Origin of the sequence: Nocardia camponoti, assembly GCF_014646135.1 — a bacterium.
GTDB classification, from domain to species: Bacteria; Actinomycetota; Actinomycetes; order Mycobacteriales; family Mycobacteriaceae; genus Nocardia; species Nocardia camponoti.
In genome coordinates, this window is record NZ_BMMW01000003.1 from 456,039 (window position 1) to 569,113 (window position 113,075).

Genomic DNA, 113,075 nt, shown 5'->3' on the forward strand with positions numbered 1-113,075 from the left:
CTTACCTTTCACCCAAGGCGCGCACCCCGAATCCGCGACTACCTCCGCACGATCGTCGCGTCCATCGGCCTGATCTTAGGCTCGCTCGTCGGTATCGCGCGCAAGGCGACAACGCGCAAACGGCAAGCGATGGCCGACGGGCTCATGCACGACGCGACAACGGCGACGCTGGCCGGGCTCGGCGTTCGTCTCCGCGTCGTCGGTGCCGAAAACGCCAGCTCACCTCGGCCTGCGGTGTTCCTCTTCAACCACCAAAGCCAGCTCGACGTGATCATCGTGCCCAAGGTGCTCGGCGGGAATGTGACTGGAGTTGGCAAGCAGGAGCTCACCAAGCATCCCGTTTTCGGCCCGATCATGCGGTTCGTTGGCGTCACGTTCATTGACCGCAGCGACACCGCCAAAGCGAAAGCCGCGCTCGCGCCGGTTGTTTCGACGTTGCGCGGCGGGCTGTCGATCGCCATCGCGCCCGAAGGAACCCGCTCGTACACGCCTGGCCTCGGGGAGTTCAAGAAGGGCGCGTTCCACATGGCGATGCAGGCTGGCGTGCCGGTGATTCCGGTAGTGATTCGCAACGCGGGCGAGATCATGTGGCGGGATTCGCCGATCGGGCGGTCCGGGGTGGTCGACGTTGCGATTCTGCCGCCGATCGACGTATCCGCCTGGAAACCAAGCGAATTAGACCGGAATGTGGCCGCCGTTCGGAATGTGTTCGAGGACACACTGCTGAGCTGGCCGACCGACTTGACCTAAAGCTTTGTTCAGGTTTCATGATTGTTTCACCACCGAATGAGGAGTGAACATCATGACTACCAATACTGTTGCCGCCAACCGTCTTTCGATCCCCGCACTGTCGCGTCCCGTCGCCGTGATTGGCGCCGCGCTCGCCGCGCTTGTACTCAATCTGATCCTGTGGGGCATCGGCGAGGCGGCAGGCGGGTCGTTCTTGACGACCGACAAGGGCGTGCAGCAAAGTGTCGCGCCGGGCGGGGTTGTGCTGATGTCGCTCGCGCCACTTGGCATCGGACTTACTGTCGCCGTGCTGATTTCGTACCTGTGGACGCCGATTCTGCGGGTCGCCGCAGTGGTTGGGTCGGTGTTGTCGCTGGGGACGATCGCGCTCACGGTTGCCGCCGACTTCGATACCGCATCGACCATCGCGCTTTCGCTGATGCACGTCGCGCTGGTTCCGGTGATGGTGATCGCGCTTGAAGCGGTTCGGAAGAACATCTCTTAGGTTTTCAAACACGAACGGGGCCACGCCAATTAGGCGCGGCCCCGATTTCGTTTGCGCTTAGACCGAGCGGCCGAACAGCAGCTTCCACGGCATCAACGCCGACTCAAGCTGCACCTTCAAGCTCATCTTCGACGCGCCAATTGTGCGCTCTTCGAAGCGAATCGGGACTTCCGCGATGCGGTGACCCTTCTTGATGGCCCGGTAGTTCATCTCGACCTGGAACGAGTAGCCGTTGCTGCGGATCGACGCGACGTCGATGTCGCGCAACGTCGGCGCCTTCCACGCCTTGAAACCGGCGGTCGCGTCCTTCACGCCGAGACGCAGGATGAGGTTGACGTAGAAGTTGGCCCACGCCGACAGCGCCTTGCGGTACCACTTCCACTCCTCAGCGGTAGAACCGCCGGGAACATAACGCGAACCAAGGACAACGCCAACCTCGGGCGCACTGAGCTGTTCGAGCATGGCCGGGATGACCTCGGCCGGGTGCGACAGGTCGGCATCCATCTGGATCACCACGTCAGCGCCCTCTTCGAGTGCCTGGGTGATGCCCGCGATGTAGGCGCGGCCAAGGCCGTCCTTCTCCGTGCGGTGCAGCACGCTGACCGTGTTGGGCAGCTCAGCGGCCAATTTGTCAGCAACTTCGCCCGTGCCGTCCGGCGAATTGTCGTCAACAACGAGAACGTGCAGGTCGGGGACCGGCAGCGCCGTCAGCCGCTCCACCGCCACCGGCAGATTTTCCCGCTCGTTGTAGGTCGGCACAACAACGGTAACCCTCAAGGGTCGCCCTCCCTGCTCACCTGGTAACGCCGGCGCACCCCAGGTGGGCGCCGAGCATGTATCGATTCGTTATGACGTTACTCGATAGAGCTGAAAGATGACTGAGCGGGAGCAGTCATTACGCCGGGTGGGCGAACCGTTCTACCAACGCTTGGATACGCGAAGCCGATATGCCTTCGCGCTGTTCCACTGCCAGCGGGTGGTCGGTTGGCTCCAACTCAACCAATGGGCGCTGGCCTACCGGCTGCGCATGGAGCCGGGCACGCAAGTTGAGGGTCGATGGTTCGTACGTCGGCAAAATGTTGGCGAGGTAACCGCCGATAGGGTCGTCATCGACGCGGGCCGGGTTGCTCCACATGTCGTCGGCCCGCACGAAGCTGGCGCGACTCGCCGAGACCCAGACACCCCAGTCAAACACGTCGTCTGAGTCGACGATCGGCAGCAACAACCTGCCACGCAGGAAAAAATGCTCGTCCCCGATGACGCATTGGTCGCTGGTCAGCACATGCCCGTCGACCCCATGCATGCTGTCTTGCCAAAACGCGGGCGCTGGCACCGCGAACCCCGCAGGCGAACCATTATGCACATCACCGCAATACTCGCATTGAAAACCCGCACTCACGGAGCGCAACTGTAGTGCTTGAGCCCGCGCCGCGCGCGGCGGAACAGCCGCTAACTCGGCCACATCCACGCCGGGCGGGTGAGCGGGCGCTGGTCGCGGATGAAGGTTTCGCCGTCTCGCTTCACCAACTCGATTGACGCGTAATCGGTTGTGTTGTCGATCACTTCAATCACTTCCGCCGCGTGCGAGACGACGACCACCTGGGTGCGCTTTGACGCCTCGACCAACAACGTGGCAAGCGGGGCGAAAAGGTCGGGGTGGAGGCTGGTTTCGGGCTCGTTGAAAACCAGCAATTCCGGCGGGCGCGGGGTAAACATCGCGGTTACCAGGAGTAAGTAGCGCAAAGTGCCATCGGAAAGTTCGTTCACCGTCAACGGGCGAAGCAAATGTTGCTGGTGCCACTGCAGACTGAATTGGCCATCGACGTCCTTGACAGCTGCCGAGCAACCGGGAAACGCATCGTCAATTGCTTCGTTGAAACCCTCCCTATCCCCGTTCTCGAAAACCGTCTGAATCGCGGCGGGTAGGTCGGCACCGTCAGAAGGCAGAGCCGGGGTGAAGGTGCCGATCGCGCTTGTACGGGCGGGAGCGGACGCGTCGGTGCGGAAATGGTCGTAGAAACGCCAGCCGCGCATCCGGTCACGCAGCTGCGCCATTTCCGGGGCCGCACCCGGATCGGAAAACTCCGACAACATCGAGTCGTAGTTGCTCACCGGGTGACCGTCATAGTTGATGTGATCGTCAGTGACGATCATCAGCGCGTTGCTGCGCTCGGCAAGCAAAGACCCAGGTCGCGGCTTTCCAGCCCACACGTGCTCGGTCTTGATGACAGGGTCAAGCGCGAACATGGTCGCCCCGCCAGCAAACCCCAGCTTGATCGCGTAACTGAAATCGTCCCCAGCGAAACCCAACCGCAGCGCGCCGTTGTTTTCGTTGGACCGACTGTCAGCGCGCCCTGCCCGCACACTCGCGCTACCGCCCGGTGGACCAGTCCACAGCGTCGCTGGCAAACCTCCCTCGCGGGCCAATGCGCCAACGGTTCCGTTGCGTGAGGTATCTGCCAGCAAGCGCAAAGCGCGGTACAGGTTGGACTTGCCCGAACCGTTCGCGCCGGTGATGACCGTCAACCGGTCGAGAGGAACAACTACATCGCGTAAAGAGCGGTAGTTGGCGATTGCCAAGCTCGTGAGCACACGAGCGAGCATAGAGAAGAAAAGCGACCCTGACGGGACTCGAACCCGCGACCTCCGCCGTGACAGGGCGGCGCGCTAACCAACTGCGCCACAGGGCCAAACTGTGTGCGTGTAGAAGAACACGCGAAAATCCCCCGGAGCTAACCGAGGGATTCAGTGGCCAGAGCCGGGATCGAACCGGCGACCTTCCGCTTTTCAGGCGGACGCTCGTACCAACTGAGCTACCTGGCCGCAGGTACCCAAGCTGCTGGGCACCAAACGCGAAGTGCCGGATTGCTCCGGCACTTACTTGCGACCCTGACGGGACTCGAACCCGCGACCTCCGCCGTGACAGGGCGGCGCGCTAACCAACTGCGCCACAGGGCCTTGCTGTACTGCCATGCTCCATTCAAGTGCAGTCCGAAGACTGTACCCCCTACGGGATTCGAACCCGCGCTACCGCCTTGAAAGGGCGGCGTCCTAGGCCGCTAGACGAAGGGGGCTCGTTCCGAATCTCTTCGGGGCGGCTTGCAACGTTTCCGTTGGGAGCTTGGATAGCTTATGACAGGTTCATACCGACTTCCAAATCGCCTGGTCAGACGCCCAAACCGAGGTCGTCAAGCTGCGCTTGGGCTCGCCAACCTTCAGCGTGGAAGCGCTGCATCCACCCCGGGGTTGCCATGGACTCAACGATAACTTCCAGCACCTCAGCGAAGCGGGCGCGCAGGTCGGCGGCCGCGCCGTTGGTGATGGGGTCGGCCAAGTAGCGCTGACCAGCCAAGGCAGCGGAGAGTGCGCGGGTGAAGCGGTCCGGGTCGGCGTCGGCGCGCAGCTGACCGTCGTCGATGGCACGCACCGCGAGCACTCGGGTAGCCCGCGCGACGATGCGACTACCGCCATTGCCAGCGTCGCGATGGAAGTCGGGTTCGATCACCAAGCGGTACTCCGCCTGGACGATCGTGTCGTGTTCAAGACGCAACGCGATCTCATCGACCATGCCGTGCAGCACGTCGAGCGGGCCAAGGTCGGCGCGCATGAGCCACCGATCGGCGCAGCCTCGATACCGTTCGACCGCGGTTTCTAGTACCGCGCGAGCGAGATCTTCTTTCGAATCGAAATGAAAGTACATCGCGCCTTTAGTAGCGCGCGACCCTTCCAGAATGCGGTTGAGCGATGCCGCGGCATATCCGCTCTTGCCGAACTCAACGGCCGCGGACTTGATGATTGCCGCGCGTGTCCGACGGGCCCGCTCTTGCTGCCGTGCCATGCTCGAAACGCCTCCGAAGCTTTTGTTTGTCAGAAATCCGGATGCACTCCGGCTGCTATAGTTCGCCTGCCCGAGTGCGCCGCAGGGGGTGCACACTCGGGCCCTATTACCTGCGCCGACAGTGCCCTAACGCGGCCGGTGTAACGCCCCCATTTCCCCAATCCCGTGGTAGCGCTGCCCACCCGCGCTCCCGACTCGCAACAACGATGCTGCTGGTGATACCGCATCCATCGGCGACATCGACGATTGTTTTCGAATTCACCCGAGCGCCACCGTACTCGGGTTCGCCAGTCGACACGCGGCAAACCGAAGACATATCCCAACATTGAGTTGGGTTAGTCAGCGCAGCGAACGGTGTGCAACTCAGCGACGAACCGTCATGATGAATTGTCAACGCGCGCAAGCTTGTTGAGACGCCGACACCGTGCCGCACCTCGCCTACCCGCGCAACGGCAACGTGAGAACGGTTGAGCTCGCTCATCACCCACCCTTGTTCGTCGAAAACTGTTGTTGCTCAACAGTATTCGATTGCGGCGCGCATGCGTAACCGTGGGGCACGCAGCGTTGCCCACCTGCACCGACCCCCACTATTGGGCCCAACGGCTAGGTGTCGGTTAGACTCCCCACCGCGCCCCTTTAGCTCAGTTGGTAGAGCTGGTGACTTTTAATCACTAGGTCGTAGGTTCGAGTCCTACAGGGGGCACTCGCTAGCTAGCCTGTGGTCGACTCGGCACCTGCCGAGTCCACCTTCAACGCAGGCGGAGCCGATGACTTCCTTCGATGACTTGCTCTCCCAAGTTCCCATCGCCCAGATCGCCAGCCAGCTCGGCGTCGACAACGCGACAGCCACCAGCGCGATCCAAGCGGCACTGCCCACTCTGCTCGGCGGGCTGCAAGCCAACGCTGCCGAACCCCAGGGCGCCGCTTCCCTGCTCGGCGCACTCGACCAGCACGGCGACCTCGTGAGCAACGGCCAGGTCGACTTAGCGAACGTCGACATCGCCGACGGCGAGAAAATCGTCAATAACGTCTTCGGCGACGAGAAGAACACCGTCATCAGCACGCTCGGCGCGACCAACGAGGGCGGCGGCAACGACCTCATCGGCAAGCTAATGCCGATTCTGGCCCCGATCGTGCTCGCCTACCTCGCCAAGCAACTGATGGGCGGAAATCAGGCACCGGCACAGCAGCAACAGGCACCGAGCAACGGCGGCATCGGCGACATCCTTGGCGGCCTGCTCGGCGGTGCGAGCAACAGCGGCGGGCTCGGTGGGGTGATCGGCGGGGCACTTTCAGGCGGTGCTGGCGGCGGCCTCGGCTCGATCCTCGGCGGACTTCTCGGAGGAAAACACTAATAACGGCTAACGACAACAGGGGCCCGCAACGATAGACCCCATGTTGCGGGCCTTTCCCCCTAGACTCGTGGCACACCACAGCACCCGGTCGACGACTCTGTCGGCGAACACGAGATCGGGCCGAAAGATCACAGTTGCGTTTCGCATCACACCTACGGTGTCGTAGGGTATGACCTGAATGCGACGTAGGACAGCAGACAGCGAAGGGTTTTTAGATGGCAAGGGATCTGACTCAACTCGAACTGCTCAAGGAGTTGGAGCCGGTTGCCGAGGAAAACGTCAATCGGCATCTGTCGCTCGCTAAGGAATGGCATCCACACGACTACGTTCCGTGGGACGAGGGTCGCAACTTCGCCGCGCTTGGTGGCGTCGACTACGACCCTGAGCAGTCGCGCCTCAATGAGGTCGCCAAGGCCGCGATGATCACCAACCTGCTCACCGAGGACAACCTCCCCTCCTACCACCGCGAGATCGCTGAGAACTTCTCGCAAGACGGCGCGTGGGGCACCTGGGTTGGTCGGTGGACGGCTGAGGAGAACCGCCACGGCATCGTGATGCGTGACTACCTGGTCGTCACCCGTGGCGTCGACCCGGTCGCGTTGGAAAACGCGCGCATGATTCACATGACCAACGGTTTCGCCTCCCCCGGCGAGGTCGACGCGGGCTTCCTGCACTCGGTCGCCTATGTGACGTTCCAGGAACTCGCGACGCGCGTGAGTCACCGCAACACCGGCCGGGTGTGCGACGACCCGATCGCCGACCGCATGCTTCAGCGCGTCGCGGCCGACGAGAACCTGCACATGATCTTCTACCGCAACCTGGCTGGCGCCGCGCTCGACCTCGCGCCCGACCAGGCGATCGAGGCCATCGCGCTCATCCTGGAGAACTTCCAGATGCCGGGCGCTGGCATGCCGAACTTCCGTCGCAACGGCGTGCTCATGGCCAAGCACGGCATTTACGACCTGCGTCAGCACCTCGAAGAGGTCGTGCAGCCTGTGCTCAAGAAGTGGAACGTGTTCGAGCGCACCGACTTCACCCCGCGCGGCGAGGCTGTTCGCGACCGGCTCGCGATCTTCCTCGACAAGCTCAGCGGCGATGTCATCAAGTTCGAAGAGCAGCGCGACAAGGCGCTTGCTCGCGAAGCCAAGAAGCGCGAGCTGGCTTCGGTCTAAGCCCTTCACGCAAAAGAGCCGCCCACCTGATCGAGGTGGGCGGCTCTTTTGCGCTGCCTACTTGCCGAGCAGCGCGTCGGTGCCACCGACGTCGGTGATCTGCCAGTTCTGGCCCTTGTCCACGGTGATCGTGAAGAGCACCGTGTTGCGAATCGGGTCGGGACGCTGCGCGTTGGTCGTCGTTGTGTCGATGAAGGCGTCGACGTGGAAAACGTCGCCGTCTTGCGACATCACCTTCGCGGTGATCGGCGTTGCCGTCGACGTCCACTTGAGGATCGTGACGATCTGCTGCAAACGCGGCGCGGCTGCGTCGAATTTGTCGGCGACCGGCTTCGCGGTGCCCGCCTTGAGTGCGGTGAGCCACGCGTTGAAGTCGTTGTAGTTCACGTTGCCGGTCGCGGTCGCGTAGTCGAGAGCGATCTGCTCGGCTTTCGCGTTGTCGGCTGCTTTCGCGTCGCGGTCGGCGAGCTTGTTGTGCGACGACAACAGCAACGCGGCGAGCACAATCGCGATGACGGCCAGGATCGCGATCACCGCGCCGCCAAGTAGCGACGACACCTTGAGCGCGACCGTGCCCTTATTTGATTCTGCTGGCACCTGCGCGCCTTCGCTATTTTCGGCCATTTGTCCAGATTAGCTGGTACAGGCCGTTACAATCTCTAGCCCTTCGCGAACTCTGCGGCCAGCCATGCCAGCGTTGCCGGTGTGTCGGTGGTCAACACGCCAAAATGGGGACTAATAGGGTTGTCCGCGACGGTCTCGTAGGTGACATATTCGACATTTTCCGAACCGTTCAGTTCGGTCAGCTGGTCGACTAGCGCCGACGTGGTGACCGCGAGCACGCGCGGATCGTCAAGGCCCTGCACAACGCGAAGGCCAACCTCGCTGGTCACGACCGGATTGTTGGCCTCAAGGACCGCGAGCACCTTCTGGTAATCGGGGCCGTCGATCGCTTCAGGCTTGAGCAAATCGGTGCCGAGGATGCCGCCGAACGACTCCTCTTCACTCAGGCCAAAGCGCGAACGCGTCGGGATATCGCGCTGATAGAGCTCGTACGCGCGGTCGGTGAGCAGGGCGCGCAGGTCGATCGACGGGTCGGCGGCGACCGCGCCGATCAGGAAAAGCGGGAAGAAGCCAATCACCTCGTGTGTGATCGGGCTCTGCGGAATGAGCCGGAACCCGTCGGCGACACTCGCGCCGGGCGCGTAAGCGGTCACACCGACCAGGCGCAGCTCGGGCGTCCATTTCGGGGCGTGATGGGCGGCGAAGATCGCGGCGTGACCGCCCTGGGAGTGCCCGAGTACGGCGACGTTACCCGACAGTTCCGGGTGCAGGATGCGGGCAGCGCGAACGATGTCGAGCACGCTTCGCGCCTCCGACTCGCCTACCAAATACGGGTGATTGCCGGGCGTGCCGAGGCCCTCGTAATCGGTCGCGACAACGGCGTAACCAGCGCGAAGGAGGTCGTTGACCAGGCCGTGCGGTTCGACATTGACCTGATGCGCTGGCCCGTCGACGGTGTCGCGCGAAGGGGCGGCAAGATCGGCGGCACCGACGGTCCCATGCGCCCAACTCACGACCGGATTGCCCGGCGCGGGATGCTTCGGCAACGCGATGATCCCCGACACAACAATCGGTTCGCCGTGGACATTCTCGGACCGATACAGCACGCGCTCGTTAGTCGCCGCTTCGGCGAACGCGGCGACACCTGCCAGCTCAGCCGCCCAAATCGGGTCACCGTGTTCGCCGTCGGGAAGCGGAGCGGGCGGGACGTAAAACGCGGCGCCGGACGGGGCTAGCTGGCTGGTCACAAAGATCTCACTTTCCTCTTTTGGGCTGCGACCTCGGCAGATGAGACAATCGAAGCCGTGACTTCCACGCTGCCTCACGCGCCGACGGCGCTGCGGATCGGGCCATATCCGGTTGATCCGCCGGTGGTGCTCGCCCCGATGGCAGGCATCACCAACCTCGCGTTCCGCAAACTATGCCGGGAATTCGGCAGTGCTACCTCTATTTACGTCTGCGAGATGATTACTGCTCGCGCCGTTGTGGAACGCAACGAGAAGACGATGCACATGATGTCGTTCGACGCCGACGAGTCGCCTCGATCAATGCAGCTTTATGGCGTTGACCCGAAGACGCTCGGCGAAGCGGTCCGCATCATCGTCGGCGAGAACATCGCCGACCACATCGACCTCAATCTCGGTTGCCCGGTTCCGAAGGTCACCCGACTTGGTGGCGGCGCCGCGCTGCCGTACAAGCGCGAACTGTTCCGGCAGATCATCCGCGAAATGGTCACGTCTGCCGGCGATGTGCCGGTCACGGTGAAGTTCCGCATCGGCATCGACGACGAGCACCACACCTACCTCGACGCTGGCCGCATCGCCGAAGCCGAGGGCGCGCAGGCCGTCGCGTTGCATGCGCGCACGGCCGCGCAGCGTTATTCCGGCGAAGCCGATTGGTCGAAGATCGCACGGCTCAAGGAAGCCGTCACCACCATTCCGGTGCTCGGCAACGGCGATATTTTCAGCGCCGACGATGCCGTTCGCATGATGGCCGAAACCGGTTGCGACGGCGTTGTTGTTGGCCGTGGCTGCCTCGGTCGACCGTGGTTGTTCGCTGAACTCGCCGCCGCGTTGCGTGGTCAGCCGCTGCCCGAAGCGCCCAACCTTGGTCGCGTTGGCGAGGTGCTCTACCGCCACGCTGTGCTGCTTTCCGACCATCAGGGCGAAGACAAAGCGATGCGTGACCTGCGCAAACACATGGCGTGGTACCTCATGGGTTTCCCGGTCGGTGCCGACCTTCGTCGCTCGTTCGCGACGGTAACCAGCCTGACTCAGCTGGAGGATTTGATCGGCAAGCTCGATCCGAGCGCGCCTTTCCCCGCCGACGCCGAAGGCCCGCGCGGTCGTCAAGGCTCGCCGGGCAAGGTCGCGTTGCCGCATGGCTGGCTCGACGATCCTTACGATGCTGCGGTCCCCCACGCGGCCGACGTGATGCACAGCGGGGGCTAACCGCGGCGTCATCGAAGCTACATATTCGCGCCTGACCGCCGCGAATAGTTATTGCCCTCGCCAGGGCGCGTAATCCCACACGGCAGCAACGTGGCGCAATCGTTACTATTGGCGGTACTCGCGCTGCGGTCTCGCTGGGGTGGGTATACGCGCAGGTCGATGAGAAGTGAGGTTCGTTGGTGGGTGACGATCGGCGCGGGCCTACGCCCCGGCCAGGCAGTCGCGCGCCTTGGGAGCGCTATTCGTCTGGCGAACCAGCTGAAGGCGAGACAACTGGCCGTCGTTCACGCCACACCGAAACTTCCGGCGACTCCGCGCCGATCAGCGTGCAGGACCTGGTGAATCGGGTCGATAGCGAACGCACACGTCGCCGTCGCGGTGCCGCGCCCGCGCCTGTCGATTCCGGTCGCGCCACGCGACGGGCACGCGAGCAGGCACCGCAGGCGACGCCGCGTCCCGACGACCTCACCGCGCGCAGCCAAAGCGCACCGTCGCCCGCCGACCGCACGGCGACCACCGCCTTCACCCCGGTCGAACCGCACGACCCGATGAACGCGCCAACCGAGGTGCTGCCGATCGTCGGCGCCGACGGCAACCGTGCGCGCCCCGTCAAGTCCGCCCCGCGCGGTCCGCAAACCATTCCGCATAAGCGCGCCAAGCAGGCAAGGATGGCTGGCCGCGTCACGCTCACCTTCTTCGCGGTGATCGCGCTTGTCGCGACCGGTGGCGGGTGGAGTTACCTGCGCGCGACCGGCAACAGCTTTACCCAGGTCAGCGCGCTCGACGGCAACCAGGACGACGTTTCCGACGGCGACATGCAGCTCGGTGACGAGAACTATCTGATCGTCGGCACCGACACGCGCGCTGGCGTGAACAGCACCCTCGGCGCCGGGTCAACCGACGACGCCGAAGGCTCGCGCGCCGACACGGTGATGCTGGTGAACATCCCGAAGAACCGTTCGCGCGTTGTCGTTGTTTCGTTCCCACGCGACCTCGACGTCACCCGACCCAAGTGTTCCGGCTGGGACAACGACAAGGGCGCGTACACCAGCCAGACCTTCCCGCAGGCAATGGGCGACAAGCTCAACGCCGTCTACGCGCTCGGCGGCCCGCGCTGCCTCGTCGACGTGGTGCGCAAAATGTCGGGGCTCAAGATCAACCACTTCATCGGCGTCGACTTCGCCGGGTTCGAAGCGATGGTCGACCAGATCGGTGGTGTCGACGTGTGCTCGACCAAGCCGATCATCGACGGCGTGCTCGGCACGGTCCTTGAGACATCGGGCCGACAACATGTGAACGGCGAGACCGCGCTCAACTATGTGCGCGCCCGTCACGTTGTTGGCGAGGAGCGCAGCGACTACGACCGCATCAACCGTCAGCAACGCTTCCTCGCTTCGCTGTTGCGCGGCGCGCTTTCGGGCAAGGTGCTGCTTGATCCGGGCAAGCTCAACGGCTTCATCAACGCCTTCACCCAGCACACGTTCGTCGACAATGTCGTCCCGCAGGATTTGCTGCTACTCGGCCGGTCGTTGCAGAAAATGGACGCGGGCGCGGTCACGTTCTTGACCGTGCCGACTGCGGGCACCACCTCGTACGGCAACGAGATTCCGCGCGAATCCGACATCAGGGCCATCTTCCGCGCGGTCATCGAAGACCAGCCGCTGCCTGGTGAGAAGAAGGCACCCGAAGCAACCAGCTCGACAACGGCACCGCCGCCCGCGAAGAAAACGCTCTACGGCGTGACCCCGTCGACGGTGTCGGTGCAGGTGTCGAACGCCTCAGGCACCGCCGGTGCCGCCGCTCGCGTCGCGACCAAGCTCAGCAACTACGGGTTCGGCATTTACACAACGACCAACTACGCCGGTGGTGTTGTTTCCAGCTCCAAGGTCCGGTTCTCCCCCGGTTTGGAAGCCGAAGCCGCGACCGTCGCGTCGTCAATTCCCGGCGCGAGCCTCGAAGAAGCAAGCGATCTGGGCGGCACTTTCGTCGAATTGGTGCTCGGCAGCGACTTCGCTGGCACGGTCCGTACGCCAACCGAAGTTGGCGTCGCGCTGCCGTCGGTACCGATCGGATCGCCGCACAGCAGCCCGCCAGTTACCTTGCCTTCTGATCTTGAACACATGAACGCCGCTGACGACACCTGTAAGTGAGCTGAACTGGCACGACAGTGCCATGTGGCATTTACCTGGAGTTGGGTGACAGCACTCGCCGCCACCCACTAGGGTCTGCATTTATGCGTGTGATTTACAACGAGCAAATGGCCGACCTTGCCAATCTCTTGGGTGAAATGGCTGGTCTGGCCGGTCACGCGATGGAACGGGCAACGCAGTCGCTGCTGCAAGCCGACCTTGCGCTCGCCGAACAGGTCATCAGCGAGCAGGATCGCATTTCGATCATGATCGCCGAGGCCGAGGAGAAGGCGTTCGCGCTGCTCGCCTTGCAGGCGCCCGTCGCTGGCGACCTGCGTCAGGTGGTTAGTGCGATTCAGATCGTCGGCGATGTCAACCGGATGGGCGCGCTCGCGCTGCATGTCGCCAAGGCCGCGCGTCGCCGTCATCCGGCACACGTGCTGCCCGAGGCCGTCAACGGGTACTTCGCTGAGATGGGCCGCATCGCGGTCAGCATGGGTGCTGGCGCGAAAGAGGTGCTCGAAACCCGCGACCCTGCCCGAGCCGCCCAGCTCGACCAGGACGACGAGGCGATGGACGACCTCCACCAGCACCTGTTCACGCTGCTGATGGACCGCGACTGGAAGCACGGCGTAGCCGCAGCCGTCGACGTGACGCTGCTTGGCCGCTACTACGAGCGCTTCGCCGACCACGCGGTTGAGATTGGCCGACGCGTGATCTTCCTCGTGACGGGCGTGCTGCCCACCGAAGAGGCGCTGTAAGAGAAACGCGAAAGCCGCCGTGACTCAAGGAGTTACGGCGGCTTTCGCGCTGATGAGACCTTTATCCGAAGCGGCCCGAGATGTAGTCCTCGGTCGCCCGCTGCGTCGGGTTCGAGAAGATGCGCTCGGTGTCGTCGATCTCGACCAGTCGACCCGGCTTGCCCTGGGCTTCCAGGTTGAAGAAGCCGGTCTGGTCGCTCACGCGCGCCGCCTGCTGCATGTTGTGCGTGACGATGACGATCGTGAACTCCTTCTTGAGTTCAGTGATCAGGTCTTCGATCGCCAGGGTCGAGATGGGGTCAAGCGCCGAACACGGCTCGTCCATGAGCAGCACGTCGGGCGAAACCGCGATCGCACGGGCGATGCACAGACGCTGCTGCTGACCACCCGAAAGGCCGCCGCCCGGCTTGTCGAGACGGTCCTTGACCTCGTTCCACAGGTTCGCGCCACGCAGCGAGCGTTCGGCGACCTCGTCGAGTTCCTTCTTGTTGCGCACGCCCTGCAACTTCAGGCCCGCGACGACGTTGTCGCGAATCGACATCGTCGGGAACGGGTTCGGGCGCTGGAACACCATGCCGATCGTGCGACGCACACCGACCGGGTCGATCTGCGAACCGTAGATGTCTTCGCCGTCGAGCAGCACCGCGCCTTCGACGCGCGCGTTCGGCGTGACCTCGTGCATGCGGTTGAGCGAACGCAGCACGGTCGACTTACCGCAACCCGAAGGACCGATGAAGGCGGTGACGCTGCGCGGCAGCACCGTCAGGTCCACGTTCGACACGGCGTGGAACTTGCCGTAGTAGATGTTGAGATCTTTGACGTCGATCCGCTTGGCCATGAGGTAATCCGTTTCGCTTCTTATCGGTTCCGGGTGAGCAGCTTGTTGACCACGGCGGCCGCCGCGTAGAGCAGCGCGATGAGCAGGATCAGCGTGAGCGCCGCACCCCAGACTCGTGCGCGACCCGCGGGCTCGGGGTTGGCCAGCTCTTGGTAGATCAGCAGCGGCAGCGAAGCCATGTTGCCGTCGAAGATGTTCTGGTTGATCGACTTCGAGTAGCCGACGAGCACGAGCACCGGCGCGGTTTCGCCCATGACGCGGGCGATGGAAAGCAGGATGCCGCTGATCATGCCGGGCAGCGCGGTCGGGATGACGATCCGCAGGATGGTCTTCCACTTCGGCACGCCAAGCGCGTAGGACGCTTCGCGCAGCTCATCGGGGACGAGCTTGAGCATTTCCTCGCTCGACCGCACGACGACGGGCAGCATCAGCAGCACCAGCGCGAGCGACACCGCGAACGAGCTTTGCGGCATGCCGAGCGTGGCGATCCACAGCGCGAAGATGAACAGCGCCGCGACGATCGACGGGACACCGGCGAGGATGTCGACCATGAACGTGGTGACCTTCGCGAGGCGGCCACGTCCGTATTCGACGAGGTAAACAGCGGCCATCACGCCAAGCGGCACCGCGATCAGCGACGCGACGAGCGACTGCACGATCGTGCCGTAGATGGCGTGATACACGCCGCCACCGGTCTGATCAGGCAGGATGCCCTTCTGCGAGTTGAGCCACCAGTCCGAAGACAAGACGGTGCTCAAACCCTTACTAAGCACGAGCCCGAGGACCCAACCGAGCGGGATCAGCGCGATCAGAAACGCGAGCCACACCAGCGCCGACGCGAGGTTGTTCTTGATGCGACGCGCGGTGCTGAGCTGACGGAACGTGGGTGCCTTGACCGGACGGTCGAGCAGGTTTGACGCGGACATCAGCCGTTGACCCTTCCACCGGACGCCAAGCGAGCGAGCGCGTTGACGATGAAGGTGAGTGCGAAGAGCACGAAGCCCGCCGCGATGTAGGCACCGGTCGGCAGCGGCTGGGAGAACTCAGACGCGGCCGAGGCGATCTTGGAAGCGAAGGTGTAGCCGCCGTCGAACAGCGACCATTCGCCGGGAATCGGTGCGGTACGCAGCACGACGAGCACCGCGATGGTTTCACCGAGCGCGCGGCCGAGGCCGAGCATCGAACCGGCGATCACACCGCTGCGGCCGTATGGCAGCACGGTCATGCGAACGACTTCCCACTTGGTCGCGCCGAGCGCTTGCGCGGCTTCGACGTGAGCGCGTGGCGTGAGCGCGAAGACTTCACGCGACACCGACGTGATGATCGGCAGGATCATCACCGCGAGCACGATGCCCGCGGTGAAAATGGTGCCGCCGCCGGTGATCGAGACGTTGCCGTCGGAGAACAGGAAGAACCAGCCGAGGTTCTTATTCAAAAACTCCTGCACCGGCGCGATCTTCGGCGCGAGCACGAGGAAGCCCCACAGACCGAACACGATGGAGGGGACCGCCGCGAGGAGGTCGACCAGCATCGTGAACGGCTTAGCCAGCTGCTTTGGCGCGTACTGGGTGAGGAACAGCGCAACACCGACGCCGATCGGCACCGCGATAACGAGCGCGAACACCGCGCTCAGCACCGTGACCATAAACAGGTCACGGATGCCGAAGCGCAGGTGGTTCGCGTCGTTGGTGATGAAGTCGGCGCTGGTGAAGAAGTTGACCTCGTCAGCCCTGAGTGAAGGCACCGCGCGGATCAACAGGAACAGCGCGATCAGCGCGATCGCGGCGACGATCGTCGCGCCCGCCGCCGTAGCGAGCCAACGGAAGATCGTTTCCGCCGAGTCGCGACGGCCGTGACGCACTCCGGCCGGGGCCGGGTCGGTGTTCGGTTCAGTCGGCATATGCGCAGTATCTCCGGCCACCCGCCGGACCGGCGAATTCGCTGGTCCGGCGGCGGCCACCTCAGGGTGCATGGTCATTTCATCGCCGCGATCAGGAGATGGCGTTGACCGCGGTGGTCAGCTTGGTCTTGAACGCGTCGGGCAGCGGCACGTAGCCCGCGTCGGCGAGACCGGCCTGGCCGTTGGTGACGACCGAGGTCAGGAACGCCTTGACGGCCTTGCTGGTGTCGGCATCGGCGTACTTGCTGCACACGATCTCGTAGGTCGCCATGACGATCGGGTAGGCACCCGCGGTGGTCGGCTTGTAGAACGAGCTGGTGTCGAGGACGAGGTCGTTGCCCTGGCCCTTGATCTTGACGCCGTCGATCGACTTACCGGCCGACTCGGCGGTGAGCTTGACCGGGTCCTTGCTCGCCGAGGTGATGATCTGCGAGATCGAAAGGCCCTGAGCCTTCGCGAAGGACCACTCGTTGTAGGTGATCGAGTTCTTGGTCGACTTCACCGCGGCCGATGTGCCCTCGTTGCCCTTGGCACCCTCACCGACACCGCCGGCGAACGACTTGCCCGCGCCCTTGCCCCACGCGCCGTCAGACGCGGCGTCGAGGTAGAGCTGGAAGTTGTCAGTGGTGCCCGACTCGTCGGAGCGGAAGATCACGGCGATCTTGTCCGAGGGGAGCTTGGCGTTGGGGTTGAGCGCCTTGATCTCGGGCGCGTCCCAGGTGGTGACCGAGCCGTTGAACACCTTGGCGGCGGTCGGGCCGTCGAGGACCAGGTCGGTGACGCCGTCGACGTTGTAGGTGATGGCGATCGGGCCGAAGACGGTCGGCAGGTTCCACGCCGGGCTCGCGCAACGCTCGGCGGCCTTGGCGACCTCACCCTTCTTCTCGCTCAGCGGCGAGTCCGAACCACCGAAGTCGGTCTGGTTACCGGTGAAGTCGTTGACGCCAGCGCCCGAACCCGATGAGGTGTAGTTGAGGGTGTAGCCGTCGCAGTTCTGCTCGTACGCGGCGACGAAACGCTCCATGGCGTTCTTCTGCGACGAGGCACCCGATGCCTTGAGCGCCTTCTTGCCACCGCACGCGACGCTGGTGTTGGCGGCGGTGTCGCCGCTGGTGGTGTTGTTGTCGCTACCACAGGCGGTCAGGGTCATGGCGCCCGCGGCAAAGATGCCGACGATGGCGCTGGTGCGCTTCAAGTTCACTGTTCCTCCGACATTGCTGGCTACTCGCTCGGTCCCTCACCGGCCCGGGCGAGAAGGCGACAGCTGTGCCGCCCAGAAGTAACGTAAGGTTCTCCGGTTGACAGTTGGCCCGACGTCGGTTAACGGGAAATGAACACCCCGGCGCTAAACGGGCCGCGAATGGGCGCTTTGCCGCAGTTTTACTCGGCAGTTGCCAGTTGGTGTGAGTTAGCTCATTGACGCGTGTACGCGACGTCAATGTGGGCGGGCGCGAACCCGAGCTTGGTATATGTCGCGACCGCCGCGGTGTTGTCGGCCTCGGTATAGAGCAGAACCTCGGTGAGTCCGGCGTCGCGCAGGTGATGCAGCCCGACGAGCGTCAGTAACTTGCCAAGCCCCCTACCCTGCGCGGCGGGGTCGATGCCGACCACGTACACCTCGCCAGCGGGCGCGGCGTCGGGATGGGCTTTCGTCCAGTGGAAGCCGAGCAACTGGGTCGGGTTTGCGGCGTCGAAGGCGAGGAATAAGCCAGCCGGGTCGAACCAGGACTCGTCACGTCGAACGGCGATGTCGCGTTCGGTCCATCCGCCCTGTTCGGGGTGCCAGGAGAAGGCCGCGTTGTTGACGCGCAGCAGTTCGGCGTCGTCGGCTGGACCCGCGTAGGTGCGAAGAAGGACGTCAGCGGGAACGTCCACGTCAGGTAGCTCATTGTTTGCTAGTGGTCGACGCATCTGCCAAAGCTCGCGCGCTGTCGTCAGACCGAGCTTGCCAGCCACCGCCTTCGCCGCAGGTCGATCGCCATGCGCCCATACGCGAGCACCCGCGCCACCTTTGGTCAGCGCGGCGTCGACAAGCGAAGCGCCGAGTCCGTTGTCGCGCGCGGCCGGGTCGACAGCGACCTCGGCCATCGCGGGGTGATCACCATGTGCCGCAACAAGATTCGCGTAGCCGACCACGTCGCCGTCGTGTTCGGCGAGCAGATGCGCGACGCCGGGCTCGGCCGTTGCCAACGACAGCACGGCCTGCTCGGAAACCGAAGCGACGCCGTCAGCCGAGCGTGCTCGATCGAGGAGCGCGCGCACCTTCGCGGCACGATCGGCGTCGAGCGCGTCGAGCCAGGTCAGGGTTGCCGCGTCGGTCATCATCGCTCCAAGGTCTGGCGGGGAGAACGTCCGACGGTACGTCGATAGGCCACGCGAGCGCCAGCGTTGACCGCGCCGCGCACATAACTCGGACCTACAGCGCGCCGTTCAGCGGACCAACCGGCGCGTCATGCTCAACATCGGGGTCGACGAACGTGACCGTCTCAGTCTTCGCCGCGGCCGACCGCGCCGGACGAACCGCCTTGTAGCCGACGTTGCGCACGGTGCCGATGAGCGATTCGTACTCGCTGCCGAGCTTGGCGCGCAGCCGCCGAACGTGCACGTCGACCGTGCGCGTACCGCCGAAGAAGTCGTATCCCCACACCTCTTGCAGCAGCTGAGCGCGGGTGAAAACCCGACCCGCGTGCTGGGCGAGGTACTTGAGGAGCTCGAACTCCTTGTAGGTGAGGTCAAGCGGACGACCACGCAGGCGGGCGGTGTAGGTGCCCTCGTCGATCACAAGCTCACCGAGCGTGATCTTGCCGGTATTCTCCGGGCTCGCGACGCCACCGTTGCGGCCGACGAGCAGACGCAGTCGCGCGTCCAACTCGGCCGGGCCGGTGCCGGGGAGCAGGATGTCATCGAGACCCCAGTCGGCGTTCACCGCGACAAGGCCACCTTCGGTCAGCACCGCGACCACGGGCACCGACGATCCGGTACTGCCAAGCAGCCTGCACAAACCACGCGCGGCGGCGAGGTCGATGCGCGCGTCAACTAGCGCGACATCGGCACTCCCAGCCTCAAGCAATGAGGAAACCTCAGTCGGAGCGGGGCGCACGTTGTGCGCGAGCAGGGTCAACGACGGCAACACCACATCGGGGTTGGGGTCGGAGGTCAGTAGGAGCAGCTCCATTGGGCTCTCCTCCTATCTCGTAGCTCCGCGGACGCACGCAGCCGCGGAAAGAGCTACGTCGCCGAAACACAGGTAAGTCGTGTGCAACATTAGCCTGTGCGGCGCCACTACCTCGTTACATGGGGCGCACTTGGCTCTAACTCGTTGGGCGTCGATACAGTTGCCCTATGCGCAAGCTGATCATCGGGCTGCTTTGCCTGGCCGGTTTGGCGGTGGTGATCGATTTCGGCGCCGCCGCGTACTCGGAGTACCACGTGTCGCGTCAGCTACGAGCTGGCGCCGAGCTGTCGGCCGACCCGGAAGTCACCTTTCACGGCTTTCCGTTCTTCGCACAGGCCACGGCTGGCCGTTACGACGACGTGACGATTCGCGCCCGCAGCATGCGCCCCGACATCCCGGGTGAGATCGCGCTTGAGGCAACACTTTCGGGACTCCATGTCCCGACTAGTCGCCTGCTCGACGGGTCGGCTCGTTCGGTTGTCGTCGAGTCAATCGACGCGAAAATGGCCATCGAACCCACCGAACTTGGTCGCCTTTTCGGCATCCCCGATTTGCAGGTGCTCGGCCCGCCCGCCGACAAGTCTGACGGCACCGGCGGCTCCGGCGGTTCGGGCGTAACGACCTCCGGCGTGCACGTACTTAAGGGCACGTTGCCGATCGCGCCCAACGGTCGCATCTACCCGCCGGGCGTCACACCAGTGGGCAATGTCACGCGTGTTCCGGTGCAGGTAGAGGCCGATTTGTCCCTCGACGGCGACAAAATCCGCATCGAAGCCACCCGTTTCTACAACGACGCGACGACCACCGCCGATACCCCGGCAACGTCGACCAAGATCGACATCGCCGAAGCCGACCGCGCCGCTGTCCTCGCGCGCTTCAGCCGCACGATCGACACGAAAGAGTTGCCCTTCGGCATCGCACCCACCCATGTTGAGGCAAAGGGTGGTCAGATCATCGTTGAAGGGATTGGCAGGAACGTCACCATCGACCTCGACCGATTGCGGCAACCATGATCGAACTCGCGATTCTGCTAGCGGTGATCGCCGTCGCGATCGCGGTTGGCCTGCTCCTGCGTCGCAATCAGGGTCGTATCAAGGCCGCTGACACGCTGCAACCCACGTCATCGACGCGAACCCAGCTGCTCAGCGAGGCGGGCATCGACGGAACGGCCCCCGCCGTGCTGCACTTCTCGGCCGACTGGTGTGGCCCGTGCGCCGCCGTGCAACGCGTTGTCGCCGCGGTGACCGCCGAACTGGGCGACACCGCGCGCCCGCCACGCGACATCGAGGTCGACATCGACGCCAACCCCGACCTCGCCCGCGAGCTCAACGTGCTTTCCCTACCGACGACGTTCGTCTTCGACGACAACGCGACCGAACGCTTCCGCATCTCCGGCGTGCCGAAAGCCACCGACCTGCGTTCGGCGTTAACCCCACTCACCGCTTGATGTGGGAGGGGGCTTGCCCATTGTCCGCTCGGACCGGGTAAACTACCTCTCGTGCAATCCAGCCACGAGCTCATGCTCACCCGACGCCGCACAGTTGACCTGTGTCGCCTCGGCGGTTGTTGCTGCCTGTGCCGCTAATCGGTTGGCCCGCTCTCGCCTCTTGTTGAGACGTGTCCCAACCGCGCAGCTGAAGTTCGTTTGCGTGTGATTTAAACCCCCAGCGAACTAAGTCCAAGTCAACTGACTCACCTCAGCGCAGGAGCATTGCCTCATGACCATCACCTCGAAACCGACGCAAGTCGATGTTCGCGGTCCGCGCTTCGTCGCGTGGATAACGACCGGCGTGCTGGTGGCTGTCCTTGTTGTCGCCGCGTTTTCTACGACGCTCGCCGCGATTCTGATTGGCATTCAAGCCGTCGTTTTCGCGATCGGCGCGCTTCGCGGCCCGGTCAACCACCCCTATGGGCTGATCTACAAGGCGCTTGTCGCGCCTCGCGTCGGCCCGCCTACGGAAACCGAACCCATCCCGCCGCTGCGTTTCGCCCAAGCGCTCGGCTTCGTGTTCGCGACCGTCTCCCTGCTGGGCTTTGTGCTCGGCTCCCCGATCGTCGGCGCGGTGTTCGCCGGCTTCGCCCTGTTCGCAGCGTTTTTGAACGCCGCGTTCGGGGTGTGCCTGGGCTGCCAGATTTATCCGCTGGTGGCTCGCCTCCGGCACTCTGTCCCGGCACCAAACTGACCCTCCTGCAAGTCATCTCTGAAAGGAACAACATGGCTCGCTCCGATGTCCTGGTCTCCGTTGACTGGGCCGAAGAGAACCTCAACGCCCCCGGCGTCGTCTTCGTCGAGGTCGACGAGGACACCTCCGCCTACGAGGGTGGCCACATCGAAGGCGCCGTCCGCCTGGACTGGAAGAACGACCTGCAGGATCAGGTTCGTCGCGACTTCGTCAACCAGGAGCAGTTCTCCGACCTGCTCTCGGCTCGCGGTATCAGCAACGACGACACCGTCGTGCTCTACGGCGGCAACAACAACTGGTTCGCCGCATACGCGTACTGGTACTTCAAGCTTTACGGCCACAACGACGTGAAGCTGCTCGACGGTGGCCGCAAGAAGTGGGAACTCGACGGTCGTCCGCTGTCGCGCGACGCCGTTTCGCGTCCGGCGACCCAGTACAAGGCCGCCGCACCCGACCTGAGCATCCGCGCCTTCCGCGACGAGGTCATCGCCGCCATCGGCACCAAGAACCTGGTCGACGTGCGTAGCCCTGACGAGTTCTCGGGCAAGATCCTCGCGCCCGCGCACCTGCCGCAGGAGCAGTCGCAGCGTCCCGGCCACATCCCCAGCGCGATCAACGTGCCGTGGAGCAAGGCCGCGAACGAAGACGGCACCTTCCGTTCCGACGAAGAGCTCGCCGAGCTCTACAAGGAAGCCGGCCTGGACGGCGAGAAGGAAACCATCGCCTACTGCCGCATCGGCGAGCGTTCCAGCCACACCTGGTTTGTGCTGCAGGAACTGCTCGGCCACAACAACGTCAAGAACTACGACGGCAGCTGGACCGAGTACGGTTCCCTCGTCGGTGCACCTATCGAGTTGGGAGCGTAATCAAATATGTGTGCAGCACCTACCCAGGGTCAGGCCATCCCGGCGGGCGTCGACGTGGAGAAGGAAACGGTCATCACCGGCCGTGTCCTGAACGCTGAAGGCCAGCCCGTTGGCGGCGCGTTCGTGCGTCTGCTCGACGGCAATGGTGATTTCACCGCTGAGGTCGTTGCCTCGGGCACCGGTGACTTCCGCTTCTTCGCCGCGCCGGGTTCGTGGACCCTGCGCGCACTGAGCTCGTCGGGCAACGGCTCGGCTGAGGTCAAGCCCGAGGGCGCCGGTATCCACACCGTCGACGTCGAGGTCGCGAAGTAGTAACCTCTCAATATGCATCAGCGCCTGATCGGGGGCTCTGCGTGGTGACGCAAGCTGCCGCCTCCGAGCCCTGACCGATCAGGCGCAACGGCCCTGGTAGTTCCGTGCGCGGAACTGCCGGGGCCGTTTGCCTATCCGTGTCTTTGAGTCGCTAGACTTCGCCACGTGGTCCTCTTCTTCGAACTCCTCCTGGTGGCCGTGTCGATTCTTATCGGCTGGTTCGGCCTTTACGTCTTCTACCGTCTCTTCACCGAGTCATGAGCAGCGCCGGGGATTCGTCTTCGGCCGAGCAAGCGAGCAACACCCCGGCTGAAGAGCGGCGCAGTGGCGATGAAGCGGTAAACGTCGCCGCCGAGCGAGCTAAGGAAACCGGCGCCCGGAACATTCCGGTCCTGCCTGGTCTTCCCGTGCCCGAACAGACCGCCAACCTGCGTGAAGGTCCCGACCTTAACCACGACATGCTGGCCCTGCTGCCGCTTGTCGGCGTGTGGCGCGGCGAAGGTGAGGGTCATGACTCCGCAGACCCCAATGACGGCGACTACCGCTTCGGTCAGCAAATCATCGTCTCCCACGACGGCGGCCCGTTCCTGATTTGGGAATCCCAGATCTGGAAGCTCGACGCCGACGGCAACTACGTTGGCCCCGACCTGCGCGAAAGCGGCTATTGGCGCGTCGCGAAAGAGGGCACCGAAGACGAGATGCTTGAGCTGCTGCTCACCCACGCGAACGGCGTCATCGAGCTGTACTACGGCAAGGCGCGCAATCAGTCGTCGTGGGAATTGGCCACCGACGTGGTGATTCGCAGCCAGTCCGGCGCGGTTGTCGGCGGCGCGAAGCGGTTGTACGGCATCGTCGAAGACGGCGACCTGGCCTACGTTGAGGAACGAGTCGACGCTGACGGCGAACTCATCCCGCGGTTGTCGGCCCGGTTGCAGCGCTACATCGGTTAAAAAGCAGCGACCCCCGAGCCTTTTTCGCTAGGCGAACCCGGTTGGATCTGCCGGGGGCTCGGGGGTCGGGTGACTGCTTGGATATAGCTGCTAGCTAGCAGCCACCTCACTCATCCGTTGAACATACATTCGTCGGATCACCTCCTCTCTTGTGTACTGAGGAATCTAGCTGGGCGCGGTGAGCGCTCGCAACGCATTTTCTTTGCCGCTTTGACCTGCGACAACGGTGATAACTTCGTCGGCGCGATGGTCGGTTGGCAGTTGATGAGTGACCACAACCACCGTGCGTTCCGGCGCGACCAGTCCGCTGTCGACATCGAGCAGCGCGCGCAGCAGCGCGTCGCCTTCGGTCGCGTCGAGGTGTTCAGTCGGCTCGTCGAGCAGCAGCGTCCGCGCTGGCGAGATGAGCGCGCGGGCGAGCAGGATCCGCCTGCGCTGCCCGCCGGAAACCGCATCCGCACCGCCGCTGAGCACGGTGTGCACGCCCGCTTCGAGCGAGTCGAGCCATTCCCCGAGCCCAACGGCGTTGAGCGCGTCAACAGCTTCGTCGGCAGCGAGGTCCCCCCGCGCGACCCGCAAATTCTCAAGCACCGACGTAGTGAACAGATGCGCGTCTTCAGCAAAAAACGTGACCCCGGGCTTCGGCACACCACGCAGCCCGGCCCATTCCATAAGCAGCGTGGTCTTCCCAGCCCCACTGGCCCCAACAACCGCAACGCGCTTGCCCTCTGGTCCTGAGTCCGGCGATGTCCGATCGACCATGTCGGCCGACGCCGCAGCAGCCGACGCGTCCGCATCGTCGCTGTCCGCCCGACCGTCACCCAAGCCCGCGCGCACCGCCAACGGCACGCTCACCGCGTCGCCGACCGCTCGCCGTTGCCCGGAGTCCGCGCTCGGTACCAGCGACATCAACCGGTGATAGGCCGCGCGTGAAGTCGTGAAGGTGGTCGCCGCCGCAGGCAGCGCGCCGACCGCTTCGAATGCCGACAGCGGCACGAGCACCAGAATCGCCAACGCCATCGGCGTCATCCCGCCGGCCTCGCCACCGGTCGGCCCATAGATCGCGATCCCGACAAGCAGCGCGCCAAAAGCGCTGACGCCCAGGGCAAATGGGCCAGCGGCCGCCGCCCACGCGCTCCGCGACGCCGCCCGGTCCTCAGCAACGAGAGCCGCTCGCGAAGCGTCGTCGGCTGACGCGAGCGCCGCATCCAACCGTCCCGCGACCCGCAATTCGGCAGCGTGATCGAGCACCGTTAATGCCCGCGCGGTGAACTCCCCCCGCTCAACCCGAACGGCGCGCTCGGAAACCCGCGCGGCATAGGCGGACAGCCACGGCCCGAGAATCCCCGCGACAACGAGCGCCCCAGCGAGCACAACCCCGGCGACAACGGAAATGCTCCCAATCAACCCAACGGCCGCAACAGCGAGCACAACCGCGACCGCAACGGGAACAAACGTCCGAACAACAACGGCCCCCAGATCATCAATATCGGCCCCCACCCGAACCAACAAATCCCCAGCCCGCATCTCCCGCGCCCCGCCGTCCGCATCTCCCCGCCACCCCTGTCGCGACGAACCCGCAGTCCGCCCATCGCGGCGCCCCGACGGAATGGAGCCAACCTGCGCCCCCGAACCGTCGCCGTCCGGGCCGCCACCGCGCGCCTCGTCCGTACCGCCAGCACCGCACCCGTCCCGCGCTCCGGCCACGCCGATCCGCGTCTCCGCCCCGTCGCCCGCCGCACCGACGCCACCGCGCGCACCATCCCGCATCCCGCGCCCGCCCCCCAGCGGCGCACCGTCCCCACCTCGCGCCTCACCCTCGGCGCCCGCACCGCGACTGCCCCGCGCTCCGTCCACGCATGCCGCGCCAATCCGCGCCCCTCCCCCGTCGGCCGCCGCACCGACGCCGCCGCGCGGCCCATTCGCACCGTCCCGCGACCCGCGCCCCAACGCACCGTCCCCGTTTACACCCTCCCCTCGATCCCTCCACCACCAAATATCCGCGCGTGCCAACGTCGAATACACCTGCACCCGAGCCGAATTCATCGCCCGCAACGCAACATCATGCGTCGCGAGCCGCTCCAGGTAACGGCACACCCCGCGCGAAATGCCAAGTGCCCGAACAAGAACCACCGCAATACTCAGGTCGAGTACTGGCGGCATCCCCCACGCCCGCGCGATCAACCACGCGGCAAGCGCCGCCAACGCCAGCCCGCTCCCCAGCGCGGCCACCCCCCACGCGATCGCAATAGCGACCCGTCCCGGCGAAAGCTGCAACAGCCGCCACATCCCCCGCACGTCAGCCGACACCGAATCCGTCTGACTAACAGCCACTTTCATGATGCGCACTCCCCTTCCAAAGCCGCCGCACAGGCCCGACAGCCGGGCATCAGACCTTCACCCCATGGCTTGCGTTCCGAAGCCCCCGCGCCCATCTGACAGCCGAGCATCAGACCCTCACCTCATCGCTTGCGTCCAGAAGTCCGGCCACAACGCCGCCACCAGGCCCCGCCGCAAGCTCGGGCTCCAAAGCGACCCCTGCCGAACTCCTCCGCACCTCAACAACCACATCCCCCGCCGCAATCACGCTCGGCCGATGCCCAACAACAACCACCGTCGCACCCCCGCGCGCCAGATCACGCAACGTCGTCAACACCCGCTGCTCACTGCGCGCATCCAAATGCGCCGTCGGCTCGTCAAGCAACAAAACCGGCCGGCCGGAAGCGAGCACCCGCGTCAACGCCAATCGCTGACGCTCACCCAGCGAAAGCCCCACTCCTCCAAGCCCAACCACCGTCTCCCACCGGTCAGGCAGCGAGTCCAAGACAGCATCGAATCCCGTTGCGGCACACATCAACTCAGCAACATGCACCTTCCCGCCGAGCAGTTCAACATTGTCCCGCAACGTCCCCGGTACCAACACCGGCCGCTGCGGCAACCACGCGACCTGCCGGTACCACGATTCGGGATCAAGCTCGCTCACGGCCACCCCGTCAATCAAGACAGACCCCGCGTCAACCGAGGTGAGGCCAAGAATCGCGGCCAACACCGTCGACTTCCCCACCCCATTCGCCCCGGTCAACACCGTGACCTTCCCTGGCGCGAACACCGCATCCAATTCGAAAGGAGCGCAACCACTTCGATCAACAACGCTCACCCCGACAAGCTCAACAACCCCCACCCCGGCCGCAGCCGTGCCCGCCGTGCGAACCGGCACCGACTCAAGCACCGCGAACGCCTTCTCCCCCGCCGCCATCCCATCCTGCGCGGCGTGAAACTTCTCCCCCACCTGCCGAAACGGCCAGTAAACCTCGGGCGCGAGAATCAATGCGACAAGCCCCGCATACAGCGTCATCTCCCCATAAACGAGCCGCATCCCAATCGCGACGGCGATCAACGCGACGCTCAACGTCGCAAGCGACTCAAGCACCATCGATGAAAGAAACGCGATACGCAACGCCGCCATGGTCTTCACCCGTAGCGAATTGCCAAGCGTCCGAACCTGATCCACCATCGACCGGTCCCCGCCCTCGCGCCCCAGCGCGCGCAACGTGGGCATTCCGGCGAACAGGTCGAGTAGTTGATCCGACAACCGCGTAGTCGCTGCCAGCGTCGCCGCCGACTTCCCCTGCGTCAGCAACCCAATCAACACCATGAAGACCGGGATCAACGGCACCGTGACCACCGCGATCAACGCCGAGGTCAGATCATGAAAAGCGATCACAATCAGCACGATCGGCGGAGCGAGACACGCCAACAGCAGCGCGGGCAGATACCCGGTGAACCACCCGCGCAGCCCGGCGAGCCCGTTGCCAACAACAACGGCGATTTCGGTTCGGCGCGAAGCCGATTCGCGTGGCGGCAGCGACGCGCCCGCTCGCAACGCCGCGTTCTCCAACTCAGCAACGGCCCGGTCGCCCGCGCGATGCGCCAACCGCGCCTGCCACCAACTAGCGACAACCCGCGCGACCAAAGCCAAAGCGAGAACAGTCAATTCGACAGTCCATGCGGCAAACGAGCGCTTGCCGGGGTCGGTGATGACCCCGGCAAGCACTCGGCCAATCATCAGCGCCGTGACCACGATCGAACAGGTGATCACCAACGCGAGCGCGACGGCGATGACCAGGTGTGGTCGGGCTGAGCGGGCGTACCGCCACAGCCGAGGATCGACGGGGCGAGACGCCATCGGACTCAGCCTTTCAGTTGGGTGAGCATGGGCGGAAGACCGGTGTTCGGTGGGATCATCTTTTCGCCGATGCGCCCGCGGAACACCCAGTACGCCCACCCTTGGTAGATCAGCACGAACGGGAAGAAGATCGCGACGGCGACGAACATCACGACCAGCGTGTAGTGGCCCGACGACGCGTTGTAGAGGGTGAGGCTGTAGTCGGGGTTGATCGTCGACGGCATCACGTTCGGGAAAAGCGACCCGAACAGCAGCACCGAAGCGCCGACGACAGTGGTCGATGATCCGACGAACGCCCACCCGTCGCGCCCCGCCGCGTTAGCCGCGAACGCGACGACCAGGCCGAGCACCGCGACGGCGACCATCGCCCACGTCCATCCCTTGCCGTAGGCGATCTGGGTCCATAGCGCGAACCCACCAAGGATCAGCGCCGTCGGCACGATCAGGATCTTCACGATCCGCATCGCGCTATCGCGCACTTCGCCCGAGGTCTTGAGCGTCAAATACACCGCGCCTTGGAACAGGAAGAGCGAGCAGGTCGCCAACGCGCCGAGCAGCGCGTACGGGCTGAGCAGGCTGCTCACGGACCCGGTGATGTACTTGTCGGGCCCGAGCGGAACGCCGCGCACGAGGTTGGCGAACACCCAACCCCAGGCCAACGCGGGCACGTACGAACCGATGTAAATGCCGACGTCAGCCCATTGCCGCCACTTCGGGTCGTTGATCTTGCCGCGGTATTCGATCGCACAGACCCGCAGGATCAGCGAGAAAAGCAAGAGCAGCAGCGCGAGGTAGAAGCCGGAAAACATGCTGGCGTACCACTCGGGGAACGCGGCGAACAGTGTGCCGCCCGCGGTGATCAACCAGACTTCATTGCCATCCCACACCGGGCCAATCGTGTTGAGTAGCACGCGTTTTCGCAGGTTCGAGCCGTGTCCGATGATCGGCATCAGCATCCCGACACCGAAGTCGAAACCCTCAAGCACGAAGTAACCGGTGAACAAGATCGCGATCAGAACGAACCAGGTTTGCTGCATTCCCATCGTCTCCTAGTAAGCGAAGGACAGTTGATCGTCCTGATCGGTCGGGCCATCTGGCTTGCGATGCCTGCCGGTGTCGGGTCCGTTGGGGTTGTTATCTGGCTCGATGTGATGCGCCATCGCGCCTTCCGGCCCGGCGAGCGTGTAGCGGCGCAGCAGGTAGAACCAGATGGCGGCGAGGAAGCTGTAAAGCAGCGTGAACGCGATCAGGGAGAACAGCACGGTGCCCGGTTGATGCGGCGAGACACCTTCTTCGACTCTGAGGTGGATCATCCCGTCGCCGGTGCGGTTAGGCACGACAACCCAAGGCTGACGACCCATTTCAGTGAAGACCCAGCCCGCGCTGTTGGCGAGGAAGGGTGTCGGCAACGCGATGAGACACAGGTAGGAGAACCACTTCTGGTAAGCCACGCGATTCTTTCGCGTGACCCAGTAACCGGCGAAGAAGAGCAGCGCCGAGCCGATCGCCAGCCCGATCATCATGCGGAACGACCAGTAGGTGACGAACAGGTTGGGCGAGTAATTGCCCGGCCCGTATTGGTCGACGTAGGACTGTTGCAGGTTTTCGACGCCTTGCAGCGTCACGTCGCCGAAGGTGCCTTTGGCGAGGAAACCAAGCACGTATGGCACTTCAAGCAGGTGAGTGACGCTTTGGCAGTTGTTGTGCGTACCGATGGTGAGCACCGAGAATTTCGGGTTTTCCTCTGTCTGGCAAAGCGATTCGGCCGATGCCATCTTCATTGGCTGCTGGTCGAACATCACCTTGCCCTGGATGTCGCCCGTCAGCGCAACACCGATGCCCGCGATCAGCACAACCAACAGCCCGAGCCGCAGCCCCGGACGCCAAAGGCTACGCGCGACTTCGCGTTTCTCCGGCGAGCCCCCGCGCGCCTCACGCACCATCCACCAACCAGCGATCGCGACGACGAACGTGCTCGCGGTGAGGAACGCGGCCGCGACGACGTGGGAGAACGCGACGATATTGGTGCTGTTGGTGAGCAGGGCGAAGATGCTGTCGAGTTCAGCGCGCTTCTTTTCGGGGTTGAAGCGGGCACCGACGGGGTGCTGCATGAACGAGTTGGCGGCGAGGATGAAGTAGGCCGACACGTTGACGCCGACGGCGACAAACCAGATCGTCGCGAGGTGCACCTTCTTTGGCAGGCGACCCCAGCCGAAGATCCAGATGCCTAGGAACACCGATTCCATGAAGAAGGCGATCAGTGCTTCAAGGGCGAGTGGAGCGCCGAAAACGTCGCCGACGTAGCGCGAATATTGACTCCAGTTCATACCGAACTGGAACTCGAAGACGATGCCGGTCGCGACGCCGATGGCGAAGTTGATGAGCAGCAGTTTGCCGAAGAACTTGGTGAGCCGCAGCCAGGAATCTTTGCCGGTGACGTGACAGCACGTCTGCATGATCGCGACTAGGGGCGCGAGCCCGATGGTGAGCGGAACGAAAATGTAGTGGTAGACGGTGGTGATACCGAACTGCCACCGCGAGACGTCAACGGTGTTCAGAGCCATGTCGAGCGTACTCATTCGACCTCCAGCCGGAGACTACGACAAGTCGTAGTAGATGCTACGCCTTTACCCGGTTGGAACAACAGTGATCACGGACACGACATGCTGGGAGATAGCTGAACGATTCGGTAACACAATCCTTTTGCGGGCCGCAGGGGCACGCCCACCCGTGCCCCGACCGCGACTACGTGCTCTGCCAGTCCCCGAGCGCGCCACTCGATGCGATGCCCTTATCGACCATCGCGACGATCTCTTCGGCATTTTCCGGCGCTGACAGGCGAATTCCGTCCAAATGACTCACCCGGGCGGCCAAGGTGACGCTGGAGAGCAACCAAATGCTATCGCAATCGAAGAGATCCGCGGTGAACAGCGACTGATAGTCGCATTTCCAGCCAGCCTTCTTCGCCACATCATAGAGCGAACGTTGAGTTACCCCGGGCAACACGCCATTGCGCGCGGGCGGAGTGATCAGTTGTTTGCCACGCGCGATCACCACAGTGGAACGTGGGCCTTCCAAAACCCGATTTTCCGTGCTGTGGAAAATCACATCATCGTTGCCCATGCGTTTGGCGAAACGCAGCGCGGCCATATTCGTCGCGTACGAAAGAGTTTTCGCACCGAGCAGCTGCCAGGGCGCGGCCTGGGCTAAATCGATCGAGATGCCGCGCGCGAGCGTCATCACCTTGACGCCGTCGGTGCGCGCGGTCGCGACGCGCGCGGGCACCGGCGAGACCAGCACATACGCCGACGGCGTTGGTGTCATTGGCACCAATTCGCTTGGCGGAGCGTCGAATTCGCTATCGCGTCCGCGCGTGTAAATCAGTCGAAGGACGCCTTCTTCGTCGGCACCCCATTCTTTGACGGCACGCTCAACCGCCGAACGCCACTTTCCCAGTTCGGGTTCGGGCAATTCCAACGCTTGCGCCGACCGACGTAGCCGCGCGAGGTGATATTCCAGTGCGGTGGCGACCCCGTCGCGCACCAGGATCGTTTCGAAAACGCCGTCACCGCGCAGCGCTCCGATGTCATCGGCATAAAGCAACGGCGCGTTCGCATCAGCGAGCGCGCCGTCGAGTGTCACAAGAACCCGTTCTCCCATGTCGATGAGGGTATGCGTTATTTGATTGTGATGTGCGGTGTTGGGGTGCGACGCGACGGACTTACCCCGTCAAACGCACCCGGTTGCGGCGCGATTGACGATGGCGGCTTACAGTGGGTGTGTGTCGACCGACGTCGCCCCCAGTCCTGTTCTCTTAACTCCGGGTGCTGTCGCGGGCGCTCCGGGCAGTCCCGATGCCACTGTGGCTTGGCATTACGGCGACCCCTTCGGCGAGCAAAAAGCGGCGGTCAACCGGGTCGCGGTCGTTGATCGCAGCCACCGCCACCTCGCAACTATCACCGGCAAAGAGCGCCTCAGCTGGCTGCACACCATCTCCAGCCAGCACATCGCCAACCTCGCCGACGGCCAGACCGCCGAAAGCCTCGACCTCGACCTCAACGGTCGCGTGCTCAACCACTTCGTCGTCACCGATCTCGACGGCACCCTGTGGCTCGACACCGAGGGCGCGCGCGGCCCTGATCTTGTTGCGTTCCTTGCCAAAATGGTCTTTTGGGCCGATGCGAAGCCGGAGAACGCGCCCGACTACGCACTGCTCACCCTGCTCGGCCCACAGGTCGCCACGCTCGTCGACGTTCTCGGCGTCGCGCTCCCCGATACCTACGAGGCGGTCGCGCTGCCCGCAGGCGGCTTCCTGCGCCGCATGCCTTCGCCAACCGACGACTCGTTCGACCTCATCGTTCCCCGCGCACAGCTACCCGAATGGTGGTCGAAACTCACCGCGGCCGGTGCCGTGCCCGCTGGCATGTGGGCGTACGAGGCGTTGCGTGTTGCCGCCGGTCAGCCGCGCATCGGCGTCGACACCGACGAACGAACCATCCCGCACGAGGCCCGCTGGATCGGCGGCGTTGAAGAGCGCGGCGCGGTCCATCTCAACAAGGGCTGTTATCGCGGTCAAGAGACCGTCGCGCGGGTGCACAACCTTGGCAAACCGCCGCGCAACCTGGTGCTGCTGCACCTCGACGGCTCGGCTGACGAGCGGCCCGAAACCGGCGCCGACGTCACCGCTGGCGGTCGCACGGTTGGTCGCGTCGGCACCGTCATCGACCACTTCGAACTCGGTCCGATCGCGCTCGCGTTGGTGAAGCGGTCGGTTCCTGCCAATACGGAACTGGTCGTCGGCAGCATGGCCGCCGCGATCGACCCCGATTCAGTGCCGTCCGACGACACCCCGCAGGCCGGACGGGCGGCCATCGACCGGCTGCGCGGTCGGTCATGAGCGCCGTGGCAACCGGTCGCGTTGACGCTGTTTGCGTCGTCGCCGCCGAGGTTGAGGTGCGCACCAAGGTCGGCCGAACCGCCATCGATAAGCGGCCCGTCGCCGGTCGCGTCGCGGTGTCGTCACTCGGCCTGGCAGGCGACCACGTGTGCGACACCGCCCATCACGGCGGCGTTCACCAGGCCGTCTACGCCTACGCCGCCGAAGACGCCGCGAACTGGGCGAGCCAAATCGACCGTGAAATCCCGCCAGGCTGGTTCGGTGAGAACCTGCGCGTCTCCGGGCTGCCGGTCAGCGATGCCGTGCTCGGCGCACGCTGGGCCATCGGCGACACGCTGCTTGAGGTCAGCGCCCCGCGCGTTCCTTGTTCAACATTTCAGCAATGGACCGGCCAGCCGCAGTGGGTCAAACGATTCACGCTGCAAGCTGATACAGGTGCCTATTTCCGGGTACTGACCGAAGGAACGATCGGCGCGGGCGACGAGGTGAACATCGTCTACACCCCCGCCCACGGCATCACTGTTCGCGACCTGTTCACCGGCGCCGACCCCGCCCTGCTCGAGCGCCTGCGCACCGAGGAGCCAACCATCTCCCCCGACGTCGAAATGCAAATCGCGCGCCACGCGAAGCGCAATCAGCCAACCACTGTGCGGGTCAGCTGATGAGCGTCGAACTGGTCGAGGTGGTCCGTTCGGGGTTTCGCGAATGCGTGCATCGCGGGTCGGTGATCGTCATCGACGCCGACGGCGAAACCATCATTGAGCTGGGCGAAGTTCACACCCCCATCTTCCCAAGGTCGACCAACAAGCCGTTGCAGGCACTGGCCCTGCTGCGCAACGGCTTCGACCCCGTCGACGACGACGAACTCGCCATCGCAACCGCGTCACACTTTGGCGAACCCGACCACGTCGCGTTGGTTATCCGCCTGCTCGACCGCTACGGCTTCACCATTCACGACCTCGCCTGTCCGCCCGACCTGCCCTTCGACGACACCGCGCGCGCCAAAGCCATCACCGGTTCCGGCCCGAGCCGCGTGTACATGAACTGCTCAGGCAAGCACGCCGCCATGCTCGCGACCTGCGTCATCAACGACTGGCCGACCACCGGCTACCTCGAAATCGACCATCCACTTCAGCAAGCGATCGCTTCGACCATCGCCGACGTCACCGGCGAGCCCGAAACCGATTTGGGCATCGACGGCTGTGGCCTGCCGATCGTGCCCGTCTCGCTTGCCAACCTCGCGCGCACCTTCGCCGAGTTCACCACCGCCACGCCCGGCGACCCGCCACGCCGCATCGCTGACGCCGTGCGAGCGAATCCGCGAGTGATTTCGGGCACGCGAGGTCCCGATTTTCTTGCGATGTCGGCCACGCCCGGCCTGTTTAGCAAGATTGGTGCCGACGGTGTGCATGCGGGCGCGTTGCCCGACGGACGCGCTTTCGCCTACAAAATCAGCGACGGTTCCGACCGCGCGAGAATGCCGTTAACCCTCGCTGTCCTGCGAAGACTCGGAATTGACTGGACCGATACCCACACCGAACTCGCGGCGGTGGCGGTGCTCGGCGGCGACGCCCGTGTCGGGGTGATTCGGGCGATTCCGGGCGTCATCTGAGCGGGCCCCCAACCCGATTTGCCACGTCTTCACCCACTCCTGGGAGCGCGACCGCCAGACACACGCTAAAGTGTCTGTCAGGAAGAGTATTAATTCGAACGGGGCCGCCAACAAACCCCAGGCCGCCCCGCAGTGACGCGAGGGGGTCAGCCATGGGCCGTGGCCGGGCTAAGGCAAAGCAGACCAAAGTCGCACGTGAGCTCAAGTACAGCTCCGCGCCGACGGACTTCGCGAGCCTTCAGCGCGAGCTGTCCGACAGCACTCCGATGTCTCAACCACGTAGTGGTGGGCTGCTGTCGAATGAGCACGACGCGGATGATTCGCCGTCCCGTTGGAACGAGGACGACGACTCCTACGACAGCTGGCGCCGCTGACATACCCGTTGAGGGTTACTCCGGAGTCGCTGCAGTAGGGCGATAGACGAATACGCGACTGAGCGTCCTGTGGATACCACAGGACGCTCGTCGTGTTTCATGCGAACGCCCCTCTTTTAGCTGCCTGACTTGGTCGCCTGGTCGCGGCAATGGGAATTGGACACGTGCCCACCAGGCTCTCAGGGATGGATTTCGCCCCGAATTTTCACCACCAGAGCCTGGTGATCATCTGTCCAGCTTGTGCCCATCAAGATCAGCACGCTGTCCTGGCGAAAGTTACTCGGCCGATGCCGCCACAGCAGCGTGCTCACCGATTAGGTGAGCGCTTCGGGGCCGGGCATCCCGGCCAGCAGCGGGGACGTCGAAGCGTTGGGAATGCAAGGGCGCGTCACCATTTCGTACGCACGCGCACTCCTGGCGAGTGCGTTGTGCTTGTCGACTCGGTCAGCCTGCGACTTGAGCCCGGCGAGGTGCTGGGTCTTGTCGGTGAATCGGGATCGGGCAAGTCGGTCACCATGCTCGCCGTGCTCGGCCTGCTGACCGACCCCCTCACAGCCTTCAGCGCCCGCGGGTCGATGCGTGCCTGCCAGATCAGCGCAAAAAGCCCCCGCGCGCAGGCCGCATGCGGGGGCTTTTGCGAACAGCTTAGAAGCGCGGGTGGTCGCCGAGCAGCACAGCGCGCTCAGCGTCGACGTCCGCCGCCTTCTTGACCTGACCAAGCGTCCAGCAATCGATGTGGCGGGCCGTGAGCACCGCGAGGGCGCGGTCGGCATCCTCGGGCGCGACGATCGCGACCATGCCGACGCCCATGTTGAACGTCTTCTCCATCTCAACGCGCTCAACCCGACCACGCTGGGCGATCAGCTTGAACACCGGTGCCGGGTTCCAGGTGCCACGGTCGAGTTCGGCGACCAGGCCGGCGGGCAGCACGCGCGCGAGGTTGGCGGCGAGGCCACCACCGGTGACGTGCGAGAACGTGCGCACATCGGTTTCGGCGATCAGTGCGAGGCAGTCCTTGGCGTAAATGCGCGTCGGCTCAAGCAGTTCCTCACCGAGCGTGCGACCGAATTCCTCGACGTGGCCGGTGAGTGACATGCGGTCGATGTCGAGCAGCACCTTGCGGGCGAGGCTGTAACCGTTGGAGTGCAGGCCCGACGAGCCCATCGCGATCACGACGTCGCCGGGGCGGACGCGGTCGGGGCCGAGGATCGAGTCGGCTTCAACAATGCCGACGCCGGTGGCCGACAGGTCGTAGTCGTCGGGATCCATGAGGCCGGGGTGTTCGGCGGTTTCGCCACCGAGGAGCGCGCAACCGGCCTTGATGCAGCCTTCGGCAATGCCGCCAACCAACTCGGCGACCTTCTCCGGGACGACCTTGCCGATGGCGATGTAGTCCTGCAGGAACAGCGGCTCAGCACCACAAACAACGAGGTCATCGACGACCATCGCGACGAGGTCGAGGCCGACGGTGTCGTGCTTGTCGAGCGCTTGCGCGATCGCGATCTTGGTGCCAACGCCGTCGGTCGACGCGGCGAGCACCGGCTCGCGGTACCCACCCTTGAGCGCGAAGAGCCCGGCAAATCCGCCGATGCCGCCGAGCACCTCGGGACGGCTTGCCTTCTTCGCCAATGGTCCGAACAATTCGACGGCGCGGTCACCGGCTTCGATGCTCACGCCAGCAGCAGCGTAGGAAGCGCCTGCACCAGTGTTTTGTTCAGTCATTGTGGGAAAAAGCTCCAAACCGAATCGGCGGATAGATGCCCTACAACTCTAGGCCATCGCCCCAACTGTCCTGCGTGCACGGCAGGATTGCCCAATTAGGCCGCACCAACCCGACGCGCACGCTGCCGAACCGGATCGGGCACCGGGACCGCCGCAACCAACCGCTGCGTGTACTCCTGCGCGGGTGCCCGCAAGATCGACTCGTTGTCGCCCTCTTCAACACACTTGCCCTCGCGCAAAACCATGATGCGGTCCGACACCTGGTCGACGACCGCCAGGTCGTGGCTGATGAACAGGCACGCCCAACCGCAACCCGCCTGGAGTTCGGTGAAAAGCGTGAGCACGTCGGCCTGCACTGAGACGTCCAACGCGCTCGTCGGTTCGTCCGCGATGATCAAGTCCGGGTCCAGCACCAACGCCCGCGCGAGGCTCACTCGCTGACGCTGACCGCCCGACAATTCGTGCGGGTACCGTCCTTCCGTGCCTGCGGGCAGTCGCACGTCATCAAGCAGGTGACGCACCCGCGCCGCACGACTCGCCCGGTCGCCAACCCCGTGCACAACCAGCGGTTCGGCGATGCAGTCGCCAACGGTCATGCGGGGATTCAACGATCCAGCCGGGTCCTGGAAAACGAACCCAAGCCGCTGTCGAATCGGTCGCAACGCCCGTTCCGACCGGCCGACGATGTCATGCGAATCGATCAACACCTGTCCCGAATGCGGCCGCTGCAACCCGGCGACGCACCGCCCGATCGTCGACTTCCCCGACCCCGACTCGCCGACGAGTCCCAGCGTTTCGCCGGGCCGGATCACGAAACTCACCGAATCGACAGCCCGAAACGCGGGCTTGCCGAAGGCACCGGGAAACGTGACGACAAGGTCGCGCACGTCAAGTACCGGGTCAACCGAAACATCAACGGCCGCACGCGAAGACGAAGAAGCGCCCAGATGAGGAACGGCAGCGAGCAACGCGCGCGTGTACTCGGCTTTCGGCGCGGCGAACAGCTCGTCGACCGGCGCTTCCTCAACCACCTCGCCCGCCCGCATCACCACAACGCGATCGGCGAGGTCGGCGACGACGCCCATGTTGTGTGTGATGAGCACGATCGCGCTGCCGATCCGGTCGCGCAGGTCGCGCAACAGGTCGAGGATTTCCGCCTGAACGGTGACGTCGAGTGCCGTCGTCGGTTCGTCGGCGATGATCACCTTCGGTTCACACGCGATCGCGATCGCGATCATCACGCGCTGCTTCTGCCCACCCGAGAGCTGATGCGGATAGAAGTCAACGCGCTGATCCGGGTCAGGCAACCCAACGAGTCCAAGCAGCTCAATTGCCTTGGCACGTGCGGCCTTCCGCCCCATCGACGAGTGCGCGCGCAACGCTTCAGCGAGCTGAAACCCCACCGTGAACAACGGGTCGAGCGCCCGCGACGGCTCCTGGAAAATCATCGCGACATCCCCGCCGCGCAACGCGGTGAGCTGCTTCTCGTTGAGCCCTGTCACCGGCCGATCGCCGACCGTCACGAGCCCAGACACCCGCGCACTCGCGGGCAACAACCCCATCGCCGTGCGCGAACTCACCGACTTCCCCGAACCCGACTCGCCGACAATGGCAAGCACTTCACCGGGGTAAACCGCGTACGAAACGTCGCGTACCGCGTCGACCGGACCAGCGTCGGTCGAGAACGTCACCGACAGCCCCGACACCGACAGCGCCGCCGTCTTCACCTCAGACATCCGCCGTCTCCTGCTTCGCTTCGACAGCCCTGCGCGTGCGCAGCAGCGGGTTGAGCGTCTCGTCAATGCTTTCGCCTACCAACGTGATGCCAAGGACAACAAGCACAATGGCGACACCGGGGAAAATCGACGTCCACCAAATGCCGTTCGAAACATCGTTGAGCGCCTTGTTCAGGTCGTATCCCCACTCGGCAGCCTGCGTCGGCTCAATGCCGAACCCGAGGAAACCGAGCGCGGCGAGGGTGAGGATCGCGTCGGCCGCGTTAATCGTGATGATCACCGGCAGCGAGCCGGTGACGTTAGAAAGGATGTGGCGGAACATGATTCGCGTTGTCGACGCGCCCGTCACGCGCGCCGCGTCGACGTACGGTTCGGACTTCACCGCGACCGTCGCGTTGCGCACAACCCGAAAGTATTGCGGCACATACACAACCGTGATCGCGATCGCCGCCGACAACATCCCGCCGAGACTGCTCGACGTGCCGCCAGCGACAACGATCGACACGATGATTGCGAGCAACAGCGACGGGAACGCGTAGATCGCGTCCATCACAACCCCGAGTCCACGGTCCGGCCAGCGCCCGATGTAGCCCGATGCCAACCCGAGCGGCACGCCGATGACCAGCGACAACACCACCGCGATCACGATCACGAACAGTGCGGTGCGCGCCCCGAGCAGCACCCGCGAGAACACGTCCTCGCTGCGCACCGACGTGCCAAACCAGTGCTGTGCCGAAGGCGGTTGCTGCGACCCGAACGCGACCCCATCGACGCTGTTTTGCGCAAGCCCGTAGGGGGCGAGCAGCGGCGCGAACACCGCGACCGCGACGAACCCGGCCACAATAGCCAGACCCAAAATCAACGTAACTCGTTGCCAGCCAACCGCATTGGCGAGGATATCTCGCATCAGAATCGCACCCTTGGATCAATTAGCGCGACAATCGCGTCAACAACAAAACTCATCACCGCGACGACAACCGCGATGAACGCAACGATGCCCTGCACCGCGATGAAGTCGCGCGCCCGCAGGTACTCGGCGAGCTGGTAGCCCAGGCCCTTCCACTCGAAGGTGGTCTCGGTCAGCACCGCGCCGCCGAGCATCATCGCGATGCACATGCCCATCACGGTGATGATCGGAATGAGCGCGTTGCGCGTGGCGTGGCGGCCGACGACTACCCGTGACGACAGCCCGCGCGCTCGCGCCGCGTCAACGAAATCGCTGCGCAACGTGAGGATGAGGTTCACGCGAACCAGTCGCAGGAAGATGCCGCCGGTCAGCAAGCCAAGCGCGAGCGCGGGCAATACCGCGTGCCACAGCACGTCGAAGACGTAGCTGGTTTCGCCGTAGAGCAGCGCGTCAATGAAGAGCACGTTGGTCTTGGGCGCGACGTGTTGCAGCGCGAGTTCGACGTCAGTGCTCGCGCGACCACCCACCGGGAACCACCCGAGCCACACCGAAAACACCAGCTTGAACACCATGCCGACGAAGAAAACCGGTGCCGCGTAGGCGAGGATCGCGGCGAATCGCAACCCGGCATCCGATGCCGAATCACGGTGCGTCGCAGCATATCTGCCGAGCGGAATGCCGACGGCGAACGCGACGACAAGGCCCCAAAACACCAGCTCGAACGTCGCCGCGCCATAGGTGAAAACGACGTCGGTGATGGCCTGGTTGTCCTGGGTGCGGCCGAAGTCGCCGTGCAGGAACCCGGTCAGATACTCCTGGTACTGCACCCAAATCGGCCGGTTCAGCCCGGCCGCTTCCTTGCGCAGCTCAATCTGGTCTTGGGTGAGTCGGCCGCCCATCGCCGCGCTGATCGGGTCACCGATCACGCGCATGAGGAAAAAGACGACCGTCACCAGCAACCACGCGGTCGGCACGATCAACAACAGCCGAACAGCGAGGTAGCGAAAGAGCGCGAAATATCGGGAGTCGCCGCCGCGCAACCGAAACCGCGACCGTACCGAATCCGCTTGCGCGGCAGCGACTTCGGTCACTTGGCTAGCACCGTGAAGCGGAACTTGAACGAGCCGTCAAGCGTCTGGTCAACTCCGGTCAGGCCAGGCTTCGACACCGCGACCTGCTTGCCCGAAAGCAGCGGCAGGGTCGGCAGGAAGTTCTGCGCGAGGTCGGTTTGGATCTTGGCGAGCAGTTCGGCGCGCTTGGCCGGGTCGACCTCGGTGGTCTCGGCGGTCAACTGGCTGTTGATACCGGGGTTCTCAAAGTGCGACTGCAGGAAGTTGTTCGGCCCGAAGAACGGCGTCAGGTAGTTGTCGGCGTCCGGGAAGTCCGGGAACCAGCCGAACTGGTAGAGCGGGTAGCTGTCGGAGGCGCGCTCCTTCTGGTAGGTCACCCACTCCGTCGACTGCAGGTTCACCTTGAACAGGCCCGACGCTTCGAGCTGCGACTTGATCGCCGCGTACTCTTCCGACGAACTCGACCCGTAGTGGTCAGGGTTGTACTGCAGGTTCACCGTCACCGGGGTCGAGACGCCAGCGTCAGCGAGGAACTTCGTCGCGAGAGCCTTGTCCGGCTTCGCGCCGTAGAGGGCCTTCAGCGGCTCGGCCGAGCCAGCGATGCCCTGGGGCACGTAGCCGAACGCGGGCTGGAAGGTGCCCTTGTAAACGTTGGTTGCCAACGCTTCTCGATCGACCGACGACGCGATCGCCTTGCGCACCGCGAGCTTCTGCTCAGGCGTGCCGCCGGGCATCGTGTTCATGTTGAAAACGATGTAGCGCAGCTCGCCGCCGGGGCCGTCGGTCACCTTGACCTTCGAGTCAGCGCGCAGCGAGTCGATGTCGGTTGGCGTGAACGAGCGGTAGCCGACGTCGATCGCGCCGTTCTGGAGGTCGAGCTTGAGGTTGTCGGAGGTGGCGTAGTACTTCGTCGACACCGTCTTGGTCTTCGGGGTGCCGAGAATGCCCTGGTAGTCAGGGTTGGCCTGGTACTCGACGAGCTTGTTCTTGCTGTAGCTCGAAATCGTGTACGGGCCCGCGTAGCCCTTGGCCTTGACCACGTCGTCGTCGGTCGCGACCTTGTCGGCGGGGAAAACCTTCTCGTCGACGATCGGGCCCGCCTGCGTGGGCAGGATCGCCGGGAAGGTCTGGTCGTTGGCGACCTTGAGCGTGAACGCGACGGTGAGATCGTCGGGCGCGTCGGTCTTTTCGAGGTTGCCGAGCAGCGACGCGGGACCGTGCGGATCGTTGATCTTGAGCATCCGGTCGAACGAGAACTTAACGCTCTTGGCTGTCAAGGGATTGCCGTTGGCGAATTTCAATCCGGGCTTCATCTTGCACGTGTAAACCGTGGGTGAACTAAATTCGCATTTCTCCGCGGCGTCGGGCTTTGGCGTCACGTCGCCAGGCGCGAAATTGAGTACGTACGAATAGATTTGGTTCTCCACGAGCAGCGAACCATTGTCGTAGGCGGCCGCCGGATCGAGCGCGAAGATCTTGTCCGTCGTGCCGGTGACCAGGCCGTTTGCCCCGCCGTCAGTCCTGCCGGAACCGCACCCGGCCAGCGTGGCCGCAACTATCGCGGCAATGCCAACCACCGCAACGTGTTTCGCATGTTTATTCATCAGGTCCCACTCTCCGAGCTACTCGATCTCGCGGGGAACCGTACCGTCGAACTGTTACCGGCCAGTTTCGTTTCGTAAGAAAAATGGCATGTTTGCAATGAAATAAATGTACGAAAAACAAAGTGACAACAATTCTTACGGTCGACACCAGAACCTGGGTAGCCCGTGAACCCCTCGATCACGGGCTAGCGCCGCCCTTAGGAGACTGAGCGAAACGGGTTGTGTTCGGCGATCAGCTGCTCAAGGCGGGCCTCGTCGACGCGCGAAAGCAACGACTGGCTTTCCTGCTGGTCGCGAACCACCTTCGCGAGGGTGAAGCAGCTCGTCACGAGGAACAAGCCCGACATGGCGAGGAAACCGCGCTGCCAGGTGTCGAGTGGCAGGTAGGCGATGCCGATGCCGGTGCCAACGAGGCTCACGCCGAAGGCGATGGCGGCCTGGGCGGTGTAGGCGGCGGTGTTCTTGGGCTTGGTGTTGGGTGCGCTCATAAGCTCAAGTGTGGGATTCGACGCCTGTCGCCAGGTCCGTATTTCTACTCAATGGTGATGCGTAGTACCCGTCGGCAATCCCGGTTTCTGTCAGTGGGTGCCGCCATACTGGACGAGTGTCTACGCGTGCGATGACGGCGGGGGCGCTGCGTGCGCGCGGTGCCGTCATGTTCGCTCGCGTTGAGCGGGTTGTCGACCTCAACTACGTGGGCCTTGTCTTCGCGACGGTGTTCTTCGCGCTGTCGGTCACGCCGTCGCTGCTACCGCGCGACTGGCTGTTCCAGGGGCTCGTCAGTGGGATCAACGCCGCGATCGGGTACGGGCTTGGGTGTGTCTTCGAGTGGGCGTTTCAGAAGTGGGTGCGTCCACGGATTCCGTTGGCACCGTTGCCCAGTCGCGTTCGTTATGGGGTCAAGGTCGCGGTTTTTACTTCGTGCGTGATCGTCGCCGGGCTGATGCTCATCCAGTCAGCGCGATGGCAGCGGCTCACGACGTCGCTGATGGGGATGGATGGCACAACGACGCCCGCCTACCTGCGCACGGGCGTGCTCAGCGTTGCGGTTGGCGTGTGTGTGGTCGCGGTGTATCGCACCGTACGCGCGCTGGTGTTGGCGTTGGGGCGGCAGCTAAACCAGTGGGTGCGAGTGCCGCGCGAGCTTGCGCCCGCCGCTGGGTTGCTCGTGCTGGTTGTTGTCGTCGTGACGATCGGCAACGGCGTTGCTTCGCGCGCGTTTTTCGCGGTCGCTAACTCGGCGTTCAGCGTGCGCAACGATCGGCAGTCGGCCTATGCGGTGCAGCCTTGGGCGCCCGAAAGATCAGGCAGCCCTACGTCTTTGGTCAAGTGGGACACGCTTGGTTACGAGGGCCGCTGGTTCGTCTCGAATGGGCCGAGCGCCGCGGCGATCACCGAGGTCACCGGCATCCGCGCGCGCGAACCGATTCGGGCGTACGTCGGGCTTGAGTCGGCTGCTGGCGACGCAGCCGCGGCATCGCTCGCTGTCGCGGAGTTGGAGCGAACCAAGGCATTTGAGCGGTCGGCCCTTGCGGTCGTGACAACCACCGGCACCGGCTGGGTGAACTCGGCTGCGGCGGGATCATTCGAGTATCTCTTTGGCGGCGACACCGCGATCGTCGCCACGCAGTATTCGTATTTGCCCAGCGTGCTGTCGTTTTTGTCGGACCGCGACAAGGCGGCTGCCGCGAGTCGCGCGCTGTTCGACGCGGTGTACGCGCGGTGGTCGGTGTTGCCGGTTGAGCAGCGGCCGAAGTTGTTTGTGTACGGGGAAAGCTTGGGGTCGCAGGGGTCGGAGGAAGTGTTCGACGGGCTCGCCGACTTACGCGCGAAGGTCGATGGGGCGCTCTGGGTTGGGCCGCCGAATTCGAACCGGCTGTGGCGGCAGTTCGTCGACCGACGCGACCCCGGTTCGCCCGAGGTCGCACCGGTGTACTCGGATGGGCTCGCCGTCCGATTTGCCGACGGCACAGGGGGTTTCGCTGGCGCGCCCGAATGGTTGCCGCCGCGCATCGGCTATTTGCAGCATCCGTCCGACCCGATCGTGTGGTGGTCAACCGACCTCATCTTCACGCGCCCTGACTGGTTGAGCGAGCCGCGCGGACCCGACGTCTCGACACAAATGCGGTGGGCCCCGTTCGTGACGTTTTGGCAGGTCACCGCCGATTTGACGAACGCACAGGGCGTGGTCGACGGGCACGGTCACCGGTACAGCGGCGCGGTTTTGGACGCGTGGTCGGTGATCGCGGACCGGCCGGTGGACGCGATGACGCGCGACGCGATCTTCGCGGCGTTGATCGCGGATGAGCAGTACGAGGAGGCCGTGAAGTGATCCGCGCTGCCGCCGCCGCTGCCGCGCCGGTGGTGTGGGCGAATGTGGTGTTGCCGCGATTGGGGCTTGGGTTGCGGGGCCGGACGGTGGCGAATGTGGGTTATGCGGTTGGCTACCGGGCGTTGTTTGACGGTCAACCAAACTGGCTGTCGGCCAACGGTTTACGTCTTGGCTTGGCTGGCGCGGGGGCAGTCGTCGCAGGGTTCGGCGCGGCGCTTAGCGTTCCAGCCGTCCGTGCGGCGCTCGCCTCATCTAGCAGTCGAGAGCCGGAAGTCGCAGCGCACGAATGGATTTCACTCCACATCCCGGCGGGAACGGTCTTCGCGGAAGAAACAGTCTTCCGAGGAACACTGGACCCACTGTTATCGGCAAACCTAGGTCGCGGCCCGGCCTTACTGGTCGGCGCGCTGACCTTCGGCTTGTGCCACATCACCCCGGCGCGAGCGGTTGGCGACCCGGTGCTTCCGACCGTCGTTGCAACAACGGCGGCGGGGCTCGCCTTCACCCTGCTTGCCCGGCGAGCGGAAAGCGCAACGGCCCCGGCCCTGGTACACCTTGCGCTCAATGCCGGTGGCGCACTGCTGACGTTGAGGTCGACGCGCGGTGCGAGTGATCGCAACCGTCCGGTTGCGGCAAACATGGCATAAACGTGCGGGTTCGCGGCTCTAAGGCCCAATTCAAGGGGTTCGACCGCGAATCTGCACGAAAATGCCACTCCCATCGCAACCACATGGTTGCGGATAGATTGGTTTCATGCCGCGTGGAAAAGTTGATGCTGCGCAAGTACGGGCCGACGTGCTCGCGGTCGCCGGGTGGCTTCGCGACGAAGCATCGCCAGCGCCCGATCGCAAAGCCATTGCCGCTGCCGTTCGAGGGACCGCGCGCACGCTCGAAAACAACGCGCCCGGACATTCCGTCGAGGTCCGGGTACCGCCCTTTGTCGCTGTTCAGTGCATCGAAGGGCCGCGGCACACGCGCGGAAACCCGCCCAATGTCGTCGAAACCGATCCCCGGACCTGGTTACTGCTCGCCACCGGGCTGCTTTCCTTCGACGAAGCCGTGCGCACGGCCCAGGTGAGCAGTTCCGGGAATCGGGCGCCCGAGGTGGCCGACTGGCTGCCGATCGTCGCCTTACCGGTCGACAACTAGCAGGTTTTCCCTGCGCAAGCCCTTGCGGTCGTAGAAATACGTGACGCCGAAGCCCAGCACGGCAGCGATGAGGATGCCAAGCAGGGCCATGCCAACGCCTCGACCGAGGCCCGCGTCGTAATTGGCGTCGAAATACAAGATCGAGCGAATGCCCAAGTAAACCTGGTGCATCGGCTCGAACTCGGCCAACCAGGTCAGGTACCGCGGTGTGGCTTCGATCGGCACCGTTCCACCCGACGACGGCAGGCCCAAAATCACGAAAAGCACCATGTTGATCAACAGGCCAGGGGTGCCGAAAACGGCGAGCATCGTCAAGCCGGTCCACCCACACGCGATCAGGCACAACGTCGAGAACAGATACAGCGCGAGTGGGCTCTCGATCGGCATATGCAGCAGTTTCGCCACGACCAAGTAGACCGCGGCGACAACAAGGGACACCACAACCATCACGACCCACTTGAGCGCGAGCGTGCCGACGCGCGAAATCCGTACCACCGAGTGGTGGACGTAGATCGGGCCGTATTCGGTTGGCACGAAGCCGAGTGCGGCGTCGGTCATCGTGTGCACGATCATCGCGCCGATCATGCCCGCGAGCAGCAACAACAGCGCGAAGAAGAACGCGGTGAGGCCCTGCCCGGTGCCGCTGGGCAGCGGGCGAAACTCCACTTGGATGATGTCGATCGGGTTGGCGAGCGCGATCCGCGCCGCCCCCGAAACCTGCGGCGACGGGCCGGAAGTGCCCGGCGGCGTCTTCGACAATTCCGAGGTGACCTGCTCGGTCAGCTGCACGCCGACTTGCTTGTCGACCTCGGCGAGCGCCTGCTGACCAATGCGCTCGGTGATCGTTGTACCGAACGCGCCAAGGCGCGGATTGGTTTGCAACGTGATCACCGGGCGTTCGATTTCGCCAGCGACAACCGACCCCGCCCCCAAAATCCCGAGGCGTTTGGAGAAGTCGCTTGGGATCACGATCGCGCCGTAGACCTTGCCATTGCGCAGCAATAGCTCGGATTCGGTGATGCCGACGACCTTGAGATCCACTTTCTCCTTCGGCACACCATCAACCAACGCCTGGGTGACTTGCGCCCCAAAATCCACGTGTTTGGTCTGATCACCCGAGCCGAGGGTGTCGCCCACGTCGAGGTTCACCAACGCGATCGGGAACCCATGCAAATTGGCTTCGGGATCGGCAACGTAGTCGAGGTACATCACGCCAAGCAGCGCGGTGAGAATGGTGAGAACTATGGTGGGGCGCAAGATGATTCGCACAAAGTTGTTGCGAGTCAGCGCCTCGGCGACGGTACGACTCGGGCGCACGGTCTCCTCCGGCGGGACAGGTTCGTTCGCACCCTCGTCAGTGGTCACCCCCGCGACGCTAACAGCTGTGTCGTCGATTTACGCGCGTGTCGGCGGAGTGTTCGCGACGGCGTAGGTGGCTGGGCGTGCTACCTGTCGGTTACGACCCGTAGAATGACGGTTGCCCCCAGCCCGCCCGAACAGGGAGCAAACGGTGACTAACGCCGAATCGACGGTTCAAGCAACAAGTAACGCCCCCGACGAGCTCGAGCACGAACCTCGCGAGGAGTGTGGCGTCTTCGGCGTCTGGGCTCCCGATGAGGACGTAGCCAAGCTCACCTACTACGGCCTGTACGCGTTGCAGCATCGCGGCCAGGAGGCAGCTGGTATCGCTGTTTCCGACGGGTCACAGATCCTCGTCTTCAAAGACCTGGGTCTGGTTTCGCAAGTCTTCGACGAGCAGACCCTTGGCGCGATGCCGGGTCATATCGCCGTTGGCCACTGCCGCTATTCCACCACTGGTGGCGTTACCTGGGAGAACGCGCAGCCGATCTTCCGCACCACCTCGGTTGGGTCGGGCCTCGCGCTCGGCCACAACGGCAACCTTGTCAACACCGCTGAGCTCGCTTCGCGTGCGCGTGAGCTTGGGTTGATTGGCGCTGGGGTTGTCGATGGTCGTCCGCAGATGACCGGTGCCACGTCCGATTCCGACATCGTCACGGCGCTGCTCGCGCACGCCTCCGCCGATTCGAGCATCGAGCAGGCCGCGATGGAACTGCTTCCGCAATTGCGTGGCGCGTTCTGTCTCACGTTCATGGACGAGAACACGCTCTACGCGGCGCGCGACCCGCATGGGGTGCGTCCGCTTGTGCTCGGTCGCCTTGATCGTGGTTGGGTCGTCGCATCCGAGACCGCCGCGCTCGACATTGTCGGCGCTGCTTTCGTCCGCGAAATCGAGCCGGGCGAACTGCTGGCGATCGACTCCGACGGTGTCCGTTCGATGCGCTTCGCCAACCCCGAGCCCAAGGGTTGCGTGTTCGAGTACGTGTACTTGGCTCGCCCCGATACGAACATTTCGGGCCGTTCGGTGCACTCCACTCGCGTGGAAATCGGCCGCAAGCTCGCGGTTGAGCATCCCGTTGAAGCCGACCTTGTCATTCCCGTTCCGGAGTCGGGTACGCCCGCCGCGGTCGGGTACGCGCAGGGTTCGGGGATTCCGTACGGCCAGGGTCTGATGAAGAACGCCTACGTTGGGCGCACCTTCATTCAGCCAAGCCAGACCATCCGTCAGCTGGGAATTCGCCTCAAGCTCAACCCGCTGCGCGAGGTCATTCGCGGTAAGCGCCTTGTTGTTGTCGACGACTCGATCGTGCGCGGCAATACCCAGCGCGCGCTCATTCGCATGCTGCGCGAAGCGGGCGCGTTGGAAATCCATGTGCGCATCGCGTCGCCGCCGGTGAAGTGGCCGTGCTTCTACGGCATCGATTTCGCGTCGCGCGCGGAGTTGATCGCCAACGGCGCGGGCACCGATGACAGCTACGCCGACATGGTCGAAAACGTCCGTCGCTCGATCGGCGCCGACAGCCTCGGCTACATCTCAACCGAGGGCATGATCGCGGCAACCGAGCAGCCGAAGTCGCGTTTGTGCACGGCTTGCTTCACCGGCGACTACCCGATCGAACTGCCAACTGAGGCGGCGATCGGCAAGAACGTGCTTGAGGGTTTGGCGGCGCAGCCGGGTGCCGCGTTGCTTGGCGAGAACGTGAACGCGGATGTGCTGAGTCGTCCGTAGGTTACTTGCGAAATGAAGCGGCCGATCCGGTGAATTCCGTTCGGCCGCTTTGTTTTTCGGCGGACACACGTGGTCTTGCGCTGGAGAAGACGGGCTTCGAGGACGGCGCGCTGTATCGGACCGGCCGCTTTCGCGGGGCGCGGCGGTTCCCGGAACCTCACTTCAACTCCCGCTCCTCCGCCGCCGACTCCTCAAGAAACCGCTGCATCCGGACCGCAACCTCCGGCGTGAAATCGGTCGGACGCACGATCGCCGCCCACGCCCCAAGCACCGCGTTCCCATAGTTGTGGCCGTGCCCATCCGACACCGTCTGTGCGCGCGGCAAATCCGCTGCGACCTGCCAAAACGTGACGATCGGGTACCAGTCCATCGACGGCAAAACGTCGGGGCCGCGCGGTTCGCGCAACCAGTCTGGGCGGCCGAAGAGTAGGTCGGGTGACCACCACACCACCGGGTCGGACGCGTGCTGCAAATACACGATGTGCGGGCTGGTCCATTTTTCCTTCGCCGGACGGTCCAGTTGCGGCGGTTCCGAGGCGAATCGCACCGCGAAGCCGTCGGCGTAGATCGGCAGAATTTCCTCGGTACCCGGATCGCGACGCGTCACGAATTCGCCCCACAACCGGTTCGAATTCGGCGGCCCAACCCACAGCACTCCGTCGGTGCGGTTGCGGATATCCGAGAGTCCCGAAAACGCGCCTTCCGAACCCTGCGAGCCCAGACTTTCGCCGTAAACAAGCAGCTTGGGGCGTGAATCCGCGGGCAACTTCGACCAGCGGTCATACACCGCGTCGAACACCGCCCGACCCATCGCCATCGACTTTTCCCGGTCGGAAAGAAACGAAAGCGCGCTCGGCAGATACGAATACTGCGTCGCGACAAGCGCGGTGTCGCCGTCGAAAAGCAACTCGACCGCTTCGGCACTGGTGGAGTCGACCCAGCCCGTTCCCGTCGTGGTAATCACGACAATCGCTTTCCGCTCGAAGGCCCGCGTGCGCTCCAACTCAGCGAGCGCAAGCGCCGCCTGCGCGTCGGTTCCGTCCGCTGATTCCAACCCGGTGTAAACGCGAATCGGTTCCTTGGCGGGCTTCCCCGTGACCTCGCTAATCGCCAACGCGGTCGGCGCGTGCGAAACGAACCAGCGGCCTTCAGATCCGAGCGTGTCCCACTTCGCGAGCGACTCCGGGCTCCCCGACCGCAACGGCGACTGCGGCTGCACCGCGTTCGGCGACGTGTGACTATTGCGCGCACTGAACGCCGTATTGGCAACGGCGAAAAAGGATTTCGCGAGCACACCGTTGAACAGCAACACCGCGAGCACGCAAACAACAACGACGCCAAGGGGTTTCGCCACCGACATCGGAACCCGCCCCCACCGGTTGAGCCCGGCGCTCACCGACCGAATCAGCCGCGCGAACCCACGCCACGTCCACACAAGCAATCCGACGACAAGCGCCCCAACCAGCGCGGTTCGCATGTAGCCGGTGTCGGACTCGGGCGGCATCCCCATTAGGTCGGTGATCTGATGCTGCCAGTGCCCGGATTTCACGGCCATAATCAACGCGAAGATCAAACACACCGCGACGAACACCGCCTTCGCGATGATCACCACACGCCGGGACTCCCGCAGCTCCTGAATACGTTGCGGCCAACCGATTTTCGGCCCGAACCGACGCAACAACGCGGCGATCAAACACCCAATCGCGTACCCGATGGTGGCGTTGATCCCCGAAACCAACCCCTGAAAGAACCAGTCGCGCGGCAACAGCGACGGCGTCATCGACGCGCCAAAGAACAGCGTCGCGACGAACAACCCGGCGTAATTGGGATGAAAAAACCTCTCCGCCCAGTGGACAGACCGGACGAAGAGGTTTTCCGAGCTCACGTGGGGCTCCTCGCTGATTTAGGCGGTGTGCGCACCAAACAGCTTAGGCAACGTTCCTTCAAATGCCTCGCGCAGTTCGTCGAGCGTCACCGAGAACTGGCCCTGCACCTCAACCGAATCCGAGCCCTCATCGACAACGCCGATGCGCGCCCACGGCAGTCCGCGCGCGTCGCACATCTTCGTGAAGCGGGTCTCTTCCGAACGCGGCACCGCGACAAGCACGCGACCGGCCGACTCCGAGAACAGCGCGACGAACGGGTCGACACCCTCCGGCAGCACAATGCGAACGCCGGTCTCGCCAGCGAGCGCGCCTTCGATGACCGTCTGTGCGAGGCCACCTTCGGAAAGGTCGTGCGCGGCCGAAATCATGCCGTCGCGCGAACCGCTCGTGAGGACTTCCGAAAGCAGCTGCTCACGCGCGAAGTCGACCTTCGGCGGCACGCCACCGAGGTGATCGTGGACGACCTGCGACCAGATCGAACCGTCGAGCTCGTCGTGCGTGTCGCCAAGCAGGATCAGCGACTCGCCCGGCTCAGTGCCGAAACCGGTGGGGATGCGACGGTGTACGTCGTCGATCACGCCGAGCACGCCAACGACGGGCGTCGGCAGGATCGCATCCGAACCGGTCTGGTTGTAGAAGCTCACGTTGCCGCCGGTGACCGGAATGCCAAGTGCCGCACAGCCATCCGCGAGACCACGCACGGCCTGCTGGAACTGCCACATCACACCAGGATCTTCGGGCGAACCGAAGTTGAGGCAGTTGGTGACGGCCTTCGGGGTTGCCCCGGTGGTCGCGACGTTGCGGAACGCCTCGGCGAGCGCGAGCTGAGCGCCGGTGTACGGGTCGAGCTTGGTGTAGCGGCCCGACGCGTCGGTGGCGAGCGCGATGCCGCGACCCGACTCCTCGTCGATGCGCACGACGCCAGCGTCGGCGTGCTCGGCGAGCACGGTGTTGCCGCGCACGTAGCGGTCGTACTGCTCGGTGATCCACTTGCGGCTGCACAGCTGCGGGCTCGCGATCATCGTGAGCAGCGTTTCGCGCAGTTCGTCGCCGGTCTTGGGGCGAGCGAGTTCCGCGGTGGTATCGGCGATGAGGGCGTCCTGGCTGTCCGGGCGCGCGACGGGCCGCTCGTAAACCGGGCCCTCATGGGCGACAGTGCGCGGCGGCACGTCGACAACGGTCTCGCCGTTCCACGAAATCACCAGGTGGTCACCGTCGGTGACCTCGCCGATCACGGTGGCGGTGACGTCGTGGCGACGGCACACGTCCATGAACGCGTCGACGTTCTCCGGCGTGACGACCGCGCACATGCGTTCCTGCGACTCGCTCGACAGGATTTCGGCCGGGGTCATGTTGGCGGCGCGCAGCGGCACCTTGCCGAGGTCGATGTGCATGCCACCGTCACCGGCAGCGGCCAATTCCGAAGTGGCGCAAGACAACCCGGCACCGCCGAGGTCTTGAATACCGACAACGAGACCGGCCTTGTACAGGTCGAGACAGCACTCGATGAGCACCTTCTCGGTGAACGGGTCGCCGACCTGAACCGCGGGCAGCTTCTTGCGACCGGTACCGGTCTCTTCGCCCGAGAACGTGTCCGAGGCCAGGACCGAAACGCCGCCGATGCCGTCGAGGCCGGTGCGCGCACCGAACAGGATGATCTTGTTGCCCTTGCCCGACGCGAACGCGAGGTGCAGGTCCTCAACGCGCATCGCGCCAGCGCACAGCGCGTTGACCAGCGGGTTGCCCTGGTAGGAAGCGTCGAAAACGGTCTCGCCGCCAACGTTGGGCAGGCCGAGCGAGTTGCCGTAACCGCCAACGCCGCGCACGACACCGTCGACAACACGACGGGTGTCGGGGGCATCGGCAGCGCCGAAACGCAGCTGGTCCATGACCGCGATCGGCCGCGCGCCCATCGCCATGATGTCGCGCACAATGCCGCCGACGCCGGTTGCCGCGCCCTGGTACGGCTCAACGTAAGACGGGTGGTTGTGGCTTTCGACCTTGAACGTGACCGCCCAGCCGTCGCCGATATCGACAACGCCAGCGTTCTCGCCAATGCCAGCCAGCATCGACTTCTGCATTTCCGGCGTAGTCGTCTCGCCGAAGTAGCGCAGGTGCACCTTCGATGACTTGTACGAGCAGTGCTCGCTCCACATCACCGAGTACATGGCCAGTTCAGCGTCGGTGGGGCGACGACCGAGGATTTCCTTGATACGGGCGTACTCGTCGTCCTTGAGCCCGAGTTCTTTGTACGGCTGCGGTGCTTCCGGGGTGGCCGTAGCGTTGGCGACGGTGTCGACCTGCGGTGTCACGGGAGACCAGGGTCCTTTCGGCCGGTGAGAACTTAAACATGAGTCTAATCGCGGTCAGATAACACTCGTGCCTCGGCTAGGTGCCGACCCGTTAGTCTGTGGCCGTGAACGAAAGTCCGGGGGTATCCGAGCCGGTCAACGTACCGGTTCCCGCACGTGAAACCACGTCCGGACGAAGCGAGGCACAGCAGCGTCAGCGGCAAAGCCGACTACTCGCGGCGGCGGTCGCGTTCTTCGTCGTTTCCGCCGCCGTCGCGCTGCTCGCCCACTGGTGGCACGGCTACATCGACCTGCGCGTTTACCGCAACGGTGCCCGCGTCTGGCTCGACGGCGGCGAACTGTACGGGCCGATGCCCGCCGTATACGGGCTCGCGCTGCCGTTCACCTATCCCCCGCTCGCCGCCGCGTTCTTCGTTCCGCTCGCGCTGATGCCGGTGTCGATCGCCGAAGTTGTCGTGCTCGCCACCTCGCTCGCGTGCCTCGCGTTGTGCCTGTTCATCGTCCTTGGCAGGGTGCGCCCCGACCTCGACCGCATCTCAGTGCTCACGGTGATCGTCGCCGGGCTCGGCTTCGCGCAATTCCTTGAACCCGTTCGACAGACGCTGAACTTCGGGCAGATCAACCTGGTCCTGATGGCCGCGATCACCGCCGACACCCTGCTGCGCCGCACGCCGTGGCCGCGCGGGATGCTGATCGGAATCGCGGTGTCGATCAAACTCATTCCCGCTGGTTACCTGCTGTATTTCGTGCTCAAGCGCGATTGGAAAGCCACGATCACGCTCATCGTTTCCGCGATCGGCGCGGTGACCGTCGGCTTCCTGCTTTTCCCGCGCGATTCCGTCGAGTACTGGTTCCATACCGTCACTGACACCGGGCGCATCGGGACGCCGTATTTCGCGGGCAACCAGTCGATTAAGGGCACGCTGTTCCGCCTCGGGCTCGACACGTCGACAGCGACGTACCTCTGGCTCGGCCTGTCGGCGCTCACCGTCGCGCTCGCCGCGGTGTGGATGGCGCGACTGCTCAGCGCTGGTCGCGACGTGTTGGCGCTGCTGGTAAACGCCGCTGCGGTGCTGTTGATCTCCCCGGTTTCGTGGTCGCACCACTGGGTGTGGGTCGCGTTGGCGCTGGTCGTCGCGGTCGACCAGTGCAGCCGCCGCCGTTCGCGCGCGTTCACGGCGCTTGTCGCGGTGGTGACCGCCGTGTTCATGGTCGGCCCGCAGTGGCTCTTCCCGCACTCGGGCGACCGTGAGCTGCAATGGAATTGGTTCGAACAGCTCGTCGGCAGCACGTACGTGTGGGGCACGTTCGCAGTGATCGTGTACGCGGTGTGCACGTACCACCCGGCGAAGACGGAGCGCCCGGCAGCGGATTCGGTCGCGGCGGTCGGCTGATCTTCCTCGCGGGTTGACCGACTAAGGCCAGGCAGCAGGCTCGATCGCGACGGTTGCGCGCCGGCCTGATTCAGATCAAGCGGTCGGCACGGTCACCGCAGTCGCGCGCGCCGGACCGACTCAGGCCAGGGGGCGCTCTCGGTCGCCGCGCCGGACCGACTGTGGCGCGGCGAAGTCACCGCGAAAACGCCTGTCGTTAAACGGTTTCCGGGGTGAGGAATGCCGCTAGTGCCGACGCGTACATCGGTACGTCCGCCGCGCCCATCAACTCCCTGCACGAGTGCATCGCCAACTGCGGGGCACCAACGTCGACGGTCGACATGCCCGTCCGCGCCGCCGTCATCGGCCCAATCGTCGACCCGCACGGCAGGTCAGCGCGGTGTACGTAGCGCTGCAACGGCACACCTGCCTCCGCACACGCCAGTGCGAACGCTCCCGCCCCCGCCGCGTCGGTGGCGTAGCGCAGGTTCTGGTTCACCTTGAGCACCGGCCCACCGTCGACGACGATGCGGTGCGCGGGTTCATGCCGCTCGGGGTAGTTCGGGTGCGTCGCGTGCGCCATGTCGCCGGACGCGACGATCGAACCCGCAAGTGCCGCAAGGTAATCCGCGCGACCGCCACCGCGCCCAAGGACGATGCGTTCGAGAATCGCGGGCAGCAGGTCGGATTGCGCGCCGCGATCGGACTGCGAACCGACTTCTTCGTGGTCGAACATCACGAGCACCGGGGTTGCCGCGCCCGGTGCGGCGACGGCGGCGAGAAACGCCTGCAAACCGGCATAGCAAGTGGCCTGGTTGTCGAGGCGGGGCGCGCTCACGAGATCACGATCGCGCCCGACCAACGCGCTCGGCGCGAGGTCGTGGGTCATGAGTTCCCAACCGAGCACGTCGGCGGCGTCAACGCCCGCAGCATCAGCGACAAACCCGAGGAAATCAGCGGGCTCACCACCAATTCCCCAGAGCGCGTTCACATGTCGCTGGGGATCGAGCGTCACGCCACGACGCTCTTCGGACAGATGAATCGCCAACTGCGGCACGCGGAGGATGGGCTCATCAACGCGAACGAGCACGTCGCGAACGCGCCCACCGTCGCGGACACTGAGTCGCCCGGAAATCCCGAGTTCCCGGTCGAGCCAGGAGTTCAACCACGCGCCGCCGTAGGGCTCAAGCCCAACCAATTGCCAACCGGCAGAAGACAAGTCGGGATGCTGTTTCACTCGCAAGTTGGGACTGTCGGTGTGCGCCCCGACCACTCGAAACGGATGCGACGCGGCGGTAGCGGAGTCGGCCCACGCGATCAGCGACCCGCCACGCACCACAAAGTGCTTGCCGGAGGTCGAGTCCCACGCGCCGGCTTCCCGCAACGGCGTAAACCCGCGCGCAACCAGCTCCTCGGCGACCGTCGCACAAACATGAAACGGTGATGGCGAAGCGTCAACGAACTCACAAAGCCCGCGAGCGGAAGCGGCAGTAGCGGAAACGACCATGCGGCCGATCCTAGGCAAACTTGGCAACGCCGCGCGCGGGGCGCGACCCCCATGCGTTAATCGCCCAGCTCACCCATCGCGTCAAGCGCAGTCGTGAGCTCATTAAACCGCCGGGCACCAAGCCGCGCGCGTAGCTCCCCTTCGGCCTTCGACTCAGCTAGTCGAATGCGGTCGACTACCGCCGCGCCGAGCCCGGACAGTCCGATGAGAATTCGGCGGCGATCGTCGGTGGCAGCGACCCGGAAAATGAGGCCGCGTTCGGCCAGGTGGTCAGCGTGACGCGTAGCCGACGAAGGGGCGACACACGCACGCGTTGCCAGCTCAGTCATCGTTATGCCAACTTCGGCGGAAAGTTGCGCGAGAATTGCCCAGTGATCCGCAGTGAGTCCATCAGCCGACAACGCATCGTCGAGTTGGCGAATCCACTGGCGTTCCGCCGCGCGCAACGCGCTATGCAGAGTGGGTTTGCCAGTCACCACAGACACCGATCGCATACCACCCTGCCAAAAATCTTCGTCGGACCGAACAATCCAACTACCAGGGCATAGAGTACCCAATGCCGCAACGTCGTAGTGCGCGGGCCGAAACGATCGACATCGTTTCGATCGTGCCGAGGCAGGGTCCGGGCGGGATCATCGCACCGTCGTGTTCGGCCGCGTTGTCCCTCGCTGTTGCCGAACTCAATTCAGCGACAGGCATTTTGGGCCGCGAGATCAAGCTCACCACGATCGACGGTGGTCGCGATCCGAATGAAGTCGCGACTGAAGTTGGCGCGCTACTTGCCACCGGAATGGTTGGCGCGATTACCGGTTGGCACACGTCAGCGGTACGCAGAGCGGTGGGGCGAGCGGTCGACGGGCGCGTCCCGTACCTGTACGCGACCGACCACGAAGGCCTACGCGACGAACACCCTGGCGTCCTCATGGTCGGCGAGCATCCTGAACGCCAGACCGTGCCCGCGATGGCGTGGCTGCGCGCCGAGCTTGGCGTTCGCACATGGGCCGTGATCGGCAACGACTACATCTGGCCGCGCCAGACCGTGCGCGCGGTGCGAGCGAACCTGCCTTCGCCTACCGATCTCGTGCTGGAACGCTACGTGCCACTTGGCACTACCGATTTCACCGACTTCCTCAGCGACCCGATACTCAACGCCGTCGACGGTGTCCTTGTGCTGATGGTTGGCGCCGACACGGTCCGCTTCAACCGCGCGTTCGCCGCCACGGGCCGCGACCTTTCGACCGTGCGACTGAGCCCGGCCGTCGACGAGAATGTGCTGTTGAGCGCGGGCCCGACCGCGAATAAGAACCTGTACGTCGCGTCGAGTTTCTTCCTCGACAAGCAGGCCGACGAAGCGCGACAGGCGCGCTACACCGCGCACAACGGCGAATTCGCCCCTGTCTTAACAACTTTCAGCGCGTCGACCTATGAGGCGATGCACCTGCTTGGCAGGCTCACTGATCGCGTCGGCACGCTCGACGTCGAAGCGCTCAGCGCCGCGATGGCAGGCGGCGTGATCCTCGACGGGCCAGGCACGCGACGCGGTTTCATCGGCAATCAAGCCATCGGTCCGGCGTTTCTCGCCCGTGCCGATGATGTCGAGTTCGACATCATCGACCGGCTGTAGGAATTACGCCCCGACGAGGCTGTCGAGCACCGAGTAGAAGATCCCAAGACCGTCGTCGCTCGGGCCGGTCAGCGCCTCAGTGGCGTGCTCGGGGTGTGGCATCAGGCCAACAACGCGACCGTTTGCTGACGAGATGCCAGCGATGCCACGCTGCGAACCATTCGGGTTGTCGCCCGCGTAGCGGAACACAACGCGACCTTCGCCCTCAAGTTCGTCGAGCACCTCGGTCGACGCCTGGAAACGCCCCTCGCCCGACTTCAACGGAACAAGAATCTGCGCGCCCGGCTCGTACCGCGAACTCCACGCCGTGTTGTTGGCGTCGACAGTGAGCCACTCGTCGCGGCAAATGAAGTGCAGGCCCTCGTTGCGCGTGAGCGCGCCCGGCAGCAGCCCGGCTTCGCACAGCACCTGGAACCCGTTGCAAATGCCGAGCACAGGCATGCCCTGACCAGCGGCTTTCACGACCTCGCCCATGACCGGCGCGAAACGCGCGATCGCGCCGCAACGCAGGTAGTCGCCGTAGGAGAAACCGCCCGGCACGATGACCGCGTCGACACCCTTGAGGTCGGCGTCGGCGTGCCACAGACTGACCGCCTCAGCACCGGCGAGCCGAACCGCGCGCGCGGCGTCGACGTCGTCGAGGGTGCCGGGGAACGTGATGACACCGATACGGGCACTCATGCGACTCGAACGACCTTCCAGTCCTCGATCACGGTGTTGGCGAGCAGCGCTTCGGCGATCTGCTCAAGCTCGGCGTCGGTGACGGTGTCGTCGACCTCAAGCTCGAATCGCTTGCCCTGCCGCACATCCGAGATACCGGCGAACCCGAGCCGAGGGAGCGCGCCGACGACGGCCTGTCCCTGCGGATCAAGGATTTCGGCCTTCGGCATGACCTCGACCACGACTCGTGCCACGCGATACTCCTCAAAACTGGGGGGTTGTGTTGAGGAAATCCTAGTTGACCGGGCCGTCGTGCCCGGCCTCCGGGGTATTGACGACCTAGCATCGGGTGATGCGCATCGCCAACTTCGGTCATTCGTGCATCCTCGTCGAGCTCGACGGCAAGCGGGTGCTCTTCGACCCAGGCACCTTCGCACACGGCTTCGAAGGGCTCACCGACCTCGACGCGATCGCGGTCACCCATCAGCACCCCGACCACATCGACCCCGAACGCATCGGCGCGCTCATCGAAGCCAACCCGCAGGCGCGGTTGCTTTCGGACCCGCAAACCGCCCAGCAGCGCGGCGAGGGGTGGGAGCCGGTTTCGGCGGGCCAGATCGTTGAACTTGGCGGAGATGTCCAGCTCACCGGTGGTGGCGGCTACCACGCGGTGATTCACCCCGACCTGCCCGTCATCGACAACACCGTCTACCAACTCGGCACCGCCGCCGACCCCGCCCAGCTTGTCCACCCCGGCGACTCGCTGTGGGTGCCGCCGGTGCCGGTCGGGGTGCTCGCGATTCCGGCGGCGGCACCGTGGTTGCGCATCTGGGACGCCGTCGACTACCTGCGCGCGGTGAATCCACGCACCGCGATCCCCATTCACTACGGCATCATCGAGCCGAGCGCGCGCGGCATCTACTTCGGTCGGTTGAGTGAAATGGCCCCGGCTGGAACGGAATTCCGGGTTATTGACGCAGAAGACCAGGGCCAGTTCTGAGTTAGACGCGGTAGTTCTTCAGGAACAGCCCGACCGAAACAGCAAGGCGCTCAATCTCATTCGGGTCGACGCTCTCGTTCGGCGCGTGGATGTGGCACTTGGGTTCCTCAACGCCAAGCAGCATCATCTCCGCTTCCGGGTACGTCTCGGCGAGCGCGTTGCAGAGCGGGATCGAACCGCCTTGGCCTGCGGTTGTCGTCGGGCGGCCGTAGGCGGCAGCCATCGCGTCGGCAAGCGCGTCGCGGGCGGGGCCTGCTTGCGACGCGACGAACGGCGAACCGAGCGTCACGTTGTCGATGGTGAGGTCGGCGTTCCACGGCAGATGCGCGCGCAGGCGCTTTTCCAGCAGGTCACGGGCATCTTCAGGCTTGGTCCCCGGCGGGATGCGCAGGTTGATCCGCGCCGACGCGTGTCCCTGAATCGCCGACGACGAACCGACGACCGGCGGCACGTCCATCCCGAGCACAGTCACCGCGGGGCGCGCCCACAGCTGGTCGGCGACGGTGCCGCTGCCGAGCAGGTCAACGCCGGGCAGTACGCGCGCGTCCTTGCGGAACTGGTCGACGTCGTATTGCGCGCCGCCCCAGGTCTGGGTGTTGTCGAGACCGTCAATCGTGGTGTTGCCGTTGACGTCTCGCATCGACGAAAGCATGTGGATGAGCGCGGCGATCGCGTCGGGAGCCGGTCCGCCGAACATGCCCGAATGCACCGCGCCCGCAAGGGTTTTCACGTGCACGTCGAGGTTGACGAAGCCGCGCAACGTCTGGGTGAGCGTCGGGATCCCGTCTTTGATATTGCCGCAATCGCACACCAGGATCGCATCCGATTCAAGCAGGTCAGGGCGTTGTGGAATGAACTGCTCAAGCCCGCCGGTGCCCTGTTCCTCGGACCCCTCCGACACGAGCGTGATGCCGACCGGATAGTCAGGCCCGATCGCCCGCAACGCGGTGAGCAGCATGACAATGTTGCCCTTACAGTCGGCCGCCCCGCGCCCGTACCAGCGGCCATTCACCTCGGTGAGCTGCCAAACCGGGGTTTTCCATTCGTCTTCGCCGAGGGGCGGTTGGACGTCGTAGTGGCAGTACAGCACCACCGTCGGCGCGCCTGGGGGCGCTGGCCGTGACGCGACGACGGCCTTGCTGCCGTCGGGAGTTTCGTGCAGGCCAACGTCGGTGAGCCCGACCGCGGCGAACGCGTCAGCGACCCACTGCGCCGCTTCCTCGCACCCCTTCGGTGGAAACTGGCGTGCGTCAGCGACCGACTTGAACGAAACAAGTTGGGCCAGATCAGTTTTCGCACGGCCCATGAGGGCCTTCACCTTGGCCTGGAGGTCAGCCAATTCGGTTGCGTCAGTTGTCATGTCCGCCTCACGTCGTCGTGTTAAGACTCGCCAGGCCACGCGGACAGCAGGCGAGCGGAATGAGCTCATGGATAGTAAACGGCAGAAGGCAACATCCCCGTCGAGTGGAGGTTCCGGGCTTCGCCCATCCTGCCCCGCACGCTGGCTTTCCCGAGCACGAGATGTTCCCGCAGGTCGCGTACGAGATTGTGCACGACGAACTGCTGCTCGACGGGGTCGCGCGCCTGAACCTCGCCACCTTCTGCACCACCTGGATCGACGACCAAGCGCGGCGGTTGATGGCCGAATCGATGGACAAAAACATCGTTGACGCCGACGAATACCCGCAAACCGCCGAACTTGAACGGCGGTGCGTGCGCATGCTCGCCGACCTATGGCACGCACCCGACCCCGCCGCCACGATCGGCACGTCGACGACCGGGTCAAGTGAGGCGGCGATGCTCGGTGGGCTCGCCGCGAAGTTCCGCTGGCGCGCACGCGGTGGAACGGGCACGCCGAACCTGGTGTGCGGGCCGGTGCAGGTGTGTTGGGAGAAGTTCTGTCGGTACTTCGACGTGGAGATGCGGCAGGTACCCCTTCGCGGCGACCGGTACCTACTACACCCCGATGACCTGCGCGAACACTGCGATGAGAACACTATTGTCGTCGTCGCGACATTCGGCCAGACCTACACCGGGCTGTACGAGGACGTCGCGGGGATGTCGGCGGAGTTGGACCGCATTCACGACGCTGGCGGCCCCGACATCCCGCTACACATCGACGGCGCGAGCGGCGCTTTCCTCAGCCCCTTCTGTTCGCCAGAAGTGGTGTGGGACTTCCGATTACCGCGCGTGAAGTCGATCAACGCGTCCGGGCACAAGACGGGACTCGCCCCGCTCGGCGTTGGGTGGGCGATTTGGCGCGAAGCCGCCGACCTGCCGCGCGAACTGATCTTCGACGTCGACTACCTCGGCGGCCACATCCCCAACTTCAACCTGAACTTCTCGCGCTCGGGTTCGCAGGCGATCACGCAGTACTACGACTTCATCCGCCTTGGGCGTACCGGCTACACGCGCTTGCAAAACGCGATTTACGAAGTGGCGCAACACTTTGCGCGCGGACTGGCAGCCGCGGGCCCCTTCGAACTGATCCACGCGGCCGAGCCGACCAAGGGAATCCACGCGGTCGCGTGGCGTCTAACCCCGGGCGCGCACCCGTACAACCTGTACGACATCGCCGACCGCCTACGCACCCGAGGCTGGCTGATCGCCGCCTACCCCTTGGCCCCCGACCGCGAAAACGAGACCATCATGCGCGCGGTTTTCCGCCACGGTCTAACGATCGACATGGTCGACCTGCTGCTCGCGGATCTACGCCGCGGCTTGACCCTCTTGACCGAGAACCCTCGCAGACTCCCTTTGGACCGCGCTCACGGCGGCGGCTTCACCCACAACGCGACCCCGGAAACGCCGTAGGGAGTTGGTCGGCCGCCCACCAGGCTATGGTGGCGAAATTCCGGCCCCGATTTCCACCATGACAGCCTGGTGGGCGCACGACCAACTACGCGACCGCCTCCCGCCGCGCGCCCAATCGGTGAGCACGCTGCTATGGCGGCAACGTGCGAGTAGCTTCCGCCAGGAGAGCGTGCTGATCTTCATCGGGCGCGTCCAACTACGCAGCGCGCACGGCGGGCAGCGGGTCCCAGCGGTAAACCTCGCTGCGAGCGCCGTGGTAAAGGGCCAGGTCGACGGCGTCGAGCATCGCCTGACGCGGGCCCGAGCGCTCCAACTGCGCCGCCGAGATCGCCAAACGCAGCACTCCCCCGCGCTTGGCTGTGCGCGCCGCGCCCATCACCAACGCGCGACACCACCACGGTTCCGCTCGGAAACCCTCGCCGATGCCGAAAACGCGGGCGCGTTGGGCGATGTCGCGTTCCAGGTCAAGCATTGACGTAAGGCCAAGTGCCACACGGAAACCCACGTCCGGCAGCGCGGCGAGCGCGCCCGTCGACGCGTCCCAGCGCGGCGCGGCAAACAGGCGCGTGCGCAACTGCATGTGTTCCATCGCGCGGTCAGCGGCCTTCAAGCGCAGGGTCGCTTCGTGCCGAGGCAACGTCGCGAACTCGGCGCGGCGCGACTTGGTCGCTGCCTGGTCGTAGCCGTGCAACACGATCGCGTCGCCCTCGTACCGCCGACCGCGCAGCCATGCCTGCGTCGCTGGATCGTCGGCGAGGCGGTACTTGCCCTTGAGCCGAGGCGCGACGAGCAGCGAAAGCCGAACGCCCCGATCGTCCATCGCGGCGGCGAATTCAATCGCGGCGTCGCGGGTGCTTTCGCGGATGCCGGAGACGGAAACGATCAGCTCAGCGGTCATCTACTGACGGTGACATGGTCAGATGACCACCGCGTGCTGGCCCGGTGACGTGTCGCCTAACGGTTAGTCACCACCGCTGCCAATGCAGCACTTCCTCGCGCGGCACCCGCGTGGCAGGCCGGAAATCGGTGCCAATCGTGAAGGCGAGCGGCAGGAACGCGGCGAGCATCACCTTGTCGTGGGGCACGCCGAGCACCTGGGCAAGCTCGCGCTCAAGCGGTGCGTGCGCGGTTGTCCACACTGTTCCCAAGCCCCGACTGCGCGCGGCGAGCATGAAACTCCACACCGCGGGCAGGATCGACCCCCACGTCCCCGCCTGCACCTCGACCGACGCGCGGTCGGTGCGCCCTTCGACCGCCGGAATCACGAACGCTGGTACCCGGTGAATGTTGTCGGCGAGGTAGCGCACCCCGTCGAAAACCCTTGCGGTGGAAGCGGAGTCGTATTGCATTCGGTGATGATCGGCGGCAGTGAGGGGTGCGGCCTGCCCCCTACCGAGCGCGTGCAAGAAGATGTCGGCAACCTGCGCACGCTGACGTTTTTCGGTGACGACGATGAAGTGCCAGCGCTGCCGGTTGCGACCGGTCGGCGCTTGCGTCGCGAGGTCAACGCACTCCTCGATGAGGTGACGTGGCACCTCGCGCGTGAAGTCGAGCCGTTTGCGCACCGCGCGCGTGGTGGAAAGCAGCTGGTCAGGGGTGAGATCTAGCGTCACGGCGCCCTCTATTCATCTTGAGCGAAACAATCTGACAACAGATGATTCCGACGGTAAACCGATAACCGTCTGCCGTCAAATGATCTGTGCACAGATGATTTAATGGAGGTGCCCGATCCCAAGGAGCCCGCCGATGCCCCCGCGCCCGACTTACTTCCCCACGCTCGCCGCCGAACGCCCCGACATCGCCCTTTGCCGAGCATCGGCGGCGGTCGCCAAAGCCGCCGAAACCCACGCCGCCACACAGGGTTTGGGCGTAGGCCAGCACCTCGTGCTCAAAATGCTCGCCGAAGTAGGCGCGTGCTCTCAACAGGCGCTCGCCGAAGAACTCCGCATCGACCGCAGCGTGATGGTCAGCGTGTGCGACGACCTCGAACGCGCGAATTACGTTGCCCGCGAACGCAACCCTGCCGACCGCCGCTCGTACGCGGTCACCATCACCGACGCGGGCCGCAAACGACTACGCGCCGCCGAGAAGACCACCCCGGCCTTCATCGACGACGCGTTCGCCGCCCTCACCCCCACCGAGCGCGAGCAACTAACCACGCTGCTCGGCAAACTCCTCGCGGGTTAGTCAGCAAGTCCAACCTGGTCGAGCACCCACGCGTACTCGAAACCAACTTCCTTCCACTTCTCATACCGCCCGCTCACGCCACCATGTCCCGCGCTCATTTCCGTCTTGAGCAGCAGTTCGTTGTCGCCGGTCGCGGTGTCGCGCAGCTTCGCGATCCACTTCGCGGGCTCCACGTACAGCACGCGGGTGTCGTTGATGCTGGTGATCGCGAGGATGGCCGGGTAGTCCTTCGCCTCAACGTTCTCGTACGGCGAGTAACCCTTCATGTACTCGTAAACTTCCTTGTCCGCCAAGGGATTTCCCCACTCATCCCATTCGATGACGGTCAGTGGAAGCGAAGGGTCGAGGATCGACGTCAGCGGGTCGACGAACGGCACGTTCGCCAGCACCGCGTCGAACAGTTCAGGTGCCAGGTTCGCGACAGCGCCAACGAGCAAACCGCCCGCGCTACCACCGTCGGCGATCACCTGACCAGCAACGCCGGTCTCGCGCAAATGCCTTGCGGCAGCGATGAAGTCGGTGAACGTGTTGCGTTTGGTGAGCGTCTTACCCTGCTCGTACCAGAGTCGACCCATCTCGCCACCACCGCGCACATGGGCGACCGCGAAGACCATGCCGCGATCAAGCAGCGACAGGCGCGACACCGAGAACGACGGGTCGATGCTTGCCTCATACGACCCATATCCGTACAGCAGCACGGGTTTTGGCGTTGACGTGTCGAGGTCACGTCGCTTGACGATCGAAATCGGCACCCGCGTTCCGTCGTCGGCGATCGCCCAATCCCGGTGCTGCTCATAGTCTTCGGCGTTGTACCCGCCGAGCACCGGCTGTTCCTTGCGCAAAATCAGCTGACCGGTCGCGGGCACGTAGTCGAACACCTGCATCGGCGTGATGAACGACGTGACACCAACGCGCAACGTCGGCTGATCCCACTCCGGGCTGGAACCCGCACCGGCAGCGAACAATTCGAGTCCGAACTCCAGTTCGGTGAGCTCGCCGTAGCCAGAATCGGTCAGCTGCCACACCGCGACACGCGGCAGCGCGCCACGCCGGTAGCCGAGCACGAGGTGGTCGGCGAAGGCGTCGATGTCTTCGAGTCGCACGTCGTCGCGATGACCGATGAGCTGCGTCATGTTCGCCGGATCGTCGACGGGCGCTTCGGCGAGCACGAAGTTCTCGGCCTTCACGCCGTCGACTACGTCGTTGTGCAGGATCAGGAACCGGTCTTCGCCGCCGATCACCGCGTGCTCGGCCGAGTACTCAACTCCCTCGCGACGCGGCAGCAGCACGCGGAACTCGCCCTCGGGGTTGTCGGATTCGAGGACCCAGCCTTCGGTGGTGATCTTGGAACCGAGCCAGATGGTGAGGTACTTCTCCGACCGCGTCGAGCTGACGCCAACCCAGTAGCGCTCGTCGGGCTCGTGGAACACCGCGACGTCAGCGTCGTTGGCCGTGCCGATGCGGTGCCGCCACACGGTGTCGGGCCGCCACGACTCGTCGACGGTTTGATAGAAGAGGTGGGTGCCGTCGAGCGACCACGTCGCGCCCGCGGCCGCCCCGGTGACCTCGTCGGGTAGCAGCTCGCCCGTGCGTAGGTCTTTGACGCGCAGCGTGTAGCGTTCGTCGCCCGCGGTGTCGACCGAGTAGGCGAGCAGATTGCCATCGTTGCTGATCGTGCACGCGCCAAGCGCGAAGAAGTCGAGCCCTTCGGCGAGCACGTTGCTGTCGAGCAGCACCTGTTCGCCCTCGATTACCGAGTCGACCTCAAGTTGCGGCGGCGTCCACGCATCGATGCCAGCCGCGTCCGCGTCGATGGGACAGCGACAGAAAACGCCATACTGTTTGCCCTCGTAGCTGCGGGAGTAATACCAGTACTCGCCGATGCGCGTTGGCACCGAGAGGTCGGTTTCCTGCGTCCGCGCCTTGATCTCGTCGAAGATCTTGTCGCGCAGCGGCTGCAAGTGGTCGGTCCGCGCCGCGGTGTAGGCGTTTTCGGCCTCCAAATACGCGATGACCTCGGGATCTTCCTTATTCCGCAGCCATTCGTAGGAGTCGACGAACGTGTCGCCGTGATGAACCCGCTGCGTCGAAACCTTCTTCGCGATCGGTGCCGACACCGACCCATTCTCGCCAGCCATGGGTCCACCGTAGCCGGGTATGCGCTCGGGGTCGCAGCAACGGGTTAGTCGACGCGACCCCGACCACAGTTAGTTAGGCCCCGAGCGCGGGCCCGATCGTGGGCCATGACGCGTGCAGCGCGTCCTGCCAATATGACCAACTGTGCGTGCCGACCGGGTGGTAATCGATGCGCGCGCCGATCGCCGCGCCGCGCAGACGTTGATCGAATGCGACCATGCAGGTGTTGACGCCCAGCTCGATCGGACCACCAAGGAAGATGTTTTCGGCGAGCTGTGGCTTGAGTTCAGCCTCGTGCGGACCGGGGATGCCGGTGCCGGTCGACATGTAGAGCGCCTTGCCACGCAACCTGTCGACCATCATCGCCGGATCGTGCGCCGCCCACTCGGGACTGCCGGGCGCGCCCCACATGTTCAGCGGGTTGCCGCCACGGTTGGCGATGGAGAACATCATCGCGCCCGCCGCCATGCCCGAATCCGGGCACGCGCTGTACCCGGCGACCGCGCGGTAAAGATCGGGGTGACGTGCGGCGAGGATGTAGGCCGCGTTGCCGCCCATCGACAGGCCACCGATGCCGTTGACCCCGTTGCCGTTGAAGTTGGCGTCGATGACCCCGGGCAGTTCCTGGGTGAGGAACGTGTCCCACTTGTAGCGACCGAACCGAGGATCGTCAGCAACCCAGTCGGTGTAGTAGCTGGCCTGGCCGCCCATCGGCAGGACGACGTTGACGTTCTTGCCACGGAAGAACGCTTCCGCGTCGGTTGCGTTGGTCCATGTGCTTTGCCCGACGCCGGGGTCGAGCCCGTCGAGCAGGTAGTACGTGCCGCGCGACCCACCGCCCGCCGGATGCAGCACTTGCAGATCGACATTGCGGCCCATCGCCGGCGAGGTGACGGTGATCGCCGTCCGGGTAGGACTGAGTTCGGCCATGCCAACGATCTCGGCGGCCGAAGCTGTTGCCGGGGTAACCATCGCGGGTCCAACACAAGCGATGGCGAATGCCAGCACAGAAGCAGCAACACTACAACGACGCACGTCCCACCCTCCATAACCGCATGCAAATGACATTCCAAGGTAACTCAGATGCACTGGCATTCACGGCATTCGGCGATATGGGCGTTTTACTAGCTAACTTTTCCGACCGCAAGTTTGGAAGCGGAGCGAATTACCTGTCGAGCGCCCCGCGAATCGAACCGGCAAGGTAATCGAGGTCTGCTCGCTTGGGCGACGTTGGTCGCGCGCGCAAACCAAAACCGTCGCCGGGAGTTCGCGGAATTACGTGCAAATGCACGTGGAAAACCTCTTGTCCGGCCATCACGCCGTCGGCAAGGAAGAAGTTGACACCATGCGCGGCGACTTCGCTGGCCCTTAACGCGGCAGCGATGCGCTGACCAACCTGAAAGAGCTTGCCGCCCAAAGCCGGATCAAGGTCGGCCAGACTCTCGGCCGGGATTTTCGGGACGACGAGGACGTGGCCTGGCGTCACGGGACGGATATCCATGAACGCGCAGACGTCGTCGTCCTCGTAAACCTTGGACGAAGGCGCTTGGCCGTTGATGATTTCGGTGAAGATCGTGTACGGATTCACGCCATGCTCGTTGTTAAAGGATCGGCGACGGCGTGTAACCGGCCGCTTCCGGATTCGCGTCAACCAGCTTCTGCACCTGAGCGACAACCTCGGCAACCTGGTCGCCCGCCGCGCCGATGAACGCCGACTTGTCGGCGAGAGCGGCGTCGAGCGCGGCACGGTCGAGCGGAAGGCGATCGTCGCCGGCGAGACGGTCGAGCAGGTCGGGCTCGCGGCCCTGCTCACGCATCGCAAGCGCGACAGCGACCGCGTGCTCCTTAATCACTTCGTGCGCGGTCTCGCGGCCGACGCCCGCGCGCACGGCCGCCATCAGGATGCGGGTGGTTGCGAGGAAGGGCAGGTAGCGGTCGAGTTCGCGCGCGACAACCGCCGGGTACGCACCGAATTCCGCGAGCACCGTCAGGAAGGTTTCCATCATGCCGTCGATGGCGAAGAACGCGTCCGGCAGCGCGACACGTCGCACGACCGAGCAGAACACGTCGCCCTCGTTCCACTGCGCGCCAGCAAGTTCGCCGGCCATCGACGCGTAACCGCGCAGCACGACCTGCAACCCGTTCACTCGCTCGCACGAGCGCGTATTCATCTTGTGCGGCATCGCCGACGAACCGACCTGGCCCGGCTGGAAACCCTCGGTGACCAGCTCATGCCCGGCCATCAGCCGAACCGTGTGCGCGAACGACGACGGCCCAGCGCCCAACTGCACGAGCCCGGAAAGCACGTCGTAGTCGAGCGAACGCGGGTACACCTGACCAACGCTGGTGAACACCGTCGCGAAGCCGAGATGCCGCGCGACCTGCTGCTCAAGCGTCGCGAGCTTGGCAGCGTCGCCGCCGAGCAGGTCGAGCATGTCCTGGGCGGTGCCCATCGGGCCCTTGATCCCGCGCAGCGGGTAGCGGTCGATCAGCTCGCGCAGCCGCGAAAGCGCGACAAGCACCTCGTCGGCGGCCGAAGCGAATCGCTTGCCGAGCGTGGTTGCCTGGGCTGCCACATTGTGCGACCGACCAGCCATGACAAGCGCCTGGTACTGCGCCGCCCGCTCACCGAGGCGCGCGGCAACCGCGACACCGTGCGCGTACACGTGCTCAAGCGAAAGCCGAATTTGCAGCTGCTCAACGTTTTCGGTGAGGTCGCGGCTTGTCATGCCCTTGTGGACGTGCTCGTGGCCGGCGAGGGCGTTGAACTCCTCGATGCGTGCCTTCACGTCGTGGCGCGTGACGCGTTCGCGTTCGGCGATCGAGGCGAGGTCGACCTGGTCGATGACCCGCTCGTAATCGGCGACAACACCGTCAGGCACATCGACACCCAACTCGGCCTGCGCCCGCAACACCTCAAGCCACAGCTTCCGTTCGAGCACGATCTTGTGCTCGGGCGACCACAGCGAGACAAGCTGCGGGCTGGCGTAACGGGTGGCGAGGACATTCGGGACGAGGCTCACGAGGTTTTAGTCTAGTTGGCGCACCCGTTCGACCTGCTGCGGCACCTGATGCGGGCCGGGTACGGCTGGCGGGGCGACGATGTCGATCATCTCAAGCAACGTGGTGCGTGCGATGCGGCGCGGATCCGGTTGACCTTCGATGAGCGCGGCGACCACCGCGCCGTCGACAACCGCGACAAGTCGGCGCAGTTGCTCGGCGCGAACAACGCGGTCGGAGCGACGGAGAACGTCGGCGAGCAGCTCTTCTAGCTGCGCGCGTAGTCGAAGGCCAACCTCGCGTAGCTCGGGGTGACGCGCGGAGGCGACCGAACGCTCGTAGCGCGCGATCAGGCGGGCGCTGTCGATGGTGTCGTCGGGGCCGACGAGCAGGTCGAGCAGCAGTTCGACGGTGGCTTCGGTGCCGCGTCTGCGGTGCGTGACGTCGCCAAGGCGGCGGCGCATCGCGTCGAGTTCGATCGAACCGCTGAACTCCACCGCGCGCGCGATCAGGTCTTCGAGCGATTCGAAATAGTAGGTAGTTGACGCCAACGGCAGGTCGGCGCGAGTGGCGACCGACCGGTGTCGCACCGCGTCGAAGCCACCTTCGAGTAACAGTTCGGCGGCCGCGGCCACGAGGGCTTGGCGGCGGCGTTCGCCTTTGGGGGTCGTCGCCGTAGTCACCGCGACATCGTGCCAGTCATCATTGGTTCGTCCGTGCGCAATCGTCATCGGGGAAACACTGGAAGTTCTTCGATAACTGAGTTCTACCGCATCCGCGCGCGGATGTGTTCGTACTACGCAAAGTTGTTGTCGCACAGCACCATTGGTTCGCAGACTGGTCGGTAGCCCAGTTAGCTTTTGAGGTACTCGCCGAGACGTTCGATCGCTTCGGCGATGTCGTCGGTGGCGCCCGCGAACGAGAAGCGGACCGTGTGGTTTCCGCGCACGGTGTCGAAGTCGAGGCCCGGTGCGAGCGCGACGCCGGTGTTGGCGAGTACGTCGGCACACCACTGTCGCGCGTCGTCGGTGAGATGCGCGATGTCAGCGTAGGCGTAGAACGCGCCGTCAGCGGGCGCGAGGTCGGTAATGCCTAGCCGCGGAAGGCCTTCCAACAGGAGTTGGCGATTGCGCGCGTACCTGCGGACATGTCCGTCGAGCTCTTCCTTGGCTTCCGGTCCGAAAGCGTGGATCGCGGCGAACTGCGAGACTGCGGGCGGGCAGACGGTCATATTCGACGCGAGTCGCTGCAAAGCGGGCCGCAGGTGCGCGGGCGCGAGCATCCAACCGAGCCGCCAGCCGGTCATCGAAAAGTACTTCGAGACCGAGCCGATCACGATGCCGTCGCGGGAGAATTCCCAGGCTGATGCGGTCGGGGTTTCGTCGGAGTAGGTGATGCCGTGATAGATCTCGTCGGAAATCAGCAGTGTGCCGTTGGCTTCGCACCAGCGCGCGAGTTTCGCCAGTTCGTCGCGGTCGATCATCGTGCCGGTCGGGTTAGCTGGACTTGCGACGACGAGGCCCGCAGGGGGCTCGGGCAGCGCTTCGAGCATCTCGACCGTTGGCTGGAATCTCGTTTCTGGGCCGCAGTCCAGTTCGACCACATCGCAGCCGAGGGCAGCGAGGGTGTTGCGGTAGGCGGGGTAGCCCGGTCGCGCGACAACGACGGTGTCGCCCGGGTCGAACGCAGCGAGGAAGATCAGGGTGAACGCGCCCGACGAGCCGGTCGTGATCACGACATCGTCAGGATCGACCTGGTAGCCGTAGGTTTTCTCGTGATGTGCCGCGATCGCTTCACGCAGCGGCAGGATCCCGAAGGTTTCGGTGTAGCCGAGCAACTGCTCATCTAGGGCCCGTTTGGTCGCTTCGATGACTGGCTTCGGCGCTTGCGTTGACGGTTGTCCGGCGGCAAGCACGAGCACGTCACCATGCGACCGCGCCCGCTCAGCCGCCGCCTTCCACACGTCCATCACATAGAAGGGCGCGATGGTCGACCGGTGCGATTGCTTAGACACTCCGCCACGGTAGAGGACGCGTTGCTGCCCCCGGACGTGGGCGTCGCCCGATATGGTCGGCAGAATGGCTCCGATGGTGCGGGGAATGCGAGCGGGTGCGGACGAGGGTGATCCCGAGCTTTCGTCGACCGCAACTGACAACCATCACGTGACCGAGCGTGCGCTCACATATTCCGCCACCGTCGGCGCACGCCTGCGCAGCGGGGAACTCATGCGCGAATTGTCGGCGCGGTTGCCAACTCGCGACCAGTTCCGCGCGTTCGCCGTCGAGCGCCGGGTGCTGATCGGCGCCGTTATCGCCGTCGCGATCTTCGCTGGCGCAGACAGCCAACTTCCGGCAGGCGTCAGCTCTAGAACCCTCGAACCTGGCGAAGCGCAACGCGTCGCCATCGCCTATCCCCCGCAACTCGTGCCGAACCCTGAGTCGGCCGCTCGGATGATCAACGCCATCGCCGCAGGCGAGAAGCGACGCGAAGCGGGTGTTGTCGCCGACGCGACCCTAGCGACTCTCGACCGCGCGAAAGCTGAAGCGGCAGCGGCAGTTTCCGGCGGATGGCAGCCGTGGATGGGCGACCGCGCGCCCACGGTTCCCGGCGCGACGGCAGTCGGCTCGACCCCGTCGGTCGGCGGATACGCCCTCCCGGCCAAGGGCGCGTTCACCTCCGGTTTCGGCGCGCGGTGGGGCACGATGCACCGCGGCATCGACATCGCCGCCCCGATCGGCAGCCCCATCTACGCCGTCGCTGACGGCACCGTCATCGAAGCTGGCCCAGCCCAGGGCTTCGGCCTGTGGGTGCGCATCCGCCACGACGACGGCACGATCAGCATTTACGGCCACATGTACGACTTCGTCGTCTCGGCGGGAGAGCGCGTACCAGCGGGAATGCAGATCGCGCGCATCGGCAATCGTGGCGACTCGACCGGCCCGCACCTGCATTTCGAGATCGTCCAGAACGACCAGCACGTCGACCCGCAGGTGTGGTTGGGCGCGCACGGACTGACGCTCACTTAGCGCTTCGGCGTGTCGCGCCGGAATTGACTGGCATTTCCGTGCACGTTCACACCGAAAGGGCCGAATTCCGGCCAGCAGCCCGCGAACTCGCACGAAAATGCCAAACGACATGCCCGGATTAGCTGGGGATGACGACCTCGGTCGCGCCAATGTCGGTGCGGTGGTGGCTGCCGGGCAGCTTGATCTGGGCCAGTCGCGCGTATGCCCGCTCGCGCGCCTGCGCCAAATCCTCGCCAACGCCAACAACATTCAGCACACGGCCGCCTGCCGAAACCAACGCGTTGTCGGCCCGCGTCGCCGTACCCGCATGCAGGACAAGGGTTTCCGCTGCCGTGGCGGTGTCGTCGGCACCGGTGATCACGTCGCCGGTGCGCGGCCGAGCCGGGTAGTTTTCGGCGGCGATGACAACGGTGATCGCCGAGCCGTCCTTCCAGCGCGGGGCGTCGACCTCGGCGAGGCGGCCAGTCGCGGTGGCGTGCAGCAGTTCCGCGAACGGGCTGTCGAGCAGCGCGAGCACGGCCTGAGTCTCGGGATCGCCGAAGCGGCAATTGAATTCGACGACCGCAGGGCCGTCCTTGCCGATCGCGAGTCCCGCGTAGAGCAGTCCGCTGAACGCGCTGCCCCGGTTCACGAGTTCAGCGGCGACGGGCTTAACGACGTCTTCGACGATCGCGGTCAACGTCTCATCGGGCAACCACGGCAGCGGCGTGTACGCGCCCATACCGCCGGTGTTCGGGCCAGCGTCGCCGTCGCCAACGCGCTTGTGGTCCTGGGCGGGCAGCAGCGGCACGACGGTTTCACCGTCAACCAGGCAGAACAGCGAAACTTCTGGACCGTCGAGGAACGACTCAAGCAGCACTGGGTGACCCTGTTCGAGCAGCTCAGCGGCATGATCGCGGGCGGCGCGACGGTCAGCGGTCACGACAACGCCCTTGCCAGCGGCGAGTCCGTCGTCCTTGACGACCCACGTCGGGCCGAAGCGGTCGAGGGCATCGTCGAGCTCAGCGGGAGTATCGACGATCTCACTGTGCGCGGTTTTCACCCCGGCAACCGCCATGACGTCCTTGGCGAACGCCTTCGAACCTTCGATGCGCGCCGCGTCGGCAGACGGACCGAACACCGGGAAACCGGCAGCGCGCACCGCGTCGGCGACACCAAGAACCAGGGGCACTTCGGGGCCGATAACAACCAGGTCAGCGGCAACTTCGCCAGCAAGCGCGACAACATCTTCGGCCGAAGTGGCTTCAACCGGACGCAGCTCGGCGTGCTGCCCGATGCCCGGGTTGCCTGGCGCGGCGACGATCGCCGTCACCGATGGGTCGCGCCGGAGGGCGAGGACGATGGCATGTTCACGGGCTCCGGAACCGATGACGAGTACGCGCACGGGGCTTAGATTAGTCGCGCGTCGGCGCTGGTAGACGCGCGGGCCTGACGTGCCCGCCCCCTCGCGGTTTCGTTCACGCGTGCGCGAATTCTCCTAAGCCCGATAGTCGTTGCGGCAGAATGGAGCCGGGGAACACGACAGGGGAGATCATGGGACTACTCGACGGCATGATGGGCAACGCGGGTCGTATCGACCCGGGCGCCGCCCAGCAGGAGTACTCGAAACTGTTCGGTCAGGGCGAGCAGGTGTACGCGGCTTACATCCTGGTGCGCGATGCGATGCTGTTCACCAATCGTCGGCTCATCCTGGTCGACAAACAGGGCGTGACCGGGCGGAAAGTCAGCTACCACTCCATTCCGTACCGGTCGATCACGCACTTCGCCGTCGAAACCGCGGGCACCTTCGACCTCGACGCCGAGCTCTACATCTGGATCGGCAGCGGGCACGACCCCGTTAAGCAGAAGTTCACCCGTGGCGTCGATATTTATGAGGTGCAGGGCATTCTGTCGCACTACGTCGCCATCTAGTCTCGGGGGCATGGCATCTGTCTTTAGCGCGATCATCGCTGGCGATCTTCCCGGTCGATTCGTTTGGGAAGACGAAGAATTCGTCGCTTTCCTCACCATCGCCCCCGTTACCCAAGGGCACGTTCTCGTGGTTCCGCGTGCCGAGATTGATCAGTGGCAAGACGTCGATCCTGCGGTTTTCGCCCGGCTGAACGGGGTTGCGCAGAAGATCGGCCAGGCAGTGCGGGCGGCGTTCGACGCACCGCGCGCCGGGCTGCTCATCGCCGGGCTTGAGGTTCCGCACCTGCATATGCACGTGTTCCCCGCTTTTTCGCTGGGCGACTTCGACATCACCGGCGCGGATACGAACCCGTCGGCCGAGTCCCTTGACGAGGCGCAAACCAAGATCAAGGCGGCGCTGCGCGAATTAGGTTATGGCGCACAGGTTCCCGCTTGATTTGATTCCGGCGGGTAGGTGATCGTTGTCCCGTCGACATGAGCGAACGACGTGAGCTTGTGCGGCGGGGCCAACGCGGCACCGACTTTCGAATTTCTCAGTCTGCCAAGGCCTGCGAGATAAATGTAGTCAATTCCTGCGCTCGTTAAGCTCTTCACTAATGCGCTTAGCGCCAGGCAGGGGCTTTGTTGGCGTAGTCGTCGTAGGCGTTGCGCAGGCCACCTGCCACTTCGGCAGTCACTTCGAATAACGCTTGGGCTTTGGGGTCGGAAATGTGGCCGATATTCTGCCTCGCGGCCTCGATAAGCGCGGTGAGCATATCCCGCAGATGCGCGGCTTGTTGGGCGGGAGAGACCTGGTCATTCATGTCGATTTCCCTTCGGTCGCCGTTGTACCGCGATTCTGTCACAGCGCTAGTTTGCGTCGAAGTTTTGACGACCGAGTTGGCACGTTTTCGAGCAATTGTTACGCACCTCCGGGCTGAACAATTAGCTAAATGACAACGCCTCCGCCCTACCCTCCCCCACCCGGCGGCCCGCCGCCTTACGGCTCATACGGCCCGCCCGGCGGTTACCCGCAGCAGCCGCCGAGGAAGAAGTCGAACGCGGGGATCATCGTCGGCATTGTCGCCGCGGTATTCGTGCTGTGCGGCATGGGCGGTTGCGTCGCGTTCTTGGTGTCGACGAGCGATTCCGACGACGCGGACGCGACCTTTAGCCAGCCAACGACGTCAATTCAGGCCGAGATAGGCCCAGACCCGGCGTCCCCCGGCCAACCAAGCCAGCCCCCTGCCGCGTCGGTACGCGACGGAAAATTCGAATTCACAGTGGTCGCTGTTGACCCACCCGTGCCAGTGGTCGGCGATGACTTCCTGCAGGAAACGGCACAGGGCGAATTCATCGTCGTGCATCTGACCATCGGCAACACCAGCAAGGAAGCGCAGAGTTATTCGAGCGACGACCAGAAGTTGGTCGACACCCAAAACCGCGAATACACGCCCGACTCAGGTGCCGACCTGATCATCAACGGCGAGTCAGCGTGGTTCACCGAAATCAACCCGGGAAACGCAATCCAGGTTGCTTTGGCCTACGACGTCTCCCCCGGCACGGTCCCCGCGAAACTGGAGGTACACGACTCCTTCTTGTCCGACGGCGCAACAATCGCTTTGCGTTAGGTCAGCGAGACGGGATACGCACTTTCGGCCGTGAGCCCACTCCGTGCGTCCACAACCGGCAGCTTCTCGGTGAAGATGACCATCGCGCCGTCGGCCTGCCGAAATGCAACCTCAACGAATCCAGGAAACGCATCATCAACCCACCGCGTCGCTTCAGCGTTCAAGCGCATCATGACCGGACGGTCCCATCGTTCGCATCATCATTCAAGCTGTATTCGTCAACGTCGAGTTCCGTCTTGGTCGACGCCAGGAACTCGAGCACCGACAGCGGTAGGTGCCAGCCCAACGGTCGAGGATATTCTCGGGCTCGATCGAGAGACGTGCCAGCGGGCGCAGGCCCGACTCCGTCCGGATCACCGAAATACCGCACGACCTGCATCACGGAGCTGACCTCGTCGTCAGCGCAAAGCGAAACGAGTTCGGCACGGATCGGTGCCAACCGGTCAACCAGACATTGAATTTGGTCGTCGACGCTTTCGTCGCTGCGACAGACAACCTTCCATGCATTGACGCGGGGGATGACGTGTTCAGGTGAACGACTGCCCATGACAAGCACCTCGTCGGGCTCCATCCCCAGCCGCGCGCTCATCTCCACCGCAGACAGTGCGGTGCTTTCCACCGAGAAATAGGAGTACTGACTTACCTTCACGTCGCAGATCCCACCACAGATGCGGCCGACCCTCGACTTATTTTGTGTTCACTTACAACAACGGCAGGGCCTCTACCCCTCGCGCAAGCAAACGGGAGAAACCCTGCCTATTGAGCCCCCTGTCAGGATTGAACTGACGACCTTTCGCTTACAAGGCGAGTGCTCTACCACTGAGCTAAGGAGGCGGGTCTAATCGGCGACCATCATATGACGGGCGCGTTCGTCGCGTGGCACCGGGGATCGGTGCCACGCGAGAAGCGGCGGGCTAGGGCCGCCTAGGACTGGGCGCGGGCCGCGTCGTCGGCAGCCATCGCGTCGCGCAGGCTCTTCGGCCGCATGTCGGTCCAGTTCTTTTCGACGTATTCGACGCACGCGGCCCGGCTGTCTTCGCCAAACACGACACGCCATCCCGCCGGGACCTCCGCGAATGCGGGCCACAGGGAATGCTGCTCTTCGTCGTTGACCAGAACGAAGAACCGGCCGTCCTCGTCGTCGAAGGGGTTGGTGCTCATTTCACCTCACTGGATTTACTGGCGCTGTGTATGCGGATTGCTCGGTGCGTGATGCCACCGGGCGTTGTGTCGACCCTAGCAAGGCATACGTTACGCGTAGGCGGTTACCTCAGGCCGCGAAAAAATCGAGGAGGATCTTGTTGACCACCTCTGGCCGTTCCAAGTAACCGAAGTGGCCCGCGTCAGGGATCTCCTGGTATTGGGCCCCGGGAATGGCCTCGGCCACCTCCCGCGACAGGTAGGGCGGAATCATCCTATCATCGGCGAAGCCGATCGCCAGGCTGGCAACTTTGATCCCACGGTAGGCAGCGCGCCGGTCAAACTCATGATCCATCGACCGCTGAGCGCGAATTCCGGGGGAGGTCGGCCCAACGGTGAACTCGAAAACGTCGAGCCAATCGCGGGCAGCGCCGGCATCGGCCATCGTCGCTGGCGACAGGTTCATCACCGCCGTCATCGCCGCTTCGAACTTCGCAGGCAACTGCACGCCCGCCTTGTCGAGGTCCTGCTCGCCAAGCGACAGCGTCTTCTGGAATTGGTCAAGTCGCGCGTGCCCGGCCATGTACACCGCTTTGCGAACGAGGTCGGGCCGAACCAGCGCGAGCTCTTGCGCGACACGCGCGCCCATCGACGTCCCAACAACGAACGCGGGCCCTTCGCCAAGGAACTCGATCAGCGCGGCGGTGTCGGCGACGAGGTCGTCGATCCGAATCCCCGCAGCCGACTCAAACGACGGCGCGATCCCCCGATTGTCGAACGTGCACACGCGGTACCCCGCCGCGACAAGCGCGGGCACCTGATGCAAATCCCACACTCGACCAGGCGACCCGGTCCCCATGATCAGCACGACCAGCGGACCGCCACCAGCTACGTCGGTGCCCTTGGTACGGTCGCCCTTGACTTGGTAATTCAGTGCGATGCCGTTCACCGTGGCCAGTGGCATGGTTGAGCCTTTCGTAACAGGTCAGCTTGGGATCACCGGTCGTGCACCGGCGCCCGATAGTATTGACTACTCGCAGATACGAGCGTATTGGAAACGGGAGGACCCACGATATGGCCGCGAAGAGCAGTCCTGAAATCGCCGACGACGAGCTTGAGCCGCTCACCGACGAGACCGCTCGCCAGGCCCAACGGGTCGTCGCCGCCTACGCCGAAGACGCTGATGAGTGCCGCATGCTGCTTTCGATGCTGGGCATCGGCCCCAACTAAGTCAAACAACCTCACAGCGGGACCCTGCGACGCGCAAAGGATGCGTTAGTGGACAACAAGATCGAGCCACCGTCCAACGACGACCACCCCGAGCAGAACGAACGTCCATCAGGATCTGGGTTCGTTGTCGTCGCCAACCGACTTCCCGTCGACCTTGAGCGCCTGCCCGACGGAACAACCCGCTGGAAGCGCAGCCCAGGCGGGCTAGTCACGGCGCTTGAGCCGGTACTGCGCAGCAATAAGGGCGCGTGGGTCGGCTGGGCTGGCGTTCCTGACGTCGACATTGAGCCGATCATCGAGGACGGCCTTGAGCTCTACCCCGTCCGCCTCACCGCGCAAGAAGTTGAGGACTATTACGAGGGCTTCTCCAACGCGACGCTGTGGCCGCTCTACCACGACGTGATCGTGCGCCCGGTGTACGACCGGGCATGGTGGGCCGCCTATGTCGAGGTCAACCGACGTTTCGCTGAGGAGACAGCGAAGGTCGCCGCCGAAGGCGCGACGGTCTGGGTGCAGGACTACCAGCTGCAACTTGTCCCGAAAATGCTGCGGATGTTACGGCCGGATCTGACCATCGGCTTCTTCCTCCACATCCCGTTCCCGCCGGTCGAGCTGTTCATGCAGATGCCGTGGCGCACCGAAATCGTCGAGGGCCTGCTCGGTGCCGACCTGATCGGTTTCCACCTGCCCGGCGGCGCGCAAAACTTCCTCTACCTGGCTCGGCGCCTTGCCGGCCAACCAACGTCGCGCGGCACGATCGGCGTTCGCTCGAAGTTGGGTGTTGTCCAGGTCGGGTTCCGCACCGTGCGCGTTGGCGCGTTCCCGATTTCGATCGACTCAGCCGACCTTGACGAGCATTCGCGCCGTCGCAGTGTCCGCGAGCGGGCCGCGAAAATCCGTGCGGAACTTGGCAATCCGAAGAACATCATGCTCGGCGTCGACCGCCTCGACTACACCAAAGGCATCGACATTCGCCTCAACGCCCTGCAAGAGCTATTGGAAGAGGGTCGCGTCGACCCTGCCGAAACCGTGATGGTCCAGCTCGCGACGCCAAGCCGCGAACGCGTGCAGAGCTACATCAAGATGCGCGGCGACATCGAACGTCAGGTCGGGCGCATCAACGGCGAATTCGCCCGCGTCGGATACCCGGTCGTGCACTACCTGCACCGCCCGATCCCCCGCGACGAGCTCATCGCCTTCTTCCTCGCCGCCGACGCCATGCTTGTCACGCCCCTGCGCGACGGCATGAACCTGGTCGCGAAGGAATACGTCGCCTGCCACAGCGACCTCAACGGCGCGTTGGTGCTCAGCGAATTCACCGGTGCCGCTGCCGAATTGCGTCAGGCGTACCTGTGCAACCCGCACGACCTCGACAGCGTCAAAGACGCGATCGTCGGCGCTCTCGACGATGACCGCGAGACGAAACGCCGAAGGATGCGGTCGATGCGTAGGCAAGTCCTCATCCACGATGTTGACCGCTGGGCGAAGGCGTTCCTTGACGCGCTCGCCCAGAGCAACGTCGCGGGCAGCGCGCTGCTCAGCGACAACGAGTTCACGAACGAGGACGGCTCCCGCTAAATCGGCGTCACCTGCGCGACCAACCACCGGTTGTCGGCGTGGTCGAGCGCCACGCGAACGCGACTGCCCGACGTCGTGCCCTGCGGGGTGTCCTTGCTCGTCGTGAGCTGGTTTAGGTACAGCAGCACGACGGCGTGCTCGGCGTCGGCGGAAACCACACCTTCGGCCTGCGTCGTCGCCTTAACCGTGAGCTGCTTTTCCTTCGCCCCCGGCGCGATGGCCTGCTTGATGAGCTGTAGGTAGTCGGCTTTGAACGCGTCGCTGAGGTTGTCGGCGACCTTCGGCAATTCGGTGTCGACGGTGCCGGGCTCGTAGGTGAACATCGCGCTCACCGTGCGACTCGCGGTCGACAGCGCGTCGGTGCGCGCCTGCTCAACGCGCCCGTGCTCCCACAGTTGGTACCCGCCGACGCCGAGCACGACGGCAGCGAGCACCGCGACGATCCCGAGCACACTGAACACAATCTTGATGGCGCGCTTGCTCATCCGACGAACTCCACCTTCGACACCGTCATTCCGGTCGGTCCATTACTCACGGTTATCCGGAACCGATACTGCCGCGCTTGTGGTTCGGCCGAGCCGGTGTTGCTCACCATCTGCTTGGCGGCGACGAGCACCTTCGCCGACTGATCATCGGCTGACTCGATCCCCGACTCGACAACTTCGCCGGTCGACGACACCTTCGCCTGCTGCACCACGCTCATAAACGGGTCGACGCGCCCGTCAAACTCACTTTTGAACTCACCGGAGGCGAGCGAGAGAATCCGGTCGATGTCGGCCTTGGCCGAGTCAGCGCGGATGGTTGTCAGGTTGATGACGGCCTGGCGCGCGGTCGCGGTGTACTGCTCGCGCAGGTCGTCGGAATGCGCCGCTGACCTGGCCGCAAGCGTGGTGAACACCGCGCCGACGACGAGGGCGATCACGGCGATCGACGCGGCTGCGAGGCCGATGAGCGCACCGACACTCTTGCGACGCCCGGCGTCGTCGGCCACACTTTCGGCCGAATCGCCTTCGGCAACAGCCACTTTCGCGAGCGAAGGCGACCCATCAGCGCCGCCGCTTGACGGTCCATCCGCGCCCGCGCTGCCTGCACTCTGGGACAGCTTGTCAACGGACGCTGCGGTCGGACGCCCCTTCGCGACTGGTGCGTCCACAGGCGCAGCATCCGTGACGGCCGCCGCACTCACCGCAACACCCAACTCCCCATCAACCGGCGGCCCAGCAAGCCGCCCAGCCCGCCGACGCGGCTTTCGTGTCTCACTCACTTTTGCTGCTCCTCCATCATCGCCTGCCATGACGCGGGGACAATCCCCGAACCATCGGCGGCGACATCACCCTGGCGGTACGTGCGTCCGTCTGTTCCCAAATAGCTCGTAGTTGACGGATCGTAGGGACGTGCGGCGGCCGGTGCGACCGGAACGACGGGATTGACTGGGCCATAAGGGGGATTGTCACCCGTCGGCACGTAGCCGGTCCGGCACAGCTCCGGCGTTGGCGCGCGGACGCCCGGGTACTCCATACACGGCGTGTTGCGAATACCGCGCACGGCGATCGGCGAATCTTGGGCAACCTTGCAGTAAAGCCCGGGCGGGGTGTCCATCGGCGAAAGGTCGCTCGGCTCACGCTGCTGATCGGCGGGCAAGAAGCCGGTGGTGCACGCGGGCGGATCGCCAAAGACGGTCATAAAGTCGACCATCACGCCGTAGTCGATCGGCCCGCGAATGACGGTTTTCAGCGCGGCGATCAGCGGCGGGAAGACAACAAGCAACTGCTCGATACCCGGGTTGTATGTCACGCCGACCTGGCCAATGCTCACGAGGTTGCGCGTCAGGATCGGCAGTGTCGGACGCAATTCGCTGAACTGCTGATTTACCCGCGCCATCGCGGCGGGTGAATCGTTCAGTAGGTTGCGCAACGCTGGATCATGTTGGCGCAGCTGATCAGTCACGATCGCGAGGTCGGCCGTCCACGATCGGATCGCCGCGTCGGACCTGACTTGGGTGTCGAGCAACGGCCCGATCTGTTCGATCAGTTTCTTCGTCGGCTCAACGTCGGTTTCGGCCTGCTGAATCAACAGCGCTGCCGAATCGATGAAGCGTTGCAGGTCGGGTCCGGTGCCGTTGAACGCGCGGAACGCCTCGTCGATCACCTGCCGCAGCTTGGTGTCGGCGACCCCGGAAAGCAGCCGGTCGGTCTGGTCGAGCAGCGCCCCAACATCCTGCGGCAACCGCGTGCGCTGCGCCGGAATCACCGACCCGTCGCGCAGCACCGCCGAACCCGGCTTCGACTCGGGGACCAGGTCGACGTACTGCTCGCCGATCGCCGAAACACTGCGCACCCATGCCGTCGAGTCGACGGGAATGCGGTAGTCGCTGTCGATCGACAGGTCGGCTTCCACTCCCGCGGGCGTAAGCCGGACCGCGTCGACCTTGCCGACGTTGGTGCCACGATAGGAAACGTTCGCCGTCGGATAAAGTCCGCCCGTCGCATCGAGTTGCACGGTCACGCCGTACCGACCGATGCCGAACATCGCGGGGACCTGCACGTAAACGCCACCCATGATGACCAGGCCAATCACGGTCAGCACCGCGAAAATCCCGAGCTGCGTGCGGACGAAGCGGGTGAGCGTCATCGCTGGCCTCCGAGCGGGGCGGTGAGGCCGGGAATCGCGGGGAGGCCGGGGATGGACGGCAAGCCAGGCAGAACGGGGGCGGCCGGTGCGGGCGGGGCGAGCGGTGCCGTTGCCGGGTTGGCCGCGTCAGTCGCCGTGTTCGGGGCGAAACTGCCGATCACGCCCTCGACCCCACCAAAGCGACCACCGAGCGGGGTTCCGGTGAGCCAGTTGCTGTCGAGCCGCTTGCCAGTCATGTCAACGGTGATGAAGAGGTTCAGGTAGTCGCCTTTGATCGCGTTGCCGAGGTTTTTGATCGGGAACGGGAAGGTCGGCAGGATGCGCATCGCGGTCACGAGGTTGGTTCCAGTATCGGCGAGGGTTTGCAGCACGGGCGAAAGCGCGCGCAGGTTCGCTTTGAGGTCGTCGCCGCTTGTTTGAATCAGCCGCTCACTGACCGAGCTCAAATCTCCCAGCGCGACAAGGGTATTCGACAGCGTTTCGGTGCGATCCGCGATCACGGTGAGCGCCGGATGAATCTGCTCAAGCGCGCGAGCGAGCACGTCTTTTTGCCCTGCGAGGTTGCCAGCGAGTCGGTCTAGGCCGTTCATCGCGGCGATAATGCTGCCGGTCTGTCGGTCGAGGTTGGTCGTGAGCTCGTTGAGTTGGGGAATCAGGTCGGCGATCTCGCCCGTTCGACCGCGCACCATCGCGTTGAGCTCGGTGGTGATCGTCTCCAACTGCGCGATGCCGCCGCCGTTGAGCACCACCGAAAGTGACGAGAGCACCTGCTCAGTCGTGGGATAGGCACCCGCACGCTCAAGCGGAATAATATCGCCGCCCTTGAGCTGACCGGCTGCGGGTTCGGTTGTCGGCGCGGCCAATTCGAGGTGATTACTACCGAGCAGCGATGTCTGACCGATCTTGGCGACCGCGTTCGCAGGCAACCGCACATCGGGATTCAGCGACACCGTGACGAGCGCGTGCCAGCCTTCGACTTCGATGCCAATCACGTTGCCTACGTTGACATCTTCGACGCGAACAGGGGAATTGCGGGTCAACGTAGTCACATTCGGCATCTGCACCTGAACCTGATACGACCCCGGTGCCGTGCCCTGCGAGCCCGGCATGTCAACGGAGTTGAGGCCGTCCCACTGACAGCCGGAAATCCCAAGCCCAACCGCGACAGTTAAAGCGCACCAAGCTAATTGACGTCTCATCACGCGCCTCCTGGAACCGCGAGCCCGGCAAGCCCGTTGGGCACGCCAACCTCGGATGCGAGCCCCGGCTGGCTGTAAACGAGCTGATTGGGGAACGCCGTCACACTCGACGCCGGGTTCGCCATGATTGGCACGTAATTCATTGCGAGCGAGCTAATTACGGGTGCGAGGTACTGCGCGCACAGGTCCGCTGACCGGTTCGAATCGTTGTGCTCAAGCGCGCGAATCGACCCGCACAGGAACGCCAACGGGTTGGCTGGATTGTTCAGCGCGATCGCCCCTGACAGCGTGCCCTGGGCAGGCTTGTAGATCTGATAGAAGTTCACCAGCGCGGTCGGCGCGGCATGCAGCACGCGTTCAAACTCGGGCCGCTTATCAACCAACTGTTGTGTGACCGCGCCCAGCCGCTGGACGCCTTCGGTGAGCTGTGGGCCGCTGTTGTCGAGGAAACGCTTCACGTCGGCGAGCGCGGCGTCGAGGTCGTCGAGACCCGCACCCAACTCGCTCGACGCGCCGGCAAGCACCGACGAAACCGAGGCGAGTCGGCCGCTGAACTGCACGATCTGTTCGTTGCTCGCCGACAGCACGTCAACGAATTTTTGCAGGTTGCGAACGGTCGCGAACAGGTCGGTCCTGCCGTCGGACAGCGTGGTCATCGTTGCCGACAACTCACGCAGCGTCGTGCGGAACGCGTCGCCGTTGCCGTCCATATTCGCGGCCGCGGTATCGACAAACCTGCCGAACGAACCCTGCTTGTCATCGCCCACTGGGCCCAAAGTGGTTGCCAGACTCGACAACTCAGCCTTGATGTCGTCCCACTCGACCGGAACGGCAGTGCGTTCGATCGGAATCTTCGCTCCATCAACAAGTTTCGGTCCGCCCGTGTAGGCCGGTGCCAACTGGATGAACCGCGCCGAAACCAGGGAAGGCGCGATCAGCACCGCGCGCGCGTCGGCGGGCAGCTCGACGGATTTGTCGATGCTCATCCGCACCGCGACCCGCCCCTCCCCCGGCTCGATCGCGTCGATGCGCCCGATGGTCACGCCGAGAACGCGCACCTCGTCGCCGACGTAGAGCCCGGTTGTCGAGGTGAATGACGCGGTCACCGTCGAGGTGCGCAGCCCGGTGACGACATACGCGATGCCGCCGACCAGCGCTAATACAACGACGGCAGCTACCGCGTAACTCCAGCGTGGGAACTTCATCGCGGCGGCTCCGTCTTTGCTGGGTCGATGCCCGGCGGCCGTGGATGGGTGAAAATGTCGATCACGTCCTGCGGCAAATGTTCGGGCCAGACGAGCGCGTCGACGAGCGGGCGCAGCTCGGTGCTCGTCGCGTTCACCACGTAGGCGTTGAACCACGGCCCGTTGCCGACCTGTTCGCCAAGCGCGGCCGCGTACGGGCCGAGTCCGTCGAGCGCGTCCGAGATGTTCTGCTTATTGCGTTGCAGGAGCCCGAGCACCGAGTTGAGCTTGGTGAGCACGGGTTTCATCTGCGACTCGTTATCAGCGACGAGTCCCGACAACTGCTTGGCGACCGCGTCAACGTAAACGATCATCTGGTTGATCGCGGCGCGGCGATTGTCGAGTTCGCCGAGCAGGTTATTGCCGTCGAGCAGCAGCATGTTCAGCTGCGTACTGCGGTCGGCTAGGGTCTTCGTCACCGTCTGCGCGCGAGCGAGCAACTGCGTAAGGGCCTGGTCGCGCGTGTTGATGCTGCGCGAAAGCGCGGTCACCCCGTCGAGTGCGGTCCGCAGTGGGCCGGGGGTGTCCTTGAAGGCAGCCGACAGCGTGTCGAGGGTCTGATCAACCTGGTTCATGTCGAGGTCACGCACGGTCGCGCCGAGGTCGCCGAGCGCTTCATTGAGCGAATACGGCGACGTGGTGCGTTCCAGCGGAATCGTGTCGGCAGCGCGTAGAGTGCCGGTGCCCGCGGGCACCACCTCAAGCGATTTGCGCCCGAGCACGGTGTTGGTCTTGATCGCCGCGGTTGACTTGGTGCCCAACGGAATTGACTCATCGAGCCGGAACCGAACGAGCACCTTCGCGCCGGACAACGAAACCTTCTCAACCTCGCCCGACCGCACGCCAGCAACCTGCACCGCATCGCCGGGGACAAGCCCGCCCGCGTCGAGGAAGTACGCGGTGAAGATCGCACCCGATCGAACAAACGGCAGCTTCGAATACTGCAGCGTCGCAAGCGAAATCGTGATCGCTAGCACGATGCCGACCACGCCAATGGTCACCTTGCGCTCACTCATTCGGCGTGCACCTTCCGGTCGCTTGCAGGCCCGGCATCTTTACTTCCATCGGCTGACCGTTCGGTCCGTCGATGAGGAAGTTGGTCCCGCATACATACAGCTGCAGGAACGAGCCGTATGCGCCGATGCGAATGAGCTTCTTGTAGGTGTCGGGCAGCCGATCGAGTACCCATTGCAGTTCGTCGGACCCGTTGTCGAGATTCGTTGCGAGCCTGCCAGTTTGGTTGATCGTCTCGCGCAGGTCGGGTCGCGCTGTGACGAGCAGATCGTTGAGTTCCTTGGTCGCGCCCGCGATACGTGGCAGCGCGGCTCCGATCGGATCCCGTTGTGCGGCAAGCCCACTCACGGTGCGTTGTAGCTCGTCGATGGTGGTACGGAACTGGGCGTCGCGCTGGTCGATGGTGCCGAGCACGGTGTTGAGGTTGTCGATCACGCTGCCGATCAGCGCGTCGCGGTCGCCGAGCGTCTTGGCGAAGCTGCCGCCACTGTTGAGCAATGAGACGAGCGTGCCGCCTTGGCCTTGGAAGATCTGCAACAGCGCTGCGGTGAGGTCATTGACTTGGCCCGGGTCGAGTCCACGCAGCAACGGCTTGAAGCCGCCAAGCAACAGGTCCAAATCCAGTGCGGGCGTTGTCTGTTCGCGTCCGATCGTCGCACCGTCGGCAAGTACGCGAGGCGACCCGGCACCCTGGGTGAGTTCGAGGTACCGATCGCCGACGAGGTTTTCGTACTTGATCGCCGCGTGTGTGCTGGCAAGAAGCTGATACTTGTGGTCGACGTCGAACTGCACGTGCGCGAGCCGGTCGTCGCCGACGCGCACCGAGTTCACCGTCCCGACCGGCACGCCAGCGATGCGCACCTTCGCGCCAGGCAGCATGCCCGACGAGCTGGTGAACACCGCGTGGTAGCCGTTTTCCGCCGAGAATCGCGCCTGGCTCAGCACAATGGCGAGGCCGGCGAAAACGAGCGTCATCACGATGGTGAAGATCGCGAGCTTGATGGTCGTCGCGGTGTTTTTCACTTCGCCGTCACCCCCGGCAGGCCAGCGAAGAGCATTTGGAACACGTTCGGCACCCCGTTGAGCTGCGGTGATCCGGTGCGCGGCGCGTACGGCGCGCCCTGGTTGGTATCGGTGACGAGGTAGTTGGCGTGGCTGCCGGGCACGCGGTCGACAACACCCTCACAGCGCGGGCCGCCAGTCGCGTTCACCTTCGGCAGGTCGTTCGGGTACTGGTAGGGCGATGCGCCGAACATGAAGTTGGTGTTCATGCCAATGCCGGGCAGGATGCCGCCGAACATCGCTTCGGCGGTCGGCATCAGCGGGGCGATGCCGTTGATGATGCAGCTGAGCGCGGGCGCGTAGTCCCACAGCAGTTTGGTCGTTGGGCGAAGCAAGTCCAGGGCGGTGGTGATCTGAGCTTCGTTCTCGTGCAACACCGTTGACGTTGTATCGGCCAGGCCACTGACGTTCACCAACACCTCGTCGAGTTGCGCGGAGAGTTCGCTGATGGACTTGGCTGTCACCGTCGCGTTGTCGGCGGTGCGTAGGAGCGAACCGGAAACGTCGGCGTAGGTGTTGGTCACCGTCGCGGTCTTGTCGAGGTCGGCCTGGAGCGTCGGCAGCGTTGGGTTGATTTCGTGCAGGTAGCGGTCGGTGCGGGACAGCAGGTCGCCCATTTTGTCGCCACGTCCGCCGAGCGCGGTGCCGAGCGCGGTCATCGTCGCGTTGAGTTTTTCGGGCTCGACCTGGGCGAGCACGTCGGACAGATGTTGGAAGAGGGTATTGAACTCGACGGTGACCGCCGAGGACCGCACGGTCGTCCCTGGCTTGAGCGCCTGGGTCGACGCCTGGTCTGGCACAACGAAATTCACGTACTTCGCGCCGAAGACCGTGGTCGAGCGAATGTCGACGCCAGCGTTGGCGGGAACCATCGCGAGCAGGTCGGGGTCGACGTCGAGCCGTAATTGCGCGCGGTCGCCGTCAACGTCGATCGACGAAACGCGGCCGATTTCAACCCCGCGCACCTTCACCTTCGCGTCCGGGTCTAACACGAGACCGGAGCGCGGCGCGTCAACGAGAACCGTTGCGGTCTGGGTGAAATCGCCACGGAACAGTGCGAGCGCGTAGCTCGCACCCGCCGCGAGCAGCCCAACCAAGGTGAGCGCGGCGAGTTTCTTCCCGAGCCCACCCGCGAACGCGGTCTTGAAAACTTTGGCATTCATCGCGCTACCCCGAGAGGTGGAAGTTGCCGGAAGTGCCGTAGATGGCAAGGGAGATCAGCAACGTCACAGTGACAACAGCGACGAGCGAAGCGCGCACCGCGTTGCCAACCGCGACGCCGACCCCGACCGGGCCACCGGCGGCGTGGAAGCCGTAATAGGTGTGGATGAGCATCACCGCGAGCGCCATCGTGATGGCCTGGGCGAACGACCAGAGGATGTCGCTCGGGATCAAGAACGTCGAGAAGTAGTGGTCGTAAACGCCAGCGGACTGGCCATAAATGACGACGGTGGCGAAGCGGCTCGCGACGAACGAAGCGATTACCGCCAGCGCGTACAGCGGGATGATCGCGATCATGCCAGCGAGCACCCGCGTCCCGACAAGGAACGGCACTGGCCGGATGGCCATCGATTCAAGCGCGTCGATTTCCTCGGCAACCCGCATCGCGCCGAGCTGGGCGGTCGCGCCCGCGCCGATCGTCGCGGCCAAGCCGATCCCCGAAATCACCGGTGCCGCGATGCGCACGTTGATGAACGCGGCGAAAAAGCCGGTGAGTGCTTCAACGCCGATGTTGCCGAGCGACGAATACCCTTGCACCGCAATGGTTCCGCCCGCCATCAGCGTCAAGAACCCGACGATCACCACGGTGCCGCCGATCACGGCGAGCGCGCCGGTGCCCATGCTGATCTCGGCGACGAGCCGGATGGTTTCGGTGCGGTAGTAGAGCAGCGCGCGCGGCACGGATGCGATGGCCTTCACAAAGAAGATCGCCTGATTGCCAAGGGAGTCAATCGAATTCGATACTCGCTTGATGCGGCGGAGGCCTCGCGGGAACTTGCTGCGGATCACGATCGCCATCGGGTCACCGCACCGTGAATTCGAGACCGACCGCGGTGACAACCACGTTCACAACAAAGAGCGCCATGAACGCGAAGACAACCGTTTGGTTCACCGCGTCCCCGACGCTCTTGGGGCCACCCTTGACTTGCAAGCCGAGATAACACGCGACCATCCCGGCAATCAGCCCGAAGAGGCCGGCTTTGACCTCGGAAATCAGCAGCTCGGGCAGGTGCGTGAGCAGCGGAATACCGTTCACGAACGCGCCCGGGTTCACGCCTTGCAGAAAAACGGAGAACAGGAAGCCGCCGACAATGCCGATCGTGCAGACCAGGCTGTTGAGCATCAGCGCGACGAACATCGACGCGAGCACGCGCGGGACGACAAGTCGACCGATCGGGTCGATGCCGAGCACCTTCATCGCGTCGATTTCCTCGCGAATGGTGCGGGCACCGAGGTCGGCGCAGATGGCCGTCGCACCCGCGCCAGCGACGATCAACACCGTGACGATCGGGCCAACCTGAGTGACCGCGCCGAAGGCCGCGCCCGCCCCGCTGAGGTCGGCGGCACCAATCTCGCGAAGCAGGATGTTGAGCGTGAAGCTCACCAGGACGGTGAACGGAATCGCGACCAACAACGTTGGCACGATCGACACGCGCGCGACGAACCATGACTGGTCGACGAACTCGCGAAATTGGAAGGGCCGCCGGAAGGAAGCTTTCGCGACTTCGGCACTGAGTTCGAAGAACCCGCCGACCGCCCGCAACGGCACAGCAAGGAGGTCATTCATCTGTTTCCTCCTCGCTCGCTGCGCGGGTGTTGCCACCCGCATCTCGCTTCCGCACCGCGACCCCGATCTGAAGACTGACCAAAGACTAGAACACGTTCACACGAATGTCTGGCGTTTAAGAAGACCCAGACCAGGACTTTTTCGGGAAATTTGTCCGCATAATTGAAACGAACACTTGCCGACAGCCTCCTACCTCGTGTGAGGCGTCACACACCCCGACGCTCATGTCTACCAACACTCGGTCAAGTGATCAATAGGAACGTTTCGGGGTGTGACTCACCGGAGAATGGCCGCCAACTTCTGGCTAACTCGCGGGCTAACCTACCGGCTAACCAAGATCGCGTAGCGACCTCGCGCTGAACGTCCAGTCGGCAGGACGGTCAGCGAAGTGCGCGCCGATCGCGGCGGCGAGGTCGTCGTCGGCCCATTCCGCGCCGGGCGCGTCGAAACGGGCTTCGACCTCCGGTGCCGCCATCAGCGCGACCATTGGGCCGTAGACGACGAACACTTGCCCGCTCACCGCGTCGGCGGCGGGCGAAGCGAGGTAACTAACAAGGCGCGCAACATGTTCGGGTGCGAGCGGGTCGACTGCCGACTCCGGTGCCGCTTCAAAGACCGACTCGGTCATTGCCGTGCGTGCGCGTGGGCAAATCGCGTTGGCGCGCACGCCGTAGCGCGAAAGTGCCCGTGCCGCAGACAAAGTCAGCGCGGTGATGCCCGCTTTCGCCGCACCGTAGTTGGCTTGACCCTCGGGGCCGAGCAGACCAGCCTCCGACGAGGTGTTGATCAGCCTGCCGTAAACCGGGCCACCTTCGGCCTTCGACTTCGCGCGCCAGTAAGCGGCCGCATTGCGCGAAAGCAGGAAGTGACCGCGCAGATGCACCGCGAGCACGGCGTCGAAGTCGTCGTCAGACATGTTGAACAACATGCGATCTCGGGTGATGCCCGCGTTGTTGACGACGATGTCGAGACCACCGAGGGCGGTTTCCGCCGTGCTCACGAGCGCGTCGGCAGTGGCGCGTTCAGCGACGCTACCTCCGACGAATTCCGCTTTGCCACCGAGTTCTCTGATGGCACTGAGGGTTTCGGCCGCAGCTTCCTCGGTGAGGTCGTTGACCACCACCGCCGCACCCGCCGCCGCAAGCGCGACTGCCTCCGCCCGGCCCAAGCCCGCGCCCGCACCGGTGACAATCGCAACGCGGCCTGCCAAAGTAGTCTGGATCACACTCACCGGGCCGACTTTAGAACGTGTTTCAGTCTTCGGCAAGGGGCAATTACGCGAGTCGCAGCGCGGCCTTCGGGCATTGGGCGACCGCCTCTTCCGCATCAGGCACACGGTCGGCGTCAACCTCGGCAACGGTGACCGTAAGTTGGTCGTTGTCGTCGAGTTCGAACATGTCAGGGGCTATTCCGACGCACACGCCGTTGGCTTCGCATCGGTCGAAATCCACGATGATCTTCATGGGTGTTTCCTTTCTCGCGCTGGCGCGAAGCGTAACCCGCGCCGGTTGGTCGGCGAGGGGTATTGCCCGGCAATACTGAAACATGTTTCAGTTGATATGCAATGATCGGATCGTCCGTTGACGTCAACACCAAGGTGGGCCCATGCGCGTCGCGTATACGCCGCAACAGGAACAATTGCGCGCTGAGCTGCGCGAGTACTTCGCCGGTTTGATCACTCCCGAACGCCGCGCCGCACTGCGCTCGCAGACCGGGGAATACGGATCGGGCGACGTGTACCGCGAGGTCGTGCGCGAAATGGGGCGCGACGGCTGGCTCACGCTGAGCTGGCCGAAGGAATACGGCGGCCAAAACCGGTCGACGATGGACCAGCTGATCTTCACCGACGAAGCGGCGATCGCCGGCGCTCCGGTGCCGTTCTTGACCATCAACTCCGTCGCGCCGACCATCATGCACTACGGCACCGACGAGCAGAAGAACTTCTTCCTGCCGCGCATCGCCGCAGGTGAACTGCACTTTTCGATCGGCTATTCCGAGCCAAGCGCGGGCACTGACCTCGCGTCGCTGCGCACTTCCGCGGTCCGCGACGGCGACGAGTACGTGATCAATGGGCAGAAGATGTGGACGAGTTTGATCGCCTACGCTGACTACCTGTGGCTCGCGGTGCGCACCGATCCGACCGCGCGCAAGCACAAGGGCATCAGCATGCTGATCGTGCCGACGACGGCCGAAGGGTTTTCCTGGACGCCCGTGCACACGATGGCCGGCCCGGACACCAGCGCCACTTATTACCAGGACGTGCGCGTTCCGGTTTCGTCGTTGGTCGGGCCGGAGAACGGCGGCTGGTCGCTGATCACCAACCAGCTCAACCACGAGCGGGTCGCACTCACGTCGGCCGGACCGCTCGGGGTTGCCGTCGACCAGACCGTCGCGTGGGCACGCGAGACTGACGCGCCCGAAGGTGGTCGCATGATCGACCAGGAGTGGGTGCGCCTGAATCTCGCGCGCGTTCACGCCAAGGTCGAGTACTTGAAGCTGCTGAACTGGGAGATCGCGAGCAGCGCCGACGCCGGCGCCGCGCCGCGCCCGTGGGACGCGTCGACGTGCAAGGTGTACGGCACCGAACTGGCGACCGAGGCGTACCGGTTGCTGATGGAAGTGCTTGGGCCCGTTGCGTATTTGCGTCAGGACTCCCCCGGTGCCGCGCTACTCGGCCGCCTCGAACGCATGCACCGCGCCGCCCTGATCCTCACCTTCGGTGGCGGCACGAACGAGGTCCAGCGCGACATCATCGCGATGACCGCGTTGCGTCAGCCCGCCGCCGCCCGCTAGCTTCACGAAAGTCTGGATTTCACAATGGATTTCACTCCTACCGAAGCGCAGTCCGATCTCGCCCAGTTGGTCGGTGAGGTATGCGCGAAGCTGGTGACCGCCGATCGGTTGCGCGAGTTGGATCGCGATGGGCGCTTCGATGATCAGCTTTGGAAGGCGCTGGCCGAGACCGGCGTCCTCGCTGCCGCGTTGCCGGAGTCGTTGAGCGGCAATGGCTTTGGCGTGCTTGAGCAGGCCGCGATCTTGCGTGAGCTTGGTCGGGTCGTCGCCGCGGTTCCCTACCTGTGGTCGTCGGTGCTTGGCGCTGGGGCGCTCGCCGAGTTCGGGACCGCCGAGCAGCGCGAGCTTGCCGAGCAGGCCGGGACTGGCGATGCGATCGTGACGGTCGCGTTGGCGCCTGAGCAGGAAGTGATCGCGGTCGCTGATTGCGACGGCGGTTGGGCGATCACGGGTCGGACCAACTCCGTTCCATATCTGGACCGCGCGGCGCGAGTTCTGGTGGTAGCCAAGACTTCTGATGGGCCGCGTGTTTTCGTTGTCGACCCAAGTGTTGAGTCGGTGCGCAGCGAGGCGCAGCAGGTTGTCGACTTCACGCCCGAGTTCTTAGTCGACTTCGACGCGACCCCGGCGCAACTGCTTGGCGACGCGTCCGATGCGGTGGCGAGTTGGTTGGCCGAGCGCGCATGGTTGGGCTTGGCCGCAACCCAGCTGGGCGTTTTGGAGCGCGCGATGGACCTGACGGCCGAGCACACCCGCACCCGCGAACAGTTCGGCAAGGCAATCGGCGCGTTCCAGAGCGTGGCCCAGCGCCTTTCGGACGCCTACATCGACGTCCAGGGCTTGCGCCTAGCGGTAACCCAGGCGGCATGGCGTTTGTCAGAGGGCTTACCGGCAACCGAGTCGGTGCACATCGCGAAGTTTTGGGCGGCCGAGGCAGGCCACCGAGTGGCCCACACCGCGATCCACCTGCACGGTGGAATCGGCATCGACCGAGACCACATCGCCCACAACTACTTCACGGCGGCGAAACACCACGAGTTCGCTTTGGGCGGGGCGACCTGCCACCTGCTGGCCCTTGGCGCGGAATTGGCGAAGGACTAACCCGACTTGAGCGGGCGGCGGCGGACCCGACACCGCCGCCACCCGTTCATTCCGTCCAAACAGTCTCTACCGTGCAAAGAAGGGCAGTTCCTTAGCGATAGTGGGAACGTCGAGGTTGCCCTGGCACACGTCGAGCACGAACCGCTCAGCGCGGTCGACGTCGAACTCCGCGTCGAGTGGCGCACCGTTCAGGTGGAGAAAAGTCCACGTCGCGAACCATGCGATCCGCTTGTTGCCGTCAACGAGACCGTGATTGCGCGCGAGCGACTCCATCAATGCTGCGGCCTTTTGCCAGATGTCTGGGTATGCGTCTTGGCCAAAGACGCTCGACTGAGGGCGAGCGACGGCCGAATCCAGCAACCCGTAATCCCGCACATCGGGTGTACCAAGCCGCTCGGCCAGGCGTAGTAATTCGGGCAGCGTGAGGTAATAGATCACGCAAGCCGCCGGTTCAGCTCAGCACTGACCCGCAATACGTGATCGGCTGCCTCATTGAACAGACGTGAACGTTCATTGATCGCCGACACAACCGCATCATGGGCGAACTGCTGCATGCTGCGACCTTCAGCCTCGGCGCGTTGGCGCAGAGCATCGAGTTCTTCCTCGGTGAAGCGAACATTGAGACCAGCCATGTACGCCATGGTACCGCGCGGTACCATGGCGTACCAGCTCTTTTTAAGAGCCTGCCTCCGCATGCTCATCCGCAGGCCGCGACGCCGCCTGCTCCTGCGCCCACCGGTAATCCGGCTTCCCTGCCGGCGACCGCTTGATCTCGTCGACGAACCACAGGCTGCGTGGCTGCTTGTACGAAGCGATCTCCTGCGACAGAACAGGTTTCAGGTCTGCCAGCGTCGGGCGAATCCCATCGCGACACTGCACAACCGCGCACACCCGTTGGCCCCAACGCGCGTCCTCAACGCCAACTACCAACGCGTCGAACACATCTGGGTGCGCCTTCAACGCACCCTCGACCTCTTCGGGGAAGATCTTTTCCCCACCGCTGTTGATGCTGACCGAACCGCGGCCGAGCATCGTGACCGTGCCGTCTTCCTCAACGCGTGCGAAGTCGCCGGGGATCGCGTAGCGAATTCCGTTGTACTCCTTGAACGTCGCGGCCGACTTTGCCTCGTCCTTGTAGTACCCGAGCGGGATGTGACCGCTGCGGGCAAGTACGCCGATCACGCCCGAACCCGGCTCGACGGGGTTGCCTGACTCATCGAGCACCTGAGTGGCCGCGTCGATCTTCACGCGGGGACCACCCGTGTGCGTTGCGCCCTTGGCGACCAGCGACAACCCGCCGAAGCCGGTCTCCGACGAACCGATCGAATCCGAAATCATCCGGTTCGGCAGCAGGTCGAGGAACTTGTCCTTCAACGGCGGCGAGAACAACGCCGCGCTGCTCGCAAGCACGTACAGCGACGAAAGATCGTATGGCTCGCCAGTTTCCGGGTTGCCCTGTTCAAGCGCGTCAAGCATTGGCTGGGCCATCGCGTCGCCGGTGATGAAGATCAGGTTGATCTTGTGCTTATCGACCGCCTGCCACACCGCGTGCCCGCTGAACTCGGGGATCATCACGGCCTTGCCGCCGCCAAACAGGCTGTGGAACGTTGCCCACTGCGACCCACCGTGGATCATCGGCGGAATCGGGAACCGCACCATCGCCGGGTTGGCCGCGCCAAGCTTGGCCAGCTCCCACTCGTCCTTCACGTATTCGCCGGTCACGAAGTTGATGCCCGCGCCGAGCACGCGCCACACGTCCTCATGCCGCCACATCACGCCCTTCGGCAACCCGGTGGTTCCGCCGGTGTAGAGCATGTAGATGTCGTCGGGTGACCGCTCGCCGAAGTCGCGCTCACCTGACGAATCGGCAAGCGCCGCTTCGTATTCGACCGCGTCGGACTCAACGGAAGTTCCGTCCTCGATCACCACGACGGTCTTGAGTCCGGGCACCTTCGGCAGCACCGCCGCGACCTTGTCGCTGTAGCGCCGCTCATGCAGCAACGCGACCATGTCCGAGTTCTCGAAGATGTGCAGTAACTCGTTCTCGACGTAGCGGTAATTCACGTTGATCATCACCGCGCGCGCTTTGAAGATCGCGACCATCGCCTCAACGGCTTCGACGGTGTTGCGCGAGTAGATGCCCACTTTGTCGCCGGGCTTGACGCCCTGTTCTTGCAGGTAGTGGGCCAGCTTGTTGGCCCGCTCCTCCAGTTGCGCGTAGGTCGATTCACGATGCTCGCCCACCAGCACGATCCGGTCCGGCATGAGATCGACGGCGTGTTCGACGAGATCCGCTATGTTGTAGCTCACAGTGACAAAAATAGAACGTGTTACTGTTTCTGACAAGACTCAACCTTCTCAGGAGATTCCCCAATGGCACATGCGCTGGTCGAGAAACGCGACCATATCCTCATCGTCACCCTCAATCGGCCAGAAGCGCGTAATGCGTTGTCGGGCGAGATGATGGCGATCATGCGTGACGCGTGGGACCAGGTCGACAGCGACGACGACATCCGCGTCGCGATCCTCACCGGCGCTGGCGGCTCGTTCTGCGCGGGTGCCGACCTCAAGGCGATGACCAGCCAGCACCCCGGTGACTCGTTCAAGGGTGGCGGTTGGGACCTGTCGCGCATCGACGCGCTGCTCAAGGGCCGCAGGCTCACCAAACCGCTGATCGCGGCGGTCGAGGGCCCGGCCATCGCGGGCGGCACCGAAATCCTGCAAGCAACCGACATTCGCGTCGCGGGCGAAAGCGCGAAATTCGGTGTGTCCGAACCACGTTGGGGCCTGTTCCCACTCGGCGGCTCCGCGGTGCGGCTCCCGCGCCAGATCCCCGCGACCGTCGCCGCCGACCTCCTGCTCACCGGCCGCCACATCCGCGCCGACGAGGCGCTGCGCATCGGCCTGATCGGTCACGTCGTCCCCGACGGAACCGCCTTTGACAAGGCAATCGAACTGGCCGAACAGATCGCCGCGAACGGCCCACTTGCCGTGCAGGCGATCCTAAAAACCATCCGCGACACCGAGGGCTTGCACGAGAACGACGCGTTCAAGATTGACGCCGAAATCGGTGCCGCGGTCTTCAAGTCGGCTGACGCGAAAGAGGGCCCAAAGGCCTTCGCCGAAAAGCGCAAGCCGACTTTCACCGGCAAATAATTAGTTGGGCAGCTTCATGTAGAACGGCTCCCACTGGTTGCCGTCGGGGTCGAGGAAGGTGCGCCCGTGCATGCCAACCTCGGCCTCCTGCTCACGCTTCTCAACGTTCACTTCCTCGGTCGCACCTGCGGCGATGGCCGCTTCGGTGAGCGTGTCAACCTCTTCCGGTGACGACAGTGAAAGCGCGTAAGCGGCCGCCGTCGTCGCGCGAGTATCGGCGATCGGGCGCTGGGTGAAGGTCGCGAAGAACGGCTTGGTGAGCAGCATCAGGCAGATGTTGTCGTCGACGACGATGCAGGCCGCGTTCTCGTCGGTGAACTGTTCGTTCACCTTCCACCCGAGCGCCTCGTAGAAGCCCTTGGAAACGTTCAGGTCGGCGACGGGGAAGTTGATGAAGATCATCTTGGAGCTCATGGTTTTTCCTCTCGGTTAGCGGTCTTATTTGGGTAGACGGACCGGGCCGCGAGAATTCATCGCCGCGAGTCTAGAAACCTGTCAGACCCCTGTGGCATCGTGGCGAATATGAGCAATGCCGTGCCCGCAAAGCCTGGCCCATCGCCCGAGGTTCTCGCCGAATTCGAGACCCACCGGCGCGAATTATGCGCGTATGCCTACCGCATGCTTGGTTCCTCGTTCGAGGCCGAAGACGCGGTACAGGAAACGTTCACGCGGGCGTGGCGTTCCTACGATTCGTTCGAGGGTCGCGCGAGTCTGCGTTCATGGCTCTACAAGATCGCCACGAATATCTGCCTCGACATGCTCGACCGGCCGCAGTCACGCGCACGGCCGATGGACCTCAACGGGCCCGGTCGCGCGGATTCGCCGCTGCCGCCTCCCCAGCCTGATTACGTGTGGATCGAGCCCATTCCGAACGCGCTCGCGTTTGGTGCCGATCCGGCCGAGCACGCGTCAACTAAAGACACGTTGCGGCTGGCGTTCGTAGCCGCGTGTCAGCATTTGCCTGCCACCCAGCGCGCCATTTTGATCATGCGCGAAGTGCTGCGGTTCTCGGCTACCGAAACGGCCGAGGCGCTCACGATGTCGCCAGCGTCGGTCAATAGCGCGTTGCAGCGTGCGCGCGCCACGATGTCGAAAGTCACGCCAGAAGTGGCCGACAGTTTCGATGAAGCCGACGAAGCTCAGCGCAAACTCGTCGACGATTTCGTGACGGCCTTCGAGGCATACGACATGAACGCGCTCACCGCGTTGCTGAAAGCCGATGTGGCACTGTCGATGCCGCCGTTCGAGCTGTGGATTTCGGGCCCCGAAAACGTTGCCGCGTTCATGCTCGGCACGGGCAGCGCATGCCGCGATTCGCGCCTGGTCCCGCTCGCTGGCGCCAACGGCGCGCCCGCATTCGGGCACTACAAGCCAAGCGAAGAACCGGGCGTGTGGGTGCCGTGGTCGATCACGATCTTGGAATTGGACGGGCCAACGATCGCTGGCCTCAACTTCTTCCTCGACACCGACAAGCTTTTCCCGCTGTTCGGCCTCCCGCCTACCTGGACCGAGGGATCATCCAACTAGCTTGCGCTTAAACAACTTTCCGTTCGGGTCGCGCGGCAGTTCGGTGCGGAATTCGATCGTGCGGGGCAGCTTGTACTTCGCCAGTTGCTCGGCGGCGAAGTCGGTGAGGGCGGCGGCGAGTTCGTCGTCGCCCGCGATGCCGTCGACCGGCTGGACGAATGCTTTGACCTGCTGACCCCAGTCGGGATCGGGCACGCCGAGCACCGCGACGTCGGCCACCAAATCGTGGCTCATCAAAACACCTTCGATTTCGGCAGGGTAGATGTTCACGCCACCGGACAGAATCAGATCCGAGCGGCGGTCGCAGAGGAACAGGTAGCCGTCTTCGTCGAGGTAACCGATGTCGCCAACGGTGAACAGTTCGCCGTGCCGCGCCTCGGCCGTCTTCTCTTCTGCCTTGTGATATTCGAAGCTCGACGCGCCCATCTTCAGATAGACGAGCCCTTCCTTTCCCGCAGACAGCTCCGAACCATCTTCCGGGTCAAGCACTTTCACGATCGACCACGGCCACGCCTTGCCAACCGACCCCGGCTTCGCAAGCCATTCGGTGCCGTTGATCGTCGTGCCGCCACCCTCGGTCGCCGCGTAATACTCGGTGACGACGGGCCCCCACCATTCGAGCATCCGCCGCTTGGTTTGCGCGGGACACGGTGCGGCGCCATGCACCATTGATCGCAGCGACGAAACGTCGTACCGCGCGCGCACGTCGTCAGGCAGGGCGAGCAGGCGATGGAATTGCGTTGGGACCATGTGCGAATGTGTCACGCGATGCTTCTCGATCAGCGCCAGCATCTCCTCGGCATCCCACCGGTCCATCAGAACAAGCTTGTGCCCCAACTGAATTGAGATGGAAGCGAAGTTGAGCACAGCCGTGTGATAGAGCGGCGACCCGCAAATGTGTACGTGATCGTCGTAAGGATCGAGCTCGAACAGCTTGAAGAACGCGACGTTCGGCGCGGGAACGGTGTCGGGATCTGCCCCGGTCAGCGGGCGGCGCACGCCCTTCGGGCGGCCTGTCGTGCCGGAGGTGTAGAGCATTGGCGCGCCGACGGAACGCTGTTCTGGACGGCCGGTATCGGCGGCGCCGAGCCATGAAATGGGCCGGAAGCCGGGGATCGTGCCCGCAGCGAAGCGGGCATCTTGCGGCAGTTCGGCCAGGTCAGCGGCTTCTGCCGCCACGTCAGCGAAGCGGTCGCTCGCCAAAAACGCCGACGCCTCACTGTCTTGCAGGATGTAGGCGATCTCGGGCGCGGTGAGGTGCCAATTCACCGCGACGATGTAGAGCCCGGCCTGGTAGGCGGCGAAGTACGCGGCCATCGCCTCGACACCGTTGTGCAGCATGCTCACCACCACGTCGCCGGAACGCAATCCGATCCCGCGTAGTCCGTTCGCGTAGCGATTGGCGAGCGTCGCCAATTCTCGATACGTGATTTCGGTGCCATTCGGGTCGATAATCGCGATTTTTCCCGGGTCGGCCGCCGCGATATTCCACAGGCCGAGTACTTCTGCTGTCCGCTCGCTGCTCACCTCTCGAATTTAGAACGTGTTCTACCGTTCGACAAGGGGTGCTATCCGACGAAGTTGGTCGACATCGGAAACCGAGATCAGCATCATCGTCACGCCGGCGTCCTCCCATTCACGCAAACGCTTACGGACATGGGCCTCGTCGCCGAAGATCGCGGTGTCGGTGATGAGCTCGTCAGGAACGACCGCGGCCGCTTCGGCTTTGCGGCCCGCCTGGAACAGGCGACTGATCTCGTCAACCTCAGCGCCGTAACCCATTCGGCGGTAGACCTGCGCGTGAAAGTTCAGTTCCGGCGCACCCATTCCGCCGATGTAGAGCGCGCTTATCCAGCGCATTCGCTCGATTTCGGCAGCGGGATTGTCGGTAATCACGACCTGGGCGCTGGCGGCGATTTCAAACGTCTCGCGGGTGCGTCGTGCTGTTGGCCGGGCGAAACCCTCGTCCAACCAGGCGTTATAGGTGTCGGCGAGACGGGGCGCGTAGTAAATCGCGAGCCAACCGTCAGCGATTTCAGCCGTCTGCGCGACATTGCGCGGGCCTTCTGCGCCGAGCCAAATCGGCAGGTCAGCGCGCAGGGGATGCACAATCGACTTGAGTGGTTTACCGAGCCCGGATTCGCTCACATAGGGCAGCGGGTAGTGCGGGCCTTCGTTGGTGACCGGCGCTTCGCGGGCGAGCACTTTTCGCACGATATCGACGTATTCGCGCGTGCGTTTAAGTGGTTGCGCGAATGGCTGGCCGTACCACCCTTCGACGACCTGCGGGCCCGAAACTCCAAGGCCAAGAATCGCTCTGCCGCCGCTGAGGTGGTCGAGGGTGAGCGCGGCCATCGCGGCGGCGGTTGGCGTGCGGGCCGACAACTGCGCGACCGAGGTGCCCAATCGCACGCGCTCGGTCCGCGAGCCCCACCACGCGAGCGGCGTGAACGCGTCCGAGCCCCATGATTCAGCGGCGAACACCGCGTCGAAGCCGACCTCTTCGGCGACGGTGAGCAGTTCGCCGACGTTGACGGGCGGCTGCGCGCCCCAGTATCCGAGTTGCAGTCCGAATTTCATCTGAGAGCCTTCGTTCCGGCGAATCCTTGCGAGCAGAATAAGAACCTGTTCTACTCGATATCGTGCCCCAGGGAAATACAACGGTCGACGTTTTGAGCGCACCACTTCGCGTGCGTTTTGACTACACGAGATCCGTCGGCAAGATCATCGGCGCTTTTTTGACCGGACTACGCGAAGGTCGCGTGCTCGGGGTGCGAGGGAGCGACGGTCGCGTGCTCGTGCCAGCCCAAGAGTACGACCCGGTGACGTGCGCGCCGCTGAGCGAGCTGGTCGAAGTTGGCTCGTCGGGCGTGGTGCGGTCGTGGACGTGGGTCGCCGATCCGAAACCCGAGCACCCGCTTGACCGGCCGTTCGCGTGGGCACTGGTCGAGTTGGACGGGGCGGATACCGCACTGTTGCACGCGGTTGACGTCGCGAGCCCGGCCGAGATCAGCAGCGGGCTGCGCGTGCGAATTCGCTGGGTGGAGAACCGAACTGGCAGCATTCGCGACATCGCGTGCTTTGAACCAGCGGACACCGCGCGGGTTCAGAACGCAAGCGCAACAACGACTTTCGCAGACCCAGTCAAGATGCTCACCACCCCGGTAGACCTCGCGTACGAACACACCGCGTCCCCCCAAGAAAGCGTCTACCTGCGCGGCCTCGCCGAAGGCAAGCTCATCGGCGGGCGCTCCCGTCCCGGCGACCGCGTCTACTTCCCCCCGCGCGGCGCGAACCCCACCGACGGCACCCCAACCGACGACCTCGTCGAACTTCCAGACAACGGCACCGTCACCACCTTCTGCATCGTCAACGTGCCGTTCCTCGGTCAGCGCATCAAGCCGCCTTACGTCGCGGCATATGTGCTGCTAGACGGTGCCGACATCCCGTTCCTGCACCTGATTCTCGGGTGCGACGCGAGCGAGGTGCGCATGGGCATGCGGGTGCGCGCGGTGTGGAAACCACGCGACGAATGGGGCCACACGCTCGCCAATATCGACCATTTCACTCCCACCGGCGAGCCCGACGCCGACTACGACTCCTACCGCAACCACCTCTAGAGAGGCGACGTTGACCAACGAGATCGCGGTGGTGGGCTTCGCTCACGCACCCCACGTGCCACAGACGCACGGCACGACGAACGGCGTCGAAATGCTGGTGCCGTGTTTTCAATCCATCTACGACCAACTTGGCATCACCAAGTCCGACATCGACTTCTGGTGCAGCGGGTCGTCCGATTACCTTGCTGGACGGGCCTTTTCGTTCATCTCGGCTATCGACGCGATCGGAGCTGTTCCCCCGATCAACGAGTCGCACGTCGAAATGGACGCCGCGTGGGCACTGTATGAGGCTTGGGTGAAACTGCGCTCGGGCCAGGCCGAAACCGCGCTCGTCTACGGCTTTGGCAAGTCGAGCGCGGGTGAGCTCAACAAGATCATGACGATGCAGCTCGACCCGTACTTGGTCGCGCCACTGTGGCCGGACGCACTTGCTGTCGCGGGACTCCAAGCCCGCGCGGGACTCGACTCGGGTCGGTGGACCGAGCAGCAGATGGCCGAAGTCGTTGGCGACGAATCTTTGCTCGCCGCGCCGTATGTCGCCGATCCGCTGCGCGCGCACGACATCGCGCCCATCACCGACGGTGCCGCCGCGATCGTCCTCGCCGTCGGCGACCGAGCACGCGAACTGTGCGAACGCCCAGCGTGGATCACCGGCATCGCCCATCGCATCGACGCCCAAGGGCTCGGCGCACGCGACCTCACCCGCGCGCCATCGGCGACAACCGCGGCACAGGAAGCGACAAAAGGCGACCTGAGCGGCTTCGACCTGGCCGAACTCCACGCGCCGTTCACCCACCAACAGCTCATCCTCACCGAGGCGATCGGGCTCCCCGCCGACGTTCCGGTCAACCCATCCGGCGGCGCGCTCGCGGCCAATCCCATGTTCGCGGCTGGCCTCGAACGGATCGGTCACGCGGCGACCGCCATCATCTCCGGCACCGCGAACAAGACTCTCGCCCACGCGACAAGCGGTCCCGCGCTGCAACAAAACCTCGTCGCCGTCATGGAAGGCAGCCCCCAGTGAGCCAGTCAGCTGCCGTGCTCGGCACCGGCCAAACCCATCACGTGACTAAACGCGACGACGTTTCGATGGCGGGCATGTGCCGCGAAGCCATCGACCGTGCGCTCGACGACGCTGGCCTGACGATCGCCGATATCGACGCGGTCGTCGTCGGCAAAGCGCCCGACCTGTTCGAGGGCGTCATGATGCCGGAGCTGTACTTGGCCGAGGCGTTGGGCGCGGCGGGCAAACCGCTGATGCGCGTGCATACCGCGGGCTCGGTCGGCGGCTCGACCGGCATCGTCGCGACGAACCTCGTCCAGGCTGGCGTGCACAAGCGAGTGCTCGCGATCGCGTGGGAGAAGCAGTCCGAGTCAAATGCCATGTGGGCGTTATCAATTCCCGTTCCGTTCACGATGCCGGTTGGCGCGGGAGCTGGCGGCTACTTCGCGCCGCACGTGCGGTCCTACATCCGGCGGTCGAACGCGCCGATGCACATTGGCGCGATGGTCGCGGTGAAAGATCGACGGAACGGGGCCCGCAACCCTCTCGCGCACCTGCATCAGCCCGACATCACCCTGGATTCGGTGCTCGCGTCGCAGATGTTGTGGGACCCCATCCGCTTCGACGAGACGTGTCCGTCGTCGGATGGCGCGTGCGCGGTGGTGATCGGCGACGAGGACTCCGCGGCCGAAGTCGAGGCGCGTGGCAACCGGGTGGCGTGGGTGCACGCGACCGCGATGCGCACCGAACCAACCACGTTTTCGGGTCGTGACCAGGTAAATCCGCAGGCTGGCCAGGATGCGGCGGCCGCGCTGTGGCGCGCTGCCGGCATCACCGATCCGCTCGAAGAAATCGACGTCGCCGAGATTTACGTGCCGTTCTCCTGGTTTGAGCCAATGTGGCTAGAGAACTTGGGTTTTGCCGCCCAGGGCGACGGCTGGAAACTCACCGACAAGGGCGAGACCGAGATCGGTGGGCGCATTCCGGTGAACCCGTCTGGTGGCGTGTTGTCGTCGAATCCCATTGGTGCGTCCGGGCTTATCCGCTTCGCTGAAGCGGCGAAGCAGGTGATGGGTCGCGCTGGGGATTACCAAGTCGAAGGTGCGCGCAAGGCACTCGGCCACGCCTACGGCGGCGGTTCACAATATTTCGCGATGTGGGTAGTGGGAAGCGAGCGACGTTAATGCAGTTCACGCTAGGAATCGCGCTGAGTCCGCTTGAGCAACTCACCGAATTGGCGAAGGCCGCCGAAGAATGTGGCTTTACTTCCATCGGGTTGCCGGACTCGCTTTTCTACATGAAGTCCCAGGCTGCGGACTATCCGTATACGCCCGACGGCAGTCGCTTTTGGGGACCGGAAACGCCGTGGGTTGATCCACTGATCGGCGCGGCTTCGATGGCGGCCGTGACAACCACTCTGCGGTTTTACACAAACGTCCTCAAGCTGGGATCGCGTAATCCGCTGCTACTCGCTCGCCAGGTCGGCTCGATCGCGAATATGTCGGGCAATCGTTTCGGCTTTGGCATCGGAATTGGCTGGGCGCCTGAGGAATTCGAATGGTGTGGCGTTCCGTACGCGAAACGCGGCGCGCGTGTTGACGAGATGATCGACATCATTCGTCGGGTGCTCGACGGCGGAATGGTCGAGCACCACGGGGAATTCTTCGACTTTGACGAGCTTCAGATCAGCCCGGCGCCGAGCCAGCGTGTCCCGTTCTACATCGGTGGTCACACCGAGCCCGCGTTGCGGCGCGCGGCTCGCATCGGCGACGGGTGGACCTCGGCGATGATGAAGTTCGACCAGCTTGAGGCCACTATCGCTCGCCTGCGCGAGCTGCGCGCGGAGTACGGTCGCGAAACCGAGCCGTTTGAAATTCAAGCCGTCTGCATCGACCGATTCGGCCGCGACGGCTACCAAGACCTCGCCAACGCGGGCGTCACCGACACGATCGTCGTCCCCTGGCTTGCCGATGGCATCGGCTTCGACGGGCCACTCGACGCGAAAGTCGAATCGCTACACCGATTCGCCGAGCGCTACATCGCCAACCCCATTGTCGCGGAGGATTCATGACTCATCCCGCCCACGCCGCAGGCCTCGCATCGCAGGCTGCTGTTCGCGCGAAAGACAAGGCGGCCTGGGTCGCCCTTTTCGCCGAAGACGGAATAGTCGAAGACCCGGTCGGCCCTTCGGGTTTCGACCCGGAGGGCGTCGGCCACCGAGGTCACGAGGCGATCGGCGCGTTTTGGGATAAGGCGATCGCACTGACCGATTCGATCGAATTCCGGTTCACGGATTCGTTTGCGTGCGGCAACGAAATCGCCTTCACCGGCCTGATCCGCACCACCCTGGCGGGCTATGTAGTCGACGCGGAAGGTGTCTTCACATACAAGGTCGACGAAGACGGCAAAATCGCCGCTCTACGCGCCTTTTGGGAGGTAGACCGAGCAATGGCAACCACCCACCCCGCCCCCTAACCTGCCGTCGCCAGCGGGTCATAGCATCGAATAGCATCACTTGCTATCATGGTGCCATGACTCGATCGATTACCCAGGCAGAGCTGCGCAACGGCAGCGCTGGAGTGATGGACGCCCTTGAGGCGGGCGAGGATTTCATCATCACCCGAAACGGGCGCCCGGTCGGCGAATTACGCCCGGTGTCCGCCCGGCGAGATATTCCAACAGCGGAACTCAAACAGCGATTCGCTCGGTTGAGCTCGACCGGTACTGTGGCCCAAAGACAGGCTGAGATTGATGCTGCGTTCGGGGAGGATCGGCTCGATGACTGAGCCGTTTCGTCACCCCGTCGGCCTGCTCGACACCTGCGTGTTGATCGATCTCAATGCCATCCCAGAAGATGCGCTGCCGCTGCAATCCCGGATTAGCACAGTGACGGTAGCCGAACTCGGTATCGGAGTCGCGCTAGCCCGCGACCCGCAGGTCCTCGCAGCACGAACCGAGGAGTTACTCGAAGTCGAGTCAGCTTTTGACGCGCTTCCGTTCACTCCGGCCGCTGCGCGCAGGTTCACCTCGATGGCCAAATTGGTCGTCGCAGCTGGCCGCGACCCTAAACCGCGCAAGCTGGACCTCATGATCGCGGCAGTTGCCTCGACAGCGGACCTCCCGCTCTATACGAGCAACGCGCAGGATTTCGTCGGGCTTGAGTCGGTCCTCACGGTCGTGAAGGTTTAGCTCACAAGTAAATGGTCCCGCACCTGACCAGAAGTGCGGGACCATCTACATGCGTGCCTAGTGCTTAACCGGGCAGCCACCTGCGGTCTTGTAATCCACCGGCAGTTCCTTGATGCCGTTGAGCCAACCCGAGCGCAAGCGCTTCGGGTCGCCGAGGCTCGTGATGTCGGGGAGGTGGTCGGCGATGGCGTTGAAGATCAGGTCGACCTCCAAGCGGGCCAGGTTCGCGCCTACACAGAAATGCGCGCCGGTGCCGCCAAAGGCCAAGTGCTGATTGTCTTTTCGGGTGATGTCGAAAACTTCTGGGTTCTCGAAGACGTCTTCGTCGAAGTTCGCCGACCGGTACAGCATCACCAAACGCTGGCCCTTCGCGATCTTGACGCCGTTGAGTTCGGTGTCTTCAAGAGCCGTGCGCTGGAACGACGTGACCGGGGTTGCCCAGCGGATGATCTCGTCAACCGCCGTCGCGGGCCGTTCCTTCTTGAACAACTCCCACTGCTCGGGGTGCTCCATGAACGCGATCATGCCGTGGCTGATGGCATTTCGCGTGGTCTCATTGCCCGCGACGGCGAGCAGAATCACGAAGAAACCGAATTCCTCAGCCGTGAGACCCTCGCCGTCGACGTCGGCTTCGATAAGGGTCGTGACCAGGTCATCCGCCGGACACGCCTTGCGCGCTTCGGCCATTTGATACGAGTAGCCAAGCAGTTCCATCGACGCGGCAACCGGGTCGATATCAGCGTTGTCGGGGTCGTCGTAGCCGGTCATATTGTTCGACCATTCGAAGACCTTCATGCGATCTTCCTGCGGCACGCCAATCAATTCCGCGATCGCCTGCAACGGCAATTCGCAGGCGACCTGGGTGACAAAATCGCCGGTGCCCGACTCGGCAGCGCGACGCACAATCTGCTCGGCGCGCGCGGAAAGCTCCGCGCGCAAACCATTCACCGCGCGCGGGGTAAACCCCTTGCTGATGAGTTTGCGCAACTTGGTGTGCTCGGGTGCGTCCTTGTTCAGCAACACGAAGCGCTGCAATTCGATTTGCTCGCGCTGAATATCGTCGTTGAAGCGCGGAATGGCGGTGTTTTCGAAGGTCGAAAACACGTCGCTGCGTCGCGAAACTTCTTTCACGTCAGCATGTTTGCTGACTACCCAAAACCCGTCGTCGGCAAAGCCGCCAACGTTCGTCGGCTGCGGATTCCACCAGATCGGCGCACTTCGACGCAGCTCGGCGAACTCTTCGACAGGGACGCGCGTCGCGTAGATGTCGGGGTCGGTCACATCGAACCCGTCCGGCAAGTTCGGCCGGGTACCGCTGCTGGCTTCGTTGCTCGGATCTACCACCAGATGTCTCCTTCGACAAACTGAAACACGTTCTACAATCATTCAAGCACAGGCCACAGACTGACGGAAGAACCTCACGGTTTTCCCTGATGACATGAACGGAACCTGTTTCAGTTAGAGGGAGAGATACATGGGCAACCCGGTGATCGTCGAAGCTGTTCGCACGCCGATTGGCAAACGGCGAGGCCAACTTTCGGGCCTGCATGCCACCGAACTGCTCGGCGCCGCGCAGCGCGGACTGCTCGATCGGGCGGGCATCGACCCTCTGCTTGTCGAGCAAGTGATCGGCGGTTGCGTGAGCCAAGTTGGCGAGCAGGGCAACAACGTCACCCGCACCGCGTGGCTGCACGCTGGCCTGCCATGGCAGACCGGCGCGACCACCATCGACGCGCAATGCGGTTCGGCGCAGCAGGCCAACCACCTCATCGCCGGACTGATCGCGACTGGCGCGATCGAGATCGGCATGGCTTGCGGTGTCGAAGCGATGAGCCGAGTTCCGTTGGGCGCCAACGTTCCTGCCGAGGCAGGCCCGCGTCGTCCGGCGAGCTGGTCGATCGACATGCCCGATCAGTTCGGTGCCGCCGAGCGCATCGCGCGCAGGCGCGGCATCACGCGCGACGACGTCGACGCGTTCGGCCTTCGCTCCCAGCAGCTCGCCGCCCAGGCGTGGGCCGAAGGTCGATTCGACCGCGAAGTGATTCCGGTTTCCGCGCCCGTCCTCGACCGCGACGGTGTGCCGACCGGCGAAAAGGCCGAAGTCACGCGCGATCAGGGCTTGCGCGCGACCACGCTGGAAGGTCTCGCCGCGCTAAAACCCGTGGTCGCCGATGGCATCCATACCGCAGGCACCTCGTCGCAAATTTCCGATGGTGCCGCAGGCGTGCTGCTGATGGAAGAGAAAGCGGCAGCTCGAGCGGGTTTGCGCCCGCGCGCACGAATCCACACCCAGGTTCTCGTTGGCGCTGAGCCAGAGTTCCACCTCGACGGTCCGGTGCAAGCGTGCAATCGACTTCTTGAACGATCCGGAATGAAAATTTCGGATATTGATCTTTTCGAGATCAACGAAGCGTTCGCTTCAGTGGCACTTTCTTGGGCTTCTGTACACCAGCCTGACATGTCGCGGGTAAATGTAAACGGGGGCGCGATCGCAATCGGCCATCCGGTTGGATCGACCGGATCACGGCTAATCACAACCGCATTACATGAGCTCGAACGAACGGGCGGCGGAGTCGCGATGATCCTCATGTGCGCAGGTGGAGCCCTCGCGACGGGCACGATCATCGAGCGCATGTAGACTGGTCGACGCGGAAACTGGCGTCGAAAACAGGCCTGCTGGATGAAGTTTCAGCTTGAAGCTTCATCTTCAGCGGCCAAAAACGTGTCGTACGCCACACTACAAGGGGGTAGGGGGAAGGTTGAACCATCAGCTAACTTGTGGCTACCCGTAGCACAAGATCGAAGAATCCCAGGACGGGCACGAACTCGGCACCCCATCGGGTTCCGAACAGTCCTTGGGGTGGCCCGCAAACGCGGCATCGGGGGTACTGGAACACCAGGCCACGTCAGAATCCGTTGAGAAATACGGAATCAGGCGTAGGTTTTCAGTTACTCAGCCGCTAATATCAATGATACGTATCCGAGATAACGACTGTTAGTACAGTGAAGGGAATTGGGCGGCTCACAATGGCTGATTTCGCGGCGCGGCTGAACAAGCTGTTCGAAACCGTGCATCCCCCGGGGCGCAAGCCGCACACCAACGCAGAGGTTGCGGCTGCACTTACTGCCTCCGGGCATCCGATATCCAAGCCGTATCTCTCGCAGCTGCGGTCGGGACAACGCACCAACCCGTCCGACGAGACGGTGGCCGCCCTGGCCAAGTTCTTCAAGGTCAAGCCTGACTACTTCTTCAACGACATCTACGCGGCCAAGATCGACCACGACTTGGAACTTCTCGCGCAGTTGCAGGGCTACGGCCTTCGTCGCTTGTCGAGCCGGGCCTTCGACCTTTCCGAAGAATCTCAGAACCTGCTCACCTCTATGGCGGAGAAGTTGCGGGCCAGCGAAGGCTTGCCCGAAATTCCCCCGGATGGCACCGAATAGGACCTCGCGGTCCTGCACGACGGATACGGGCTCCACAGATCGAGTAGCCAAACGCTTCGGGCTCGAAGCGATGGGAACCTTCCCATCGTTTCGAGCCCGAAGCGTTTCTAGTATGCGGGGGCTTTCTCTTCCGTTGCCACCACCACGTCGTACTCGGCGGCCAGCGCGAGCGCCCAACCGCGCGGGCTCACCCCGGGCGGCGGCGCGATCCAGCGAGCGTCAACGAACAAGTCGCCCAACGGGTTTCGCGCCCACTCGGCGACAACGGCGGCGCGCTCAGCCACGTCAGCTGGCGGTTCGCCCGCTGCCGGGATCACGATGCCGCTGCCCGCGAGCAGGTACAGCGCGTCCATCACCTGGGCAACCTGGTCTGATGCTTTGAGCTGCGTCGACGTCGCATTCTGTTCCGGCGCGATCACTTCGGGGAAGCGCCCGACCATGAGTCGGTGCAGCGGCTTGATCCGGCGAAGCAAAACCTTTGCCCGCCACCACAATTCGATGACGATCGACACCGCGCCGAGCGCGATCAGCAGGCTCGCGATTTCCCAAGCGGGCCAACCCCATAGCGGCTCGCCCGGCGGCGTCGCTTCAGCGTTAGTGACCCCGCGCGCGGCGTTGACCACCGCGAATACGGCGACGACGGTGGTGCCAGTCGTGTAAATCGCGATGCCGCGGCCGAGCGTTGTCCAGTCGAGGTTGCGCAGGCCGGTGATCACGATGAACACCGCGCCCGCCGCGACAACAAACCAGCCGAAGGTGAACGACCACGCAAGCGTGACGGCAATCGCAAGCGCGCCAATCGCGTAAATTCCCAACGCGATTTGCCGCAAGTTCTGTCGCGAGACCACCGGCCACGCCGCCGACGCGACCACCGAAGTTGCTGTCACGAACAAAATCCACGCCGAAGCGACAAGGCCCGTTGACAGCCAACCGCTGTTCACGCCGCCGGGAAGGAGGTTGTCGACCGCGACGGCGATGTCGGGAATCGCGACCGTCGACGCGAACGCGACCGCAGCAACCGCGATCACGATCGCCACGCGCGCGGTGGTTGCGGGCTTAACCAGCACGCGACCAACGCGCGCACCCGCGGCAACCCAGACGAGCAGAGCCGTCAGCCAGAGCGTCATCCCAGCGCCTCATCGAATCGAAGGACCGAGACGCCTGCGCCTCGGTTGTTGAAAACGCGAAGTCGGGTCATCAACATCGCCGCGAAGGTTTCGGCTTCCCATTCAGCGAGGTCGTCGGAACCGTCTTCGACGATCTGAGCGTGCGCGCGCTGGCTGAGCATGTACGCGATGAGGTCGTCGCTCACCTCAAGGGTGGTTTCGACGGCAGGCGCGCCCTCGTGGTCGAAGACGATGTGGCCGAGCTCGTGCGCGAGGGTGTGGTCGCGACTTGGCAGCGCGTCGGCGAGCACGATGATGTCGCGCTCGGGGTAAAACCGGCGCTGGCCGCATACGCCAGGGCCCAAATGCGCACTGGTGATTTCGATTTCGCGATCGCGCTCGCGGGAGATGGCGTCGACCACTTCGTCGAGGGTGGTCGCGTCGGAGTCGGCGGCCACCGCGCACACCGCGTCAACGGCGGCGGCAACGCGACGATAGGACTTCGACGTTGAGCGAGTTGTGCTTTTACTCATGACAGTTCCGCCTTACGACCGTGGTCCGAAGAACTCGGCACGCGCCGCGTTCACGCGCGCCTGGGCGGCGGCGGCACCTTGGAAACTGACTGCGCCAGAACCGGTTCCGGCCAGCGTGAGCGCGATCAGGCCGCCGATGACAGAGAGCAGTTTCGGTTCGGGGAGGCCGCTGTTGTCGCTTGTTGGTTTGAACGCGTGGTTCGGAGCCGCCTCAGCGGGCGCGGCTGGTGCGGCTGCCGGGGCGGCCGGAGGCGCTGTCGGCGCGGGTGGCTCCGGTGCTGCGGGCACGTCGGGTGCCGCGACCAGCACGTTTGGCGCTGCCGGGGCGGCGGGCGCGGACGGGATCGCGATCGACGGCAGTGCGGGAGCTGCCGGGGGCGACGGGATCGGGATCAGCAGTAGGAGCAGCGGTGCTGCGGAACCCGCTGCTGCCGAACCGGTGAGTGCCGAGCCGGTGAGGGCGGAGCCGGTGAGGGCCGAACCGGTGAGGGCCGAGCCGGTGAGGGCCGAGCCGGTGAGGGCCGAACCGGTGCCGAGACCGGCCGAACCGAGCGCCGCCGAGCCAGCGCCGAGTGCCGAACCGGTGCCCAATGCTGCCGAACCGACTGCGGCTGAACCTGTGCCGAGGACTGCGGAACCTACGCCGAGTGCGGCCGAGCCAGTCGCACCGAGTGCCGCTGAGCCGGTTGCGCCGAGGGCGGCAACGCCTGCTGAGCCGGTGCCGAGGATGGCGGTGAGGCCAGCTGAGCCGGTTGCGAGGGTGAGGCCAAGGCCTGCTGAACCGGACCCGAGCAGAATGCCGAGGCCAGCCGAGCCCGAGCCGAGGACGATGCCCGCGGCAGCGGAGCCCGCTGCTGAACCTGCGGCCGAGCCGGTTGCCGCCGAGCCCGAAAGGGGGCCTGCCACTTCCTTTTTCGGGACGTCGTGGTGAGACTGGCCCGGGATGCCGAGGGGAACCCACCCGCCATCTTCGGAGATGGGGTCGCCTACTGGGCCGTGGGAGTTGCCGCCATTGCCGTTGCCCTGACCTTGGCCCTGGTTGCCTTCGCCGCTGCGGCCGTTGTTGCCGCCGCTGCTGCCAGTTCCGTTGCCGCCGTTGACGTTTCCGTTGCCACCGCGGTCGTCGTGGATCTGGACGGAGTTCTGCCCATCGCTACTACCGCTGGGCAGCGGAACGACGGGCGTCGGCGTGGGTTCGGCGAGCGCGATGGCGGCCGGACCAAGTAGCGCGGATCCGGCCAACACACTCGCGGCGGCAAGTACGCGCAAGATGCGACCTATGGCCATGCGCTTGTCATCCCCTCATTAGCTCAGCGCGGCATTAACCCGGTCGCGGAGCTCTCCGGGATCGACGAACAGGTGCCAATAGTAAACGCACGCCGTCGACCTCGCATAATGAGTGCAAGAGTCGTTCAGCCCCCTTTACGCGTGGCGGTCGTCACGTTTATCGCCCGGTCATGCGCCGTAAACCGGCTCCGGCACCTGCCCTTTCTCAAGCAGTTCGGCGACAACGGGGCCCAGGTCAGCGGGGTTCCAGCGGGCACCGCGGTCGACCGGAATGCCGTGCCGCCAGCCCTCGGCAAGCGCGACCTTTCCGCCTTCGACCTCAAACATTCGGCCAGTCACATTGCCGGATTCCGCACTCCCAAGCCACACGACGAGCGGCGAAATGTTCTCCGGCGCCATCGCGTCGAAGCCCGCGTCGGGGGCGGCCATTGTTTCGGCGAAGACGGTTTCGGTCATCCGGGTGCGGGCAGCGGGCGCGATGGCGTTCACGGTCACGCCGTATCGGCCGAATTCCGCCGCCGCGGTGAGCGTGAGTCCGGCGATCGCCGCTTTCGCCGCCCCGTAGTTGCCCTGGCCGACGCTGCCTTGCAGGCCAGCGCCGGAGCTGGTGTTGATTACGCGCGCTTGGGGCGTCCTGCCCGCCTTCGCCTCGGCACGCCAGTACTGGGCGGCATGGCGCATCGTCGCGAAATGGCCTTTGAGATGCACGCGAACGACGGCATCCCATTCGTCTTCGCTGAGGTTGACCAGCATGCGGTCGCGGACGAAGCCCGCGTTGTTGACGAGCACGTCGAGGCCGCCGAAGGCGACAATCGCCTGGTCAACGAGGTTGCGTGCGCCTTGCCAGTCGGCGACGTCATCGTAATTGGCAACGGCGACACCACCATTCGCGACGATCTCGTCGACGACCTGCTGCGCGGGGGTTTCGGTCGTCGCCGCCCCGTCGAGCGCGGTGCCGACATCGTTGACGACGACCCGCG

General features: G+C 64.3%; 114 protein-coding genes and 6 tRNA genes (2 of these 120 cut by a window edge). 47 read left to right on the top strand and 73 right to left on the bottom strand.

From position 1 onward, the window contains the following. Both IEX78_RS16915 and IEX78_RS16920 read left to right on the top strand, forming a co-directional pair. Window positions 1–750, top strand: the 3' portion of a protein-coding gene (locus IEX78_RS16915; protein ID WP_188829953.1) for a lysophospholipid acyltransferase family protein. The gene continues 690 nt to the left of window position 1, outside the view; the window shows 750 of its 1,440 coding nt (coding positions 691–1,440); its start codon lies off the left edge, out of view; its stop codon occupies window positions 748–750. 52 nt (window positions 751–802) lie between these two features. Further along, complete coding sequence (locus IEX78_RS16920) at window positions 803–1,234, top strand: DUF6069 family protein (RefSeq protein WP_188829954.1); 432 nt, start codon at window positions 803–805, stop codon at window positions 1,232–1,234. 57 nt (window positions 1,235–1,291) lie between these two features. On the opposite strand, the gene IEX78_RS16925 is transcribed toward IEX78_RS16920, so the two are convergent. The 8 genes from IEX78_RS16925 to IEX78_RS16960 form a co-directional block, all read right to left on the bottom strand. Then, complete coding sequence (locus tag IEX78_RS16925) at window positions 1,292–2,011, bottom strand: polyprenol monophosphomannose synthase (RefSeq protein WP_268240906.1); 720 nt, start codon at window positions 2,009–2,011, stop codon at window positions 1,292–1,294. Window positions 2,012–2,129: 118 nt separating this feature from the next. Beyond that, window positions 2,130–2,633: a DUF2199 domain-containing protein gene (locus IEX78_RS16930; RefSeq protein ID WP_188829955.1), complete on the bottom strand. Its 504-nt coding sequence runs from the start codon at window positions 2,631–2,633 to the stop codon at window positions 2,130–2,132. A gap of 50 nt (window positions 2,634–2,683) precedes the next feature. Next, window positions 2,684–3,826 (bottom strand): AAA family ATPase, encoded by a 1,143-nt coding sequence (locus IEX78_RS16935; RefSeq protein ID WP_188829956.1) that lies wholly within the window; start codon window positions 3,824–3,826, stop codon window positions 2,684–2,686. Window positions 3,827–3,850: 24 nt separating this feature from the next. After that, window positions 3,851–3,924: transfer RNA gene (locus IEX78_RS16940), tRNA-Asp, on the bottom strand. 59 nt (window positions 3,925–3,983) lie between these two features. Next, window positions 3,984–4,057 (bottom strand) — tRNA-Phe (locus tag IEX78_RS16945). Window positions 4,058–4,118: 61 nt separating this feature from the next. Then, a tRNA-Asp gene (locus IEX78_RS16950) sits at window positions 4,119–4,192 on the bottom strand. Between the two features lie 43 nt (window positions 4,193–4,235). After that, window positions 4,236–4,308 (bottom strand) — tRNA-Glu (locus IEX78_RS16955). Between the two features lie 92 nt (window positions 4,309–4,400). After that, the gene (locus IEX78_RS16960) at window positions 4,401–5,072 is read right to left on the bottom strand and encodes a TetR family transcriptional regulator (RefSeq protein WP_188829957.1); all 672 of its coding nucleotides are present in this window, start codon (window positions 5,070–5,072) and stop codon (window positions 4,401–4,403) included. A 630-nt stretch (window positions 5,073–5,702) separates the two neighbouring features. Between IEX78_RS16960 and IEX78_RS16965 the strand changes: the two genes are divergently transcribed. The 3 genes from IEX78_RS16965 to IEX78_RS16975 all read left to right on the top strand — a co-directional run bounded on the left by IEX78_RS16965 (window position 5,703) and on the right by IEX78_RS16975 (window position 7,599). Beyond that, window positions 5,703–5,775: transfer RNA gene (locus tag IEX78_RS16965), tRNA-Lys, on the top strand. A 64-nt stretch (window positions 5,776–5,839) separates the two neighbouring features. Continuing rightward, window positions 5,840–6,427, top strand: coding sequence for a DUF937 domain-containing protein (locus tag IEX78_RS16970; protein WP_188829958.1), 588 nt, complete (start codon window positions 5,840–5,842; stop codon window positions 6,425–6,427). A gap of 215 nt (window positions 6,428–6,642) precedes the next feature. After that, window positions 6,643–7,599: an acyl-ACP desaturase gene (locus tag IEX78_RS16975; protein ID WP_188829959.1), complete on the top strand. Its 957-nt coding sequence runs from the start codon at window positions 6,643–6,645 to the stop codon at window positions 7,597–7,599. Between the two features lie 57 nt (window positions 7,600–7,656). Here IEX78_RS16975 and IEX78_RS16980 read toward each other — a convergent pair whose 3' ends face one another. Both IEX78_RS16980 and IEX78_RS16985 read right to left on the bottom strand, forming a co-directional pair. Beyond that, window positions 7,657–8,223 (bottom strand): hypothetical protein, encoded by a 567-nt coding sequence (locus IEX78_RS16980; protein ID WP_188829960.1) that lies wholly within the window; start codon window positions 8,221–8,223, stop codon window positions 7,657–7,659. Between the two features lie 35 nt (window positions 8,224–8,258). Then, window positions 8,259–9,410, bottom strand: coding sequence for an alpha/beta fold hydrolase (locus tag IEX78_RS16985; RefSeq protein ID WP_188829961.1), 1,152 nt, complete (start codon window positions 9,408–9,410; stop codon window positions 8,259–8,261). 57 nt (window positions 9,411–9,467) lie between these two features. On the opposite strand from IEX78_RS16985, the gene dusB reads away from it, so the two are divergent. The 3 genes from dusB to phoU all read left to right on the top strand — a co-directional run bounded on the left by dusB (window position 9,468) and on the right by phoU (window position 13,503). Further along, window positions 9,468–10,613, top strand: a complete 1,146-nt coding sequence (dusB, locus tag IEX78_RS16990; protein WP_268240907.1) for a tRNA dihydrouridine synthase DusB — start codon at window positions 9,468–9,470, stop codon at window positions 10,611–10,613. A 179-nt stretch (window positions 10,614–10,792) separates the two neighbouring features. Continuing rightward, entirely contained in the window at window positions 10,793–12,763 is a 1,971-nt protein-coding gene (locus tag IEX78_RS16995; protein ID WP_188829962.1) for an LCP family protein, read from the top strand. A gap of 83 nt (window positions 12,764–12,846) precedes the next feature. Further along, a complete protein-coding gene (gene phoU / locus IEX78_RS17000) occupies window positions 12,847–13,503 on the top strand; it encodes a phosphate signaling complex protein PhoU (protein ID WP_188829963.1) in 657 nt (218 codons plus the stop codon). Window positions 13,504–13,564: 61 nt separating this feature from the next. Here the strand turns inward: phoU and pstB are convergent, their stop codons facing one another. The 6 genes from pstB to IEX78_RS17030 all read right to left on the bottom strand — a co-directional run bounded on the left by pstB (window position 13,565) and on the right by IEX78_RS17030 (window position 19,416). Further along, entirely contained in the window at window positions 13,565–14,341 is a 777-nt protein-coding gene (gene pstB, locus IEX78_RS17005) for a phosphate ABC transporter ATP-binding protein PstB (RefSeq protein WP_188829964.1), read from the bottom strand. 20 nt (window positions 14,342–14,361) lie between these two features. Then, window positions 14,362–15,267, bottom strand: a complete 906-nt coding sequence (gene pstA / locus IEX78_RS17010; protein ID WP_188829965.1) for a phosphate ABC transporter permease PstA — start codon at window positions 15,265–15,267, stop codon at window positions 14,362–14,364. Further along, window positions 15,267–16,241, bottom strand: coding sequence for a phosphate ABC transporter permease subunit PstC (pstC, locus tag IEX78_RS17015; RefSeq protein WP_188829966.1), 975 nt, complete (start codon window positions 16,239–16,241; stop codon window positions 15,267–15,269). The genes pstA and pstC overlap by 1 nt, the downstream gene beginning before the upstream one ends. 91 nt (window positions 16,242–16,332) lie before the next feature. Further along, a complete protein-coding gene (gene pstS, locus IEX78_RS17020) occupies window positions 16,333–17,442 on the bottom strand; it encodes a phosphate ABC transporter substrate-binding protein PstS (RefSeq protein WP_188829967.1) in 1,110 nt (369 codons plus the stop codon). 212 nt (window positions 17,443–17,654) lie between these two features. Further along, entirely contained in the window at window positions 17,655–18,563 is a 909-nt protein-coding gene (mshD, locus tag IEX78_RS17025) for a mycothiol synthase (protein WP_188829968.1), read from the bottom strand. A gap of 94 nt (window positions 18,564–18,657) precedes the next feature. Beyond that, the gene (locus IEX78_RS17030) at window positions 18,658–19,416 is read right to left on the bottom strand and encodes a winged helix-turn-helix transcriptional regulator (protein WP_188829969.1); all 759 of its coding nucleotides are present in this window, start codon (window positions 19,414–19,416) and stop codon (window positions 18,658–18,660) included. Window positions 19,417–19,583: 167 nt separating this feature from the next. Here IEX78_RS17030 and IEX78_RS17035 point away from each other — a divergent pair, with 167 nt between their 5' ends. From IEX78_RS17035 to IEX78_RS17060, 6 genes are all read left to right on the top strand, one after another. Continuing rightward, a complete protein-coding gene (locus IEX78_RS17035; RefSeq protein ID WP_188829970.1) occupies window positions 19,584–20,429 on the top strand; it encodes an LmeA family phospholipid-binding protein in 846 nt (281 codons plus the stop codon). Then, a complete protein-coding gene (locus IEX78_RS17040) occupies window positions 20,426–20,863 on the top strand; it encodes a thioredoxin family protein (protein WP_188829971.1) in 438 nt (145 codons plus the stop codon). Before IEX78_RS17035 ends, IEX78_RS17040 begins: the two co-directional genes overlap by 4 nt. Before the next feature lie 271 nt (window positions 20,864–21,134). Beyond that, window positions 21,135–21,599, top strand: a complete 465-nt coding sequence (locus tag IEX78_RS17045; RefSeq protein WP_188829972.1) for a DUF4395 domain-containing protein — start codon at window positions 21,135–21,137, stop codon at window positions 21,597–21,599. 32 nt (window positions 21,600–21,631) lie between these two features. Further along, entirely contained in the window at window positions 21,632–22,465 is an 834-nt protein-coding gene (locus IEX78_RS17050; protein ID WP_188829973.1) for a sulfurtransferase, read from the top strand. A gap of 6 nt (window positions 22,466–22,471) precedes the next feature. Continuing rightward, complete coding sequence (locus IEX78_RS17055; RefSeq protein WP_188829974.1) at window positions 22,472–22,777, top strand: DUF1416 domain-containing protein; 306 nt, start codon at window positions 22,472–22,474, stop codon at window positions 22,775–22,777. A 257-nt stretch (window positions 22,778–23,034) separates the two neighbouring features. Continuing rightward, window positions 23,035–23,727 (top strand): heme-binding beta-barrel domain-containing protein, encoded by a 693-nt coding sequence (locus IEX78_RS17060; protein ID WP_188829975.1) that lies wholly within the window; start codon window positions 23,035–23,037, stop codon window positions 23,725–23,727. A gap of 165 nt (window positions 23,728–23,892) precedes the next feature. Here the strand turns inward: IEX78_RS17060 and cydC are convergent, their stop codons facing one another. The 5 genes from cydC to IEX78_RS17090 all read right to left on the bottom strand — a co-directional run bounded on the left by cydC (window position 23,893) and on the right by IEX78_RS17090 (window position 31,573). Beyond that, window positions 23,893–26,016, bottom strand: a complete 2,124-nt coding sequence (gene cydC, locus IEX78_RS17065; RefSeq protein ID WP_229684091.1) for a thiol reductant ABC exporter subunit CydC — start codon at window positions 26,014–26,016, stop codon at window positions 23,893–23,895. A gap of 160 nt (window positions 26,017–26,176) precedes the next feature. After that, window positions 26,177–27,913 carry a thiol reductant ABC exporter subunit CydD gene (cydD, locus tag IEX78_RS17075; protein ID WP_188829976.1) on the bottom strand — a complete coding sequence of 579 codons (1,737 nt, stop codon included), beginning with the start codon at window positions 27,911–27,913 and terminating at the stop codon, window positions 26,177–26,179. Between the two features lie 5 nt (window positions 27,914–27,918). Continuing rightward, window positions 27,919–28,956, bottom strand: a complete 1,038-nt coding sequence (gene cydB / locus IEX78_RS17080; protein ID WP_188829977.1) for a cytochrome d ubiquinol oxidase subunit II — start codon at window positions 28,954–28,956, stop codon at window positions 27,919–27,921. 6 nt (window positions 28,957–28,962) lie between these two features. Beyond that, window positions 28,963–30,471 carry a cytochrome ubiquinol oxidase subunit I gene (locus IEX78_RS17085; RefSeq protein ID WP_188830257.1) on the bottom strand — a complete coding sequence of 503 codons (1,509 nt, stop codon included), beginning with the start codon at window positions 30,469–30,471 and terminating at the stop codon, window positions 28,963–28,965. A gap of 187 nt (window positions 30,472–30,658) precedes the next feature. Beyond that, window positions 30,659–31,573 carry an aminodeoxychorismate lyase gene (locus tag IEX78_RS17090; protein WP_188829978.1) on the bottom strand — a complete coding sequence of 305 codons (915 nt, stop codon included), beginning with the start codon at window positions 31,571–31,573 and terminating at the stop codon, window positions 30,659–30,661. A gap of 100 nt (window positions 31,574–31,673) precedes the next feature. Between IEX78_RS17090 and ygfZ the strand changes: the two genes are divergently transcribed. The 5 genes from ygfZ (at window position 31,674) to IEX78_RS24765 (ending at window position 35,506) form a co-directional block, all read left to right on the top strand. Then, on the top strand, window positions 31,674–32,810 hold the full coding sequence (gene ygfZ / locus IEX78_RS17095) for a CAF17-like 4Fe-4S cluster assembly/insertion protein YgfZ (RefSeq protein WP_188829979.1): 1,137 nt from the start codon (window positions 31,674–31,676) through the stop codon (window positions 32,808–32,810). Continuing rightward, on the top strand, window positions 32,807–33,472 hold the full coding sequence (locus IEX78_RS17100; RefSeq protein ID WP_188829980.1) for an MOSC domain-containing protein: 666 nt from the start codon (window positions 32,807–32,809) through the stop codon (window positions 33,470–33,472). The genes ygfZ and IEX78_RS17100 overlap by 4 nt, the downstream gene beginning before the upstream one ends. Next, complete coding sequence (locus tag IEX78_RS17105) at window positions 33,472–34,422, top strand: asparaginase (protein ID WP_188829981.1); 951 nt, start codon at window positions 33,472–33,474, stop codon at window positions 34,420–34,422. The genes IEX78_RS17100 and IEX78_RS17105 overlap by 1 nt, the downstream gene beginning before the upstream one ends. Window positions 34,423–34,574: 152 nt before the next feature. Then, a complete protein-coding gene (locus tag IEX78_RS17110) occupies window positions 34,575–34,796 on the top strand; it encodes a DUF3073 domain-containing protein (RefSeq protein ID WP_188829982.1) in 222 nt (73 codons plus the stop codon). 287 nt (window positions 34,797–35,083) lie between these two features. After that, window positions 35,084–35,506: an ATP-binding cassette domain-containing protein gene (locus IEX78_RS24765; RefSeq protein WP_188829983.1), complete on the top strand. Its 423-nt coding sequence runs from the start codon at window positions 35,084–35,086 to the stop codon at window positions 35,504–35,506. Here the strand turns inward: IEX78_RS24765 and purM are convergent. The 6 genes from purM to IEX78_RS17145 all read right to left on the bottom strand — a co-directional run bounded on the left by purM (window position 35,442) and on the right by IEX78_RS17145 (window position 42,323). Then, window positions 35,442–36,518: a phosphoribosylformylglycinamidine cyclo-ligase gene (gene purM, locus IEX78_RS17120; RefSeq protein WP_188829984.1), complete on the bottom strand. Its 1,077-nt coding sequence runs from the start codon at window positions 36,516–36,518 to the stop codon at window positions 35,442–35,444. The two genes, IEX78_RS24765 and purM, sit on opposite strands and share 65 nt — an antisense overlap. A gap of 95 nt (window positions 36,519–36,613) precedes the next feature. Beyond that, window positions 36,614–38,254 carry an ABC transporter ATP-binding protein gene (locus IEX78_RS17125; RefSeq protein WP_188829985.1) on the bottom strand — a complete coding sequence of 547 codons (1,641 nt, stop codon included), beginning with the start codon at window positions 38,252–38,254 and terminating at the stop codon, window positions 36,614–36,616. Beyond that, the gene (locus IEX78_RS17130) at window positions 38,247–39,161 is read right to left on the bottom strand and encodes an ABC transporter permease (protein ID WP_188829986.1); all 915 of its coding nucleotides are present in this window, start codon (window positions 39,159–39,161) and stop codon (window positions 38,247–38,249) included. Before IEX78_RS17130 ends, IEX78_RS17125 begins: the two co-directional genes overlap by 8 nt. Further along, window positions 39,161–40,201, bottom strand: coding sequence for an ABC transporter permease (locus IEX78_RS17135; RefSeq protein ID WP_188830258.1), 1,041 nt, complete (start codon window positions 40,199–40,201; stop codon window positions 39,161–39,163). The genes IEX78_RS17130 and IEX78_RS17135 overlap by 1 nt, the downstream gene beginning before the upstream one ends. A 47-nt stretch (window positions 40,202–40,248) precedes the next feature. Then, the gene (locus tag IEX78_RS17140; protein WP_188829987.1) at window positions 40,249–41,835 is read right to left on the bottom strand and encodes an ABC transporter substrate-binding protein; all 1,587 of its coding nucleotides are present in this window, start codon (window positions 41,833–41,835) and stop codon (window positions 40,249–40,251) included. Between the two features lie 197 nt (window positions 41,836–42,032). Further along, window positions 42,033–42,323, bottom strand: a complete 291-nt coding sequence (locus IEX78_RS17145; RefSeq protein WP_188829988.1) for a YiaA/YiaB family inner membrane protein — start codon at window positions 42,321–42,323, stop codon at window positions 42,033–42,035. A gap of 116 nt (window positions 42,324–42,439) precedes the next feature. Here IEX78_RS17145 and IEX78_RS17150 point away from each other — a divergent pair, with 116 nt between their 5' ends. The 3 genes from IEX78_RS17150 (at window position 42,440) to IEX78_RS17160 (ending at window position 45,316) form a co-directional block, all read left to right on the top strand. After that, window positions 42,440–44,167 carry an alpha/beta hydrolase gene (locus tag IEX78_RS17150; RefSeq protein ID WP_308426550.1) on the top strand — a complete coding sequence of 576 codons (1,728 nt, stop codon included), beginning with the start codon at window positions 42,440–42,442 and terminating at the stop codon, window positions 44,165–44,167. Further along, the gene (locus IEX78_RS17155; RefSeq protein WP_188829989.1) at window positions 44,164–44,814 is read left to right on the top strand and encodes a CPBP family intramembrane glutamic endopeptidase; all 651 of its coding nucleotides are present in this window, start codon (window positions 44,164–44,166) and stop codon (window positions 44,812–44,814) included. The genes IEX78_RS17150 and IEX78_RS17155 overlap by 4 nt, the downstream gene beginning before the upstream one ends. Window positions 44,815–44,920: 106 nt before the next feature. After that, window positions 44,921–45,316 carry a sterol carrier family protein gene (locus tag IEX78_RS17160; protein ID WP_188829990.1) on the top strand — a complete coding sequence of 132 codons (396 nt, stop codon included), beginning with the start codon at window positions 44,921–44,923 and terminating at the stop codon, window positions 45,314–45,316. On the opposite strand, the gene IEX78_RS17165 is transcribed toward IEX78_RS17160, so the two are convergent. Then, window positions 45,299–46,681 (bottom strand): YhgE/Pip domain-containing protein, encoded by a 1,383-nt coding sequence (locus IEX78_RS17165; protein ID WP_229684057.1) that lies wholly within the window; start codon window positions 46,679–46,681, stop codon window positions 45,299–45,301. The genes IEX78_RS17160 and IEX78_RS17165 overlap by 18 nt on opposite strands. A gap of 145 nt (window positions 46,682–46,826) precedes the next feature. Between IEX78_RS17165 and purF the strand changes: the two genes are divergently transcribed. Continuing rightward, window positions 46,827–48,404 carry an amidophosphoribosyltransferase gene (gene purF, locus IEX78_RS17170; RefSeq protein WP_188829991.1) on the top strand — a complete coding sequence of 526 codons (1,578 nt, stop codon included), beginning with the start codon at window positions 46,827–46,829 and terminating at the stop codon, window positions 48,402–48,404. A gap of 157 nt (window positions 48,405–48,561) precedes the next feature. Here purF and IEX78_RS17175 read toward each other — a convergent pair whose 3' ends face one another. Both IEX78_RS17175 and purL read right to left on the bottom strand, forming a co-directional pair. Further along, window positions 48,562–50,289, bottom strand: coding sequence for an alpha/beta hydrolase (locus IEX78_RS17175; RefSeq protein WP_229684058.1), 1,728 nt, complete (start codon window positions 50,287–50,289; stop codon window positions 48,562–48,564). A gap of 18 nt (window positions 50,290–50,307) precedes the next feature. Next, on the bottom strand, window positions 50,308–52,602 hold the full coding sequence (gene purL / locus IEX78_RS17180; protein WP_188829992.1) for a phosphoribosylformylglycinamidine synthase subunit PurL: 2,295 nt from the start codon (window positions 52,600–52,602) through the stop codon (window positions 50,308–50,310). Window positions 52,603–52,706: 104 nt separating this feature from the next. Here purL and IEX78_RS17185 point away from each other — a divergent pair, with 104 nt between their 5' ends. Continuing rightward, the gene (locus IEX78_RS17185; protein WP_188829993.1) at window positions 52,707–53,996 is read left to right on the top strand and encodes a glycosyltransferase 87 family protein; all 1,290 of its coding nucleotides are present in this window, start codon (window positions 52,707–52,709) and stop codon (window positions 53,994–53,996) included. Window positions 53,997–54,192: 196 nt separating this feature from the next. On the opposite strand, the gene IEX78_RS17190 is transcribed toward IEX78_RS17185, so the two are convergent. Then, window positions 54,193–55,482 carry a M18 family aminopeptidase gene (locus IEX78_RS17190; RefSeq protein ID WP_188829994.1) on the bottom strand — a complete coding sequence of 430 codons (1,290 nt, stop codon included), beginning with the start codon at window positions 55,480–55,482 and terminating at the stop codon, window positions 54,193–54,195. Window positions 55,483–55,538: 56 nt separating this feature from the next. Continuing rightward, window positions 55,539–55,976, bottom strand: a complete 438-nt coding sequence (locus tag IEX78_RS17195; protein WP_188829995.1) for a MarR family winged helix-turn-helix transcriptional regulator — start codon at window positions 55,974–55,976, stop codon at window positions 55,539–55,541. 62 nt (window positions 55,977–56,038) lie between these two features. On the opposite strand from IEX78_RS17195, the gene IEX78_RS17200 reads away from it, so the two are divergent. Then, window positions 56,039–57,106, top strand: coding sequence for a substrate-binding domain-containing protein (locus tag IEX78_RS17200; protein ID WP_188829996.1), 1,068 nt, complete (start codon window positions 56,039–56,041; stop codon window positions 57,104–57,106). Window positions 57,107–57,109: 3 nt separating this feature from the next. On the opposite strand, the gene purQ is transcribed toward IEX78_RS17200, so the two are convergent. Both purQ and purS read right to left on the bottom strand, forming a co-directional pair. Next, window positions 57,110–57,787 (bottom strand): phosphoribosylformylglycinamidine synthase subunit PurQ, encoded by a 678-nt coding sequence (gene purQ / locus IEX78_RS17205; protein WP_188829997.1) that lies wholly within the window; start codon window positions 57,785–57,787, stop codon window positions 57,110–57,112. Beyond that, window positions 57,784–58,020 carry a phosphoribosylformylglycinamidine synthase subunit PurS gene (gene purS, locus IEX78_RS17210; protein ID WP_188829998.1) on the bottom strand — a complete coding sequence of 79 codons (237 nt, stop codon included), beginning with the start codon at window positions 58,018–58,020 and terminating at the stop codon, window positions 57,784–57,786. Before purS ends, purQ begins: the two co-directional genes overlap by 4 nt. A 98-nt stretch (window positions 58,021–58,118) precedes the next feature. Here purS and IEX78_RS17215 point away from each other — a divergent pair, with 98 nt between their 5' ends. Next, the gene (locus tag IEX78_RS17215) at window positions 58,119–58,766 is read left to right on the top strand and encodes an MBL fold metallo-hydrolase (protein ID WP_188829999.1); all 648 of its coding nucleotides are present in this window, start codon (window positions 58,119–58,121) and stop codon (window positions 58,764–58,766) included. 1 nt (window position 58,767) lies between these two features. On the opposite strand, the gene IEX78_RS17220 is transcribed toward IEX78_RS17215, so the two are convergent. Continuing rightward, a complete protein-coding gene (locus tag IEX78_RS17220; RefSeq protein WP_188830000.1) occupies window positions 58,768–60,126 on the bottom strand; it encodes a dipeptidase in 1,359 nt (452 codons plus the stop codon). A gap of 104 nt (window positions 60,127–60,230) precedes the next feature. Between IEX78_RS17220 and gad the strand changes: the two genes are divergently transcribed. After that, window positions 60,231–61,580, top strand: coding sequence for a glutamate decarboxylase (gene gad / locus IEX78_RS17225; RefSeq protein WP_229684059.1), 1,350 nt, complete (start codon window positions 60,231–60,233; stop codon window positions 61,578–61,580). Window positions 61,581–61,776: 196 nt separating this feature from the next. Here gad and IEX78_RS17230 read toward each other — a convergent pair whose 3' ends face one another. Next, the gene (locus IEX78_RS17230; RefSeq protein ID WP_188830002.1) at window positions 61,777–62,478 is read right to left on the bottom strand and encodes a DUF2334 domain-containing protein; all 702 of its coding nucleotides are present in this window, start codon (window positions 62,476–62,478) and stop codon (window positions 61,777–61,779) included. A gap of 67 nt (window positions 62,479–62,545) precedes the next feature. Then, the gene (locus IEX78_RS17235; RefSeq protein WP_188830003.1) at window positions 62,546–63,193 is read right to left on the bottom strand and encodes a nitroreductase family protein; all 648 of its coding nucleotides are present in this window, start codon (window positions 63,191–63,193) and stop codon (window positions 62,546–62,548) included. A 133-nt stretch (window positions 63,194–63,326) separates the two neighbouring features. On the opposite strand from IEX78_RS17235, the gene IEX78_RS17240 reads away from it, so the two are divergent. Further along, the gene (locus IEX78_RS17240) at window positions 63,327–63,767 is read left to right on the top strand and encodes a MarR family winged helix-turn-helix transcriptional regulator (protein WP_188830004.1); all 441 of its coding nucleotides are present in this window, start codon (window positions 63,327–63,329) and stop codon (window positions 63,765–63,767) included. Here IEX78_RS17240 and IEX78_RS17245 read toward each other — a convergent pair. From IEX78_RS17245 to IEX78_RS17270, 6 genes are all read right to left on the bottom strand, one after another. After that, window positions 63,764–65,905: a S9 family peptidase gene (locus IEX78_RS17245; RefSeq protein WP_188830005.1), complete on the bottom strand. Its 2,142-nt coding sequence runs from the start codon at window positions 65,903–65,905 to the stop codon at window positions 63,764–63,766. The genes IEX78_RS17240 and IEX78_RS17245 overlap by 4 nt on opposite strands. Window positions 65,906–65,978: 73 nt before the next feature. Beyond that, the gene (locus IEX78_RS17250; protein WP_373291605.1) at window positions 65,979–66,875 is read right to left on the bottom strand and encodes an alpha/beta hydrolase; all 897 of its coding nucleotides are present in this window, start codon (window positions 66,873–66,875) and stop codon (window positions 65,979–65,981) included. A gap of 193 nt (window positions 66,876–67,068) precedes the next feature. Next, on the bottom strand, window positions 67,069–67,491 hold the full coding sequence (locus IEX78_RS17255; RefSeq protein ID WP_188830007.1) for an HIT family protein: 423 nt from the start codon (window positions 67,489–67,491) through the stop codon (window positions 67,069–67,071). Between the two features lie 13 nt (window positions 67,492–67,504). Continuing rightward, window positions 67,505–68,926, bottom strand: coding sequence for an adenylosuccinate lyase (gene purB / locus IEX78_RS17260; protein ID WP_188830008.1), 1,422 nt, complete (start codon window positions 68,924–68,926; stop codon window positions 67,505–67,507). A 6-nt stretch (window positions 68,927–68,932) separates the two neighbouring features. Next, window positions 68,933–69,586 (bottom strand): TetR/AcrR family transcriptional regulator, encoded by a 654-nt coding sequence (locus IEX78_RS17265; RefSeq protein ID WP_188830262.1) that lies wholly within the window; start codon window positions 69,584–69,586, stop codon window positions 68,933–68,935. 170 nt (window positions 69,587–69,756) lie between these two features. Then, entirely contained in the window at window positions 69,757–70,917 is a 1,161-nt protein-coding gene (locus tag IEX78_RS17270) for a pyridoxal phosphate-dependent aminotransferase (RefSeq protein ID WP_188830009.1), read from the bottom strand. A gap of 64 nt (window positions 70,918–70,981) precedes the next feature. Here IEX78_RS17270 and IEX78_RS17275 point away from each other — a divergent pair, with 64 nt between their 5' ends. Continuing rightward, a complete protein-coding gene (locus IEX78_RS17275) occupies window positions 70,982–71,929 on the top strand; it encodes a M23 family metallopeptidase (RefSeq protein WP_188830010.1) in 948 nt (315 codons plus the stop codon). Between the two features lie 118 nt (window positions 71,930–72,047). Here the strand turns inward: IEX78_RS17275 and purD are convergent, their stop codons facing one another. Continuing rightward, window positions 72,048–73,313: a phosphoribosylamine--glycine ligase gene (gene purD, locus IEX78_RS17280; RefSeq protein ID WP_188830011.1), complete on the bottom strand. Its 1,266-nt coding sequence runs from the start codon at window positions 73,311–73,313 to the stop codon at window positions 72,048–72,050. Window positions 73,314–73,462: 149 nt separating this feature from the next. Here purD and IEX78_RS17285 point away from each other — a divergent pair, with 149 nt between their 5' ends. Together IEX78_RS17285 and IEX78_RS17290 are read left to right on the top strand one after the other, a co-directional pair. Continuing rightward, window positions 73,463–73,840, top strand: a complete 378-nt coding sequence (locus IEX78_RS17285) for a PH domain-containing protein (RefSeq protein ID WP_188830012.1) — start codon at window positions 73,463–73,465, stop codon at window positions 73,838–73,840. Window positions 73,841–73,850: 10 nt separating this feature from the next. Further along, entirely contained in the window at window positions 73,851–74,276 is a 426-nt protein-coding gene (locus IEX78_RS17290; protein WP_188830013.1) for an HIT family protein, read from the top strand. A gap of 166 nt (window positions 74,277–74,442) precedes the next feature. Here IEX78_RS17290 and IEX78_RS17295 read toward each other — a convergent pair whose 3' ends face one another. Beyond that, window positions 74,443–74,685 (bottom strand): hypothetical protein, encoded by a 243-nt coding sequence (locus tag IEX78_RS17295; RefSeq protein WP_188830014.1) that lies wholly within the window; start codon window positions 74,683–74,685, stop codon window positions 74,443–74,445. Window positions 74,686–74,772: 87 nt separating this feature from the next. On the opposite strand from IEX78_RS17295, the gene IEX78_RS17300 reads away from it, so the two are divergent. After that, window positions 74,773–75,450, top strand: coding sequence for a DUF4352 domain-containing protein (locus IEX78_RS17300; protein WP_229684060.1), 678 nt, complete (start codon window positions 74,773–74,775; stop codon window positions 75,448–75,450). On the opposite strand, the gene IEX78_RS17305 is transcribed toward IEX78_RS17300, so the two are convergent. The 5 genes from IEX78_RS17305 to IEX78_RS17325 form a co-directional block, all read right to left on the bottom strand. Beyond that, window positions 75,447–75,623 (bottom strand): hypothetical protein, encoded by a 177-nt coding sequence (locus IEX78_RS17305; protein ID WP_188830015.1) that lies wholly within the window; start codon window positions 75,621–75,623, stop codon window positions 75,447–75,449. The genes IEX78_RS17300 and IEX78_RS17305 overlap by 4 nt on opposite strands. After that, window positions 75,620–76,099, bottom strand: a complete 480-nt coding sequence (locus tag IEX78_RS17310) for a DUF4279 domain-containing protein (RefSeq protein ID WP_188830016.1) — start codon at window positions 76,097–76,099, stop codon at window positions 75,620–75,622. Before IEX78_RS17310 ends, IEX78_RS17305 begins: the two co-directional genes overlap by 4 nt. Window positions 76,100–76,212: 113 nt before the next feature. Next, window positions 76,213–76,284, bottom strand: a tRNA-Thr gene (locus IEX78_RS17315). 90 nt (window positions 76,285–76,374) lie between these two features. Then, window positions 76,375–76,611 carry an MbtH family protein gene (locus IEX78_RS17320; protein ID WP_043647427.1) on the bottom strand — a complete coding sequence of 79 codons (237 nt, stop codon included), beginning with the start codon at window positions 76,609–76,611 and terminating at the stop codon, window positions 76,375–76,377. Between the two features lie 109 nt (window positions 76,612–76,720). Then, the gene (locus IEX78_RS17325) at window positions 76,721–77,554 is read right to left on the bottom strand and encodes an alpha/beta fold hydrolase (protein WP_188830017.1); all 834 of its coding nucleotides are present in this window, start codon (window positions 77,552–77,554) and stop codon (window positions 76,721–76,723) included. A gap of 110 nt (window positions 77,555–77,664) precedes the next feature. Between IEX78_RS17325 and IEX78_RS17330 the strand changes: the two genes are divergently transcribed. Both IEX78_RS17330 and IEX78_RS17335 read left to right on the top strand, forming a co-directional pair. Continuing rightward, entirely contained in the window at window positions 77,665–77,820 is a 156-nt protein-coding gene (locus IEX78_RS17330) for a hypothetical protein (protein ID WP_188830018.1), read from the top strand. A gap of 60 nt (window positions 77,821–77,880) precedes the next feature. Continuing rightward, on the top strand, window positions 77,881–79,398 hold the full coding sequence (locus IEX78_RS17335) for an alpha,alpha-trehalose-phosphate synthase (UDP-forming) (RefSeq protein ID WP_188830264.1): 1,518 nt from the start codon (window positions 77,881–77,883) through the stop codon (window positions 79,396–79,398). Here the strand turns inward: IEX78_RS17335 and IEX78_RS17340 are convergent. The 12 genes from IEX78_RS17340 to IEX78_RS17395 form a co-directional block, all read right to left on the bottom strand. Beyond that, entirely contained in the window at window positions 79,395–79,883 is a 489-nt protein-coding gene (locus IEX78_RS17340; protein ID WP_188830019.1) for a h domain protein, read from the bottom strand. The two genes, IEX78_RS17335 and IEX78_RS17340, sit on opposite strands and share 4 nt — an antisense overlap. Continuing rightward, on the bottom strand, window positions 79,880–80,662 hold the full coding sequence (locus IEX78_RS17345; protein WP_229684061.1) for an Rv1363c family protein: 783 nt from the start codon (window positions 80,660–80,662) through the stop codon (window positions 79,880–79,882). The genes IEX78_RS17340 and IEX78_RS17345 overlap by 4 nt, the downstream gene beginning before the upstream one ends. After that, window positions 80,659–82,029 (bottom strand): MCE family protein, encoded by a 1,371-nt coding sequence (locus IEX78_RS17350; RefSeq protein WP_188830020.1) that lies wholly within the window; start codon window positions 82,027–82,029, stop codon window positions 80,659–80,661. The genes IEX78_RS17345 and IEX78_RS17350 overlap by 4 nt, the downstream gene beginning before the upstream one ends. After that, on the bottom strand, window positions 82,026–83,228 hold the full coding sequence (locus IEX78_RS17355; RefSeq protein ID WP_188830021.1) for an MCE family protein: 1,203 nt from the start codon (window positions 83,226–83,228) through the stop codon (window positions 82,026–82,028). The genes IEX78_RS17350 and IEX78_RS17355 overlap by 4 nt, the downstream gene beginning before the upstream one ends. Continuing rightward, a complete protein-coding gene (locus IEX78_RS17360) occupies window positions 83,228–84,433 on the bottom strand; it encodes an MCE family protein (RefSeq protein WP_188830022.1) in 1,206 nt (401 codons plus the stop codon). The genes IEX78_RS17355 and IEX78_RS17360 overlap by 1 nt, the downstream gene beginning before the upstream one ends. Beyond that, window positions 84,430–85,488 carry an MCE family protein gene (locus IEX78_RS17365; RefSeq protein ID WP_188830023.1) on the bottom strand — a complete coding sequence of 353 codons (1,059 nt, stop codon included), beginning with the start codon at window positions 85,486–85,488 and terminating at the stop codon, window positions 84,430–84,432. The genes IEX78_RS17360 and IEX78_RS17365 overlap by 4 nt, the downstream gene beginning before the upstream one ends. Then, entirely contained in the window at window positions 85,481–86,509 is a 1,029-nt protein-coding gene (locus tag IEX78_RS17370; RefSeq protein ID WP_188830024.1) for an MCE family protein, read from the bottom strand. Before IEX78_RS17370 ends, IEX78_RS17365 begins: the two co-directional genes overlap by 8 nt. Further along, on the bottom strand, window positions 86,506–87,711 hold the full coding sequence (locus IEX78_RS17375; RefSeq protein ID WP_188830025.1) for an MCE family protein: 1,206 nt from the start codon (window positions 87,709–87,711) through the stop codon (window positions 86,506–86,508). The genes IEX78_RS17370 and IEX78_RS17375 overlap by 4 nt, the downstream gene beginning before the upstream one ends. Before the next feature lie 4 nt (window positions 87,712–87,715). Next, complete coding sequence (locus IEX78_RS17380) at window positions 87,716–88,567, bottom strand: MlaE family ABC transporter permease (protein ID WP_188830026.1); 852 nt, start codon at window positions 88,565–88,567, stop codon at window positions 87,716–87,718. Between the two features lie 4 nt (window positions 88,568–88,571). Next, complete coding sequence (locus tag IEX78_RS17385; protein ID WP_188830027.1) at window positions 88,572–89,336, bottom strand: MlaE family ABC transporter permease; 765 nt, start codon at window positions 89,334–89,336, stop codon at window positions 88,572–88,574. Between the two features lie 328 nt (window positions 89,337–89,664). Continuing rightward, window positions 89,665–90,567, bottom strand: coding sequence for a 3-oxoacyl-ACP reductase (locus tag IEX78_RS17390; RefSeq protein ID WP_229684062.1), 903 nt, complete (start codon window positions 90,565–90,567; stop codon window positions 89,665–89,667). Between the two features lie 43 nt (window positions 90,568–90,610). Continuing rightward, complete coding sequence (locus IEX78_RS17395) at window positions 90,611–90,799, bottom strand: ferredoxin (RefSeq protein WP_188830029.1); 189 nt, start codon at window positions 90,797–90,799, stop codon at window positions 90,611–90,613. 142 nt (window positions 90,800–90,941) lie between these two features. Here IEX78_RS17395 and IEX78_RS17400 point away from each other — a divergent pair, with 142 nt between their 5' ends. Further along, complete coding sequence (locus tag IEX78_RS17400) at window positions 90,942–92,129, top strand: acyl-CoA dehydrogenase family protein (protein ID WP_188830030.1); 1,188 nt, start codon at window positions 90,942–90,944, stop codon at window positions 92,127–92,129. A 24-nt stretch (window positions 92,130–92,153) separates the two neighbouring features. Beyond that, window positions 92,154–93,230 carry an acyl-CoA dehydrogenase family protein gene (locus IEX78_RS17405; protein WP_188830031.1) on the top strand — a complete coding sequence of 359 codons (1,077 nt, stop codon included), beginning with the start codon at window positions 92,154–92,156 and terminating at the stop codon, window positions 93,228–93,230. A gap of 66 nt (window positions 93,231–93,296) precedes the next feature. Here IEX78_RS17405 and IEX78_RS17410 read toward each other — a convergent pair whose 3' ends face one another. Genes IEX78_RS17410 through IEX78_RS17420 form a run of 3 tightly spaced genes read right to left on the bottom strand, consistent with a single transcriptional unit; the run spans window position 93,297 to window position 95,540 of the window. After that, window positions 93,297–93,668: a type II toxin-antitoxin system death-on-curing family toxin gene (locus IEX78_RS17410; protein ID WP_373291606.1), complete on the bottom strand. Its 372-nt coding sequence runs from the start codon at window positions 93,666–93,668 to the stop codon at window positions 93,297–93,299. Next, the gene (locus tag IEX78_RS17415; protein WP_188830032.1) at window positions 93,665–93,862 is read right to left on the bottom strand and encodes an Arc family DNA-binding protein; all 198 of its coding nucleotides are present in this window, start codon (window positions 93,860–93,862) and stop codon (window positions 93,665–93,667) included. Before IEX78_RS17415 ends, IEX78_RS17410 begins: the two co-directional genes overlap by 4 nt. Window positions 93,863–93,905: 43 nt before the next feature. Continuing rightward, the gene (locus tag IEX78_RS17420) at window positions 93,906–95,540 is read right to left on the bottom strand and encodes an acyl-CoA synthetase (RefSeq protein WP_188830033.1); all 1,635 of its coding nucleotides are present in this window, start codon (window positions 95,538–95,540) and stop codon (window positions 93,906–93,908) included. A gap of 63 nt (window positions 95,541–95,603) precedes the next feature. Between IEX78_RS17420 and IEX78_RS17425 the strand changes: the two genes are divergently transcribed. Further along, entirely contained in the window at window positions 95,604–96,386 is a 783-nt protein-coding gene (locus IEX78_RS17425; protein ID WP_188830034.1) for a crotonase/enoyl-CoA hydratase family protein, read from the top strand. Here IEX78_RS17425 and IEX78_RS17430 read toward each other — a convergent pair whose 3' ends face one another. Further along, window positions 96,387–96,800 carry a VOC family protein gene (locus tag IEX78_RS17430; protein WP_188830035.1) on the bottom strand — a complete coding sequence of 138 codons (414 nt, stop codon included), beginning with the start codon at window positions 96,798–96,800 and terminating at the stop codon, window positions 96,387–96,389. 108 nt (window positions 96,801–96,908) lie between these two features. Between IEX78_RS17430 and IEX78_RS17435 the strand changes: the two genes are divergently transcribed. Next, window positions 96,909–97,913: a sigma-70 family RNA polymerase sigma factor gene (locus IEX78_RS17435; RefSeq protein ID WP_188830036.1), complete on the top strand. Its 1,005-nt coding sequence runs from the start codon at window positions 96,909–96,911 to the stop codon at window positions 97,911–97,913. Here the strand turns inward: IEX78_RS17435 and IEX78_RS17440 are convergent. Next, on the bottom strand, window positions 97,902–99,440 hold the full coding sequence (locus IEX78_RS17440) for an acyl-CoA synthetase (protein ID WP_188830037.1): 1,539 nt from the start codon (window positions 99,438–99,440) through the stop codon (window positions 97,902–97,904). The two genes, IEX78_RS17435 and IEX78_RS17440, sit on opposite strands and share 12 nt — an antisense overlap. A gap of 21 nt (window positions 99,441–99,461) precedes the next feature. Beyond that, on the bottom strand, window positions 99,462–100,493 hold the full coding sequence (locus IEX78_RS17445; protein ID WP_188830038.1) for an LLM class F420-dependent oxidoreductase: 1,032 nt from the start codon (window positions 100,491–100,493) through the stop codon (window positions 99,462–99,464). Between the two features lie 62 nt (window positions 100,494–100,555). Between IEX78_RS17445 and IEX78_RS17450 the strand changes: the two genes are divergently transcribed. The 7 genes from IEX78_RS17450 to IEX78_RS17480 are packed head-to-tail and all read left to right on the top strand — an operon-like array spanning window position 100,556 to window position 105,725. Then, entirely contained in the window at window positions 100,556–101,533 is a 978-nt protein-coding gene (locus IEX78_RS17450; protein WP_229684063.1) for a Zn-ribbon domain-containing OB-fold protein, read from the top strand. A gap of 10 nt (window positions 101,534–101,543) precedes the next feature. Next, window positions 101,544–102,557 (top strand): thiolase family protein, encoded by a 1,014-nt coding sequence (locus IEX78_RS17455; protein WP_188830039.1) that lies wholly within the window; start codon window positions 101,544–101,546, stop codon window positions 102,555–102,557. Next, on the top strand, window positions 102,554–103,720 hold the full coding sequence (locus tag IEX78_RS17460; RefSeq protein WP_188830040.1) for a thiolase family protein: 1,167 nt from the start codon (window positions 102,554–102,556) through the stop codon (window positions 103,718–103,720). Before IEX78_RS17455 ends, IEX78_RS17460 begins: the two co-directional genes overlap by 4 nt. Next, entirely contained in the window at window positions 103,720–104,607 is an 888-nt protein-coding gene (locus IEX78_RS17465) for a TIGR03619 family F420-dependent LLM class oxidoreductase (protein ID WP_188830041.1), read from the top strand. The genes IEX78_RS17460 and IEX78_RS17465 overlap by 1 nt, the downstream gene beginning before the upstream one ends. Next, on the top strand, window positions 104,604–105,011 hold the full coding sequence (locus IEX78_RS17470; RefSeq protein WP_188830042.1) for a nuclear transport factor 2 family protein: 408 nt from the start codon (window positions 104,604–104,606) through the stop codon (window positions 105,009–105,011). Before IEX78_RS17465 ends, IEX78_RS17470 begins: the two co-directional genes overlap by 4 nt. A gap of 56 nt (window positions 105,012–105,067) precedes the next feature. Then, window positions 105,068–105,322 carry a type II toxin-antitoxin system Phd/YefM family antitoxin gene (locus IEX78_RS17475; protein ID WP_188830043.1) on the top strand — a complete coding sequence of 85 codons (255 nt, stop codon included), beginning with the start codon at window positions 105,068–105,070 and terminating at the stop codon, window positions 105,320–105,322. Continuing rightward, window positions 105,315–105,725 carry a PIN domain-containing protein gene (locus IEX78_RS17480; RefSeq protein ID WP_188830044.1) on the top strand — a complete coding sequence of 137 codons (411 nt, stop codon included), beginning with the start codon at window positions 105,315–105,317 and terminating at the stop codon, window positions 105,723–105,725. The genes IEX78_RS17475 and IEX78_RS17480 overlap by 8 nt, the downstream gene beginning before the upstream one ends. A gap of 57 nt (window positions 105,726–105,782) precedes the next feature. Here IEX78_RS17480 and IEX78_RS17485 read toward each other — a convergent pair whose 3' ends face one another. Next, the gene (locus IEX78_RS17485) at window positions 105,783–107,069 is read right to left on the bottom strand and encodes a cytochrome P450 (protein ID WP_188830045.1); all 1,287 of its coding nucleotides are present in this window, start codon (window positions 107,067–107,069) and stop codon (window positions 105,783–105,785) included. Between the two features lie 130 nt (window positions 107,070–107,199). Between IEX78_RS17485 and IEX78_RS17490 the strand changes: the two genes are divergently transcribed. Both IEX78_RS17490 and IEX78_RS17495 read left to right on the top strand, forming a co-directional pair. Further along, window positions 107,200–108,363, top strand: coding sequence for a steroid 3-ketoacyl-CoA thiolase (locus IEX78_RS17490; protein ID WP_188830046.1), 1,164 nt, complete (start codon window positions 107,200–107,202; stop codon window positions 108,361–108,363). Between the two features lie 389 nt (window positions 108,364–108,752). Next, window positions 108,753–109,169 carry a helix-turn-helix domain-containing protein gene (locus tag IEX78_RS17495; protein ID WP_019044759.1) on the top strand — a complete coding sequence of 139 codons (417 nt, stop codon included), beginning with the start codon at window positions 108,753–108,755 and terminating at the stop codon, window positions 109,167–109,169. A gap of 107 nt (window positions 109,170–109,276) precedes the next feature. On the opposite strand, the gene IEX78_RS17500 is transcribed toward IEX78_RS17495, so the two are convergent. The 4 genes from IEX78_RS17500 to IEX78_RS17515 form a co-directional block, all read right to left on the bottom strand. Continuing rightward, the gene (locus tag IEX78_RS17500) at window positions 109,277–110,296 is read right to left on the bottom strand and encodes a hypothetical protein (RefSeq protein WP_188830047.1); all 1,020 of its coding nucleotides are present in this window, start codon (window positions 110,294–110,296) and stop codon (window positions 109,277–109,279) included. Continuing rightward, complete coding sequence (locus tag IEX78_RS17505; protein WP_188830048.1) at window positions 110,293–110,808, bottom strand: M78 family metallopeptidase domain-containing protein; 516 nt, start codon at window positions 110,806–110,808, stop codon at window positions 110,293–110,295. The genes IEX78_RS17500 and IEX78_RS17505 overlap by 4 nt, the downstream gene beginning before the upstream one ends. Before the next feature lie 12 nt (window positions 110,809–110,820). Continuing rightward, window positions 110,821–112,095: a TrbL/VirB6 family protein gene (locus IEX78_RS17510; protein WP_188830049.1), complete on the bottom strand. Its 1,275-nt coding sequence runs from the start codon at window positions 112,093–112,095 to the stop codon at window positions 110,821–110,823. Between the two features lie 168 nt (window positions 112,096–112,263). After that, a protein-coding gene (locus tag IEX78_RS17515) for an SDR family oxidoreductase (RefSeq protein ID WP_188830050.1) crosses the window boundary here: on the bottom strand, window positions 112,264–113,075 show its 3' portion. The gene runs 97 nt beyond the window's last position; only the last 812 of its 909 coding nucleotides appear in the window; its start codon lies off the right edge, out of view — the gene reads right to left on this strand; the stop codon is at window positions 112,264–112,266.

Coding starts and splice junctions, on each gene's coding strand:
- IEX78_RS16920 (WP_188829954.1), top strand. CDS start 803: ATGACTACCAATACTGTTGCCGCCAACCGTCTTTCGATCCCCGCACTG.
- IEX78_RS16960 (WP_188829957.1), bottom strand. CDS start 5,072: ATGGCACGGCAGCAAGAGCGGGCCCGTCGGACACGCGCGGCAATCATC.
- IEX78_RS16970 (WP_188829958.1), top strand. CDS start 5,840: ATGACTTCCTTCGATGACTTGCTCTCCCAAGTTCCCATCGCCCAGATC.
- IEX78_RS16975 (WP_188829959.1), top strand. CDS start 6,643: ATGGCAAGGGATCTGACTCAACTCGAACTGCTCAAGGAGTTGGAGCCG.
- IEX78_RS16980 (WP_188829960.1), bottom strand. CDS start 8,223: ATGGCCGAAAATAGCGAAGGCGCGCAGGTGCCAGCAGAATCAAATAAG.
- phoU (WP_188829963.1), top strand. CDS start 12,847: ATGCGTGTGATTTACAACGAGCAAATGGCCGACCTTGCCAATCTCTTG.
- pstB (WP_188829964.1), bottom strand. CDS start 14,341: ATGGCCAAGCGGATCGACGTCAAAGATCTCAACATCTACTACGGCAAG.
- pstA (WP_188829965.1), bottom strand. CDS start 15,267: ATGTCCGCGTCAAACCTGCTCGACCGTCCGGTCAAGGCACCCACGTTC.
- pstC (WP_188829966.1), bottom strand. CDS start 16,241: ATGCCGACTGAACCGAACACCGACCCGGCCCCGGCCGGAGTGCGTCAC.
- mshD (WP_188829968.1), bottom strand. CDS start 18,563: ATGACCGACGCGGCAACCCTGACCTGGCTCGACGCGCTCGACGCCGAT.
- IEX78_RS17030 (WP_188829969.1), bottom strand. CDS start 19,416: ATGGAGCTGCTCCTACTGACCTCCGACCCCAACCCCGATGTGGTGTTG.
- IEX78_RS17035 (WP_188829970.1), top strand. CDS start 19,584: ATGCGCAAGCTGATCATCGGGCTGCTTTGCCTGGCCGGTTTGGCGGTG.
- IEX78_RS17040 (WP_188829971.1), top strand. CDS start 20,426: ATGATCGAACTCGCGATTCTGCTAGCGGTGATCGCCGTCGCGATCGCG.
- IEX78_RS17045 (WP_188829972.1), top strand. CDS start 21,135: ATGACCATCACCTCGAAACCGACGCAAGTCGATGTTCGCGGTCCGCGC.
- IEX78_RS17050 (WP_188829973.1), top strand. CDS start 21,632: ATGGCTCGCTCCGATGTCCTGGTCTCCGTTGACTGGGCCGAAGAGAAC.
- IEX78_RS17055 (WP_188829974.1), top strand. CDS start 22,472: ATGTGTGCAGCACCTACCCAGGGTCAGGCCATCCCGGCGGGCGTCGAC.
- IEX78_RS17060 (WP_188829975.1), top strand. CDS start 23,035: ATGAGCAGCGCCGGGGATTCGTCTTCGGCCGAGCAAGCGAGCAACACC.
- cydC (WP_229684091.1), bottom strand. CDS start 26,016: ATGTGGCGGCTGTTGCAGCTTTCGCCGGGACGGGTCGCTATTGCGATC.
- cydD (WP_188829976.1), bottom strand. CDS start 27,913: ATGGCGTCTCGCCCCGTCGATCCTCGGCTGTGGCGGTACGCCCGCTCA.
- cydB (WP_188829977.1), bottom strand. CDS start 28,956: ATGGGAATGCAGCAAACCTGGTTCGTTCTGATCGCGATCTTGTTCACC.
- IEX78_RS17090 (WP_188829978.1), bottom strand. CDS start 31,573: ATGGGAGAACGGGTTCTTGTGACACTCGACGGCGCGCTCGCTGATGCG.
- ygfZ (WP_188829979.1), top strand. CDS start 31,674: ATGGCGGCTTACAGTGGGTGTGTGTCGACCGACGTCGCCCCCAGTCCT.
- IEX78_RS17100 (WP_188829980.1), top strand. CDS start 32,807: ATGAGCGCCGTGGCAACCGGTCGCGTTGACGCTGTTTGCGTCGTCGCC.
- IEX78_RS17105 (WP_188829981.1), top strand. CDS start 33,472: ATGAGCGTCGAACTGGTCGAGGTGGTCCGTTCGGGGTTTCGCGAATGC.
- IEX78_RS17110 (WP_188829982.1), top strand. CDS start 34,575: ATGGGCCGTGGCCGGGCTAAGGCAAAGCAGACCAAAGTCGCACGTGAG.
- IEX78_RS24765 (WP_188829983.1), top strand. CDS start 35,084: ATGCCGCCACAGCAGCGTGCTCACCGATTAGGTGAGCGCTTCGGGGCC.
- purM (WP_188829984.1), bottom strand. CDS start 36,518: ATGACTGAACAAAACACTGGTGCAGGCGCTTCCTACGCTGCTGCTGGC.
- IEX78_RS17125 (WP_188829985.1), bottom strand. CDS start 38,254: ATGTCTGAGGTGAAGACGGCGGCGCTGTCGGTGTCGGGGCTGTCGGTG.
- IEX78_RS17130 (WP_188829986.1), bottom strand. CDS start 39,161: ATGCGAGATATCCTCGCCAATGCGGTTGGCTGGCAACGAGTTACGTTG.
- IEX78_RS17140 (WP_188829987.1), bottom strand. CDS start 41,835: ATGAATAAACATGCGAAACACGTTGCGGTGGTTGGCATTGCCGCGATA.
- IEX78_RS17145 (WP_188829988.1), bottom strand. CDS start 42,323: ATGAGCGCACCCAACACCAAGCCCAAGAACACCGCCGCCTACACCGCC.
- IEX78_RS17160 (WP_188829990.1), top strand. CDS start 44,921: ATGCCGCGTGGAAAAGTTGATGCTGCGCAAGTACGGGCCGACGTGCTC.
- IEX78_RS17190 (WP_188829994.1), bottom strand. CDS start 55,482: ATGGTCGTTTCCGCTACTGCCGCTTCCGCTCGCGGGCTTTGTGAGTTC.
- IEX78_RS17195 (WP_188829995.1), bottom strand. CDS start 55,976: ATGCGATCGGTGTCTGTGGTGACTGGCAAACCCACTCTGCATAGCGCG.
- IEX78_RS17200 (WP_188829996.1), top strand. CDS start 56,039: ATGCCGCAACGTCGTAGTGCGCGGGCCGAAACGATCGACATCGTTTCG.
- purQ (WP_188829997.1), bottom strand. CDS start 57,787: ATGAGTGCCCGTATCGGTGTCATCACGTTCCCCGGCACCCTCGACGAC.
- IEX78_RS17215 (WP_188829999.1), top strand. CDS start 58,119: ATGCGCATCGCCAACTTCGGTCATTCGTGCATCCTCGTCGAGCTCGAC.
- IEX78_RS17220 (WP_188830000.1), bottom strand. CDS start 60,126: ATGACAACTGACGCAACCGAATTGGCTGACCTCCAGGCCAAGGTGAAG.
- IEX78_RS17230 (WP_188830002.1), bottom strand. CDS start 62,478: ATGACCGCTGAGCTGATCGTTTCCGTCTCCGGCATCCGCGAAAGCACC.
- IEX78_RS17240 (WP_188830004.1), top strand. CDS start 63,327: ATGCCCCCGCGCCCGACTTACTTCCCCACGCTCGCCGCCGAACGCCCC.
- IEX78_RS17245 (WP_188830005.1), bottom strand. CDS start 65,905: ATGGCTGGCGAGAATGGGTCGGTGTCGGCACCGATCGCGAAGAAGGTT.
- IEX78_RS17250 (WP_373291605.1), bottom strand. CDS start 66,875: ATGGTTACCCCGGCAACAGCTTCGGCCGCCGAGATCGTTGGCATGGCC.
- IEX78_RS17275 (WP_188830010.1), top strand. CDS start 70,982: ATGGCTCCGATGGTGCGGGGAATGCGAGCGGGTGCGGACGAGGGTGAT.
- IEX78_RS17285 (WP_188830012.1), top strand. CDS start 73,463: ATGGGACTACTCGACGGCATGATGGGCAACGCGGGTCGTATCGACCCG.
- IEX78_RS17290 (WP_188830013.1), top strand. CDS start 73,851: ATGGCATCTGTCTTTAGCGCGATCATCGCTGGCGATCTTCCCGGTCGA.
- IEX78_RS17300 (WP_229684060.1), top strand. CDS start 74,773: ATGACAACGCCTCCGCCCTACCCTCCCCCACCCGGCGGCCCGCCGCCT.
- IEX78_RS17305 (WP_188830015.1), bottom strand. CDS start 75,623: ATGATGCGCTTGAACGCTGAAGCGACGCGGTGGGTTGATGATGCGTTT.
- IEX78_RS17320 (WP_043647427.1), bottom strand. CDS start 76,611: ATGAGCACCAACCCCTTCGACGACGAGGACGGCCGGTTCTTCGTTCTG.
- IEX78_RS17325 (WP_188830017.1), bottom strand. CDS start 77,554: ATGCCACTGGCCACGGTGAACGGCATCGCACTGAATTACCAAGTCAAG.
- IEX78_RS17330 (WP_188830018.1), top strand. CDS start 77,665: ATGGCCGCGAAGAGCAGTCCTGAAATCGCCGACGACGAGCTTGAGCCG.
- IEX78_RS17340 (WP_188830019.1), bottom strand. CDS start 79,883: ATGAGCAAGCGCGCCATCAAGATTGTGTTCAGTGTGCTCGGGATCGTC.
- IEX78_RS17350 (WP_188830020.1), bottom strand. CDS start 82,029: ATGACGCTCACCCGCTTCGTCCGCACGCAGCTCGGGATTTTCGCGGTG.
- IEX78_RS17355 (WP_188830021.1), bottom strand. CDS start 83,228: ATGAGACGTCAATTAGCTTGGTGCGCTTTAACTGTCGCGGTTGGGCTT.
- IEX78_RS17360 (WP_188830022.1), bottom strand. CDS start 84,433: ATGAAGTTCCCACGCTGGAGTTACGCGGTAGCTGCCGTCGTTGTATTA.
- IEX78_RS17365 (WP_188830023.1), bottom strand. CDS start 85,488: ATGAGTGAGCGCAAGGTGACCATTGGCGTGGTCGGCATCGTGCTAGCG.
- IEX78_RS17375 (WP_188830025.1), bottom strand. CDS start 87,711: ATGAATGCCAAAGTTTTCAAGACCGCGTTCGCGGGTGGGCTCGGGAAG.
- IEX78_RS17380 (WP_188830026.1), bottom strand. CDS start 88,567: ATGGCGATCGTGATCCGCAGCAAGTTCCCGCGAGGCCTCCGCCGCATC.
- IEX78_RS17385 (WP_188830027.1), bottom strand. CDS start 89,336: ATGAATGACCTCCTTGCTGTGCCGTTGCGGGCGGTCGGCGGGTTCTTC.
- IEX78_RS17395 (WP_188830029.1), bottom strand. CDS start 90,799: ATGAAGATCATCGTGGATTTCGACCGATGCGAAGCCAACGGCGTGTGC.
- IEX78_RS17400 (WP_188830030.1), top strand. CDS start 90,942: ATGCGCGTCGCGTATACGCCGCAACAGGAACAATTGCGCGCTGAGCTG.
- IEX78_RS17405 (WP_188830031.1), top strand. CDS start 92,154: ATGGATTTCACTCCTACCGAAGCGCAGTCCGATCTCGCCCAGTTGGTC.
- IEX78_RS17415 (WP_188830032.1), bottom strand. CDS start 93,862: ATGGCTGGTCTCAATGTTCGCTTCACCGAGGAAGAACTCGATGCTCTG.
- IEX78_RS17425 (WP_188830034.1), top strand. CDS start 95,604: ATGGCACATGCGCTGGTCGAGAAACGCGACCATATCCTCATCGTCACC.
- IEX78_RS17430 (WP_188830035.1), bottom strand. CDS start 96,800: ATGAGCTCCAAGATGATCTTCATCAACTTCCCCGTCGCCGACCTGAAC.
- IEX78_RS17435 (WP_188830036.1), top strand. CDS start 96,909: ATGAGCAATGCCGTGCCCGCAAAGCCTGGCCCATCGCCCGAGGTTCTC.
- IEX78_RS17445 (WP_188830038.1), bottom strand. CDS start 100,493: ATGAAATTCGGACTGCAACTCGGATACTGGGGCGCGCAGCCGCCCGTC.
- IEX78_RS17465 (WP_188830041.1), top strand. CDS start 103,720: ATGCAGTTCACGCTAGGAATCGCGCTGAGTCCGCTTGAGCAACTCACC.
- IEX78_RS17470 (WP_188830042.1), top strand. CDS start 104,604: ATGACTCATCCCGCCCACGCCGCAGGCCTCGCATCGCAGGCTGCTGTT.
- IEX78_RS17475 (WP_188830043.1), top strand. CDS start 105,068: ATGACTCGATCGATTACCCAGGCAGAGCTGCGCAACGGCAGCGCTGGA.
- IEX78_RS17480 (WP_188830044.1), top strand. CDS start 105,315: ATGACTGAGCCGTTTCGTCACCCCGTCGGCCTGCTCGACACCTGCGTG.
- IEX78_RS17490 (WP_188830046.1), top strand. CDS start 107,200: ATGGGCAACCCGGTGATCGTCGAAGCTGTTCGCACGCCGATTGGCAAA.
- IEX78_RS17495 (WP_019044759.1), top strand. CDS start 108,753: ATGGCTGATTTCGCGGCGCGGCTGAACAAGCTGTTCGAAACCGTGCAT.
- IEX78_RS17500 (WP_188830047.1), bottom strand. CDS start 110,296: ATGACGCTCTGGCTGACGGCTCTGCTCGTCTGGGTTGCCGCGGGTGCG.
- IEX78_RS17505 (WP_188830048.1), bottom strand. CDS start 110,808: ATGAGTAAAAGCACAACTCGCTCAACGTCGAAGTCCTATCGTCGCGTT.
- IEX78_RS17510 (WP_188830049.1), bottom strand. CDS start 112,095: ATGGCCATAGGTCGCATCTTGCGCGTACTTGCCGCCGCGAGTGTGTTG.